The sequence below is a fragment of the Pseudoalteromonas sp. '520P1 No. 423' genome (genome assembly GCF_001269985.1).
Classification (GTDB): Bacteria; Pseudomonadota; Gammaproteobacteria; order Enterobacterales; family Alteromonadaceae; genus Pseudoalteromonas.
This window is the reverse complement of sequence record NZ_BBZB01000001.1, coordinates 2,537,548-2,652,890: the sequence shown is the minus strand read 5'-3', so window position 1 is coordinate 2,652,890 and position 115,343 is coordinate 2,537,548. Positions and strand designations below refer to the sequence as shown.

Sequence of the window (115,343 nt, the reverse complement as noted above, 5' to 3'; positions counted from 1 at the left end):
AAATTTGCTGCGCTAGAAGCTGCTGGTGTTAAAACTGTACGCTCACTTGCTGAGATCGGTAAAGCACTTACAGAAAAAACTGGTTGGTAGTCTACCTACTCAGTTTAATCTAATAAAAAGGTCACTATTCATTTGTGGCCTTTTTTAATGCCTAAATTTTAGTTCATAAGAATCTACTAGTGTTAAAACTGTTCGCTCACTAGCTGCTCTTACACAAAGAAAGCAGTAAAGCACTTACAGAAAAAACTGGTTGGTAGCTCACCTACTTAGTTTAATCTAATAAAAAGGTCACTTAAGTGGCCTTTTTAATGCCTAAATTTTAGTTAAAAAGAATCTAGTAGTGTTAAAACTGTAAGCTACTAGCAGCTCTTACCCAAAGAAAGCGATAAAGGTCTTACATAAAAAATTGGTTGGTAGTTTAACCACATACTTTATTTTAATAATAAGGTCATTTAGGTAACCTTTTTAATATCTTAATTTAAAATTTTTGGTTAATTAATACTGGCTATTACGAACGACAATAGTCTTACCTTTGGCTTCAATTAACCCTTGTTTCTCTAAATTTTTTAAAACTCGACGAGCAACTTCACGAGTGCATCCAGCTAAATGTGCTATTTCTTGTCTTGTTATTTTTATCTGCATACCTTCAGGGTGAGTCAATGCGTCTGGTTCTTTGAGAAGTAGCAGTAAAGTATTTGTAATTCGACCAGATACATCCATAAAAGCTAACTCTCTTACATTTGCTGTGGTATTACAGAGTTTTTGCGCTATTTGAGAAGTGATTAAAAACATTAAATCGGTAAAGCAGTTTATCACTGTCTTAAATTCAATCTATATCATTATCTAAATGCAATGCTTTCAGTTATTGGATCTTATATTTTTATGTTAATATCGAAATATGTACTTATATACTAATCATCAATCTAATACAAACCTTCAAACTTGTTGCTGTTGTAATTTACTGCTGCCATTTTTTAGTATCTAACGTTAAAATTAATTTTTAAAAGGCCGTTGAAAAATCAATGGCCTTTTTTTGTGACCGAATAAAATAATTAAAGAGAAATTTATGCATCAAACAATAAGAGAACTTGCACTATTTGATACATTTGAAAGAAAAGTTCGAAATTTTGAACCTATTAAAAAATAATAGGGTAGGTTTATATGCATGTGGAGCAACAGTTTATGATTATGCACATATTGGTAACTTAAGAACTTATATCTTCACAGATATATTTAGAAGGACATTGGAGTTTAATCATTATGATGTTAAGCATGTAATGAATATCACAGATGTAGGCCATTTAGTATCTGATGCTGATTCGGGTGAAGATAAAATGCTTAAAGGGGCTAGAAAACAAAATAAGTCAGCTTTTGATATTGCTAAATATTTTGAAGCTTTAACCGTTTTGTGGGCTGTAATAAAAAGTAATTTAAAGGATAAAGATTCAAAAGGCACCTATATAATTTTAAAAAAATAAATTATGTATTTATGCTGTGATTGAAGCATAATCATAGCAAAACTTTATTTACGTAGTGGAATACTAATTTGAGTGATAAACAAGAGCCTTATCAGAAAATGATTGCTGTACATGGAAGCGATTTTAATACATGCTTTTATTGTGGTTGTATCGCAACAGAATTTGATTATGCCCCGCCAAAAAAATATGCTGAGTTTTATATTCATACACGCTCTGAAGCTGATTTTTATCAAGTACCTGCCTGTAAAGAATGTTGCAGTGCACTAAAACAAGAAAAATCAGCTCTAGTTGGTGAACGTGCAGATATTGCAAAAAGAAAAATAGCAAAAAAATATAAAAAAGCCATTCACGTTTATCAAATGTGGAATGAAGATGAAGCACAAGAGCTTGATTATCAACTTCAAAAATGTGTGCAAGCGGGTATTGGCTTAGGTAAAGAGTCTTCAATACGCAGCCAATATCAAGGATTTGAATTTGAAGTTGATGGTGAGAAATTAAAAATTGCTAATATTCCCGTTACTATGATCACTGTTTTTGATAATGAATTCACTGACTTTAGAGATGCGCTCGAGTTTGCTAGTACACAATACCGTGTTCCTAAAGCAAAACTAAAAGACTTATATTCTGAAAATGAAAATAGTTTCGAAACTGCAATACAGACATATCATGCAAAAATTGATAAAAGTTTGTTTGATAAAAAACTAAAAGCATTATGTAAAACTTTTTCCAAAGAACATAAGCAAAATGTCGATTTTGTCATGAGAACAGTGACTTATTATATGAAACAAGATGATAACCTTTCAATTGAGCTCGCTTTAAACAAGTTATATACAGAAAGGGTGGCGTCATAAATCGTTTTATTGCCAATCAATACCTTGTTTGTAGGATACCAAGTTTGAATTATTGAGCACTTCTAGGTGCTCTTTATTCGGTCCATCAGAGCATTTTATTGGATCAGCTTCAGGTTCTGACCATGCTGTCATTCCACCCATATACTCTCGATTAAACCCCCATGAACCGCATGAAAGTATGTGATCTGCCTTTTTAAAATAGCGACATACGACACAGGTTTCAAATTTCACTATAATGTCTTTACCTTCTATGCCATAACTATCTGAGACAAAAGGCGTATCATATATAGCAACTGTTGATGCACGCATTATTATATTTTTCCAAGGTTTATCATGATGATCAATTGGTGTTTGATGCATACCATGACCAAATTCAAGTGGTGGAGCATCATAAAAAGGTTCAGGGTGTGTCGCTGGGATATCTAGCTGAACTTTATCTTCACCACGAGGGAGTTTTGCATTTGTATTTCTAAATTGCATGATACGAAACTGATCACATATTTTTTGATGTTTAGTATGAGAAAATCCATTTTTATTAGTTAGAAAATGAATTTCTATACCAATTCCTGTGGCATTGTCTTTTGCTATGTAAGACGCCTGGCTACCACCATTATGATACCAAGGCATTGAGAATGCTAAGATACCAATGTTTGTATTGTTGTAAACAACAGGGCATGTCTTTGCTACCAGTAAGTCTTGGGCGGATGTCTGGAAAGATATGGCAATTAATAATAAACTAATCACAATGTTAGATTTCATAACTTAGCCATTGTTAATGTTGTTATTAAAATTATAGCGCTTATTTTATATGCGGCTTTATATATTTAAGCTGCGATTATAGACTTTTGTCTTATTTAGCTTACTTAATTAAATGATCAACACTTAGGTTTAATAATTATAAAACAGGTTAACTATGAATTCTGCAGGTATAAATAAGACTAAAGGCCAGCATAAAGTTGAAAACGCAGTACTTATTAAAAGTGTGATATATTCTCTGCTCTCTCCTTTATTGATTGGCATATTAATTGGTTTGTATTATGTACTCACATTAGAAAATGGGACTAGTCAAATATTCTTTAATATCATTATGACAGCGATATCAAATGCACATATTGTTGGCTTAACTATGGGATGTTTTGTAGTACCAGGGTACTTATTTTTATTCAAATTAAATAAAATAACTTATTGGGCTATTTTAACAATTGCTTTACTTGGTGGTGCACTGTTTTCATTTATCTTTAGTGCAACTAGTTCAATGATATTTTTTGTTAATACCTTAATGTCATTAACTGCAGCAGGTATTTTTTTAAATAGTCTTCGTCGGTTCACAAAATAAGCATTTTTTTAAATACACCATCAACTCTGTTTATAATCTAAACAAGATTTTTGTTTTTTACACTTTAAGTGGATTTTTTGATGGATAAAGGTTTCATTTAAAGCCTACAAAGAGTACCTTTGTTTATTATTGTGTTTTAAATAGTAATTAGTTTATAAAAATGAGTAAACAAGCTTTCTATCAGACTTTAGCTGAACAAGCAAAATCACTTACTGAAGGTGAGCCAAACGTTATAGCGAATATGGCAAATTTAAGTGCGTTGCTATTCATGTCTTTAGAAGATATTAACTGGGCTGGTTTTTATCTTATTGATAATCCAGAACAGTTAGTTTTAGGACCTTTTCAAGGTAATCCAGCTTGCATACGTATTCCTGTCGGTAAAGGGGTATGTGGCACTGCGGCATCTTTAAAAGAAACGCAATTAGTTGCTGATGTTCATGCCTTTGCTGGACATATCGCTTGTGATGCTGAATCTAACTCAGAAATAGTTGTTCCTATCATTAAAGATGGTAAAATATATGCTGTTTTAGATATTGATAGTCCATCGCTTTCACGTTTTGATGAAGAAGACAAAGCTGGCTTAGAAACACTAATACGTCAATTTGAGACTCAAGTGTAATGAAAGATTTAATGAATGTTCAAGATTTCCTCGTTTCTGATTGTGATGTCGGTGATTGGGAAGGAAATGAAGAATTAGTTGCAGAAAATCTCAATGAGTTGATCCACATCGCTTGGGCTCAACTTCCTGATGACTTATCATGTGACAAAATAGATAGTATAATTAATAGTATTTGGCAACATCTTCGTGGCGATACAGCTATTATAGAAACTGACTTCGAAGAGTTGGTCGACTGGGTTAATCAACATGTCCTGACATCGTTAGATGAGCAGATGGAATAAAAAGGTTTAGAAATGAGTACCACTGGCAATCAAGAAATTACAGATATCAAACAAGAAGTAACTGATATTGAACAAACTAAAACTGAAGTTGTGCAAGAAAACCCTGATAAGTTAAAAGATATCAATGCTGTTCTTGCCTTTTTATACAAAGAGTTTTCTGTTTGTTTTAAAGAAAAAGATGGTATAAAACCGCTTAAAGTAGGTATCTTCAAAGATATAGCTCAAAGAATTGAAGGTAATGATAACGTAAGCAAGACACAAATTCGTCAAGCATTGCGTAAATATACGTCGCATTGGCGCTACCTTGAAGCTGTGAGCAAAGTTGAATTCAGAATCGATCTTGATGGAAACGATTGTGAGAAAGTTGAACAAGAACATATTGATCATGCCGCTAAAGCATTAGAAGAAAGCCGTGCAAAGTTTGCTAAACGTAAAAAGCAACAACGTCCACGTACAGATGCTGCTAAAAAGTCCTTTAAGCCAGGTTCTAGAAATAAATCTGCTGATAAAGGAACTAAACCAGTAATTGCTAAGCCTAAGAATGAAAATGCGCCTCGTCGTTCTGGTAAAATAGTTGCATTAACTGCGGAACAAATTAAATTAAATGCTAAAGTTAAAGTAAAGCTAGGCCAGACATTAGTGAACGGAACAATCACTGAAATCAATAAAGATGATATTCATGTTGTAATTGTTACTGGAATGCTAGTTAAGACTAAGGCTGAAAGTCTATACACAATCTAAGGAGATGGTCTATGAGTAAATGTTTTAATCTCATTCCTCTTGCAGCTGCATTTATTGCAGCAAATGCGTTCGCTAAAGTAGAAACGATAACACTAGAAGATTTGCCTGTTTTAAAACAAGAATCCCAACATAGTACCGCTAGCAAAAGGGTGACTAATTTCTTTACTCGCGCCCATTACAAGCTCATTGATTTAAATGATGAGCTTTCTACAAAAATATTTGACCGTTATTTAGAGTCGCTAGATTTCGGTAAACGTATTTTTTTGAAATCGGATATTGATAGTTTTGAACAATATCGATTTCTAGTCGATAACGCGTTAAGTACAGGTAAACTTGATTTTGCCTTTGACATTTTCAATGTCAGCATGAAACGCCGTTTTGATAGTTATCAATATTCTATTTCTTTATTAGATAAAGAAATGAAATTTGAGAACGAAGATGAATATAAGTTCGACCGAGAAGAGGCAAAATGGGCCACTACTCAGGCTGAACTCGATGAAATATGGCGTCAAAGAGTTAAATATGATGCTTTACGCCTTAAAATGACAGGTAAAGAATGGCCTGACATTAAAGAAATACTGACTAAACGTTATAGCTACACTTTAAAAAGGTTAGTTCAAACAAATAGTGAAGATGCCTTTCAAATCGCAATGAATGCATTTGCGCGAAGCATTGAAGCCCATACCTCATATTTATCACCTCGCCGTGCCGAACAGTTTAAAATGGACATGGATCTAGAGCTTGAAGGTATTGGTGCAGTACTTGGCTATGACGAAGATTACACTGTTATTCGCTCTCTCGTGCCTGGAGGCCCTGCTGATAAATCTGAAAAAATAAAGTCAAATGATCGCATTATTGGTGTTGCTCAAGGAAAAGAAGATTTTGTTGATGTGATCGGTTGGCGTTTAGATGATGTTGTAGAGTTAATTAAAGGGCCTAAAGGTACTCTTGTTCGCTTGCAGTACTTAAAAGGTGCTGATACGCATGGCAAGCCATCAATTGTAGATATTACTCGTGATAAAATTCGTTTAGAAGATCGCGCTGCTAAATCTGAAGTATTTAAACCGAGTTATTCAGACTTAGATACAAAAATTGGCGTTATTGATATTCCTGGTTTTTACAACAATTTATCTGGTGATGTTAAAAAAGAGTTAGCAAAATTAAAAGAGCAAAATGTCGATGGGATTATTATCGATTTAAGACAAAACGGTGGCGGTTCATTATATGAAGCAACACAATTGTCGGGTTTGTTTTTTGAACAAGGCCCAGTAGTTCAAATCCATAATTTAAATGGTCGTGTTGAACAACAAAAAGATGTTGATGGTGTCACTTATTATGATGGCCCTTTAACAATATTAGTTGATAGATATAGTGCTTCAGCTTCTGAGATATTTGCTGCGGCAATGCAAGACTATGGTCGCGCAGTTGTTATTGGTGAACAAACCTTTGGTAAGGGCACAGTTCAGCAGCATAGAGGTTTAGGCAGAAATTACGATTTATATGAGAACAGCTTAGGTAGTATCCAGTATACGATTGCAAAGTTTTATCGAATAAATGGTGGTAGTACCCAACATAAAGGTGTTATTCCTGATATTTCATTTCCTTCAGCGATAGACCCAGCTGAATGGGGTGAATCGCAAGAAGATAATGCTTTACCATGGGATAGCATTAGAAATGCAAAATATATTTCTATGGCTGATCTAAAACCGGCTATTAAGTTTTTACAAAAACAACATGATGACCGTATCATCTCAGAACCTGAATTTAATTATGTGTTTGAAGATATCGCGCGTTATAAAAAAGAAAATGATCGTAAAACGATTTCTTTAGTTGAAAAGACTCGTATTGAGCAAAGAGATAAAAATGAAAAACTTACTCTTGCTCGTGTTAACAAAAGATTAATGCGTTTAAATAAAAAACAAGTGACATCATTAGAAGACTTACCTGATGAGTTGACTGATATGGACCCATTCTTAGAAGAAACTGCATTAATTACTTCTGATTTTATTAAGTTTGGTCGTTATGTAAAAAAATAACTTTTAAACTTGTTACAAAAAAAGCGCTACGGCGCTTTTTTTATATGCAAAATATGTACTTTTATATTCAAAGGAAATGATATTAAATTCTAATTTATAAAACTACTGCACTGATATTTAACAATAAAAATTATAACAAATGATGTTTAATACAATGTTATATTTATGCACAATATTTTGAGTTAAGGTTTGATATACTCGATACAGCGTTAACAAATAGACGCGATAAAAAATAAAGCGTGATATTTGATATCAATTTTATATCTAAATATTACCGATAATTACAGTTAGAGGAATACACGTGAAGCAAATCAAGCAAGCACATTTTTTTGATGCGTTACTACCAATTTTAATTTTAATCACATTACTCGGTTCGTCAGTTTATCTTTTTGGGGATAACTCATCTTATGGCCCCAACCAAATTGCATTATTATTTTCTTCAGGTATTGCGATACTCATTGGACTTAAAAATGGATACAAATGGGCTGATTTAGAAAGTGCGATGATTAAGGGTATTACATTGTCGCTAGGCGCTATCTTAATATTATTTATGGTCGGAGCCTTAATTGGAACTTGGTTATTGTCTGGCACTGTTCCAACATTAATTTATTATGGTCTTCAATTAATTAATCCTAGTTGGTTCTATGCTGCAAGTTGTATTCTATGTGGCATAGTTGCAATGAGTATTGGTAGTTCTTGGACAACAGCTGCAACCATTGGTGTTGCATTATTAGGGGTAGCTGCGGGTTTAGGACTTAATGAAGCAATTACTGCGGGTGCTGTTATTTCAGGCGCTTATTTCGGAGATAAACTATCCCCATTGTCAGAAACAACTAATTTAGCACCTGCTGTTGCAGGTTCTGATTTATTTTCTCATATACATCATATGATGTGGACTACAGTACCTAGCTTTATCATAGCGCTTATAATATTTACATTTTTAGGTTTTAATGCCGGAAATGTTACTGATAGTGCACGAATAGATCAAATAAATGACATTTTACAATCTAACTTTGATATTAGTTTGATTATGTTAGTCCCTTTAGTTGTTTTATTGACGTTAGCTTTAAAGAAGATGCCTGCTTTTCCTGCAGTTGCAATTGGTGCCCTATTAGGTGCTGTATGGGCGCTTATATTTCAACAAGACTTAATCACATCTCAGTTGGCTGCGGATAAAAATGCTATAATAGGTACTATTAAAATTGTTTGGAGCGCTTTCTTTGATGGTTTTAGCGTTTTAACAGGTGATGAAAAAATGGATAAGCTACTGAGCGGTGGTGGAATGTCCAGTATGTTAAATACAACATGGCTTATCATGATGGCGCTTATGTTTGGTGCTGTGATGGAAAAAGTAGGTTTATTAGAGGTTTTTGTACGCAGTATTTTAAAAATAGCTAAAAGCACAGGTTCTTTAATCGCTTCAACAGTCGCGACATGTATCGGTACAAATATGATTGCGGCGGACCAATATATGGCGATTGTTATGCCAGGTCGTATGTTTAAAGAAGAGTATCAAAAGCGTGGTTTAGCACCTGTTAACTTGTCTCGTACTTTAGAAGATGGCGGAACGATAACAAGTCCATTGATACCATGGAATACCTGTGGTGCATATATGCATTCAGTGTTATTAGTAAATCCATTAGATTATGCATTTTATGCTTTCTTTAATCTTATCAACCCAGTACTTTCTATTATTTATGCTTATTTAGGCATTAAAACCTAAAATTAGAGCCTAAACATTTACAAGAACAACAAACTGCTTAATATTATAAAAATATTTAAACTATATTTTCAAAAATAGCTCCATTAGGAGCTATTTTATTTTATATCATTGCGGATACATCATGAACTTATCAAATATACAAACACCTACGGCTAAGTTTTTAAAAGATTATGCCAAACCTGCATTTTCAATCACTGATATTTATTTAGAGTTTGATCTTGATGATACTCAAACTCAAGTCCGTGCTACTTCAAAAGTTAAACGCAACTCCTGTGACAATAATAATCCGATACTTGGAGATTTAGTCTTAGATGGCGTCGATCTTGAACTGTTATCTGTTGAAGTTGATGGACAAAAATATGATGACTACCAGTTATTAAAAAAGCAGCTAATTATCAGTAGTGAAAAAGACGAGTTTGAACTGCTGATTATTACAAAAATATCTCCAGGAACTAACTCTTCTTTAGAAGGGTTATATCTGTCTGGCGGTGCTTATTGCACGCAGTGTGAAGCTGAGGGTTTTCGTAAAATAACGTATTACCAAGATAGACCTGATGTATTGGCAACATTTACCGTCAAAATTATTGCAGATAAAAAATATCCTCATTTATTATCAAATGGTAATAGAATAGAGCAAGGTGAAATCGGTGAAGACCGTCATTATGCTATTTGGCAAGACCCTTTCAAAAAACCTTGTTATCTTTTTGCACTCGTTGCTGGAGATTTTGATGTTTTACGTGATTCATATAAAACCCTGTCAGGTAGAGATGTAGAGCTTGCGCTATTTGTTGATAAAGGCAACTTAAGTAAAGCTCCTCATGCAATAGAATCACTTAAAAAGTCAATGAAGTGGGATGAAGATACATTTGGTTTAGAATATGATTTAGATATCTACATGATAGTTGCTGTAGACTTTTTCAATATGGGCGCAATGGAAAATAAAGGCTTGAACGTATTTAATAGTAAATGTGTATTAGCCAATCAACAAACTGCGACAGATAGTGATTATCATATGATCGAATCTATTATAGGTCATGAATATTTTCATAACTGGACTGGCAATCGTGTTACTTGTCGAGATTGGTTTCAGCTTTCTTTAAAAGAGGGTTTAACTGTTTTTAGGGATCAAGAGTTTAGTTCTGATCTTGGCTCTCGTGCAATTAATAGAATTGCAGCCGTTAAAGCAATGCGAACTCATCAGTTTTCAGAAGATGCAGGACCAATGGCACATCCTATTCGCCCTGAGAAAGTGATTGAGATGAATAATTTTTACACAGTTACAGTGTATAATAAAGGTGCGGAAGTTATTCGCATGATGCATACTTTATTAGGTAAAGAAAACTTCAGAAAAGGCATGGATCTTTATTTTGAACGTCATGATGGACAAGCGGTTACCTGTGACGACTTTGTCAATGCTATGATGTCAGCGTCCAATATTGACTTAACACAATTCAAAAATTGGTACAGTCAATCAGGCACACCTAAACTTGTTGTACAGGAATCATACTGTGCTGAAAAGTCACAGTATAAGCTAAAGATAAAACAAATACATACACCAACGGCAGATCAGACAACAAAACAAAATTTGCATATTCCATTTGCAATCGAATTATTAGGCGGCTCAGGTGAAAAGCTACCTTTAACTTATAAAGGTGAAATACTTAATAAAGTATTAAATATCACACAAGAAAGTCATACATTTATTTTTGATGCTATAAAAGAAAAACCAACTGCAATTTTACTTGAAGATTTTTCAGCACCTTGTCAGCTTTATTTTAATTATTCTGATGAGCAGTTATGTCATATCGTACGTCATGCAAGTTCAGACTTTTCTCGTTGGGATGCACAACAAATATTATTTACTAATAATATTAATAGAGCAGTTACTAATAACGATATGACATTACAAGCTAGTGTTATTGCATTAGTGAAAGATATCATTGAAGATAAAACAATTGATCTTGAGCTTGCTGCGCAATTATTAAAGTTACCAAGTTTTGATACATTAAGTTCAGATTACCAAGAAATTCCTGTTGATGAACTAATTGCAGTAAGCAGTAATTTTGAGCAACAAATTGCAGATACATTATCAGAATCACTTATGATACGTTTTACTGCACTTAGTATTGATAGTGAGTCTGACTGTACAGATCTTTCGGTAAATGCAGTTGGAAAACGCGCGTTGAAAAATGCATGTTTACATTATTTAGCAAAACAAAACCATATTGATTTAGTCGCGATTTTGAGAAAACAATTTTCACTCGATAATATGACTGATGCGCTAGCGGTTTTAAGTGCGGTAGTTAATGCAAATCATAGTATATCTTCGGAAATCTTAGACTTGTTTGAGTCTAAATGGTCTAAAGATCCACTGGTGATGGATAAATGGTTCGCGCTTAAGGCAATGCAAGATCGCGCCGATATTAACTCACATCTTGAAGCTTTATATCAGCATGATCATTTTGATTACGCTAATCCCAATCGTGTACGCGCATTGATCGGTAATTTTACACATTTTAATCTGAAACATTTTCATAATGTGGATGGTTCAGGTTATAAATTATTAACTGATTTACTAATTAAGTTAAATGATATAAACCCACAAAATGCATCGAGAATGATCACGCCATTAATGTCTTGGAAAAAGTTTGACGTTAATAGACAAAAACTGATGAAGCAACAGTTGAAAAGACTCGAAAATATAGAAAATTTAAGTCCTGATCTCTATGAAAAAGTTTCTAAAGCATTAAAATAGCAATCACGATATCGGATCAGCGTTATTAACAATAATAACGCTGATTATTTTTAATGAAATTATATAACAAAAGTAATGAAGCAATTTTTATTTAATTTAGATTTAAGTTATGAGCAATGTGAGCAAATCTATTCTGGTCATATTAAATCAATTCAGGTCACTTCTCACTCAGGAAAATCAATCCGAATTCCAGCGCTAAGGTTTCGGTCCTTTATAACTCCTGTAGGTATTAAGCAAAAATTCAAACTAAAATTATCAGATTCTAATCAATTTATTTCTTTAGAAAAGATCATATAAAATTACAATTCCCCCGTTTTTAGCGGGGTAGCGCTATACTCGTTGATTTTTTGTTAATTTTTTAACGTAATTGCTTTAAAAGTGTGTAATTTTACTGGTAAGATGTCTTACCAATGAATAAGAGTGTTATCTTATGTTAATTTTCATTGGTTGCTTGCATCAAATGTAATTTGCTGTAATGCTTTGATTCAGAACTAGTATACTAAAAACAATAACTTGATCACAAAGTGACCCGCCACAGAGGGAAGACAACATGATAAAAAGACCTCTTTTTGTCAAAAAGAAATTAGCGCTCGGAATTACCTGTGCGTTTATTGCTCTAAGTAGCCAACAAGTTTCAGCCAAGAATTTTGAATTGGGTGGATTTGAGGTGAATTTTGATTCAACATTTTCAGCTGGCAGCAGCTGGCGTATAGAAGACCGAGATTTCGAAAACCAAATTGGTAAAAGTAATCACCCAAGTTTTAACTGGACTGGTTATAACGCTGCACTTAATCCTATCTATTCATCGAGTGATGTTTGGGCTCGCCCTGGCACATACTCTAATAATGGTGATGCCGGTAACCTTAATTTTGACTCAGGAGATACTTTTTCTAAGCTGATTAAAGGTACTCACGAGCTAGGTATTCGTAAAGGTAACTTTGGCTTATTTACACGCTTCATGTACTTTTATGATTTTGAACTAATGGATGAGAACCGTGCTTATCGTAATCCTACTTCAGGCAATCAAGTTGACCCTTGTGCTGATGAAGATTCAAAAGAGCAAGTATGTAGAGATTTTAGATTATTAGATGCATTTGTATATGCCGATTTTGATTTAAATGATGGTAATAATCCACTTTCAATTCGTTTAGGTCAGCAAGTAGTTAACTGGGGTGAAAGCACATTAATATCTCACGGTATTAACGTTAATCCAGTTGATATTGACCGATTAAAAGCGCCTGGTGCGGACTTAAAAGAAGCATTTATTCCTGTTGGTATGCTTTGGGCATCGCTTGGTATTACAGAAAATATCTCTTTTGAAGCTTTCTATCAATATGAATGGCAAGAAACACGTTTACCTGTCGCTGGTACGTATTTTTCTACCAATGATTTCGCTTCTGAAAATGGCTATCAAAATAATGTTCAATTAGGCTTTACATCTAATCCAGATATGGATTTAGCACATGTTACTTCAAGCCTTAATAACTTATACAGTGATTGGGGTTCAGCGCTTCAAGCACAAGGTATCGACCCATTAAGTGCTGAAGCATCTGCAATGTTAGCAAACATGTATTTAGCTTACCCTACAAAAGTCGCATTAAAAGGTAAAGGCGCTAATGGTATGACTAAACCAAAAGACTCAGGCCAATACGGCATGAAGTTTTCTTGGTATGTACCTGAGTTAAATGAAACCGAATTTAGTTTTTATCATGTCAACTATCATAGTCGTCGCCCATTAATTTCAGCCGTAGCATCAGATTTTACTGCTGCGAGTATCGCAGATGATTTAGCATATATAGCGAAACATGAAATAACTGAAGATAATGTAACAGATTTAGATGCTTTCAGTAGTGGTGCATTAGTCTATCCAGAAGATATCAAACTATACGGGTTGAGTTTTAATACCGTATTAGGTGAAACATCTTTTGCAGGTGAGTTTACTTACCGTGAAGACGAGCCACTGCAAATTGATGATGTAGAGTTGTTATATTCAGTTATGCCAGAGCAACTTGCAGTTGCGGGTATTCGCCCTGATTTTGCAGAAATATCTCAGTTAGAAACATTAGCGCCAGGTGAAGGTGTTCAAGGTTATGTTACCAGCGATACAATGCAACTTCAGTTTACTGCAACTCACTTATTTGGTCCTTCTTTAGGTGCTGATAGCTGGGTATTATTAGGTGAAGTAGGTGGTGTAACGATTAATGACATGCCAGATCCTAATGAACTAAGACTCAATGTTTCTGGTACTGGTCGTACAGGTAAAATGTATGGCGTAGAAGGCAAAGATTACACCTTACTTCATCAGGCACTCTCTAATGGTCCCGAAACTAATCCATTCCCGTCAGCTTCTGCCTGGGGTTATCGATTAGTTGCTAAAGGTGAATACAATAACCTATTCTCTGGTGTAAATGTTTCACCTCGTATGGTCTTTTCACATGATGTAAATGGTATCACACCAGACCCTATGTACTTATTCATTGAAGATAGAAAATCGTTAGGATTAAACCTTAACTTTAACTATCAAAATGCATGGTCACTTGATATGAGCTACAACAAGTTTTGGGGTGGCGGTCAAACGAACAACTTCTCTGACCGTGATTATGTTTCTCTAAATGTTAAATACTCGATTTAAGGGTAAAATTATGATTAAAAAGCCTACCCTAATAGCAGTTGCCCTTTGTGGTGTATTTGCTACAGGCAGTACTTTAGCTAAGACTTCAGCAGAAAATGTTGCTAAGTTAGGTGCTGAGTTGACTCCAATTGGAGCAGAAAAAGCAGGTAATGCAGATGGTTCTATTCCAGCTTGGGATGGTGGTATCACATCAGTTCCTGCAGGATATACACCTGGAATGCATCATCCAGACCCGTTTGCTGCTGATGCAGTAAAATATACCATTGACAAAAGTAACCTAGATAAATACAAAGCTAGCTTATCATCAGGTCAAGTTGCATTATTTGATACTTATCCTGATACTTTTAAAATGAATATCTACCCGACACGTAGAAGTGCTTCATATCCCGATTTTATTTATGATGCGACTAAAAAGTACGCTTCATCTGCTGAATTAATTAAAGATGGTAATGGCATCAAAAATACAGCAATAGGCATTCCATTTCCTGTGCCAGAAACTGGATTGGAAGTTATTTGGAACCATATTTTGAGATATCGTGGTTTATCAATTTCACGTTTTGGTGGACAAGCGGCACCAACGGCAGGTGGAGCATTTAATGTTGTTGGCTTTGATGAAAAATTATTAGTTAAATATTCAGAAAAAGACGCAACGCCTGAATCTTTACAAGAATCAAATATCTTGTTTAAGTTCAAACAAAAAGTAACTCAGCCAGCTCGTTTAGCAGGTACAGCGTTATTAGTTCATGAAACGATGGATCAAATATTAACACCACGCCAAGCATGGACTTATAACACAGGTCAACGCCGTGTTCGTCGCGCACCTAATGTTGCATATGATGCACCAGGTACAGCGTCTGATAGTTTACGTACAACTGATGATTTCGATATGTTTAACGGTTCTCCGAATCGTTATACTTGGGAATTAAAAGGGAAAACTGAGCTTTACATACCATACAATAGCTACAAGCTACACAGCGATAGCTTAAAGTATGATGATATTTTAAAGGCGGGTCATATTAACCCTGATCATGTTCGCTATGAAAAGCACCGTGTTTGGGTAGTTGAAGCGAATCTAAAAGAAGGTACACGTCATATTTATAAAAAGCGTGTTTTCTATATCGATGAAGATAGTTGGCAGATCCATGTAGCCGATATTTACGATAATCGTGATCAACTATATCGTGTTGCAATGGCCCATGGTTTGAACTATTACGATGTTAAAACACATTGGAGTACTTTAGATGTTTATCATGACTTAAACTCACGTCGTTATCTAGCGATTGGCTTAGATAACGAAGAGAAAATGTATGATTTCTCGAAACCATTCAAAAATGTAGAATTTACCTCAAATGCGCTAAAGCGCGATGGACGTAGATAAACACATATTTACAAGGCCCTTAACGGGCCTTTTTTAACTAACTAATTAACGAAGTCTCTCATGAAATTTTTTATTAATTGCTTGCTATTTACGTGCATTGTTTTATTTACGAATAAGCTCAAAGCTGAGATGAATACACATGCTTTAAAATCACTCAAGCCAGCTGTTATGGCAAAAAAAGCACAAAAAGCATTACTAACCGATATTGTTGATAATGGCCAATATCAGGTTGCTGTAGGAAAAAGAGGGATTATTTTATACAGTCAAGATGGCATTCAATGGCAACAATCAAATGTGCCAATGCAAATATTATTAACCAGTGTTTTTTTTATAAATGAAAATATAGGATGGGCAGTAGGGCATGACGCTACCATTATAAATACTAAAGACGGTGGTAAAAATTGGAAAATACAAAACTACCAACCAGAACTCGATAAACCTTTTTTAGATATTTCGTTTACTGACACATTAAATGGGGTTGCAATCGGGGCATACGGTTTATTTTACCGTACACAAGATGGTGGTAAAACATGGAATAGCGTATTCTTAAGCAGTTTATTGTTTGAAGAGGATGCTGATTACTTAGCTGAGCTAAAATTGGAAGATCCGGAAGGTTATGAAATTGAAACCCAATCAATTTTACCGCATTTTAATCAAATTCATTTTTCACAAAATCAAATCATTATGGTCGGTGAACAAGGTTTTCTGGCAACCAGTAATGATAATGGAAAAACCTTTCAAAGGTTAGACGAATTTTACCTTGGTTCTTTCTTTGATATAGCAGTATTAAATGATGGTACTTGGCTCATTGCAGGTTTAAGAGGTAACGCGTTTACTTCAAATAATAATGGCAAACAATGGCATAAATTAAACACAGATACTCAAGCGACGATCAACCATATTTTGAAAACACCAAGTGGTGCTATTTTATCTGCTAATAACGGTGTTGTGCTTACTTACAAGTCAGGAGAAGTCACAAAACAACAACAATCTGATGGGAAGGCTAATTTAGCGTCGGTGATCAGCAATAATAAATTAATATTTGCTTCAGAAGTGGGTATTAAAAGTCAGGAGTTAAATTAGAACAATGAGCAATATATTAACGCAATTTGAATTAATTATTTTTAGGCATCGTCTTGCGGTTATTATCGCATTTTTTGTAACAACGGTATTTTTAGCACTTAGCGCAACAAATATTAAATTAGACGCTTCATTTAATAAAAACATTCCACTAAATCATGATTACATGAAGTTGTACTTAAAACATGAAAAACAATTTGGTGGCGCAAATAGTATTTTAATATCAGTGTGTGATGAAAGTGGTGATATTTTTAATGAAGAGTTTTTTACACAATTAAAGTCGGTTCATGATCAACTTTATTTTATACCTGGTGTAAATCGTTCATTAGTACAATCAATCTTTTCGCCTAGTGCACGTTTTGTTGAAGTAGTAGAAGACGGTTTTGCGGGCGGTCCAATTATACCTGCCGATTTTAAGCCAGATGAAAGAGGGCTTAATAAAGTAAAAGAAAACATAGAAAAAGCAAATATTATCGGCCGTCAAATAGCTAACGATTATTCATGTGCTATGGTATCAGCTCAATTGATGGAAATTGATCCGACAACACATGATAAATTGGATACATTAGCATTTGCTTCAAAATTAGAATCAGAAGTTAGAAAGCCTTTTACCACTGACAATGTATCAATCCATATTATTGGATTTGCAAAAATGGCGGGAGATATTGCAGATGGTGCAAAAGGGGTTGTATTATTTTTCTTAATAGCCATTATTTTTACATTCATTATGGTCTGGCTATTTTGTAAAAGCCTTAAGCTGACTTTACTGCCTATTATATGTTCTTTAATTGCGGTTGTATGGCAACTAGGTTTGTTATCGCAGCTAGGTTTCGGCTTAGATCCCATGTCGATATTGATCCCTTTTCTGGTATTTGCAATAGGTGTAAGCCATGGCATTCAAATGGTCAATGCAATTGGTAAAAAAACTTCAGAAGGACTCAGTTGTAAAATGGCAGCTGAAACATGTTTTAGAAGCTTATTGATCCCAGGTGGCATTGCATTATTATCTGATACTGTAGGCTTTTTAACATTACTTTCAATTGATATTGGTATTATTCGTGAATTGGCTATTACAGCGAGTTTAGGTGTGGCTGTTATCATTTTCACAAATTTGATTCTATTACCAATCGTAGCTTCATACTTAGGCAGTATCCCTACTAAAAACCATCATAAACAAGAAAGTTCACCACGGGTATTTGAAAGGTTAATCGATATGTTAGTCAGTGCGACAGATCCTAAAATAGCTAAAAAAATTATGTTTGTAGTAGCTATATTATTTGGATTGAGCTTTTGGCAATCGCAACAAATGCAAATAGGTGATTTGCATCCGGGGGCACCTTCTTTACATGGTGATGCAACCTATAACCAAGATACATTCTTGATTACCGATAAATATAGTATTTCTGTTGATATTCTAAAAATAATTGTAGAAGGTCCAGCAGAAGCATGTACTTTCCATGATGTGATGTCTCGCATAGATAGATTTCAATGGAACGTAGAAAATGTTGCAGGTGTGCAATCGGTTATTTCTTTAACTTCAGTGTCTCAAGCTGTTAATGCGGGATACAACGAAGGTAATTTAAAATGGCAAACTATTCCACGTAATACTTCAAGTTTAGTTCAAGCAACGGCACGAGTAGAAACTAGTACAGGCTTGTTAAATGGTAATTGTAGTGTGATGCCAATCATAGTATTTATGGAAGATCATAAAGCAAAAACAATAGAACGAGTAATTGCAGCTGTTGAAATGTTTGCTCAAGCCGAACAAACAGATGAGCTGAAGTTTCGTTTAGCTACGGGTCCTGTGGGTGTCATGGCTGCAACAAATCAAACTGTTGATGAAGCGCAATTACCTATGATGCTTTATGTGTATGGCGCAGTAACATTATTATGTCTTATTAGTTTTCGTTCGGTTAGGGCGACAATTGCTGTTGTTTTACCTTTATACATAGTATCAACCATGGCACAAGCGTTAATGGTTTCTCTTGAAATTGGTTTAACGGTATCTACATTACCTGTCATTGCGTTAGGTGTCGGTATAGGTGTCGATTATGGTATTTATATACTATCCTCAATGAGTTCACAGCTTAAAGAGGGCATACAGTTATCACAAGCATATCGTAATGCTTTAATTGAACGAGGTAGTGCTGTTTTATTCACTGGGATCACTTTGGCACTAGGGGTCAGTACTTGGGTATTTTCAGATCTTAAATTCCAAGTAGACATGGGCATATTATTAACCTTCATGTTTTTAGTAAATATGCTTGGTGCAGTTTTATTACTCCCCGCTATCGGTACAATCCTTTGGCCTCAAAAAGGAAATAAATAAAAAAAGTTAAAATAATTGTGAATAATTGTTCTTAAAAATGGCCATAAATGGCCATTTATATCTATATTTTGTGAATAGATGTCCAACCGGTTGAAATTTATACTGCATTGGCATAAAAAAACGGTTCATTTACTAGCTAAAAGAGTTAGAATTCACCTCGACTCCACGCTAATAAAAAGCTGTGTAATAACTACTCGTTCAAAGTAGTAATAGATTAAGGAACACACAATGACACAAAACGATGGTCACACTTCAGTTCTGTTGGATAATGTTTGTAAGTTAATACATCAGAAAGTACATGCAGATAATGTGTCGCTCGTAGAAAAATTTGCCAAAACCTTGTACAGCAATATGTCTAAAGAGGATTTGGCTAATCGTAACGACAGTGATTTATATGGTGCTGCACTGAGTTTATGGAATTCACTTGAAAGTCATATGTCAGATGACATAATGGTTAGAGTTGTAAATCCTGAACTTGCGAAACATGGTTGGCAATCCTCTCACACAATTGTAGAAATAATTGTTAAAGATATGCCTTTCTTGGTTGACTCTGTTCGTATGGCACTTACTCGCGAAAATATCGCATCTCACCTTTTATTACATTCCCCGCTTAAAATTCAAAGAAATGATGATAATAAAATATCGGCACTTTCTAATTTAAAGGGTGAACAAGCATCTTCTTCTACTAAAACAGTTTTCTTTATTGAAATTGATCGCCAAACAGACGTTAAAGTAATCGAATCTTTAAAATTAGAGCTTATTTCTGTTTTAAGTGATGTTTCAGTTTCAGTACAAGATTGGTTACCAATAAAAGATAAGCTTCAAGAAATCACAAAATCACTACCTAGTCGCGAAGGCGTAAAAAATAAATCAGAGATCCAAGAAACAGTTGAGTTTTTAGATTGGTTAGGTACTGATAATTTTACACTTATGGGTTACCGTCAGTATGAATTAACTGCTGTGAAAGGTGACTATGAATTAAGAGGTGTTCAAGGCTCTAGTTTAGGTATGATGAAAAATTCAGAAGAAGAGAAAATTAGACTTCTTTCTGACTTACCTGAAATCGCGAGAAAAGAAGCACAAAATGAACATTTATTGATTTTAACAAAAACGAATTCTGTTTCTCGCGTCCACCGTCCAGCGTATATCGATTACATTGGTATTAAACGTTTTGATAAAGATAGAAAGGTAATTGGTGAAGACAGGTTTATTGGTTTGTTTTCTTCTAATTTCTACAATAACAGTGCATCTGATATTCCTGTTTTAAGTAGTAAAATAGCTAGGATCATGGGTAAATGTGATTTTGCACAAGGCACTCATGCTTATAAAGCAGTGCTAAATGTATTAGAAACGTATCCACGTGATGAATTGTTACAAGCACAAGATAACGAATTACTTGAAGTTGCAATGGGCGTACTACAAATGCAAGAGCGTGATATGTGTCGCTCTTTTGTTCGTAAAGATATATACGGTCGTTTTTTCTCTTGTATGGTATATGTACCACGTGAACGTTATAACACGGCACTTCGTCGTGAAACGCAGCAAATTCTTGCGAAAGAGTTTGGCTCACAAGATAAAGTTGAATTTACAACTTTCTTCTCAGAATCTATCCTGGCTAGAACACACTATACTGTGCGTGTAGCCGACAACAATATTGAATTTAATGTGAAAGATATAGAAAGAAATCTAATTGAAGCGGCTCGTACATGGGAAGATAAGCTGCAGTCTGTTTTACTAGAATGCGCTGGTGAAGCTACTGGAAATGATTTAAATCGTAAATATAGCCATGCATTTGCTCGTGCATATAAAGATCAAGTTTTACCGAGTGCTGCAGTAGTTGATATTGAAAAACTTGAATTGTTAACTGATGAAAACCAACTTGAGATGTTATTTTATCGTCCTCAAGAAGCAGCTAAAAATGAAGTAAGCTTAAGCCTATATCACAAAGATGAGCCAATTCATTTATCGGCAATTATGCCAATGCTTGAAAACTTTGGTTTACGCGTAATAGGTGAAACACCTTATTCAGTTAAAACATCTGATGGCCAAGTTAATTGGATCATGGACTTCACTATGCTGCTAGGTAATACAGCTGAAGGTGATTTTAGTGCCAGCTCAGAAAGATTCCAAAATGCGTTAACTGATGTATGGTATAATCGACTAGAAAATGATGGTTTTAACAGATTGATACTGTCAGCGGGTCTTGGTGGCCGTGAAGCGTCTATCTTACGTGCTTATGCTAAATATATCCGTCAAATTGGTGTTACTTTCTCGCAAAGTTACATTGAAAGCACTTTTGAACGTTACCCTGAGTTAGCGCAACAGCTAGTTGCTTTATTTGATAAAAAATTCAATCCTAAAGCAAAATATACAACTAAATCGTTTGATAAACTAGTTGCTCAAATTCATGCCGATTTAGATAATGTAGCTAACCTTGATGATGACCGTATTATCCGTATCTACTTAGATATGATAAATGCAACATTACGAACAAACTACTTCCAGTTTACAGCTGAAAATAAACATAAATCATCTATTTCATTTAAAGTTCAGCCAACGCTTATTCCTGATATGCCGTTACCGAGGCCTGCATTTGAGATTTTTGTTTACTCACCAAGAGTAGAAGGTGTTCACCTTCGTTTTGGTAAAGTCGCACGTGGTGGACTACGTTGGTCTGACCGTCGTGAAGATTTCAGAACTGAAGTACTTGGGTTAGTTAAAGCACAACAAGTTAAAAATACTGTAATTGTACCTGTAGGTTCAAAAGGTGGTTTTGTTTGTAAACAACTACCAAGTGGTAGAGATGAATTTTTTGCAGAAGGCCAAGAGTGTTACCGTATCTTTATCCGCGGCTTACTAGACATTACAGATAACATTGTCTCTGGTGAAGTAGTACCACCACAAAATGTTGTTCGTCATGATGCTGATGATGCTTATCTTGTTGTTGCAGCAGATAAAGGCACAGCAACATTCTCTGATATCTCAAATGGTATTTCTGAAGAATATGGCTTCTGGTTAGGTGATGCGTTTGCATCAGGTGGCTCAGTAGGTTATGACCATAAGAAAATGGGTATAACAGCAAAGGGTGCATGGGAATCTGTTAAACGTCACTTCCGTGAAGCAGGCATTGATTGTCAATCTACCGACTTTACGTGTGTTGCAGTTGGTGACATGGCGGGTGATGTATTTGGTAATGGCATGCTTTTATCTAAGCATATCCGTTTACAAGTTGCATTTAACCACATGCATATCTTCATTGATCCAACACCTGATTCAGCTAAAACTTACCCTGAAAGAGCACGCTTGTTTGAATTGCCACGTTCTAGTTGGGAAGATTATGATAAGTCATTAATCTCTCAGGGTGGTGGCATTTTCTCTCGTGCTGCAAAATCAATTTCTCTTACACCAGAAATCAAAAAAATCCTTGGCACTAAAAAAGCAAGCATGACACCAAATGAATTAATTCGTGCTGTGCTTAAAATGCCTGTTGATTTAATTTGGAATGGTGGTATCGGTACCTACGTTAAAGCTGCAAGTGAAACTGATGCAGATGTAGGCGATCGTGCAAATGATGCTTTACGTATCAATGGTTCAGAATTAAACGCTAAAATATTTGGTGAAGGTGGTAATTTAGGTTGTACACAACTTGGTAGAATTGAGTTTTCTGAAAAAGGCGGCCGTATTAATACCGACTTTATTGATAATGTAGGCGGTGTTGCGTGTTCTGATACTGAAGTAAATATCAAAATTTTACTTAATAGCTTAGTTGCTGAAGGCGACTTAACTAAAAAGCAACGTGATGAATTACTTTACTCTATGACTGACGAAGTGTCAGTTGATGTATTAAATGATTGTTACCGTCAAACGCATACAATCTCAGTAACTCAATTAAAAGGTACTTCTACTCTTAAAGAGCAGATCCGCTTTATTCATGAGCTTGAAAAAGAAGGTAAGTTAGATCGTGAAATCGAATTTTTACCAAGTGATGAAGAATTAGCTGAAAGACTTGCTGCTGGTCAAGGCCTAACAAGACCTGAACTATCAGTATTAGTTTCATATGCAAAAATGGTATTAAAAGAGTCATTAGTAACGCCAGAGTTAACTGATAATCCTTACTACCGTCAACTATTAGTTAATGCATTCCCAGTACCATTAAGAGAAAGATTTAATGATGCAATGGATAATCATCCGCTAAGAGCTGAAATCATCGCCACTAAATTAGCAAATAACATCATCAATGATATGGGCTTTAATTTTGTAGCGCGTATGATGGAAGAGACAGGTGCACAAGTTGCTGAAGTCGCATTATGTTATTCAATGGCTGCTGAAGTATTTAAAATGTCAGAGACTTGGTCTCAGATTGAACAATTAGATAATAAAGTACCAGCAACTGTTCAAACAGAGATGTTATACCAATTACGCCGCACAATTCGTCGTGCTACGCGTTGGTTCTTACGTCATCGCAATAAAGCATTAAACATTGAGCAAACTATTGCGTTCTTTGCACCTCCATTTGCTGACTTAAGTGAAAACTTAACAACGTACATGAATGAAGAAGAAGCTAAGACATTAATACTTGAAGCACAATCACTTGAAGCTGAAGGTATAGATGCAAAACTAGCTACTCGTATTGCACAATTATCAAGTTTATTCTCTGTAATGGATTTAGCACAAGTTGCAGATCACGCACAACGTGAAATGGAAATTGTAGCAAATACATACTTTAAACTTGGCGCAAGAATGGGTCTTCATTGGTTCTTAGATCAAATCACTAACCAACCAGTTGCTAACCATTGGCAAGCACTTGCTCGTGCATCATTTAGAGAAGAGCTTGATTGGCAGCAACGTTCAATCTCTGCAGTTGTATTAAATAGCTGTCCAGATACAGAATGTAATGTTGATGCAATTGTTGATACATGGATGGAAGATCATGAAGTAATTTTAGAGCGTTGGTTACATATGCTAGCTGAATTTAAAACTTCACAAAGTCATGATTTTGCAAAATTCTCTGTTGCATTAAGAGAACTGATGCTATTAAGTCATACATGTGATACTTCAAAATAAATAATATAGTCTCATGCTCATAATGAGCATGTGTTTATAGATTATTTGTTATAAAATACCCCAGTTTGGTCAGCATGACCACTGGGGTATTTTTTTAGGAGTAATATATGTTTTATGATTTAGCACGCCGTTTTATGTTTACACAAGATGCAGAATGGGCGCATAATTTTGCATTAAATAATTTAAGACGTTTTGCTCATACCCCGTTCAATACTATGTGGGCTCAAACAATAGAAGATAAACCAGTTGAATTTTTGGGTCTTGAGTTTAAAAACCTATTGGGTTTAGCGGCAGGCCTCGATAAAAATGCTGAGTGTATTGATGCATTTTCTCAAATGGGATTTGGTTTTGTAGAAGTAGGAACTGTCACACCAAGGCCACAAGCAGGAAACGACAAGCCAAGAATATTCAGACTCCCAGAATCAAATGCTATTATCAATCGCATGGGTTTCAATAATAAAGGTGTCGAGAATTTACTAACAAATGTTAAAGCCTCAAAATATGATGGTATTTTAGGTATTAATATTGGTAAAAATAAAGATACACCAAATGAGCAAGGTAAAGACGATTACATACATTGTATGAGAAAAGTATTTACAAGTGCTTCATATATCACAGTAAATATTTCTTCACCAAATACACCTGGTCTTAGAGATTTACAATATGGTGCCGCACTTGATGACTTATTATCAAGTTTAAAAAATGAACAACTAGATTTAGAATCAAAGCATGGCAAACACGTACCTATGCTTGTTAAAATTGCACCAGATTTAGATCAGGTACAAGTTGAACAAGTAGCGGGATCTTTATTAAGTAATAAAATAGATGGTGTGATCGCAACAAATACCACTTTAGATCGTTCTTTAGTTCAAGGTCAGCAATACTGTGATGAAGCTGGTGGTTTATCAGGTCAACCAGTGAGAGAAAAATCGACACATGTTGTCAGTGAACTAAAGCGTTTAACCGATGGAAAGTTACCTATTATAGGTGTTGGCGGAATAGATAGTGCTGAATCCGCAAAAGAAAAACTGCAAGCGGGTGCTGATTTATTACAAGTTTACACTGGATTTATATACCAAGGCCCACCGTTAGTTAACAAGATCTTAACTGGACTTTAGGGATCATTATTCCTATATAAGGATCGGAAATTAAAAATAATGATCCGTTCAAAAATAATATTAAAAAAAATTCAAATATGAGTTGAATTTATCTATAATCCTCGGAATCATTAGGTTTAGGGGATTTTTTAATGTTACAAGCTTCGCGAAAATGGAATTGGATTGCTTGTGCTAAATCAAATACGCTTTTGCTCGATATGGGCAATGAGATGATTTTTTGCACCCCTTATAAAATTCGAAACCTAACAAATGATGTTTTAGATAACCCTGCTTTTAGTTTAACTGATGCTAATTTTTATGAACAAGTATCTTCTTACCTCGATAGCTTTAGTATTTGGAATGAAGCGCAAATTTGCCAAATGGCATTAAACGCTACTGCTGTTAAACATTATTTAAAACCTATGCTAACTAAAAGTTGGTTTTTTGAATTATATCAAGGGAATGAACCAAGTGTAGATGCGATTATTCAATTAAAATCTAAAAAGCAGATGGGGCAATTTTTGATAGTTGATCATACAAATGAAGGCTCCGTATGCATTTGTTTAGAAAAGTGTTATTCATTAGATGATAATTTTGAATTAAAACAATTTGAAGTTATAAAAGTTTTAAATGATAGGATTTATCCACTTATTATTAAGTCTGAGCTACAAAAACGTGCGTAAAATTAAACAAGGAGTCCTTTCCTTTGTTTAGCTACTATTCTATTCTTTCTTTCGCATCTTCAGCTAAATGAGCTGATAATTTTGTAATTTCAGCTAAGTTTGCTTTAACAGTTTTCTTTGGTAATTTACCAATTAAAAACTCACCTGTATCTAATGATTTATGCTCTGACGCAAAGATCAGTAAGTTTTTACCATTACACATAACTTTATCAAAAATAGTTCTTACTTTTAATTTCTTATTTTTTAAAAAAGAACGCAAGCGTGTTTTGTCATTAACAGATACATATTCACATACTCGCATTGAAATATCATCTGCACTTGCTGTTGGTACATTTAATGCTGCAACTGTAACTAAGCTAGCTATGATTAAAGTTTTTTTCATTTCTTACCCTTATAAAATTAAAAATTTTACTCTTAGAACTGTTTTGTTCATAAAACTCATATTCAGTGTAGTGTTATGTAAATAAGATTCAACAAATAGTTACTCATTAACTGTTTTAAATTATTAATTGTTCAAATTTTATAATAATATTGATTGTTTTTTGAGTTGTAACTTTAATTTATATAAAGTCTGATGTTTTTTAATTGAACATAGCGTATTATTTTTAATCACACATTAATTTGTAACTTTAGAGTAATTTAGTAAATGGTTGAATATCAGCATATTTGTATACCTCAAGATGGGTCAAAAATTATTGTAGAAGAAGATGGAACTCTAAATGTACCCAATAATCCTATCATTTCATTTATTGAAGGGGATGGGGTTGGTGTCGATATTACACCCGTGATGCTAGCTGTTGTTAACGCATGTGTTAAAAAAGCATATCTAGGTAAACGCCAAATTAAATGGATGGAAGTATTTAATGGTGAAAAAGCGGCACAGATGTATGATGGAGATTGGTTTCCACAAGAAACGCTTGAGGCTATTAGAGAGTTTGCCGTCGCAATAAAGGGACCATTAACAACACCTATCGGGGGCGGGTTTAGATCATTAAATGTTGCTTTAAGACAAGAAATGGATCTTTATGTCAATATGCGACCTATCCAATGGTTTTCAGGTGTGCCATCTCCGCTTAAAGAACCCCATAAAACAAATATGGTTGTATTTAGAGATAATAGCGAAGACATATATTCAGGAATTGAATTTAAAGCAGGCTCTAATGATTCAGATAGAGTACTAGAGTTTTTACAATCAGAAATGGGCGTTAGTCGCATTCGTTTCACTGACAATTGTGGAATTGGAATTAAACATATATCGGAACAAGGGTCTAAAAGATTAATTAGAAAAGCGATTGAATTTGCTTTAAAGAATGATAGAGAGTCAGTCACGCTAGTTCATAAAGGTAATGTTATGAAATTTACCGAAGGCGCATTCAAGCAATGGGGTTACCAAGTTGCCAAAGAGGAATTTTTTGCAACAAAACATGATAATGGTCGATGGATGCAGATTAAAAATCCAAAAACGAATAATACATTAACTATAAAAGATGTCATTGCTGATAGTATGCTTCAACAAATTATACTTTGCCCCGAAGAGTATGATGTTATAGCAACAATGAATCAAAATGGGGACTTTCTATCTGATGCCTTAGCAGCACAAGTTGGCGGTGTTGGTATTGCACCTGCCGCTAATTTAAATGATGAAGTCGCATTTTTTGAACCTACTCATGGTACAGCATCGAGACTCGCAGCTATGGATAAGGTAAACCCAAGTTCAATAATATTATGTGCTCAAATGATGCTTAGACATATTGGGTGGATTGAAGCAGAAAGATTGATTTCAAAGGGGTTAGAAGGGGCGATAAAATCTAAACATGTCACTTACGATTTTGCTTCAAAAATAAAAGGTGCGACAGAGGTCAGTTGTTCTCGATTTGGTGAGTTAGTAATAGAAAATATGTAAATAAGAAGCTAATCCATACCCCATATTTTGAGGTATGGATGATAACAATCAATTTAAGCAACCTGGGCGTGCGGTAAATCAGATTGATTTATTAATCTAATGTTATTACCTAATGTTGGTAATAGCACATTTATGCGCTCTATGAGCTTTTCGTGACATTCACAATGCGGTCCAACAAAAGAAGTCTCGTTTGTCAACATTAAAATAAGTGTTGTTACAATCACTTGAGGAACTTCACAGCAATGTTCATCTAAAATGATAGTTTCGATTGGTTTATCATTGTATTTAAAAGTGTGTATTTGTAAGTCTTCAGTATCAAGTTTGCGGCAATTTGCGCCAAATTCAATCACTAAAATTGACAGCGTGTCATAAAATGTTTCATTACTAATAGACGATTTAGGAAGTAATTCATCTTCAATAAAATGGCGTAATGGGCTGTCAACGTAAACTTTTGCTCTTAGTTTATAACCTTGATCTGCATTAATTTGTGGTTTCATAATCATTTCTCTCATTGCATTATGTATTTTATTGATTTCGGTTTTAATAAATAAATATTTATAAAACAACTCCTCAACGCTCACTTTCAAATTAGCGTGATTAGTTACATAAATGAAATGGTTGTTTTCAATGTTTGAAATTGATTAAATCAATAAAGGTTCAATTTTTATCTATCTTTGATAGTTTTAGAGAATTCTGCTAACGATCTTCTAAGCCACTGATGGGCTTTAGAATGGTGTAATAAAGGGCTCCAAATCATTTTTATTTCAATTGGCACAATTTGAAAGGGGACTTTGAGTGATACTAAATTTATATTATCTTTATATAGCATTGCTTGTCTTCTTGGGATTGTTGCTATGAGATCTGATTGTGCTAATAATAATGGCGTTATCATATAATGACGTGTAAATACTCTGATATTTCTTGTTTTATCAAACTGCCATAATGCCTCATCCACCCAGCCTAGTTTATGAGAGCCTGATTTATTGGTGACAGCACTCTCTGCTCCCCATCCTGAGCGATTGATCCAAATATGCTCACTGTCAAGGTAAGTATCAAAATCAGTTTTATTATTATACATACTGTCTTTATTGGTTAAGCAGCAAAAGTTATCCCTCCAAACGCGAGTCTGATGAAATGATTTAGGTAAAAAAGTAAAGCGATTGATTGCAAGATCAATTAAACCTTTTTCCATATCTTGTAAGTCGATATCACCGGGAGTTAGGATATCAAAATTGATTTGTGGTGCTTTTTTTAATAAAGATGTGATGAAAGGAACAAGTAAAGTTGCTTCAATGTAATCATTTGTCATGATCCTAAATGTAATTTGGCTGTGCTCTGGCGAAAAGTCTTTATCGGGCTGTGTGATCTGTTCAGCCATAGATAAAAAGATAACGATCTCAGGTTTTAATTTAATAGCCTTTTCTGTAGGAGTCATGCCTTGAGCTGTTCTAACGAGTAATGGATCATCAAATAATAGCCGTAAACGACTTAAAGCATTGCTCATCGCTGGTTGCGTTAAAGCGACTTTATTTGCAGCCTTTGAAACACTCCTTTCCTCAATCAATACATTTAAATAAACTAATAAATTAAGGTCTATATTTCTGATATTCATAAAATCTATTTTACTTATTCAATTTATAAATTATTTCAATTAAAGCTTGATTGTTAAGGTGAGTAAATGGTTATGTGAAAATAGTCGATATAGGTCAGGATTATAATGCTAGATAATAAATATAGTGCGAAAACAATGAATGACGTAATCGCAATCAAAATAGCCAGAGCAATTGTAGGTGGATTTGAATCTATGTTTGCAGATTTTTTAAATATTACTTTAGCTGCTCAGTCACGATTTGAAAGAGCGGCTTGGCATGAAGTTCAACAAGCCATGAAGTTGCGGCTTAAAGTATATGAGAGTAAAGCGGATGAAACAGCAAAGGCTATTAAGCAGATTGCTTTTAACGAATATGTAGATAATTTTGTTTGGAAAAGTGCAAAGAAGCACTTTGCATTATTGATTATCAATTATGAAAATGCGCTTATTGCACAAACATTCTTTAATTCTGTGTTTGGTAATATAAAAGGAGATCAAAATAAAAGAGAAGTGCATTTATTTATTTTACAGCCACAATTTCAACCCTTAAAAAGACCTACCAATGATATATTATGTCAATTAGATAGCTGTACGGGTGTTGTAAATGCATTTGAGCAATTATTAGATTATTTTAAGTTTAGAACGCCATTTGAAAACATCGTCAGAGACATCGGTTATATCAATACAGTGTTAAAAAAATTTGATGGTGACTTATTAAGTATCGAAAATTGCCATGTCGAATTTGGTAAGTCACTATTTTTTAGAAATAAAGCATGTTACATCATTGGAAGGTTGATTGATGATGATGATAAACGCAGTGTGCCTTTTGCCTTACCTATTTTGAATGATGATCAAGCTGGCCTTTACATAGATGCTTTTATTATAGGTGAAGGCCAACTCAGTATGTTGTTTGGGTTTGCACGGGCATACTTTATGGTAGATACAGATCAGCCTGTACGATACGTAGATTATTTGTGCGATTTATTACCAAATAAGCAAAGGTTTGAATTGTTTAATGCAATTGGTTTCATTAAACATGCAAAAACAGAGTTTTTCAGATATAAAGTTGACTCAACAATGGAAATGTCTATAAATGAAAAATATATCAGCGCACCAGGTATTAAAGGCATGGTGATGTTGGTTTTTACTACAGTAAATTCTAAATATGTGTATAAAATTATAAAGGATAAATTTACTCCTCCAAAAGACATTACACGAAACGGGGTAATGGAAAAATATAACTTTGTTAAAAATGCTGACAGAATAGGGCGTTTAGTTGATACCCAAGAGTTTCGATATCTGGCTTTTGACTTATCTCGATTTAGTGATGATGTATTAATGGAGTTAAAAGCACATGCAAATGACAGTTTGATAATAAACGGCAATGCCCTCATTCTAAAACATGTTTACGTTGAAAGAAAAATGATACCGCTTAATTTGTATATTAAAAATGCAAGTGATAATCAACTTGAACAAGTCATGATGGAATATGGACAGGCAATTAAACAATTAGCTGCGGCCAATATTTTCCCTGGTGATATGTTAATGAAAAATTTTGGTGTAACCCGTTGGGGTCGCGTTGTATTTTACGATTATGATGAAATTTGTCCTTTAATTGAGTGTGATTTTAAAACTATACCTGAAGCAGATAATGCTTATGATGAATTATCAAATGAGCCTTGGTTTGATATTGGGCCTAATGATGTCTTTCCAGAGCAGTTTCCTGTTTTTTTATCATCTAACTTAAACGCTAAGCGGTATTTTGAAAAATATCATAAAGACCTATACCACATTAATTTTTGGCAGAAATTACAACACAAGATTAATCAAGGAGATATCGAAAACGTATTTCCATATAAAGAAAAATGGCGTTTTAACGCTAATAGATAGTTTTATGCTTTATAGCACTTTATACTGCTGATTGAACTTGATGAGATAAAAATAAATCTAATCATCAAAGAAGTAGCTACTACCTTTAGGGATCACAATGCAAAATCAACAATCAGATGAACATATTCCAGCAATTGTTTTAGATCAAGAAGATATAAAGCCAAAAAAGATAACAGATAAGTCGTCAAATACAACAGTAGTTTCAGATCCTAAAACATCAAAGTCATCTGCATTTCCAGTTATATTAACACTGTGTATGTTTTCAGTGTGTGCTTGGTTTTTATATAAGCAAAATAATTTATTAATTGAGAGTGAAAGTCGTATTATCAGTTTAGAAAATCAATTGTCTGCAACAGGTGAAGAAATGGGCTCTTCAGCTGTTGCTATGCAAGTTAAAGTAAAAGATTTATCCGATAAAACAGCTGAATTATGGAAGCAAATGGATAAATTATGGGCTTCTGCTTGGCGTAGAAATCAAAATGAAATTGGAGAATTAAAAGGTGAGTTTAATAAGTACAACAAATTACAAACAGAACAACAAGCACTAGTTAATTCAGTACTTACGCAACAAACACAACTCACCTCAAACTTTAATAAACAAAATGCTATTAAGTCAAAAAGCATACAAGAGTTTAAAGAAACCTTATTAGAATTTGAAATGAAAAATGCAGATAGCGAAAATAAAATTTCAAATTTAAATCAACAACTGAGCACGTTATCAAAGCAATACAAACAATTGAGTGCGCAAGGTACTGCTGTTGAAACAAAAACAACTAATAAAGAGATCCTTACAACACAGCCTTAATATGGATTATCAAATTTTGATAATGTTAGATATGTTTAATTAAAAAATTGAGAGTTCCCGTTGATCATAAACGAACAAGCACTTGTTATAGGTGCAATCCTGCTAGTTATCTTGTCATTTACTGTCGCGATATTATGTTATAGAAAAATAGCACAACTAAAAGACATAAACCTTAGTGTCAGTGAAAAGATACAAGAACTTGAGAAAAGCGAAGTTCAATTAGAACATAATCTGAATCGGTATAAAGAGCAGTACCTTGTCAGTAAAACCAGACTGGAGGCTAAATTTGATGAAAATGAAGCTTTAAATAGCAATGTACGTGTTTTAGAAAATAAACTTGAAATGGTATCAAATGATTTATATGAACATAAATCGCGTATTGCACAACATCAAGAAAAAGTAAAATCCTATACGGATAAAATAAATTTATTAGAAAAATCTGAAATTAGGTTAACACAACAATTTGAAAATATTGCAAATAAGATCTTTAGTGAAAAAACTGCGAGTTTTACCCAACAAAATAAAACAGGTCTAGATGGACTATTAACGCCTTTGAAAGAGCAGTTATCTAGTTTTAGTAAACAAGTTAATGATGTTTATACAACTGAAGCAAAAGAAAGGCATGCATTAAAATCTGAAATACTAGGTTTAAAAGAACTTAATGTGCAAATGGGCCTTGAAGCAAATGCACTCACAAAAGCACTTAAGGGTGATAATAAAAAACAAGGTACTTGGGGTGAAGTAGTACTTGAACGTGTTTTGCAAAGTTCAGGCCTCAGAGAAGGTCATGAATATGAAACACAATTACATTTAAAAAATCAGGATGGTAAAGCTTATAAACCGGATGTTGTGATCCATTTACCACAAGGAAAAGATGTTGTAGTTGATTCTAAAATGGTATTAGTGGCATATGAGCGCTTTCATAATGCACAAACGGAAGGTGAACAAAGTGCTGCATTAAAATCGCATATCGACGCAATTAAAAATCATGTGAAAGAGTTAAGCGCAAAAGATTATCAAATGCTTCATGGCATAACCAGTTTAGACTATGTGCTTATGTTTATACCGGTAGAGCCTGCCTTTAATGCGGCATTAGAATATGAACCTAGCTTAGTACAATTTGCCCTTGAAAAGAATATTATGTTGGTAAGCCCAAATAACCTCATTGTCGCGTTACGTACAATCAATAATATGTGGCGAATGGAATATCAAAATAGAAATGCACAAGACATTGCTGATAAGGCAGGCTCAATTTATGATAAATTGGTTGGTTTTGTTGATGATATGACAAAGGTAGGAATTAATCTTGAACGCGCAGAATCAAGCTATGATGATGCAATGAAAAAATTAAGTGAAGGGCGAGGCAATCTGGTTAAAAAAGCAGAAGAAATGAAGTCATTAAATATTAAAGTAAAAAAGTCATTACCTAAAGAAATGATTGAAAAATCAGAAATCAGCTTTGCAGATCCAACAGAAATTACATCTAAGCTTCAATAGTCACTATAAAATAGTTTGATTGCATTATTAAAGTACTGCAATCTTACCTGTTTTTTGCAATAATGTTTTTAATTAGAATTACATCAAATCAGACCATAATTTAGAGGATATACATTCCATGGCGGAGATTGAAAATCGCCCAAGCAACTTTATTCGTACTATTATCGATAATGATCTTGCTAGTGGGAAACACGCATCAACCCATACTCGTTTTCCACCAGAACCAAATGGTTTTTTACACATAGGTCATGCTAAATCAATTTGTTTGAATTTTGGCATCGCAAAAGATTATTCTGGCTTATGTAATTTACGTTTTGATGATACTAATCCAGAAAAAGAAGATGTTGATTACGTAAATGCGATTAAAGATGACGTGCAATGGTTAGGTTTTGAATGGCATGGTGATATCAATTATTCATCAAACTATTTTGATAAACTTCATGGCTATGCTGTCGAGCTAATCGAGAAAGGGTTAGCGTATGTATGTTTTTTAAGCCCAGAACAAGCGAGAGAGTACCGTGGTACTTTAACTGAAGCGGGTAAGAACAGTCCTCATCGTGATACATCTGTAGAAGAAAACTTAGCTTTATTCGCTAAAATGAAAAATGGCGAATTCAAAGAAGGTGAATGTGTTCTTCGTGCCAAGATTGATATGGCAAGTTCATTTATGGTACTTCGCGATCCAATTATTTATCGTATTCGTTTTGTACACCATCACCAAACAGGTGATAAATGGTGTATCTATCCTATGTATGATTTTACACATTGTATCTCTGATGCAATCGAAGGGATCACGCATTCTTTATGTACGTTAGAGTTCCAAGATAACCGTCGTTTATATGACTGGGTACTAGAAAACATTTCAATTGAATGTAAGCCACAGCAAATCGAATTTTCTCGTTTAAATCTTGAATATACTTTAATGTCTAAACGTAAACTAAACGAGCTAGTTGAAAATAATTTAGTAGAAGGTTGGGATGATCCGCGTATGCCAACTATTGCAGGATTACGTCGTCGAGGTTACACGCCTGCTTCAATCAGAGAATTCAGTAGCCGTATCGGTGTTACTAAACAACAAAATACGGTTGAAATGAGTATGTTAGAAGCCTGTATTCGTGAAGACTTAAATGATAATGCGGCCCGAGCAATGGCTGTACTTGATCCAATAAAAGTTGTTATTGAGAATTTTGATGAAACGGCTGTTGAAGAACTAAGCGCACCAAATCATCCTAATAATGAAGAAATGGGCAAACGTGTATTACCATTCACACGTGAACTTTATATCGAACGTGAAGATTTTAGAATTGAAGCTAATAAAAAATTCAAACGTTTAGTATTAGATAAAGAAGTACGCCTTCGTAACGCATATGTGATTAAAGCAAATCGTTTTGATGAAGATTCTGAGGGTAATATCACAACAGTTTACTGTAGTTATGATCCAGACACTTTAGGTAAAAATCCTTCTGATGGCCGTAAAGTTAAAGGCGTAATTCATTGGGTATCTGCAAGTAAAGGTATAAAAGCAGAAGTTCGCCTATATGATCGACTATTTAATGTTGCAAATCCTGATGCAGATAGTGAACTTAACCCAGATTCTTTAACGATTGCCCATAACGCAGTGTTAGAACCATCTTTATTAAATGCAGAAAAAGAGCAGGGCTTTCAGTTTGAAAGAACAGGTTACTTCTGTCGCGATAATAAAAATGATGAATTAGTTTTTAATCAAACTGTTGGTCTAAGAGATTCTTGGGGCAAGGTTGAAGGGAAATAGCTAAGTCTAATAGATGTGGTTAAATTATTTAGCTGCATCCTGAGTCTTGAGTGCGTAAATACATTTCAGGATTAGTCATATTAAAATAATAAAAAAGCCTATCATATGATAGGCTTTTTTATTTATTATTTTTTGACAACTAATCTAATGATTTGCGTCTGCGTAATCAGCACATGCTTTAGTATCAGTACATTCACCATATAAATATAGAGAATGATTAGTAAGGCGCATGCCATTTTCATTTGAGATGTCAACTTGGCGTGTTTCAATTATTTCATCATGGAATTCAATTACTTTACCACATTTCAAACACACAAGGTGGTCATGATGCGTTGTACCAGATAATTCAAAAACAGATTTACCGCCTTCAAAATGATGGCGAGATACTATTCCAGCATCATCAAATTGGTTTAAAACTCGATATACAGTTGCTAAACCAATTTCTTCGTCTTTGTCTAAAAGAATCTTATAAACATCTTCAGCGCTGATATGTTGATTTTCAGGCAGCTGTAAAATTTCCAAGATTTTAATTCTTGGTAGCGTTACTTTTAGACCTGCTTTTTTTAACTCTATATTATGATCAGTCATTAATTATTTTCTCAAATATCATTATTATTTACTGTGTTTACAGGTACTGTTTATTTTAGCTTAATATACACAGTAAAGCTTGAAATAAAAAGAAATATACCGTTTTCTAATCAGTTAATTCTGCTAAACACATTTCTTCAAAGATTTGTGCACACCATTGCTTAACACGATCATTTGTCAATTCTGGTTGACGGTCTTCGTCAATACCTAAACCTACAAAGTGAGAATCATCAGCCATGCCTTTAGATGCTTCAAAATCATAACCCTCTGTAGACCAGTGACCAACAACGATCGCACCACGTTCAGTTACAATATCGTTAACCATGCCCATAGCATCTAGGAAGTATTCTGCGTAATCTTCTTGGTCTCCACAACCAAAAATAGCAACTAACTTTTCATTGAAATCGATTTCTTCTAATTCAGGGAAAAAATCATCCCAATCACATTGTGCTTCACCGTAATACCAAGTTGGAATACCAAACAATATTAAATCGAATTCAGCAATGTCTTCTTTACTGCTTTTTGCAATATCAAAAACATCGATCATTTTTTTGCCAAGTTCTTTTTGAATTAGCTTTGAAACATGCTCTGTATTACCAGTATCACTACCAAAAAATATGCCTACACTTGCCATGATGAAAAAACCTTCTATCTATCAAATTTCGTATTATTCAATTCTAAATGCTAATTTTTCTTGCAGAATTATTTCAATTAAAGCGCTGCGACTGATATTTTGAGCATCAGCCATATCGTTTAGTGCTTCGTAAAGTTCTGCAGAAACTTTAAATTCTACTCGTTTTAATCCACGCGCTTTATCTCGTTTCAACTGGTTTCTTTTATTAACTTTCAGCTGTAATTCACGTGATAGTGGATTTGTTTTAGGTCGACCCGGACGCTTCTCATTTTCAAATAAGTCTATCGTCGTTCTGTCTGTTTGTGCTTTAGCCATATTAACTGACACCTGCACCTTGCCAAAAGACTTGGATCACACCTTTGGCAATAAAACCTGAACACCCTAAAAATAATACTAACCAAACTACAGCGCGACCAAAAAAAGGCACTTGTCCTTTTTTTAGTACATCTTGTATTGCCATTCCTATAAAGAACAATAGGGCTGCAAGGCCAAAATATAACCCTAAGGTTTCAAATTCATTGATTAATTTGCTGACCATTTTTCGACCTACTTAAGATGACCTATGAAATAAACGGCAATATTATATCACGATATTCACTAATTAATTAGCTAAAATCGTATTAGTCTAAAATAAAATCTGTAATAGATTTATTGACAGCTGTTGGCTTTTCAGCATGAAGCCAATGGCCCGTTCCATGTATCACTTTTGCTTTACATTTGGGGAAGAATTTTAAAAAAACATCTCTCATATTCTCAGTAATATATTCTGAGTTGCTGCCTTTTATAAATAAAGTCTTGCCGGTAAAGGCGGTGCCTGATGGTGCTTGAAGGATATCACAATACTTATTTTGTAAAATTGTCAGGTTAAACTTCCAGTCAAATCTATTTTGCGTTTTAACTAAACTTTTCAGTAAAAACTGTCTTACACTAGGCTCGACTATATATTCACTCATAACTGAATCTGCATCTTGTCTTGAGCTTATACGTGCATCATTAACTGCATTTAAACCTTTAAAAACGTCATCATGTCTTGGCTCATAAGTAACCGGCGCAATATCTAATACTACAAGTTTATCTACTTTCTCAGGGGTATTTAATGCAACTTGCATCGCAACTTTTCCGCCCATAGAGTGACCTACAAAAACAGCTTTTTCAATGTTCAATTGTATCATTAATGCTAACACATCTTGACTCATTGCAGGGTAAGACATGAGTTCATCATGTTCTGAACGACCATGATTTCTTAAGTCAAGTGCTGTGACTGTAAAATTTTCAGATAAAGGTCGCGCTATCACATTTAGATTTTCAAATGAGCCAAATAATCCATGAATTAAAATTAAATGAGGGCCTTGGCCAGTTTGTTTGTAATGTAATTGCATTGTATTCCTAAGAGGGCATTAATCTTACTTTTTTTAATTTTATCATATCTATTTAAAGGCGCATATAAAGTTAATGTGACATAGGCTTAAATTTAAATCAGCTATTTCAATTTATTACTTTTAAAATATATTGCGACTAAAAGTGATATTTGAAAATCGAAACCGTAGAGTATGACGATAAAAAAAGATATAATATTTTCGAGACGCTATTACAAAGCATTTAAGACAGGAAAATCATGAAAAAAATAGAAATAGATGACGAGTTATATCACTACATAGCAAGTAATACACAAAGCATTGGTGAAAACGCAACTCAGATTTTACGTCGTTTATTAAACTTGTCTCCAGTGTCAGCATCAAATAAGGAGTCAATTACTCCTATTGAAGAAGCTAAAACGCAGGTAAAAACAAAAATAGAAGACAAAATAGAACCTGAAATAATAGAAACAGTACCTGCTGACGTATTTAATGTTTTAAATAAAGAAGAGCTTGCAATGCAAAAAGGTGTTGTAGGCCGGTTCTTATTTATATTAAGTGCGCTGCACAGAACACATAAAGAAGGGTTTGAAAAAGTTTTAGATGTCAAAGGCAAGCACAGAATCTATTTTGCTATGAGTAAAGAAGCACTTTTAGATTCAGGTAGTAGCATGAATCCAAAAAATATTCCTGAGTCGGAATATTGGGTTATGACAAATTCAAATACAACACGAAAAAAATCAATGCTTCATGAAGTTGCAATAACACTCAATTATAATGAAACACAAGCAGAAACGCTTAGAGATTATTTGTAATTAATATATTTAACAAAGGAAATTAAATGGCTATTCATGACAACGCAGGTAAGCGCGCATCTCAGAGTGATTTAGTAAATATTCCAAAATTAATGTCGGCTTATTATTTAAATGAGCCTGATATCGAGCAATTTCCAGAGCAGAAAGTTGCATTTGGTACATCTGGGCACCGTGGTTGTTCTTATAATACGCAATTTAATGAATCACATATATTAGCTATTACACAAGCAATTTGTGATTATCGTAAAAATAACAATATATTTGGCCCTTTGTTTCTTGGTAAAGATACACATGCATTATCAGAAGCTGCATTTAATTCTGCAATTGAAGTATTAGTTGCCAATGAAGTGCAAGTGATCACACAAGAAAACGGTGATTTTACACCAACACCTGTGATCAGCCATGCAATCGTGTGCCATAATGCTAAAAATCCACATGAATTATCTGATGGTATTGTCGTGACACCTTCACACAATCCACCTCAGGATGGTGGTTTTAAATATAATCCACCAAATGGTGGACCAGCAGATAAAGATGTCACTGACTGGATTGAAAACCGAGCAAACCAATTATTAATTGAAGATTTAGTACAAGTTGAATTATATCCTTTTGTAAAAGCATCTCGCTCGGGTTTTACAAAATACGTTGATATGATCACGCCTTATGTGGAAGACTTATCAAATATCATTGATTTTAACGCAATTGCTAAATCAGGTATTAAAATTGGTGTTGATCCACTAGGTGGTTCTGGTATTAATTTCTGGCCTGTCATTGCAAAACATTACAATTTAAACATTACAGTGGTAAATAATATAGTAGATCCTGCGTTTGGTTTTATGCCTTTAGATAAAGATGGCAAAATTAGAATGGATTGTTCATCTCCTTATGCCATGGCAAACTTAGTCTCTCTTAAGGATAAATTTGATATTAGTATTGGTAATGATCCTGATTATGACAGACACGGAATTGTTACGCCTGATGGACTAATGAATCCAAATCATTTCTTAGCTGTTTCAATTGATTATCTATGTAATAACCGACCACAATGGCGCAAAGATTTAAAAATTGGTAAAACATTAGTTTCAAGCGGCATGATCGATAAAGTAGCTCAAAAAAATAATCGAGAAGTTTATGAAGTGCCAGTCGGTTTTAAATGGTTTGTAGAAGGCTTAAGCAAAGGCGAATTAGCTTTTGGTGGCGAAGAAAGTGCAGGGGCTGCATTCTTGCGTTTTGATGGCAATGTATGGTGTACTGATAAAGATGGTTTTATCATGGGGTTATTAGCAGCCGAAATGTTAGCTGTGACATCAAAGACACCCTCTACATTATATAAAGAGCTAGAAAGCAATTTTGGTTCTCCACTTTATAAGCGCATTGATGCACCGGCATCTAATGAACAAAAAGCCAAGTTATCAAAACTTGAAGCATCTGATGTTAGTGCAACAGAGCTTGCAGGCGAAAAAATATTAGCTAAATTAACACATGCTCCTGGTAATAAGGCTGCAATTGGTGGTCTAAAGGTTGTTACCGAAAACGGTTGGTTTGCTGCAAGACCATCAGGAACTGAAGATATATATAAAATATATCTAGAATCTTTTAAAGGTGAACAGCATTTATCTTTGTTAGAATCAGAAGCGAAAAGCTTAGTTAATTCAGTAATTAAATAACTATCAATATAAAAGAAAAGGCGAATTTATTCGCCTTTTTTTATTTTCGACAACACACATCAACAACACACTATGGGTTTATTAAATTAATGTATATTGAAGCGCTAAAGACAACAGGTGATTTCTTATCAATTAGTCGTGAAAATGAATGGACGTTAGAGCCAACATCATTTTCATTATCAAATGGTACTTTAGTTGAAGTATTAAATACGGGTGTAATTCAATTTACACCAAGCACATCAACAAACAAAGATATCGTATTATCAAGCGCCGTACACGGTAATGAAACGGCACCAATTGAAATATGCGATGAACTTATTCAAAAAATAATTAAACAAGAAATTTCACTAAAACAAAGAGTGTTATTTATTTTTGGTAATCCAGCTTCAATCAATATTGGTAAACGTTTTGTAGAAGAAAATTTAAATAGACTATTTAGTGGTGAGCACTCAAAAGGTGAAGGTTTAATTAATCAAGAGCGTAAACATGCACAAAAATTAGAACAATACGTAAGCCAATTTTTTGAGTCTCAAGAAGCCGGACGTTACAGATGTCATTATGATTTGCACACAGCAATCAGAGGTTCTAAAAATGAAAAGTTTGCAGTATATCCATATTTAAATGGTAAACCTTGGAAAAAGCATCAATTAAGTTTTTTATTAGCCTGTGGTGTTAATACCGTATTGATGATGAAATCTGCTGCAACAACTTTTAGTTACTTTTCATCAAATGGTTTTGATGCTGATGCATTTACGATTGAACTAGGACAAGTGCGCCCGTTTGGTGAAAATAATATGGCAAGCTTTGAAAAAGTGAAAACGACACTAACGTCACTTATCACACAAGATGAAGTTGTATACCCTGAATATCATGCCGATGATTTTGAATTATTTGAAGTGCATCGCGCTATAAATAGAACACAAGAAGCCTTTTCTTTTCCTTTTGCTGATGATGTTGTTAATTTTACGGGTTTTTCAAAAGGCAGTTTAATGGCAACTGATGGCAACCAAGAATACTTGGCTGAAGTAGAAGGTGAATCAATTATATTCCCTAATGCACAAGTTGCACTCGGACAGCGTGCGTTGCTAACTGTAGTGCCGCTTAAATCTGAAAATATCGTATAGATAACTTTCCACCTTTTTTCTAATCCCACCTTATAAATCTAGGATATTCATCTAAACTTAGTTGAATATCCCTTTACGTTAACGTAAAGTTAAAACAGCTTTAATTTAATCAAAGCCCTTTTGATGAACAATCTTTGCCTGTATTTAAAACTTATTGAATTAAAAATTCCAATAAAGTTTAAGTTTTGAATTATTAATCTTAAATATTAATTGGTAATGATAAAAACGAATCTAGCAGTTCACAAATCTGGCTTTAACAACAAGAGTTGAATGGTTATGAGTAATCCAAATAACGTATCGCAAAATATCAAGCATGATCTTGAATTTATTGATGGGCACGCCCTTAATATAGCGACACTGAAAGTACTAGATGCAAATGGTGAAATATACCCAGATGCAGTTGAACCAGATATGGCTCAAGACACTGCCTTGCATATATACCGCACCATGCGATTTATTCGAGCATTGGATGAACGTATGCAAGCTGCTCAGCGACAAGGTCGCGTTAGTTTTTATATGCAATGTCTTGGTGAAGAAGCCGCTATCACAGCAAGTGCTGCTGCGTTAGATATAAATGATATGATCATGGCACAATATCGTGAACAAGCTGCATTACGCTATAGAGGTTTTACTTTAGATCAATTTATGAATCAAATGTTCTCTAATGAATTAGATCCAGCGAAAGGGCGTCAAATGCCTATTCATTACGGTTCTAAAGCATTAAATTACATGACAATCTCATCACCACTTGCCACACAAATCCCGCAAGCAACAGGTTATGCTTACGGCCAAAAAGTTAAGCATGTTGATAAAGATACCAATACTTTATCTAGCCAAATAGATAATATTACAATGTGTTATTTTGGTGAAGGCGCTGCATCAGAAGGTGATTTTCATGCAGGTTTAAACATGGCTGCGGTACTTAAAGCACCGGTTATATTCTTTGCTAGAAATAACGGATATGCAATATCTACTCCTGCGGAGGAACAATTTGCAGGTGACGGTATTGCCAGTCGTGGTGTGGGTTATGGCATAAAAACAATACGCGTTGATGGTACAGATGCATTGGCTGTATATGCAGCAACTAAAAAAGCACGTGAAATATGTACTATGACAGGAGAGCCTATTCTAATTGAATCTATTGCTTACCGTGTTGGCGCGCATTCAACATCAGATGATCCATCTGGATACCGTTCAAAACAAGAAGAAGCTGATAATAGTGAAACTTGTCCTATCAAGCGTTTTGAGGCTTGGTTACTTAAAAAACAGTGGTTAGACCTAGATGCTGAAAATAAACTCGATGAACAAGTAAGAGAAGAAATATTAGAAGCACTAAAAGTAGCTGAAAAAGTAGCGAAACCAGAATTAATTGACTTAATCACTGATGTTTACGATACGCCAATTCCATCACTAACTAGACAGTTTGATGAATTAGAAGCACATATTAAAAAGCACCCACAAGCATATCCGACAACAGCAGGGAGATTGAAATAATGCCTAAAGTTAATATGTTAAAAGCGATTAACTCCGCTTTAGAAATTTCAATGAATGAACACCCAATGGCATGTATATTTGGTGAAGATGTCGGTGTATTTGGTGGTGTTTTTAGAGCAACATCAGGTTTACAAGAACAGTTTGGTAAACACAGAGTATTTAATACACCTTTAACAGAGCAAGGAATCTTAGGTTTTGCTAATGGTTTAGCGGCTTTTGGTGCGCCAACGATTGCAGAGATTCAATTTGCGGATTACATATTCCCAGCTTTTGATCAAATTGTTAATGAATCAGCTAAATTTAGATACCGTAGTGGCAATGAATTTGATGTAGGAAACTTAACAATTCGTACACCATACGGTGGCGGTATTGCTGGTGGCTTATATCATTCTCAATCACCAGAAGCTTACTTTGCACATACTCCAGGCTTAAAAATTGTTGTACCAAGAAACCCATATGAAGCTAAGGGTTTATTAAGAGCTGCAATTAAAGATCAAAACCCAGTATTATTTTTTGAACCAAAACGTTTATATCGTGCTTCAGTTGGCGAAGTGCCAGAAGATGATTACATAATTCCATTGGGTAAAGCGCAAGTTGTTAAAGAGGGCGCTGATGTCACTTTATTAGCTTGGGGTGCACAGATGGAGATCATTGAAGATGCAGCTAAAAAAGCAGAAGAAATCGGGATCAGCTGTGAAGTAATTGATTTACGCTCTATTATTCCTTGGGATGTTGAAACAATCGCTAAGTCTGTGACAAAAACAGGCCGTTTAATTGTAAGCCATGAAGCGCCTATTACCAATGGTTTTGGCAGTGAAGTTGCAGCGACCATTGCAGAAGAATGTTTCTTACATTTAGAGTCTCCAATTAAGCGAGTTTGTGGGTTAGATACGCCATACCCGCTAGCATTAGAAAAAGAATATATACCAGATGCATTAAAAGTATTTGAAGCAATTAAAGCATCAGTGTCATTTTAACGGATTTAAGTAAGTGTTTAGCAAATTAGTTTTAACAAAAATAAAGATCTTGCTAAACACCCTAAAGCTAAATAGATTATTTTCAAGAGGTGATTTTTAATGTCACAAGATTTTATATTACCAGACATCGGTGAAGGCATTGTTGAATGTGAAGTAGTTGAATGGCTGGTTGCAGAAGGTGATACTGTAACTGAAGATCAACCAATCTGCGATGTAATGACAGATAAAGCACTGGTACAAATACCAGCAGTACATAATGGCGTGATCAGCAAACTATATTATGCGAAAGGTGATATTGCTCAAGTTCATGCTCCATTATTTTCTATGAATGTTGAAGGTGATGTGGCTACAGGTGAAACTTCAGCTGCTACGCATACACTAGAAGTAGTAGAAGTTGCGCCTGAGACTCAAACTGATACTGGCGAACATCTTGATGATTTCATATTACCAGATATTGGTGAAGGGATTGTAGAGTGTGAAATTGTCGAATGGTTAGTTGAAGAAGGTCAAGAAATAGTAGAAGACCAAGCTGTTTGTGATGTAATGACAGATAAAGCACTCGTACAAATCCCAGCTAAATATTCAGGTAAAGTTGCTAAGATATATTACCAAAAAGGTGATGTTGCAAAAGTGCATAGCCCATTATTTCAAATGCGTTTAGCAGGTAATTCAGCGTCAACAGAATCTCCGGCACCAACAGTGATTGCGGCATCTAAATCATTAGAGCTTGAAGAAACAGAACAAAGCAAAGGCCTTTCTTCTGTAAATTCAAGTAAAGTTAATAAACCATTGAATGATACTGTTGTTAACGAAAAAGCTGTTGCATCGCCTGCTGTAAGACGACGTGCTAGAGAAATGGACTTAGATATTAAATGTGTACCAGGCTCTGGAAAAAATGGTCGAATTTTCAAAGAAGATTTAACGCGCTTTATTCAAAGTGAATCTAAACCAGCAGTAATTACTGAAGTACAGGAAGTCCAAAGTAATAATACATCAGTGGATCATGTTGAGCCTATTAAGGGTATTAAAGCTGTAATGGCTAAGTTGATGACAGATTCTGTTACAACTATCCCGCATTTTACTTATAGTGATGAAATTGATTTAACTGAATTAATTTCTCTACGTGGTGATATAAAAGAAGAATATAAAAAACAGGGTATTAAAGTTACTATGATGCCGTTCTTTGTTAAAGCATTATCATTAGCGATCAAAGAGTTCCCTGTGCTTAATTCAAAAGTAAATGAAGATTGTACAGAACTTAAGTATTTTGGTGACCATAATATTGGCATGGCAGTTGATTCTAAAGTTGGTTTACTGGTGCCTAATATTAAACAGTGTCAAACTAAAAATATTGTTGATATTGCAAATGAAGTAACACGTTTATCAGATTCTGCAAGAACGGGGCGTGTATCACCAGAAGACTTAAAAGGTGGCACAATCACGATTTCAAATATTGGCGCGATAGGCGGTACTATTGCGACGCCTATTATTAATAAACCAGAAGTTGCTATCGTTGCATTAGGTAAGTTACAACACCTACCACGGTTTGATGACCAAGGCAACGTTGTTTCACGTGCAATTATGCAAGTAAGTTGGTCTGGCGATCATCGTGTAATTGATGGTGGCACAATCGCTCGCTTTAATAACTTATGGAAAGATTACTTAGAGAATCCTTCTAGAATGATAATGGCGATGAGCTAATAGATCTGCTGCGAGTTTCTATTAGAGCCACTGCATGACTTAAATAAAAACCTGTATAATATTATTTATACAGGTTTTTTTTATACTTAATAATTACTACGTACTGGCGTCAAAAAAGGTGTTAGAGGAATTTCGATTACTCAAAAAAATAATAAACACTATAGCCAACTATAAAGGCGGGTACTGTAGAGTATATAGTTGCCATAAATGCAGCCTTAGGCGCTAATGCGATAGCAGGGAAGAGTGCATCACCATCATTTGATATAGCGTTGGCAATCAAAGCAGAAAATGGGATCACACCTTGAATATAAAGCGTTGTTACAACTATTTGCGGACCACAACCTGGTAGCAATCCAATTAACAAGCCGATTAATGGTCCTAGTACTGCATAATTCATAAACCAAGCTTTTAAATCTAATCCTAAAAATAGCCTAGTTAATTCGTACAAAACAAAAGCAGCAACCACCCAAGCAGTGACAAAATGAGTATCTTGCATTACTCGGTTTAATCGAGAGGGTTTATTTTGTAAATCATCTTCAGCTGTTAACTCTTGATAAGTCTCACCTTTAGAAGTAAATGCCCAAAGCGAAACAACAATTAAAGCACAAACAGCACCAAAGAAAATATTTGCTTCATTTAACTTGTATGACATAGCACTAAAATCAAATTGAAAAGCAAGCATGAGTGCAATTATCAAGCTTGGTATGAAAACGATGCGCCAAAATACTCTACCGGCATATTTTATCGGGGTATCTTGAATTGTTGGTTGATTTTTTGGTATAGAATCAGCCTCTGGTGCAAGGTAATCTACTTCGTGAATTTTATTTACAATATAGCCAGATATTGAACCAACGATTAAACCGGTGGATAATACTATCATGCCATCAAATGGACGAGTCGCAAGTAGTAAAAATGCAGCATCACCCATAGTCGCGGTTAAAACAGCTACTACAGAGCCAAAGCTTGCTTGTCGTTTGGTAAATTGTGTAACAACTATAATAGCACCACCACAACCCGGCAAGGCACCTAATACTGCACTAATAGGTACTTCTAAATTAGGCGCATGTCTGCGTACATAGGTAAGTTCTAATTGAGGGAATTTATCTACGAGGTAATAATATAAAAATAGCGTACCTGCTACAAAAATTGATACTTGTAAAAAAGCATCTGATAACGATTGTAAAACGATTTCTTGTGTAGCAGGTGTCAATAAAAATGCGAACAATGCCAAAGGCAGTAAAGCACGTTTGTTAAATAATATTTTTGAAATATTATAGGTGTTTGAATATAACGTCGAATTAAAAAACATAAAGTACAACCTCATTATAGGAGGTTGTACTTTAAAGTTAATTTAAATGCAAATCAATATCATTTGCATTTATTTTCTTTGGAATTCGGATTTAGTATCCCATTTTGGCCAATCTTTTTGTTCTGATAAATCAAAGCCTACATGATAGAACAATTTCAAATCTTGAACTGCTCCTGATAAATCCCAGCCTTTTCTGTAATGGTCACATGCTTGGTGGTAACAACCACGCAATATTAGACCCATACGTTTTCTGTATTTCGCTGTAGCATCATCAATTGGTAAGGTACCGCCACCAGCGTACATAGCCGGTACACCCATGCTAGCAAAAGCAAAATGATCAGAGCGGTAGTAACCACCTGAAGATGGTTTTGGATCACCACCTATTGTACGGTTTTGCTTTGTTGCAGCAACAGCAAGCATATCGTCTAGTTCAGATTTTCCGATACCAACAACACTGACATCTTTTACTCTTCCTAAAAGGTTTAAACTATCCATATTGATGTTAGCGACAGTACTTTTTGGAGAAATAACAGGATTAGCAGCATAGTACTTAGAACCTAATAAACCTTGTTCTTCAGCTGTCAAAGCTAAAAATGTGATAGAACGTTTAGGGTTCTTAGGTAATGAAGCAAACGCTTCAGCTACTTCAATCATGCCAGCTGTACCAGTCGCATTATCATGAGCACCGTTATATATTTTATCGCCTTTTTTAGTTGGATCTGTACCTAAGTGATCCCAATGTGCAGAATAGATAATATGCTCATCTGCTTTGTCACTACCAGGCAAAGTAGCGATAAAGTTATTAGAGATAGACTTTTTAATTGTATTTTTTACGCTTACACTTGCTGTTAAATCGCCTAAATCAGCATGATGTGAAGATTTTGCTGCAAGTTGCTTTTGTTTACCGAAGTCTAAACCCGCTTTTTTGAAAATTTCAATCGCGACATCGTTTGTGATCCAGCCTTCAACTGCAACACGGTCCATATTATTATTTTCTTTTTGGAAACCGAATTGCGGGCCTGTCCAAGAGTTTTCAACAACAGACCAAGGGTATGATGCTGGAGCCGTTTCATGCACTATGATTGCACCTGCAGCACCTTGACGACTAGCTTCTTCATATTTATAAGTCCAACGACCATAATATGTCATTGCATCGCCTGTAAATAATTCAGGATCTTTTGTTGCAAAACCAGGATCGTTTACGAGAATAACGACTGTTTTACCCTTAACATCTAAATCTTTGTAATCATTCCAGTTATATTCTGGTGCATTTACGCCGTAACCTACAAAAACAAGCTCTGAATTTTCAATTACTTCAAATTCACTGATACGCGATGAACCCATTACCATTTCTTTTTTATATTGGTATGTTTTATCGCCAATCGTTAAGCCCATTTCAGGTGATGCTTCAAGAGATACTAAAGGGACTTTTTGTAAAAAACTGTCACCATTACCTGGTTGGTAACCTAACTCTTTAAAATGTTTAGTTAGGTAAGCTAAAGTCAGTTTTTCACCTTCAGTTGAAGGGCCTCGGCCACCAAATTCATCGGATGCAAAAGCTTTAATATGCGTTGTTAGCTGTTCGCTATTAATTGTGTTATATGCTGATTCAAAATCGGTTTTATTTAATGCTGTAGTTGCACAGCCAGCCAGTACCAATGTACTTAGTAGGCTTAAACTAAGAAGTTTTTTCATTTTGCTCTCTTATTAAGGTGGAGATTAAAGTAAATCAATGAGTAGATTATCAGAAGTTGACATGAATAAAATCTGGTTTTATGTAAATTTTCGTTAAAGTATCAAATATTAAAGACTAAACAATGGCGGGATTTCCTGTTAATGGTAATAAAAGTGATGGTAAGTCAAAATGGGAATTGTATTTACCATTAGGAATGCCAATTTCAAGACAAAAATCATTGACATTATTACATTATCCTCCATATGTAGCAATGCAAACTGCTGACTATTTAGAAAACATGACATTAAATCGTTGGCAACAAGTTTTAGAATGTGTAGGTATAAATGAATCTGAAATTGACCTTTATAAGGCTTGTTTAGATGTTAATCCAATTGCAGCTCCAGGCTCTGGTGAAAGTGAATATGAAAACGACTATTTCCCAGTGATGCTATCTTCAGTATTTTTTGATAATGAAGAAAAATCGAATTATATTCGCAATATGCTTCAGCTACAGTTAAATCCAGAACATAATAAAGATAATCCTTATACTTTACCTTTATTGATTTGTGGTTCAGCATTATATGATCCGCAAGCACCTGCCTGGTTTAGAGTAAGATTCAAAGATCAACTACCAGTTAATAGTGATGGCGTACCTCAAGTTAATATTTTACAAGCGGGTAGTATTAAATTGTTTGAACACAGTGAAAAAGAAACCCCATATATGATAGCAAATCATATGATTGCAGCTGGTGTTACAGGAAAATGTAGTAACAACCCTGCAACAATTCCTGATATAAGAAAATATGAAGCACAAGATTTAGTTGCAGCCACTTTCTTAAAAATCTGTGGTGATAATCCAGGTATCACACCTGAAGAAGCAAAAGCACAAGCTTGTAAGAGATGGTTTAATAATGAAACTGGAGAAGGCGCACCTGATCCACAAAAAGCTGAAGATCAGCTAACTATATGTGCTTTAGCTCAAATGGACTTATTCTTTGATAGTAAAAATATAAAGCCCGTTTATACATGGGAGCAAGCTAAGGAACGCTGTAAATCTGCGGATAATGATGATAATCCGTGTAAATGTCCTATTGCACCTTAGCTCTAATATTAAAAAGTCAGGATGCTCCTGACTTTTATCCTGTTAAATTGATTTAGGTTTGAAGTGCTTCTAATTGATCTATTATTATAACAAATTTGTTGCCAAAAGTTGTTAGTTAGTATTCAACTCTAGGTTGTACTTCGTTAAAGTCTTGTAAAGTTTGAACCGGGTTCAAAGTTTTCCAACCATGATCATCCATTAGGGGAAGAAATATTAGTATTGGAAGGTGTATTTTCAGACGAGTTAAGTGATTATCATGCTGGTACATACTTTAGAAATCCACAAGGATTTATTCATAGTCCATTTAGTAAACAGGTCTATACTTTACTTGTTAAACTACATCAATTTAAAAAAATGATAACAAACACATTAATTTTTATACAAATACGCCATCATGGTTACAAGGCTGTGGTAACTTAAAAGTTATGCCTTTGCATGAGTTTGAAGGAGAATCTACAGCACTGGTTTATTGGCCAAAAGGAGAGCACTTTGTTCAACATACACATTTTTCAGGAGAAGAAATATATGTAATAAGCGGTGAGTTTATTGATAAAAAAGGTCGCTATCCTGCGGGTAGTTGGATCAGAAACCCGCATATGAGTGTTCATAATCCTTATGTTGAACAAGATTCAATTATTTTAGTAAAAGTAGGGCATTTATAAATTAAAAGCACATTTGTTCATTTTTACTGAATAATTTAAATCCGCTAGGTGTTAATTGATAATAATTTAAATCATTATGTTGTATGGGTAGTTGTCTAATAAGTTTTTCATTAACTAAAAATTGAATGATTTGATTGTGAAAATCAAGCTGTTCAGTTGTTGAGACTACATCTTTATTAATATCACTAAAAGCAATCGTTTTGCTAAAAGGGTAAGCAATGCTTAGCTCAATTAAGATTGATTTACAAAAAGCATTAAAGTCTAAGTTGTCCATTAAGGGCTAATTATTCCTTTAGTAATAAAAACGATATTAATAAGTAGGGCAAGTATTTAACAGAAATTCTTTACATAGTGAGTTGCTAACTTGCTCGAATCCTATAATAATCATGAACTCTAAAAATAACAAAGAAAATTATTATGTTAATAACAATGTTTATGATGGTACTACTGACGTTTATTGTAGGAATAATAACAGTAACAGTTAGAATTAAAAATGTTAAAAAAGGTAAGATGAGTCGTAAATATTTTAGACTTATGCAAGGAGATGATTTACCTGACTTAGTGACTAAGACAACCCGTAATTTTAATAATCAGTTTGAGTTACCAGTATTATTTTATGTTGTATGTACGCTATTTATATCGTTAAACATACGAAGTGAATTTGCACTATATACCGCAATTGTTTTTGTAATATCTCGTTATCTTCATGCAGTAATTCATATTAGTTATAATAATGTGATGCATCGAATGATAAGTTTTTTTATCGGTTTTATCTGTATATTAGCCATGTGGGTTAATCTATTAATTATACAAAGTTAGGCTGTCAGACCAAGTAATACCATTTGATATATCCATTACACCACTTGCTTTAACAACGTTATCGGCGTCATAAAGCAAGTAAGGTGTTTTGGTCAAATCGACACCGTCTAAATAATAAAAATGACAAGATGAATAAAACGTTCTTGCTTGATGAATAAATACTTTATAACCTGCTTCTTGAAAGCTTTGGAAATAAGAACTTGTAACACCCGTTCTGTTGCTGCTACCTCTTGAGGCATTCCACTTGTAAGTAACATATTGGAAATATATCACTACCTACAGAAGTTGCAGCATTAGAGTTGAGATCTAAAAACTTAGGTAGGGCTATAATTGCTAATACAGCTAAAATAACAATAACAATAACAATAACAATGACAATGACAATGATAAGTTCTAATAAGGTAAAACCAGAAAGTTTATTTGTTTTATTGGCGTATAAATCTCGATGCAATTTTTGTTTATATTAAAATAGATCGAGATTATAAAACGTAATCAATTGTTACCAGTAGCAGCTAAATTTAATGTCATTGGAATATCTAAAATACCTTTATGTGTGCGTACTTCTGAAATAGATTTAAATCAAAGTTTTAAATAAACTGATTGCCAAAAAAATACTAATCTTTGCTAAAGTAAACCGATACTAAGCCACTCACTAAAAAAACAATACTGATTGTATATAACAATAAATTACTGGTTTATTTTCAAAAGCCAGTAATATAGCAATTCCAAACCAGGTAAATGTAGTGATATGCCAAGCAAATCTTAAAGTATTTTTTGTGAAATCATCACTGCCATAAAGGTGGGGAATATTCGTTCTTTTAAACAGTCTGGTTAAAATATATTTTTCACCTAAATATGAATGTGCTATGCCTAAAAGTAATAAGATGATGGCAGAAAAATCTAAAAGCACAAAGTAAGTCCTGTTGTTTATTGATTGTTAACAGATAAAATAACTGTATTTGATACCGAAAGTGAGTATTTTTAGCAGCATAAGACTTAAGTAATGAAATGGGGTTACTGCCACCAGCAGATGTAGATAATCCAATTGTAAAAGCTGGGTTATGGCCAAGCAGTAAACCTGAATAGGAGTCATTAGCACATAATAGTAAATTAACAAGTGCAGGTGGGATCTTGCCGTCCCATTCCGGTTCAACAATAACCACAGCATCACACGAATATAATTGACTTAAAACAGAGTCTTTATCGTTTTGTAGTTGGGTATTATTGTCTCGCTCATAGCCATAATGGTCCAATAAAAAATGGTAAGTGTTTTGTAACAATTTCCGTAAAACATTCAGATTAATATTTAATATTGTAAATCTCATTCGTCATCTCCGAGTTGTTTTTATCGGAGATCTTTTGTGAGTAGTTTATAGATTATAAAAGATAGATTCCCGATAAGGGACTTCGGGAATGACATCGGCAGTATTTCGGAGATGTTATGAAAACTCAGTTTTAATTTATAAGATTGTCCTCTTCGAGTTGTTTTATTGGAGGTTTTGTTTGATATTTTCATGGATAATATAACCTAGCTCCACAAAAACATATATAAAATTATGCGATGAAAATTGTAGGGGATGTCGAATTGAGTGTTTAGTTTAGGGTAGTGGAAGTGTGCTTAGAAAAAGTATCTAAGCACACATTATTTTGGAGTCTAAGTTATTTAAATTTATCAGCCAATAAACCAATAGTCAGTGCGTAACTATTTGCACAGTTATAACGTAAAATAGTGCGGTAGTTATCATATGTTAAGAATGCTTGGCCTTTTTCACCATCAGGTAAAATAAGCGTGGCTTTTAAGTTTACATCCGGTAAATTTTTAAGATTTAAACGGCGTATACCGTAATCATTCCACTCTTTAAGAGATAGTTTATCTGTATGAGTTCTTAAAGCGCGGCAACCTTTTTCTGGTTTATCTGCTTTTACAGTTTTTAACCAAGTACTTGCATTATCAGGTAAAGTGACTTCACGGCCCCAAGTTTGGTTATTATTCCAGCCAAAGTGTTTTAAGTAATTTGCGATAGATGCAAATACGTCAGCATGGTTACCCCAAATATCTTTTTTACCATCACCGTCAAAATCTTGTGCAAAACGCAAGAAGCTAGATGGCATAAATTGACCTTGACCCATAGCACCACTCCAAGAACCTTTCATATCTTTAAGTGCGATATGTCCTTCATCTAAAATGATTAAAGCATTAAATAGCTCTTTTCTGAAATAGGCTGCGCGGCGTTTATCATAAGCTAACGTAGCGAGTGAACGAATAATATCGTTCTTACCCATGTAATTTCCGTAGTTAGTTTCTAATCCCCAAAATGACAAAATAAATCGTGGTTGAACACCATACGCTTCACCAACTTCTTTAAGTAATGCGCCATGCTCTTTTTGCATTTTAGCGCCTGTTTTTAGCCGCCACTGAGATAAACGCTTTTCACTATAATTTTTAAATGTGCGTTTAAATTCAGGTTGTGCACGGTCACTTTTAATGGCTTTAGGGTAAAGTTTTAAATCGGTTAATGCCGCTTCAATCGTTTCATCTGTAATACCTTTTTTCTTGGCTTCTGCTCGAAGTTCTACTAACCATTGATCAAATAGTGGTACAGGGTCTTTTGCTTTTGCATCAAAATTGATGGCTGTATTTATCGAAAGTGACAAAAGTCCAATCGAAAGAATTTTAGAAATTTTCATAAAAAATGCCTTAAAAGTTAAATCAAATGACAATTGGCAATTATCATTTTTAAAAAAGTAAATTACTGGCCTAGTAGTAAAGCTTCAGCTTGCTGGGTTGTTAACTTGAGATGTTGCCAAAGTTTCTCTACTCTGGCTAATCTTTTACGTTCAACGGGTGCGGCCATCCAAAAACTGCGTATTATATTAATATCATTTTCTAATACTGGCACTAAGTTTTCTGATTTTGATGCTAAAAAACAAGGTAATATTGCTAAACCTAGGCCGTTTTCAACTGCTTTATACTGCGCGATAACACTGGTACTTCTAAAAACGGGTTTTACTTTTTCTAAGTATCTGTCTAAATAACACAGTTGATCACTAAATATTAAGTCATCAACATATCCTATCATTGCATGATTTGAAAGTTGAGATAAACAGCTCATACCACCGTGTTGCGCTAAGTATTCTTTACTGGCATACATTTTTAAGCGGTAGTCACAGAGTTTAGTCACAACAAGAGATTTATTTTCCGGCTTTTCTACGGTAACGGCCAAATCTGCTTCATATTGCGTTAGTTTAACCAAACGTTGTAAAGGAAGTAGATCTATTGATATTTGTTTATGTTGAAGATGAAAAGATGTTAATTGCTCAGTAATAAAGTAGCTACCAAATGCATCTGTGGTACCAATTCTGATATTGCCTTTATCTTCAAGGTTTTTGCCTTGCAAAATATCAAGGGTCGCCACCGTTTTTTTCTCAATATCTAATGCTGTGGTTAGTAATTCGTGACCGTGCTCAGTTAATTGATGGCCTGTTACACTGCGATCAAAAAGTTGTGTGCCTAATTCATTTTCTAATTTATGAATTCGCCTAGAAACCGTAGAAGGGTCAATATTTAATCGCTTTGAGGCCATGGTTAAAGTTTCACTTCTAGCAACTTCCAAAAAGACTTTTAGGTCATCCCAATTCATATTTTTATTTATATAGTTTAGTTCCTTGCATATATGCAAGGCTGCCTTGCACTGAGGTCTCTTGTCAAGGATATTTATACCCTCTATGCTATTTAAAATCATTTTTTACAATTTAATCATAAATTATAAAAAAAATAGAGATAAAGATAAGGAAAGACCATGTCTATACGCCGCGTTCCGATGATCCTAAATGGTGAAAAAATTGAATCTACGTCAGGTAACTGGGTAGATGTTTTAAATCCAGCTACACAAGAAGTTGTTGCACAAGTTCCTTTTGCAACACTTGATGAAGTTGATGCTGCGATTGAAAATGCACATGAAGCATTTCAAACCTGGAAACTGGTACCTATGGGCCAACGTATGCGTATTATGCTTAAGCTTCAAAACTTAATTCGCGAAAATACGACTAAACTAGCTGAAATGATTACTTTAGAGCACGGTAAAACATTACCAGATGCTGAAGGTGAAGTTGCACGTGGTTTAGAAGTGGTTGAGCATGCTTGTTCAATTACATCACTTCAATTAGGCGAAATGGCAAATAATGTTGCAGGTAATGTAGATGTTCATACATTACAAAAACCATTAGGTGTAGGTGCAGGTATCACTGCATTTAACTTCCCAATCATGCTTCCTTGTTTTATGTTTCCTTTAGCATTAGCAACAGGTAATACATTTGTATTGAAACCTTCTGAACAAGATCCTTCTTCTTCTGTATTTTTAGTTGAGCTTGCATTAGAAGCCGGAATTCCACCAGGCGTACTTAATGTAGTTCACGGTGGCCCTGAAGTTGCAAACCGTTTATGTGATCATCCATTAATTAAAGCAGTATCATTTATCGGCTCTACTCATGTTGGTAAACATGTTTATGAACGTGCAAGTGCACACGGAAAACGTGCACAATCTATGGTTGGCGCAAAAAATCACGCTATCGTAATGCCGGATTGTGATAAAGACCAAGCAATAAATAATATTTTAGGCGCAGCATACGGTGCGGCAGGCCAGCGTTGTATGGCAAACTCTGTTGTAATTTTAGTTGGTGAAACACGCAACTGGATTGACGAAATTGCAAGTCGAAGTCATGAGATGAAAATCGGCCCAGGATCAGACCGCTCTGCTGACTTAGGGCCAGTAGTAAATCCTCAAGCTAAACAACGTATTGTTAATCTTATTAATTCTGGTGTTGAGCAAGGTGCAACACTATTAGTTGATGGTCGTGATTGTGTTGTTAAAGGTTACGAAAAAGGTAACTTTGTCGGCCCAACTATGTTTACTGATGTAACAACTGATATGGACATTTATACTCAAGAGATTTTTGGTCCAGCATTATTAATATTACAGGCAGATACATTTGAAGATGCTGTTAAGTTTATTAATGATAATCCATTTGGTAATGGTGCTTCTATCTTTACAAATTCAGGATACTACGCACGTCGCTTTGAAAATGAAGCAGATGCGGGTCAGTTAGGTATCAACTTACCAATTCCTGTTCCAGTAGCATACTTTAGTTTCACAGGTTCTCGTGGTTCTAAATTAGGTGACTTAGGTCCTAATGGTAAACAAGCGATCTCTTTCTGGACACAAACTAAAACAGTTTCTACTCGTTGGTTCGCTCCTGATCACCAAGCAGGCGAAGTAAATACCACTATTTCTATGAAGTAAATATGCCTTGAGGCTTGAACGTGCAAACCTATGTTCGCATTAACTCATGCCACTAAGCCGGTGAAGTGAATGCAACTATTTCTATGAAATAAATAGTCTTTGGTATTAGTAAAAAACTAATAATGCTACTCATTGAGAGTGGCATTTTTTGTGATGTATTATAAGAAATTGCACTACAAGCCGCGACCGAATCGAACAAAAGTGTGCGTTAGCAACTGTTGGGCAGATTCTTTTGGTAAACATTCACAATACAAATCATCAACAATGTTTTCTACAACTATATATTTTTCTTTTGATACTCACTTCATATTATCTAATGCTACTTCAACTTGGCAATTAACAACACCATTATTTTTTTGTATATAAAACAAGCATGCCCGTAAACTTAATTTGATCTTCCTTTAAATCGAATTTGGTCATTAAACCCTGCTTAATATTGGTAAGAAATTCGTCTCCTTTTAATGTTTTATCAGATTCAAATACCCGAATACTAAAGCCGGTCTGTTTACCATCCACCATTACTTGGAAAGCAACTTCCATTTTTTCAGCATCAACAACTTTTATTTGTTGCCCTTTAAACTTTTCAATTTGTAACACCTTAAGGAAAGCGTTTCATTGAAATTAAAAGTAAAGGCCCCATATTTATAAATGATATTTAACTATGAGGTACCTATGAAGCGCGTTGTTTTATTTTTAGTCACAAACTTAGCTGTTATGCTAGTTTTATGCATTGTTCTATCAATTTTAATGTCAGTATTTGGCATTGATAATCGCAGTTTAGGTGGGATCTTAATGATCGCAGCTGTATTCGGTTTTGGTGGATCTTTTATTTCTTTATTTATGTCAAAGTGGATGGCAAAAAAATCAACTGGGGCTCATGTTATTGAGCAGCCACGAAATGAAACCGAAAAATGGTTAGTTGATACAGTCGCTTCACAAGCTCAAAAAGCAGGCATTAAAATGCCTGAAGTTGCAATTTACGATAGCCCTGATATGAATGCATTTGCCACAGGTCCAAGTAAAAACAATTCATTAATTGCTGTAAGCACAGGGTTATTGCAAAGTATGAATCAAGATCAAGCAGAAGCGGTACTGGCTCATGAAGTATCTCATGTTGCTGGTGGCGATATGGTTACTTTGACTTTGATCCAAGGTGTCGTTAATACATTTGTAATATTTATGGCAAAAGTTTTAGCGGGTATTGTTGATAACTTTTTATCATCAGATGAAGAAGAGCAATCGGGTCATTCTTGGACTTACTTTATTTTAGATATGGTTTTCCAAATGATATTTGGTATTTTAGCAAGTGTTATTGTGGCTTACTTTAGTCGTAAGCGTGAGTTTGTAGCTGATGCCGGTGCTGCTAAATTAGTGGGTGCTGATAAAATGCGCTCTGCACTTGAAAGATTGCAATCAAATCACCCATCACAGTTACAAGGTTCAATGATGGCGTTTGGAATCGCTTCAGGTAAAGGCATGAGCGAGTATTTTTCATCTCATCCACCACTTGAAGACCGTATTGCTGCATTAAAATAATTTAGTAAGATTAATAATTAAAAAGCGCTGCTCTTGCATGAAGGCAGTGCTTTTTGTATTTTAAAGAAACAAGAATTGAGACAGTCAAAAATATATAAGTTAAGGGTGTTACAAATGCAAATTTTAGGGAAGTTAGAGAGTATTTATATTGGAAAAGCTGAAGCCTTTTTTAAAAAGGGATCTGAGCGTGCATTTGAATCAGCCATAAATAAAAAAATTGTTATTGAGCCAGTCAATATAAATGAAATGGGCATAATCGGTGACGAAGTGGGAGATAAAAAAATTCATGGTGGCATAAATAAGGCCGTACACTTGTATCCATCTGAGCATTATGAATTTTGGAAAGAAAAACTTCACAATTGCGACATCTTAGATAACTTTGGTGCCTTTGGCGAAAATTTATCATCAACAGGAATAACTGAAAATGATATCTGTTTAGGTGATGAAATAAAAATTGGAAGCTGTATTTTTGAAGTGGTGCAAACTCGACTCCCTTGCTGGAAACTCAATGTTAAGTTTGACCAAGATAATATGTCTCGTTTGATGCAAGATAGTATGAAAACAGGTTGGTATTTTAAAGTAATTGAAGATGGCCAAATGTCAGCAGGAGATGACATTATTCTGATCCATAGACCTAATCCATTGTGGTCATTGCATAGAATACTGGAACTATTATTTATCGATAAACTTAACTACAGCGCATTAGAGCAATTATCTAAGCTAAAGTTAGTGCCTTCTTGGCAAAAAATGGTGACCAATCGATTAAAAAATAAAAAAGTTGAAGACTGGTCTGGTAGATTAGAAGGCAGTTAATAAATTTATTTTTTTTCTAGCTCAGCTCTTGAAATTTGGTTAGGTAAAAGTACTTCAACCACTTCTCGAGCATCTACTGTATATCGCTTACCGCCAAACATAACAGATGTTTTTTCGTTTATGTCGGTTATACCTGTAAGGGTCCAGCCTTCACCACGTTCATGGCAAAAAACGGTTGTTGTTGGTTGTATCACTTTAAATTCTGTTGTCATCATTTTCTTAATTAAACACTAATAACTAAATAATAAGAGATTTCCGTTGTGCAATAAAGGTAATGATGATTAAAAAGGATAGTTTGGACTATAAATATGCAATTTCCAATATTAAAAACACCTAGACTAGCGCTAAAACCCATCTCTTATAGAGATGCAACCGCGTTGTTTAATTTATTGAGTCAATATGAAGTATGTTTATATAATAATTTTTCAGTACTTGATAATAAAGCACAGGCACAAGATCTGATACAGCAGGATTTAGAGAATAGCTATAACAATATCGGAATTCGCTATGCCATAAATAATAGCGTAGATGAGTTTATTGGTAGTTGTGGTGTGCACGAATATAACGCAAGCTGCAGAACTGCAACAATAGGTTATGAATTAGATCCAAAGTACTGGAAAAATGGTTTCATGATTGAAGCCGTTAACTATTTAATCGCTTATATATTCAGTGATAGTTGTTATTTTGTGGTGAATAAGATAAATGCTAATGTGTTGAATTTAAATATTGCTTCGATCAAGTTATTAACAAAGCTAGGTTTTGTTAAGTGTGAAAATAACATCAATAATAATGATATTCAGCAATATCAATTAACTAAAAGAATTTGGCAAAATAACACCCTATATAAAAATACAAAGGTGCTATAAATGATAAAACCGCGATTGTTATAGGAATAGGTATTGGTAATCAGTCAATATTATTTAAAACATTAGACGCAGGTAAAACCTGGGAAAAGCGCTATCAAAATCAAGATATAAAAGGTTTTTTTGATTCAATTGCATTTTGGGATGAAAATAATGGCCTATTAATGGGCGACCCTGTCGATGGTTTTTATGTCATTAAACGCACTAAAGATGGCGGTAAAACTTGGAGTAGAATTCCGCAAAACAATATACCTAAGATTTTAGAGAACGAATCAGCTTTTGCTGCGAGCGGTAATACGCTCATTGTTTGTGACAATGGCAATGCGTGGTTTACTACAGGAAGATTATCAGCATCAGTATATTCAAGTGATGATTTTGGCAATACATGGCAAAGTGAAGCCTTGCCACTTCATCAAGAATCACCAACATCTGGTGGTTATGCACTTGCTTTAAATTCTCAAAAACAGTTATTTGTTTTGGGTGGTGATTATTTAAAAAGAAATAATAAATATAATAACCTCGAGAGATTAAAAGATAATAAATGGTCAAAGGTTAATACGGGTGATCTTGGTCTGAGAACAGCTATGTCATGTATTAATAATACTTGTATCACAACAGGTAAACTGGCAACCGTTAAATAGTAAAACCAAACAGGGTTTTTATACTTTAGCCAGTAATAATAGCTTAATTTTAGCTGCAGATGGCAGTATTGGCGTGATTGAATTTACCGATTAGATTTTATTTAAATCTAATCTAGCCTACTAAATTCATTTGTAGGCTATATATTTTAAAATATGAGATTAGTTATTAAAAACGGGATCAAAAGATTTAGACTCTAAAACATCGGTAATCTTATATTCTAAATTAGCAGCTAAGCTATCAAACAAAAAGTTACCCATACTGATCCTATTAACTTTTAATTCTTTTAATGCTTCAAAGTTAGGCAACTCAGGCATACACATCACATTTACGGCAAGCTCAGTACTGTTTACAACTGCTGTTATATCACTTTCATTAGTAATACATGGCACAAATACACCATCTATATTTGCAGTTTCATATCGTTTTATTCTCTCTATTGTTTGCTCTAGCACCTTGTCAGAACCTAAGATAAAGGTATCTGTTCTTACATTTATAAATATATCGACATTATCCTTTGCTAACTGTTCAGTAACAGCATTAAGATAATCAGCAAATGCATCTATATTAATCAACTTTCTGGTTTTATTGACTAGACTATCTTCAATATTGATACCGACGACACCTAACTCAGATAATGTTTTAATGAAACCAGCAGTAACTAAAGGGTCACGGCTATAGCCAGATTCAATATCGACTGTTAATGGCAAAGTTGTAGAGGCTAAAATGCGTTTTACTATGTATAGCAATTCATCGAAGCTCATTTGTTCTCCGTCTTCATAACCAAGCATCTGAGCAATTGCAGCACTGGAAGTACCAAGCGCTTTAAAGTTTGATTTTTGAGCTATCTTAGCGCTATTTGCATCCCAAACATTACAAATTAACAAAGGTGTATTTTTATGGTGCAGTTGTTTAAATTTCATATAAAAGCCTATTAGTTTTATAAATACTGAATATTTTTGTATGAGATAATTTTGCTATTAGATGATATTTAAAGCCAATGGTAAATTCTTAACTCAATTATAAGCTGTACTTATATTAGTAAGCTGTATAAGATTATTATCAGTTTTAAATTATTTAGTTACCTTTACAATTATGGATAAACGTTTAAACAATTTAAATAATTTACGCTGTTTTGAAAGCGCGGCACGTAATCAAAGTTATAGTAAAGCAGCAATTGAATTATGTTTGTCTCAAGCCGCTGTCAGCCAAAAGATGCGTCAGCTAGAAGAGTCATTAAATACTAAATTGTTTATACGTAAAGGGCGACAAATGACCTTATCGCCTTGTGGACTAAAGTTGTTAGAAGTGACACAGCAAGCCTTTGGCTTACTAATTAATGGACTCAATGATATCCAAAGTGAGGGTATTGAAGGCAGTTTAACAATTACTTCAACACCTGCTTTTACTTCAATGTGGTTAATGCCTAAATTACATGAATTCTCACTGCAGCATCCAGAAGTTAAGATACGTGTAGCATCATCGAATAGATTCGAAGACTTAAAACAAAGCCATATAGATTTAGCGATACGCTTTGGTACCAGTGTAGATAAAAATACCCCCTCAGATCTTAAATGTGAATATTTTGGCCAAGATGAAGTGTATCCTGTTTGCTCTAAAAAATTAGCTGGGAAAGTTAATTTTAATAGCCCGCAAGATATTTTAAATTCGTGGTTAATTCGACTAGAAAAAGAAGGACCTTATAATTGGCAGGCTTGGTTTGAAGCTGCTAGTGTAAAAGGCCATGAAAATCACACTCAATGGACTGAAGTGGTGAGCACTGATATCGGTTTAAGCGCAGTAAAGAGTGGTCATGGTTTTACTTTAGCGGCTAAGTCACTATATCGTGAAGGCCAAGAGTCGGGCGATCTGGCCATTCCAATTAAAATAAAACACCCTACAGCAGTAAAACGCTATCTAATCTTTGATCATAACTCGCCTAAGCGAGCAAGATTACAAGTGTTTATGGATTGGCTCAAAAGAGAAATGAATGTGTGATCAGCGTGGTAAAATCACGCTAACACAAAAGCCTTGTGGTGCTAAATTATTAAAAAGTAACTTTCCTTGATGTGCTTCAATGATGTCCTTACACAGTGCTAAGCCTAAACCTGTTCCTGAATGTTTAGTAGAATAAAAAGGTAATAAAGCATGTTTGATCACCTCATCAGACATACCTAGTCCCTTATCTAAAATATCTATTTTAATGAATTGTGCTTTTTGTCCATTAGCATTAATCTCGGAAATATTAACTAGTGTAATGCTATCAGGGTCGGCTTCGTCTGCATTTTTCAAAAGGTTTACTAATACTTGTTCAAATTGGCTTTGATCTAAATCTAGCGTATTGCATGTTAATTTATTATCAAGTTTAAAAGGATATAACTCCGATAGATGTAACATGAGATCGTTAATTTCAATGGGTGCTTTAATAGGTTGCCTTAATTTAGCAAAAGTTGCGTAACCACTGACAAATTCACTTAAATGGTTTATACGACCAGATATAGAATTAAATACACGATCTAATTTAGGTTCGTCCAACTTTTTTGAAATCAATTTACCACTGTGACACATGCTACTAATAGGAGCGATTGAATTATTTAACTCATGGTTTAATACTTTTATGACTTTTTTCCAAGTATTGCTTTCTTGTTTTGCAAGCTGCTCAGTCATAGGCTTTAATAAAAATAAAGTATGTGATGCAAGGTTTAGTCGTACAGATGATCGTGAAATGTGCCAAGCCTGAGGTTGGCCGTAATCATCTGTGCTTGTAAATATTGAATCTGATCCTTGGCTGACGTCATTAACATGTAAAGCTTGTTTAAGCTCATGAGATAAATCTTTTGTTAATTCATTAATGTCAGAACCAATTAAGCCATCAGTATTGAATAAAGAGCTGCATTGTTGATTAGCAAATACTACTTTTCCTCGATGATCTATTAAAAGGGTAATAACAGAGGAGGCGTTGATCACCATATCGAGTAACATTTCTCTTTGGTAAAGACGTTGTCGTTCCAATCGAAGAAATTCACTGGCTTGATTAAATTGGTTAAACAGTGCTTTATGTTGATGAGAAATTTTTTCGGGTAAACTTGCTGAAAAATCTCCATCTATAAAATTTAAAAACCCTTGCTCTAAGCTTTTAACTAATAGCTTTTGAGCTCTATTGTGTTTAACAATAATAAAAGCATTAAAAGCAAATAGGCATAAACCTAAAAGTATTACCATAGTAGTATTTTGGGGAAGATTATAAAAACATAGAATAAAGAAAATGATATTACTTAAAAGGATAATCATTAAGTTCATTTATTTAGTCCTGTTGCTTTATATTATGCTTTTCAATTCTGCGGTAGAGTGCTTGGCGACTAAAACCCAATTCATTTGCTGCACGTGAAATAACCCAATTATATTTATTTAATGTTGCTTCAATGAGTTCAGCTTCACTTGGTTGTTTTTGTATCGAGCCTAAAGTTTGTGGATCATTAGATAAAAAATCTTCAATAGATAAACAAGCTTCATTTGCAAATACCAACGCACGTTTACATGCGTTTTCTAGTTCTCTAACATTACCTGGCCAAGACTGAGCTAATAAATGATTTTTTGCACAAGCTGATAAACTATGATCTTTACCAATAAAGTATTCTGCTAAGGGTAAAATGTCATCTTTTCTTTGATTAAGTTCTGCTAACTGTAATTCAACAATATTGAGTCTGTAGTATAAATCTTCTCTAAACAACCCTTGGTTAATATCTTCTTGTAGATTGCTATTGGTTGCACTAATCACACGAACGTCTACTTTTAATGTTTTACTGGAACCGAGTCTTTCAAATTCACCTGTTTGCAGTACACGTAATAATTTCATTTGACCGGCTAAATTGAGATCTCCGATTTCATCTAAAAACAAAGTACCGCCATTAGCTGCTTCAAAGCGTCCTTCTCTTGCAGTATTCGCGCCTGTAAATGCGCCTTTTTCAGCACCAAAAAGCTCAGCTTCCATTAAATCATGGGGTAATGCACCCATATTAACTTTTATAAAAGGGCTGTTTTTACGTTTGGAGTTTTGGTGAATATGATCAGCTAATTTCTCTTTACCTGAACCATTAGGGCCTGTGATCAATGTATTGATATCAGACTGAGCGACTTTATTAGCCGTATGGATCAAGCTATTCATTTGTTGACTTTGATAGATAAAACTAGAACTTGGTTCTTGTTTTACATCTGGTGTCGCTTTATTTAAATTTTCACTTATAACCTCTAGTAATTTATCATCGTTCCAAGGTTTAGGTAAATAATCCGCAGCGCCAGCTTTGACAAGTTCGATTGCGGTTTCTAACTGACTCCACGCTGTTATTAGAATTATTGGGATATTAGGATTAATATGTTTTATATCGTAAAACAGGTTTTTACCTTCGTCTCCGGAGGTTGTACCATCGGTAAAATTCATGTCTTGAATGACAAGATCAATCTTTTGATGTGACACAGCCATTAAAGCTTTTTTTATGGTAATTGCAGTGTTCACTTCATAATCATAAAGACCTAGTAATAAATCTAGCGCGTCTAATATGTCTGGGTTATCGTCAACAACTAAAATACGCTTCAATTTTATTTTCCTTTATTATTTTTATTACAAAACAAATTACGGATATTATACCCATGCTATCTCAAGATGCGAGTTTCAGGATAACTGAGCAATTCATGATCTAGGCGCATCTTTGTATTAATGGTCGCTCCCTTAAAAGAAGATGGAACAACGAGCTTGAATTGCTCAGAAGTCCCCGCAGGGTTGGTTTAGAAATGCTTTATGCTGCGTTAGATGAATTTGAAATAGAATAACTATGACTGTATTCATCTGCCTTGCTTAAAGCGTTTCTAACTCCAACTGAATCCTGCATCTTGAGGTAACATTGGTATATATGCTTTGTCTTACGCGGGACTTCAGTCCCGCATTTTTTATTATTAACTTATAAAGTATGTGTTGCCACCACAGGTGATATTTTTGTTGTTTTATATGCAGGTAACCATGTTGCTAGCGTGCCTGATATAAATATAATACTTGCCGCGATGAAATATAACAGAATATCTGGTTTGTCTATAGTGATCACTTGGCTTAATAAGATATTAATTATAATGGTCGAAGCTATCCCTAAAATACATGCAAATAAACTCATTAACCAATTTTCACTAAATACATATAAAATAATATCTTTTTTTGTTGCACCTAAAGCACGACGTATGCCTATATACTTACGCTGTTGTGACATGTGAAAATGCGCATGAGCGAAATTACTGACAATTGTCACCATAATCATTAATACACACAATATTTTAAATAAACTAGCCAAGCCAGTTTCTTGGCTAAAGAAGTTTTTATGACGTTCACTCATGCTATATACATCCATTATATCGCGTTCCGGTTGTACTGCTAAAATCGTAGATTCGACTAACTTTTTAACATTATTCAACTGACCAGGTTTGATTCGTAATAAATAATTTTGTGTGTAATCAAATTGGGCAAATGTAAAGTTACCAAACACAGCGAAATATTTAGCGCGATCTTCCCATCTTGGATTAACCATAAAGTCTTTAGCGATACCGACAATTCTACCGTGATTTGAAAGTTTTCCGATTGCAGACTCATTAGGGTAAACCGCTTTTGCTAGAGATTCAGTAATAACTATATTTGGCTGTAACTCATCTCGTTTACCTGCGTAGTAAGCCTCTGTCATATCGTCATCTTTTGTTAATGCGCGGCCTTCGATTATTTCAAGACCTAGGTTTTCTACACCTAATTCATTTGAATAAAATATTGGAACGTAATCTAAATCTTTTGCAGTGATGGCATCTCTAGGTGTCGCTTCATCTTTGAAGTTACCGTTCCAGCCTCCATTTTGTATAGGTAGTTGATTATATTGTGCTGCACTTATAACACCATCAAGCTCAGTTAACTTTTTTAAATCTTGTTTAGTTATTGCATCATAAAAAGTTTGATCTTTATATTCACCTGACGTGGGTAATAGTTGAATTGCTAATAGGTTTGGTACATCAAACATTAATGGATCATTAATTTTTTTACTGGTGTCTAAACTGATCAATACAGTATTAACGACTAATCCTAAAGTTAAAGCTAACTGTAATAACAGTAAACAGGTTGCAAATTTTCTCAGTAATAGTGCTTTTAGTAATGCTTTTATATTCATTTGTTTTCTCCTTTTATCTGAGCCGTTTATTTCAGTTGGGCACTTAAGCTTGAATTACTAGCTTGTACTAGTGGATACAATGAACTTAAAAAGCTCGTAATGATTGCTATACAAATGCCCATAAAGACCAAACCTGAATCAAAAGATGCGCTATCACTTAAATAAGGAAATAAAGTTAATGAGAACTTTAAGAAAAGCCAGCCTAAAATTAAAGCTAACACAGCGCAACATGTACCTATGATCAAGCTTTCAACCGCACTTTGGTACAAAACATGTTTTTTACTAGCACCTACAGCGCGACGAAGTCCAGTTTCAAACTTTGCACTGTGATAACGGGCTAATAATAAGCTACTGGCGTTAAATATACATACAGCAAGAAACAATACAGTTGCTAATGCAAATGCCAGTATTTTTTCATCGACTACTTTGTTTTTATCTAGCCATTGATTAACGTTATACAACTTATTATTGATTGGAAAAGGGTGCTCACCAGAATCTTTTAAACTTTGGCTATAACTATCTAAATAATTTTGAAATTGTGCTTTTTGCTGTGCGTTATCTAATTGAACATAAGCTTGCATATAAAATGCATTTTTATCTCTTGTATCAGATGCATTTTCATATCGTTCTGTAGAAGATGCTCTTGCACCTATGCCCCAATTATTTGTAAGTGCAGTTTCTAATGGGGCATATAAATCATCGGTTTTGTTAAACGCACGTCTTTCTGTTGCATGATAGAATAAAGGCTTTAAAGTCCAAGGCTTTAACACACCTACTACACGAAATACTTGTGTACCAATTTCAACCGATTTGCCAATACTATTTCCTCCACCAAAGAGTTTTTGGTTTAAATCTGAGCCAATAACAATGTCGTTGGCATTTTCGTTTGCCCACGTACCGCCAAATTCAAACGGTGCGTTGGTCAGTTCAAAAAACTCGCTGGTTGTTGCGCGAGTTTCTGCACTAAAACGCGTTAAACTTTTAGATTCAACATTACGCGTATAAACCTGAGAAGCATAATGTGCTAGGCTATATGTTGGTATATCACTTTTTAAGATATGCATGGCATCTCTATAACGTAATATATGCAAAGGCTCTGAGTTATTGCCATCTTTTTCAGGCCAAGTTGTCATATTTACACTAAATATTTTATCGCTTTTTTCTGGAATAGGATCACTCGACATCACTTTTAAAATAGCTAGATTAGCCAGTAATACCGCGACACCGACAGCTAAAGTTGTGATCATCAGTATAAAAAATAACTTATGGCGCTTTAAATTATGTTTACTGAGTTTTAAATAATATAAAAACATATCCATTACTTTCTCCCTAAGCCGTTTGTGCTGTATTTAAGGCTTGATTGTTTAATGGCGCGTAAATGCTCATATCAGTTATTTGACCATCTATTACTTGAACATTACGTTTTACCGAACGTGCTTGGTCAGGGTCATGTGTCACCATAATGATGGTACTGCCTTGATCGTTTAATGTGTGCAATAATTCCATGACTTGACGTGCCATTAAAGAATCTAGATTACCAGTTGGCTCATCAGCTAATAAAATTTTAGGCTCACCCGCTAAGGCTCTGGCAATTGCGATACGTTGCTGTTGACCGCCTGATAGCTGGCTAGGTAAATATTTATGGCGACTTGCTAAACCGACTTGCTCAAGTGCTGACTGTATACGGCGTTTTCGCTCTTTTGCACTAAATCCACGATATCTCAGTGGCATATCAATGTTGTCAAATATATTAAAGTCAGGAATAAGATTATAGCTTTGAAAAATAAAACCAATTTTTTCGTTTCTTAATCGCGAAAGCTCGTCATCTTTAAGTCCTTTGACGTTTACACCATCTAATTCATAAGTTCCGCCATCAAAACCATCTAATAAACCTGCAACATTTAAGAAAGTTGATTTACCAGAGCCTGAAGGGCCTGTCACTGCAACAAATTCCCCCGAATTTACTTGTAAATGAAAGTCTCTTAAAGCGTGCGTTTGAATGGTGTCTGTTTTAAATACTCGACTGATTGATTGCATATTTAACATTGTGATTTCCTTAATTTATTTAAAACTGTTATTTTGTTTTAATTATTGTTTTATATAGTTAGCTTAATGTGTGTGTTCGTGGCGAAGTCAGAGTGATCAGATATTATTAACTCATCATTTTCTTTAACGCCTTGTAAAATTTCAACAAATTCTACACTTGATATACCCACACTGATTTTTTGTTTTACTGCATAGTTATCAGTAACTTTAAATACTGATTTAGCGGCTCCGGCTTTTAAGAAAGCACCACGTTTAACCATTAATACGTCAGATTTTCGTTCGAATTCGATAGTGGCATTAACTCTTTGATTTTGTCTTAAATTATGCGCATGATTATTATCAATAGAGATCCTGATCTGTACTTGGCTATTGTTAATTTCAGGTGAGATAGAACTTAATGTACCTTTTAGTTTTTTTCCGGCAACAGTCATATTAACTGTTAGACCTATGCCTAAATCATCAGCGTAAAACTCAGGCACATTAAGTTGCGCTTCATATTGTGTTAAATCAACGATTGTCATAAGTGCTTGAGAGTCTGCAACACGCTCTTTTTGTTCGATTAACCAGTTACCGACTATACCTGCGACTGGGGCTTTTATTGCTAAAGCCTGTTCTCGGCGAAGTAATTCATCTAAAATGATTTGCTGTTGGTTTACCTCAAATTGACGGGTTTGATTTTCAAACTCTAAACGTTTTTTAGCAAGCTCTACGCGTTTATTCGCATGTTGATGTCTTAAGTTAGCCTCTAATAGTTCATCTTGAGTTTTAGCGTAATCAAGCTCACTGATAACTTGCTTATCAAAAGATAATTTCGCGCGTTGATGCTCCCTATTTGCAGCATTTAATCTGACTTTTGCTTCATCTAAACTGCGTTCTAAATCTAATTGTGCTTCGTCATCTTTTAATGATCCACGACTAGCTTCAATTTTAAGTTTGTCCAGTTGGGATTTATTTTGTTTTATTAAAGATATCAGTTCAGGGCTATTTAGCTTAGCTACAATTTGACCTTTAGTTACTTTATCGCCTGGGCGACTTAGCATAGTAACATCACCAATTTCTGGACTGTAAAGTTGCGGCGCATTGGCTGCCACTAATTTACCTGATACTGCTACATCTCTTATTAATTCACCACGAAATACTTTAGCTGTGAGTAAATTGGTTTTATCTACTGAGATAATACCTGAATACCAATTGCTAAGTGTTGGTAATGTATAAATACCTGCGATGATTACAATAATCGAAAAAAGCATATATTTAACCCAAGTGTTCGATTTAACGTTTTGTATTTGCTCATCTTGAGTCTCTGTGCTTTTTATCATGGCTTTTCAACATATTAATAATTTATATATGTAATAGAGCAGGTTGAGTGCCAACTTTTTATATTTATATAAGTTACTGTTTAATAAGTGTATTACTTTTATTGGTTAAGCAAGGTGTGTCCGATCGGACACCTGAATTGTCCGTTTGTGTCCAGTTAAATAAATGGTGGACAGCGGTGAGCAGTAAATTATATATTTTTGATAAATAGGTCAAATTTACTAAACTAGATAAATAACTCCAAAACAAAGCAAAAAATGAATACTGTTAAAAAGTTATATATATTTTCCTCATTAATATTTCTATTAAAAAGTCAGCATACATTAGCTGAGGATAATGATTTATTTGAATTATCATTAGTTGATTTATTAAATATTACAGTGGTGAGTAGTAATGGTATTGAAGAAAATTTGATAGATGCTCCCGCAGCTATGGTTGTTTTGACTGAAGATGATTTTCACCGAAGGGGATATAATAATTTAAAAGAGATATTTATTGATTTACCCGGGTTTGATGTGATTCAAACTGGGGGAGCAAATAACACAACTTCTTATCAAAGGGGATATAGAACCCCTACGACTAACAGAACATTGTTCATGATTGACGGAGTCGTGGATAATAATTTGTGGAGCCACGAGTATATAATGGCCCATCAATATCCAATAAGTATGATAAATCGTGTCGAAGTTTTATATGGTCCCTCATCAGTTCGCTATGGCGCAAATGCATTTTTAGGTGTGATAAATGTCATCACAAAAAAATGTAAAACTTTAAAAGAGCATGAATCAGAATTTTTAATAAAAACTGAAATAGGTAGTTGGAACTCAAAAGCATTAGAGATATTTACAAGAGCAAAGTTAAAAAGGCTTAGTTTTGACATCGCAGCTGTAATATTTAACTCTGATGAAGAGGATCTATCTGATAGATGGGGGTTTCTTTCAAATGACTTATATAGTCAAACTGATATTTGGGGACCTATTTTAGAATATAAAAACAATGGAAAATCTTACGGCTCATATCAGGATGAATCAGATGATTGGGGGGTGTTTGCTAATATATATTTTAATAATATAACTATTGGGATGTTCAATTGGCTAATTGATGAGGGCTATGGAGGACAATATACGGCAGATAGAGGGCAAAATAATGGAGACTGGTACCGCTCTTCAAAACAGATGTATTTAAATCATGACTGGAAAAATAATAATAAATTTAAGGTGAATACAAACCTTACATATAGTGAAAGCCGCATATGGGGGAATTGGGCTGAAGCCACACCTGACTGGGAAACAGGTATGGAAAATTTTTCTTACATAAGTGTCACGAATTGGAATAGTTCAAATTCAGCAATTGAAATAAAACAAGATTTTGATTATATGCTTAATACACAATTTAGATATTTATCTGGCTGGCGCTTTAAACGTTCTGATTTAACCAAAGCATATGACGTTCCAGGGTATTGGGGAGCCTATAGCTCTACAACTCCAACTAGTAATGTGGGTCCATATGGATTTGGTGCCGCAATATATTACAGCACAGATCCTATTTATGATTTTGATTCGAAAACGCTTAAAGAAGTACCTAGTGATAATCGTGTTAAATTTAATGATTATGGTGGTTACGCATCATTTATATATGACAATGAAGCCTTCAGGGCTAATTTCGGGATCAGATATGACAAAAATAAAATTTGGGGCTCGTCAATAAACCCAAGAGTGTCTGGAATTTATAAATATAACAATAGTAAATCTTCTATAAAACTGGTGTATGGTGAAGCATTTCAAGAGCCACCAGCACAACAATTATATGGAGGTTGGTCTGGTAGACAGGAAAACCCAGATCTAAAACCAGAAAAAGCCAAAAACTTAGAACTTATTTTTATGCATAAAACATATCTATGGCTACATGATATTTCTTTGTATAGTGCATGGTATGACAACGTGATCCGTGAAGATTCAATAAACAATGGTAGCCGAAATGTTACTGGGCTTGAATATAGAGGCCGTTTTGAATTTCAAAACTTTCTTAGCGAACAAAATAATATTACTGGTCATTTATATTACACATTCACTCACGCTAAAACGGATCGAATGTTTTCTCACGATGATAATGTATGGGTTAATAAAAACGGTACATTAGGGGATATTTCGCCACACAAAATAAATTTCCTAATAGACATACCTTTCAAAGAAAGTTGGAATGTTAATTTTAAAGCAAACTATTTAGATCGCACTAAGCTATATTCACGTAATCCACTTATTCTTCAAGGTATTGAAGTTGGTTCCAGGGTGATTTTTGACTCATCTATAAGCTATTTAAGTAAAAATTGGAAAGTTTCATTAAAAGCACTTAATTTATTTGATAGAAAAATACTTGCACCAGGTATTCAAAAAGCAGATTCCGGTAATGATTTTTCTAAACGGAGCCTTGGGTTTAGTAACTCCCTTAGCGCACAACCTGGACGTTCATTTTGGTTAACATTGAGTTATACGTTAAAGTAATAAATAATAGGGGTGATAGTTTTCACCCCCTTAATTCTATCTTACCATTTATGCCATAAACCTAACCATGTTTTTAAATCAGATTTACTGTTTTCTGGATTGACTTGCGCTAGGCCTAAATTGATAGATAAATTTGAAATACCGGTAAAACCAAAATCATTGGTAAATTCACCTTTAATACCATAAACATCTATATTGTCTTGATCTTTCATTGTGTGTCTGGTGTAAAATAATCTGCCAGCTTCAAATGGTGAGAACACCTCATATTTTACATAGTCATTTGTTGTTGCAGAGTAAAATGGCATTTCAGGTGCGAAAACCGTATTTTGATGTGCTTTTGGCTGCATTAAAGTTGAACCAAATCCACCTATATTTATTATATTACTAGCCTCATCACTTCGCTTGATAGCTTGAACTTCTGCGCCTAATCCAAAACGCTTAACATGGCCAGCTAATGAGAACATGGCATTATAGCCATCATAATTCATATCCTCTAATTCGCCAGATATATAATTTAATTTTGATTTTTGACTTACACCCCATACTTGTTTATCAAAATACCAAGATTGTTCAAAACCAAAAGACTGATAATGGTGATTAGCACTTATGTCATTAGTTTGTGTATCTGCAAAACGTATTTGCGCAATTGTATTGATAGATAAAGTATTTGTTCTAAATGGATAAGATGCTTCAAGTAATAAACCTGTGTCTGAAATATCTGTAGGGGCATTTGTAACAGCATGTTTTTGTTCGTCAACTTTTAAATCATATTGATAAGCGTGGGCGAACAGTTTTATTGGCCAACCTTGCCAGCGTACATTTGCACTGGCGCCTGATAAAATATTTTTATTTAAATCTGAGCTCACATTCACTTGCCAATCAAAACGACTTAACACATCGCCACTTTTGTAACCTAATTCAATTAAGTTTGTAGAAGCAGAGTAGAAGCTTTCTCCAATACTCAGTGTGCCTTCCTGTGGACCTATACCATAGTCACGTTGCTGACCTATGGATTCATCAACAGTCATTTGAGCAGGGCTTAGTTTAATTGGGCTATTATCGATGGCCATAATATCAATATTGTTATGTTTTATTATATCGGTAACTTGTACAAAATCTTGTTGTTTTAACGCTAATTGATATATATCAGGACCTTTAGAATTAATTGATAAATGTAATAATGAATCATCATTCTGTGCGATAGGCCAAGAAACTGGGTGTTCACCAGAAGTCATGGCTGACAGAGAATCCGTTTCAAAATTATATTGATACATTTTCACTTCACCTTGCGTACCCGCAACATAATAAAGCGAATTACTATCTTTAGACCATTCAGGATAGGACAAGAACTGGTAATTAGTAGGCACTGGTATTACAAAGTCTGAGTGAGAGCTTGAGTTTAAATCCTTTACTTTTAATTGCCATTTGTTATTTAAACCTGTTGTTAAATAAGCAAGTTGACTTGCATCAGAGTTTAATCGTGGAAAATCATAAATGTTCGAGGTAGATGCTTTATTTAAATCTGATATCTTATTGCCGTTAAAATCAAATTTAACCAGTTGTGATTTACCAAAACGAGATTGTTCTGCGATAATGACATCATCAGTAATATCGAATCGACGAAGATTAGCTGCTTGGGTTATTTGTTTTGTTTTACCTGTATTTAAGTTCCAACTGAATAAATCTTGGTGTAATTGTGAATCGCTGCCTTTGGTAGATGCACCAAAGATAATGGTATCGTCATTTAACCATCGAGGGTTTCTTATAGATTGGTAATTAGTTTGATTTAAAGTGAATTTGATTTCTCTTTTAAATACTTTAGGTGTCTTGCCTATAATATCTTGAGGATCGTCTTTAAGGATTTCTTTCGATCTTTTATCAAACTTTTCCGCAGCCTTAATATTATCTTGTGTTGTATATATGTTTAAAATAACTTCTTTGTGGTCTTCTTTTCTTTGTGTTTCTACAACGGCAAGTAAATTGCCATTTGGACTTAAAGCTGGTTCAGATACTTGACCTGTTAAATCTAACCAAAGTTCAGAATTTGAATCTGCATACTGCGCTTCTTTACTCATGGCTTTGAATGTATATTCCGCTACAAATCTTTTATACAAGGTTTGGGCTGAATCTTGGAATACACCCTCAAATGATTGATTAAAACTACGTTGCTTAACTGCTTTCCAACGTGACCAAACAGCATCTAAAGTATCTTCTCCATAATTTTCTTCAAGCCATTTTAAATAACGTACACCAACTAAATATGCCATAGAACCTGACATATAACGCTTGTCCATTTTACTCAATTGGCTATATGTAGGTAAGGCACCTTCACGGGAAAATTGTTGAATTATAGCTTCTACACCATCATGATATAACCGACCACGACCTGTTAGTTTTGATTCTTGTAAAGTCGCATAGCCCTCAGCAACCCATCGATCAGCTTTGATGATAGATGCATCATATAGATCCCATACTTGCGCTAATTGGTTTCGCCATTCACTTCGATTTTTTTGTGCTAAGTGAACTAAATGCACGTATTCATGTAAAACTAATAATTGTTGCCAACTACTAGAGTTTGAAATAACGCTATCTGATTGTGGCGGAGTTGCAAATAAAGCCATATAGGGTTTACTGCTAAGTGGAACTGCAAATCCATTTGAAGCATTAAGTGGATCAACAATATAGGCATCAACTTTTTCGTCTAAAACGCGATTTTGTTGCTTTTGGATAAGCAAACGTACATTTTCCATTTCTCTGGCACTAGATAGTGCCCAATCTCTATATTCAGGTGTGAAATGAACTCTGAAGTTTTCAGTTTCGAAAGTTTGCCATTGTGATGATTTATCGACAGATACTGCTTGGCTATTAAGAGAGTATAATGCAAGGGTGCTTAAAGAGAATGCTTTAACAATGGAGTTGAATTTCATAATACTGTCCGGGGTTATCATTTTTTATTTGAGCGAATTGTAGTGAAGTACAAAAAAATTAGCTAAAAATTATGATAGGCGGTAAATGAAAGTGATGTAAGGTTTTATATGGCGGTTTTAACAGTCAGTGGTATAAATTAACTTTTATACCACTTTAACAGCTGAGTTTAAGGCGCTTTACGCTCAACTAGATTTACCCATCCATCAGGCCCTTGTTGGCGACCCATTTGAATATCAGTTAACAATGTATACATAGCTAAAGTATATTTACCTACATTGCCATCACCAACAGTGATCACGTCATTGTTTTCAAAGATATAAGAGCCAACAGGAGATACAACCGCTGCAGTACCAAAACCACCTGCTTCAATAATATCACCAGATTTTACATCGGCGATAAAGTCTTGAATTTTGATAGTTTCTTGTTTTACTTCAAAACCAAGCTGCTCACTTAAACTTAAAATTGACTGAGAAGTGATTGATTTTAAAATTGTATCTGTAAATTCAGGAATAATAACCGTGCCATCTTTACGGACATGGTAATGATTCATAGCTCCTGCTTCTTCGATATATTGATTAGTTGAATCTAAATATAATACTTGAGAAGCACCATAAGTTTGTGCGGTTTCAGATGCTTTTAATGATGCGCAGTAATTACCAGATGCTTTGGCAGAACCTGTGCCACCTGATACTGCGCGATGGTATTGTTCGCTTACTAATAAACGAATTGCTTTATTGTTACCATCTTTGTAATAAGCGCCACTTGGGCTTAGTAATACACAAAAAGTGTAATTTTTAGAACTTCTTACAGAGATATGATCTTCAGTAGCAAAAACAAATGGACGAACATATAAACATGCGCCAGCTTGTTCAGGGAACCAAAGGCGATCGACATCAATGAGTGCGTGTATAGCATCGATTTGCATTTGTTCATCAATAGACGGCATACAAACAACAGAACCTGAATGATTCATACGAGCTGCATTCATATCTAATCTAAATGTATGTATTTCACCATCTGCATGTTTATATGCTTTAGCACCTTCAAAAATTGATTGACCGTAATGTAATGCCATAGCGCCTGGAGGCATTGTAAGCGGGCCGTAAGGAACAACACGTGGCTCAACCCATTGACCATCTTTATAATCCATTAAAAACATATGGTCAGTTCTTAGTTTGCCAAAACCAATATCTTCTTCAGGCTTAAATTGCTCTGTACGACGTGTTTCTGCACTTTTTAATTGGTAATCAATATTCATTATCTACTACTTATTATCTGCACGGTTCTAAAAATTATTGCAAGCATAATGAAGATGTTGTCAAATAAAAGCAATACTTGAGTAATATAAAATAGTTTATTTAATTATCTTTATATTAAAGCATAAAAAATACAGAGATTTTAAAAATGACGCAAACTATAGTTGAAATGGAATTTGAAAAAGAAAATAAACACAGTATTCGTTACAAAGAAGTGCCAGAACCAGGCAAAGCTGAAGTCATAGGTAGCATTTATGTTCAGAAATGGTTCGCAGAAAATGCCAAAACTATTGAAATAACTATTAATAAAACTGATAAATAAAATATTTAAGCTAATCATTTTATTAGCTTAAATTGAATACTATCTGGAATGATGAACATAGAAATTTAAAAAACATAAATAACCAGCTATCAAATGCTGATTAAAAAACTAATACTTAATTTCACATCCTTATAATCTGAGTCTGTGATTTAATGAGTAGCTGCGCTATAATATGCCGCAAATTATTTTGAGTATCTTTAATACTTAAATAATCATTAATAAATAAATAGGACTTCATGTGATTCAAGCTAATAACATCACCATGCAATTTGGCGCTAAGCCTTTGTTTGAAAATATATCAGTTAAATTTGGCGAAGGTAACCGCTATGGTTTAATTGGTGCTAATGGCTGTGGTAAATCTACATTCATGAAAATTTTAAGTGGTGAATTAGAGCCATCATCAGGCAATGTAAGCACAGATCCTAATGAAAGAGTTGCAAAACTAAATCAGGATCAATTCGCTTATGAAGAATATAGTGTAATTGATACTGTGATCATGGGTCACAAAGAGCTTTGGGAAATAAAACAAGAGCGTGATCGTATCTATTCTTTACCAGAAATGAGTGAAGAAGATGGTATGAAAGTAGCCGACCTTGAAACTGAATTTGCTGAAATGGATGGCTATTCTGCAGAATCAAAAGCTGCTGAATTATTATCTGGTGTTGGTATTCCTGAATCAATGCATTACGGCTTAATGTCTGAAGTAGCTCCTGGTCGTAAACTTCGAGTGCTATTAACACAAGTTCTGTTCTCTGATCCTGATATTATGTTATTGGATGAGCCAACAAATAACTTAGATATCCACTCTATCAGTTGGTTAGAAGAAGTTTTAAAACAACGTAACTGTACTATGATTATCATCTCGCATGATCGCCATTTCCTAAACTCTGTTTGTACACATATGGCTGATATAGATTACGGTGAGTTACGTTTATTCCCTGGTAACTACGATGAGTACATGTTTGCAGCTAACCAAGCACGTGAGCAATTATTAGCTGATAACGCTAAAAAGAAAACACAAATTGCTGATTTACAGCAATTCGTAGCACGCTTTTCTGCAAATGCTTCAAAAGCTAAACAAGCAACATCTCGTGCTAAACAGCTAGATAAAATTGAATTAGCAGAAGTTAAAGCGTCAAGTCGTCAAAATCCTTTCTTACGTTTCGAGCAAGAAAAACCTTTATTTAGAAATGCGTTAGAGCTTGATAATCTAGCACAAGGGTATGATCAACAATTATTCTCAGGACTTGATGGACTAGTAGAAGTGGGTGAACGTATTGCAATTATCGGTGAGAATGGGGCTGGTAAAACAACATTATTAAATACACTTGCAAGTAAAAAAGCACCGACTGCTGGTGGATTTAAATGGTCTGAAAATGCCAATATTGGCTATTACGCACAAGATCATGCAGAAGATTTTGAAAAAGACCAAAACTTATTTCAGTGGATGGAACAATGGCAACAAGAAGGTGACGATGAACAAGTTGTTCGAGGTTACTTAGGTCGTTTATTATTCTCTCAAAATGATATTTCAAAGTCAGTAAATGTCATATCTGGTGGTGAACAAGGTCGTATGTTGTTTGGTAAGCTAATGATGCATAAACACAATATATTACTGATGGATGAGCCAACAAACCACATGGATATGGAATCTATTGAGTCTTTAAACACTGCACTTGAAAAATATGAAGGCACATTATTTTTTGTAAGTCATGACAGAATATTTGTATCATCACTTGCAACGCGTATTTGGGAAATCAAAGACGGAAAGATTATTGACTTCAGAGGCAACTATGAAGAGTACTTAGCTTCACAAGGCCTTGAAGGCTAATAAGTCAAATAGTGTAAATAATATTTGCACGCTGAACATCACAATGTAGTACTAAAATAGAACCATAATTTAAATAAAAGTTATATCAAATACTCATTTTTGGGTATTTGATGGTTGAGTATTTTTCAGGAGCATAGAATGACAGTAGGTATTATAATGGGGTCAAAATCAGATTGGCCAACAATGCAACATGCAGCGGATATGTTAGAAAGTTTTGGCATTGCTTACGAAACTAAAGTTGTGTCTGCTCACCGTACACCTCAGTTATTATGTGATTATGCAAGCTCTGCTGCAGAACGTGGTATTAAAGTAATTATCGCGGGTGCGGGTGGTGCTGCACATTTACCAGGTATGGCTGCTGCTTTTACAAGTCTTCCAGTACTGGGTGTTCCAGTAAAATCTAAAGCGTTAAATGGTGTCGATTCACTACTATCAATCTGTCAAATGCCTAAAGGTGTTGCTGTGGGTACTTTAGCGATAGGTGATCCTGGTGCTGCAAATGCAGGTTTGCTTGCTGCTCAAATTTTAGGTTGTCAAAATCCTGAAATCTTTGAGAAAATTGAAGCTTTCCGCAAAAAACAAACTGATACTATTTTAGATAATCCAAATCCTCAAGGCGAATAGCATGAAGATACTGGTTTTAGGATCAGGCCAATTAGCTAGAATGATGAGCTTGGCAGGTGCACCACTGGATCTCAATATAACTTCATATGATGTAGGTACAAAAAATATTATTCATCCTTTAACGGGTGAGATATATGCTCAAGATTTACAGGCAAGCATTGCTGAAGTTGACGTGATCACAGCTGAATTTGAACACATTCCTCATGACGTTTTAGAACTATGTTGCCAAAGCGGTAAGTTTTACCCAGGTAAACAAGCGATTAAAACAGGTGGCGATCGTGCGATTGAAAAAGCTTTATTAGATGAATCTAATGTGCCTTGTGCACCTTATAAACTTATTACAGAAAAGTCACATTTGATTGAAGCTGTTGCTTTACTAGGTAAACCTCTAGTTATTAAAACTTGCCAGGCTGGTTATGATGGTAAAGGTCAGTGGCGATTAAAATCAGATGATCAAATCGAACAAATTTGGTCTGAAATGGCTGACTTTATTGCTACAGGTACTGACAGCTTACCTCATACAATTATTGCTGAAAAGATGATCCCATTTTGTCGAGAAGTATCGGTTATTGGTGCCCGTGACAAACAAGGTAATATGGCAATTTATCCGGTAACTGAAAATGAACATACCAATGGTGTATTAACATTATCAATTGCCAGTGAGATTTGCGAAAAAATTCAGTCGCAAGGTGAATCAGCTTTTAAAAAACTTGCAACAAAAATGGATTATGTTGGTGTTTTAGCGATAGAGTTTTTCGATGTTGATGGCACGCTAATTGTTAACGAAATTGCACCTCGTGTACATAATTCAGGACATTGGACACAGCAAGGGTGTGCTTCTAGTCAGTTTGAAAATCATATGCGTGCAGTATGTGGATTGCCATTAGGTAGTGCAGAGTTATTGCGCCCTTCAGCCATGATAAATGTTTTAGGCCAATCCTCTATACCAACACAAGTATTAAATACACCTGATCTATTAAGTCATTGGTATGGTAAAAGTCAAAAACCAGGTCGTAAGATGGGTCATATTAATATTTCAGCTCCGACCAATGAAGCACTAGCTCAAAAACTTGAATCATTAGCTAAAGTATTACCTGAAGAAGACTATCCTGGAATTTTAAAAGCAGCAACTTCATTAAGAAGTTAACACTACAAAATTAAATTCTATTTAAAGACCGGAGATTTCTCCGGTTTTTTGTTTCTGAAGGAATAAAAAATCCGTTATTTAGATATTTATGCAAATAAAAATCCAATTAATTACTTGAGCTTGCATAATTTAACGATGAAAGTATATTTATTTGAGCAAATTGAAAAATGTTCATATTATTTCCTATCAACACAGTGTTATAGTATTTGACCAAGTCATTAACAAATATTCTAAGATGAAAAATAACAAAACGATAGTTGTAAAACTAGGAACAAGTGTTTTAACGGGCAATGGCTATCATCTAGATACGCGTCATATGGTAGAACTGGTAAGACAGTGCGCTTTAATGATGGAACAAGGACATAAAATAATATTAGTTTCCAGTGGCGCAATAGCCGCTGGTAGATCACAGCTAGTAAACCACAAATCAGATTTAGAATATGATAAAGACGTGCTTGCAGCTGTAGGGCAAAGTAACCTCATACAAACATGGCAAACCTTATTTAACCTTTATAATATCCCCGTAGGGCAAATGCTATTAACTCGCGCAGATTTAGAAGATAGGGAAAGATATTTGCGTGCTAAACATACTTTAAACTCTCTTATAAATCATAATATCTTACCCATAGTGAATGAAAATGACGCTGTATGTATCGAAGAGATAAAAGTGGGTGATAACGATAACTTATCAGCCTTGACAGCTATTTTAGCTAAAGCTGACGAACTGTATTTACTCACAGATCAATCAGGCTTGTTTTCATGTGATCCAAGAAAAAATAAAGATGCAGAATTAATATCTACAGTTAGTAAAATCGATAACGAGTTAAAATCAATTGCAGGTGGCAGTGGCAGTGATGTTGGTACTGGAGGCATGGCGACTAAATTGCAAGCAGCAGAAATCGCTACCCGCTCAGGTGTTGAAGTAATCATAGCCAAAGGTAGAGAGCCTAATATTATTACAGATTTAGTGAATGAAAAAACTGTTGGCACACGTTTTAAAGTGATGGACGACATTATTGAAGGTCGTAAACAATGGATTTTAGCAGGTCCTGCTACATTAGGTAGTGTAATTGTTGATGATGGTGCTCAAAATGCGCTTTTAAACAAAGGATCAAGCCTATTAGCTAAAGGAGTATTGAGTATTAAAGGTGAATTTAATTCTTCATCTTTAATTGAAATTAAAAATTTGAATGATAAAACTATTGCCAAAGGTATCACTAGCTATAATTCACTTGAACTTCAAAAAATAAAAGGCTTGCATTCAGAAGATATAAAAAATGAGCTGGGTTTTATAAACGGCACAACCATCATTCATAGAGATGACCTTGTAGTCATTGAAATTTAAAGTTTTAAATAGAATCACTCAACGGGAATGAAAAATGTTAACACATATCGCTGAAGCGGCAAAACTGGCAAGTTTTGATTTATTACAGGCTTCAACTATTCAAAAAAATGCTGCTTTGACAGCAATCAAAAATCATATTTTAGATAATAAAGAATCAATATTATCTTCAAATGAATTAGATATGAATGCAGGTAGAAGTAATGGTTTAAATGAATCTTTATTAGATAGGTTATTACTAACATCTGAGCGCTTAGATACAATTTGTGCTGATATAGACACTGTTATAAACCTTGATGACCCTGTCGGTGCTGAATTTGATGGTAAACAACTTGAAAATGGATTATTTCTTAAAAAACGTACGGTACCTTTAGGTGTAATTGGTGTTATTTATGAAGCGCGACCCAATGTGACAATAGATATTGCAAGCCTTACTTTAAAGACAGGGAATGCATGTATTTTACGTGGTGGTAAAGAGACGCTTAATTCAAATATCACTTTAATAAAAATAATAAAACAAGCACTTGTATCAGTTGGTTTTAATGAAAATTGTGTACAATTAATTAAAGATCCCGATCGCGCGCTGATACTTGAACTACTTAAAATGGACAAGTGCATCGATATGATCATTCCACGTGGTGGTCAAAAATTACAACAAGTATGTACTGAAAACAGCACGATCCCAGTGATCACTGGTGGTATTGGTATATGTCATCTATTTGTTGATTCTGATGTCGATCAATCTAAAGCATTAGCTGTTATTGAAAATGCCAAAATACAACGACCAAGTGTATGTAATGCTTTGGATACACTATTAGTACATAAAGAAGTTGCACACACTTTTATCCCTAAATTAATTGCTAGGCTTGGAAAAAAGGATGTGTTCTTAAAAGGGTGCCCAGAAAGCATTACTATTGATAAGCGTATTGCTCCGATTGAGATTGATGGTTACGATACTGAATGGTTGAGTCTTACTTTAGGTATAAAAGTGGTTGATAGCGTACAAGACGCTATTTTACATATTAGAGCACATTCAACAGCGCACTCTGACGGCATATTAACTCAAAATATTAAAAATGCAGACTTATTTGTTATGGCTGTTAATTCTGCGGCTGTTTATGTCAATGCAAGCACACGTTTTAGTGATGGCTCTCAATTTGGTTTAGGTGCTGAAGTTGCGGTTTCTACACAGAAATTACATGCAAGGGGCCCTATGGGCTTAGATGCACTAACGACTTACAAATGGATTGGTCAAGGTGATAATTTAATACGCAGTTAGCAATTACAATTGAGAAATGATTAGTGATATCATTTTAAAGAGAATATTGATATAAAGGCAGTGAAAACTGCCTTTTTTATTACCTACAATTAAATTGATTAGTGATGCCTGAAAAGAAAAAAATTCACAACTTTTATATTAATGAAGAACAATCCATATATTTGTTGTCGCATACGGACGCAAAAAAACATAAACAATGGTTAAAAATTTGTATTAAACAGCTTGAATTACTCGGTTATAAAGATGTAGAAGAAATAGGCTTTGGTGCTTTTGGTTTTGTATTCTCTGGTACGGATGTTCATGTCACCCCCCCTAGCCAATGGGTATTTAAATTCTCACGTATTACCCTAGCACAAAGTGTTAGAGACAGGCTTGAAGATGAAGCTTATATGTTGTCTCAAGTTGATAACCCTTTAGTTCCAAAATTTTATGCATTTGAGAGAATAAAGAAGCAAGGCATCCTTATGATGGCAAGGGCCCCTGGTATTAATTTAGAACAAGTTTCACTTAATAAGGGCAAATTATCAGCACGATTTATAACTGATCTTGCACTTAAATTAAGAAATGTATTAGTTGATTTAAGAGAGAATAAGCAAGGTATGACGCTTAGTCCAATAGTTCACGGAGATGTAAAACCGTCTAACTTAGTATGGTTAGAGGAATCTGACCAATTGTCTTTAGTTGATTGGGGCTCCTCTGTTTTTGCACAACAAGATAGCTATGGTAATGGTATTGCGTCAAATATTATGGACCTAATGTCCTCTGATACGCAGCATTCAAATGCAAGAATGGGAGATGTTTATTTTATTGGTGATGAACAAATGGAGGGCGCTAAATCCTCGCCAAGGTTTGATGAACAAGGTGTTGCTTCAACACTTTATGCCTTAGCATCAGCGCAATCTTGTCGATTTGGAGCACAAGTGATCCCAGCATCCAGTTTAGGTTTACCGGTTGAACTGGCCAAAGTAATTGATGGTATGTTGTCAAAAGACAAAGTAATACGCGATAAAGCTGGTGATTACTTTATGAAAAATATGCCAAATATGGCAAAAGCCTACCTGCCAGAAATAGCACAAAAAGAAACTAAGTCATTTATTCCTTTTTGGCACAACGAATTAAAAGACTTACCTGATACAGTTGTGTATAGCTCGCGTAAATCCTTTTTAAGGATTGCTGATAAAAAACAGGCTTTATTAGATGTTAATGATGCCCAGTTAGACAGGTATTATAGAGAGTTTTTACTTGATACGGGCGATACCGAAAAAGCTTTCCTAGCTTCAATTAGCAGATTAGCAAAGTTTCCGGTTGTAGGGGGATTGAGTTTTCATTGGAAAGAAAAACAACTATTTATTGAATCTAGCTTAATTTTACATCAAAAAAACCTAGAGCATTCATTTTCTTCAGCGATTAATAACACAGTTAAACTTGCACAGGGGATACAGCAACAAGGTCTATTTAAATGTTGTTTATTTGATGCAAGAAAAACAATACAAATAGAAAAAAATGACAAAGGAAATTTTATATTTGATGAAATTGCGCAATTAGAATATCAAGTAATGAGTTCTGTGGCTTTAAACGAATTAAATAGGCCACATTCGTATTTTGAGGATGGTAATGACCCTGATGAGCAATTAAAACTGCCCAAAGAAGTATTAAAATGTGTGTTTGCATTAAACCAAATACACCATACGGGTTGTATTATATTTGAATCTCTCCCTGATAGACTTAAAGTACATCACTATTACAGATTATTAGATCCTGAAAAAGAAAATCAATTTTCAAATTTATTACAAAAAATCATGCAAAATATTGTAAAAATAAAATCGGTTGGTGTAGCCGGATTTATGAAATTACCTTATAAAAATACACGTGAATTTGATTTGTGTGAGAGACAACCTGAGTTTTTCTTTCCTAAAAATCCTAAGAAAATACATTGAAATTTTTGAATTATTCGTAGAAGCAAGCACTTACAAAAACTGTCAAAAAAACTTATTAAAATTGTAAAAAAGATCATTGATCTTGCCTAAATTATATGTTTTTCTAGTAGTCAGACACAATGATAATCTTAATTATTATATAATTAATTAAAAATAAAATGCTTTATAATTCAAAGTGTTATTATTTATTGTGCATTTAAAGAAGTTTATTTGTTGTAATTAACGTATTTATTAACTATTTGTTAAACAGTGGTGTGTTAAACATCACATATATCAATAATAAGGTGAGGACGTTACCTATGAAGAGACAGAAACGAGATCGTCTTGAGAGAGCACATACTCAAGGCTTTAAAGCGGGTTTAGCTGGACGATCAAAAGAAATGTGTCCGTATCAAAGTTTAGACCCAAGATCTCAGTGGCTCGGGGGTTGGCGAGAAGCCATAGAAAGTCGTAATATGTTTAAAGTATAATTTTACCAAAATTTAAACAAAAAAGAATTGGAGAAAATGTCCCGAAAGGGACATTTTTGATCTAAAAATAAAAATCATAAAAAAGCCGCTTACAAGTAAGCGGCTTTTAATTTATATATTTATAACTAAAAATTAGAAGCTTGTTGTGTCTTGGAATAAACCAACTTTTAAATCTTTTGCTTCATAGATAACACGACCATCAACAGAAACTGTACCGTCAGCTAGGCCCATAAATAATTTACGTTTGATAACACGTTTCATATCTAGACGATAAGTTACTTTTTTATTTGAGGGCAAGATTTGACCTGTGAATTTTACTTCACCCACACCTAAAGCACGACCAGAACCTGGACCACCAGACCAACCTAAGAAGAAACCAACTAATTGCCACATTGCATCAAGACCTAAACAACCAGGCATTACAGGGTCGCCTTTAAAGTGACAATCGAAGAACCATAGCGAAGGGTCGATATCAAGTTCAGCAACGATTACACCTTTACCGTATTCGCCACCGTCATCATTGATTTCGATGATGCGGTCCATCATTAACATGTTATCACTTGGTAAACGACAGTTACCTTCACCAAATAAATCACCATTACCACATTGGATCAGTTCTTCTTTTGTATAACTATTTTGTTGTTCCATTGTCTACTTATTTCACTTGTTCAATAAAATTGCAGCTACTTTAGCGAACAGTTGTAAGCTTAACAACTCCGAACAGTTGTTTTTTGATAAAAAAAGCATAAAAAGGGGAGTTTTTGCTGTATTTATAACCCTTGTAACAATTATAATGATGCCTGAATAATTTTCATTTAAATAATTAAGCTAATAGGCAATCCATGATCCTTTTTGTAAACGACCTTACTGTTATTGATTTTTCTTATCTTTGTGATCAAAGAGGTGCAGTAGGTGAAAGTTGGATCGTCGATATGACACTTCATGGTGATTTAAATGACGAGTCCATGGTATTAGATTTTGGATTAGTTAAAAAACAAATCAAAACAATCATTGATGATACGTTAGATCATAAACTTGCTTTAACCAACAAAACAATAGTAAAAATTTTAGAGTCAAATACACAAACAAATGTCAGTTTTAAATACTCTGACAATAAAACTATTAACATCAGTGCACCTTCACAAGCTTTCTGTTCACTAGACAGCGAACATATAGATGAGAAAGTAGTATCAAAGTTTTTGATAGATCAAATAATGCCTAAAATGCCAAGTAATATTAAAAAAATTGAACTTGATCTTAGAGCTGAACACATAAATGGTTTTTATTATCATTATAGTCATGGCCTTAAAAAGCATGATGGTAACTGCCAGCGTATCGTTCATGGTCATAGATCAACAATTGGTATTTTTGAAAATGATATGAAAAGTGTTCGTCTTCAAAAAGAATGGGCCCTTAGATGGGAAGATATTTATTTAGGCAGTAAAGAAGATTTAATTGCTGCGGAATCACTTAAGTTTATAAAACCTGTTGAGGACGCTCTTAATTTTGCTTACGTTGCACCACAAGGTTATTTTGAATTAAGTATCAGTCAGTCTGACTGTGAGATTTTGCCTGTAGATACAACTGTTGAGTGCATCGCTCAATACATCGCTAACGAACTTAAAATAAGCAATCAAACCTCTGACTTTAAAGTTGTGGCATATGAAGGTGTCGGCAAAGGCGCAATTGCATACGCATAATTTTTAATATTAGATATGCCAAAGGTAATAGATAACATGCTCAAAAAAACAGTATTATCAATTGCGATTTTAATAAATTTTCCTGTTAGTGCACTTGAACTCAAAGGTAATTTAATTCAAGGTGGTATGGTGACAGGATCACTTCCTAATGCACAGTCGGTAAAGTTTAATGACACTGAGCTTAAACTGTCAAAAAAAGGGTTTTTTGTATTTGGTTTTGGTCGTGATGCAAAATTAGACCATAGGCTTACCTGGAAAGATTCAGATGGCTCAGAGCATAACCAATCATTTATTATCACAAAACGCGATTATAAAATTGATAAAATAGAGGGGGTGGCAAAAAAATATGTCTCTCCACCTAAATCAGTATTAGCAAGAACAAAAAAAGAAGCACAAGCAGTAAGAAAAGCCAGAAATGTTTTATCTAATAGATTAGATTTTCTCAAACCTGTTTACAGACCGGCTTCAGGAAGGATCTCTGGCGTTTATGGTAGTCAAAGATACTTTAATGGCACACCAAAAAGACCTCATTTTGGTTTAGATATTGCCAACAAAACTGGCACACAAGTTTATTCTCCTTTGCCTGGTAAAGTCGTTTTTGCGCATTCTGATTTATATTATTCTGGTGGTACTTTGATCATAGATCATGGTTTTGGTATTACTTCAACTTATATTCATTTAAGTGAAGTGACGGCTAAATTGGGTCAAGAAATTAACACCGGAGATAAAATCGCAAAAATAGGTGCAACAGGGCGTGTTACTGGACCACATTTAGATTGGCGTTTAAACTGGAAGCAAGTCCGTTTAGATCCTGCGCTTGTTATGAGTCACGTGTCTGCCAGTAAATTTACAAATAAGTAATATTAATAATTTTTTTTGAAACAACTCAAAATGCGCATTCTGCTAAAATTACCAAAACAGTTTTTCCAAGTAGAACAAATCATCACAATACATTATTTGGTGGCGATGCCTTAGCTTGGATGGATGAAGTTGCTTTTATTTGCGCAACACGATTTTGCCGTAAACCATTAGTAACCATATCTTCAGATCGTGTTGACTTTAAAGAAGCAATTCCTGCAGGGACATTTGCTGAATTAGTAGCAACTGTTGCACATGTTGGTAATACAAGTTTGAAAGTTGATATACAAATATTCTTAGAAACGACGCATAAAGATGATAAACATTTAGCAATAACCGGCTCTTTTACATTTGTAGCAGTTAATGATGAGTATAAACCAACACCCGTTGTATGCGATTCTATGTTAAATGGATTTAATGACTAGATATCATGCTTAAATTGTTCTAGTGTAAATACACTAGAACAATAATAAGGCAAAAATATGAAAAACCTTAATCAATGGTTTGATTTATATGGTCAAAGCCATCAAAACCATACCAATATCATAATACACAAAATTGCAGTTCCCATTATCTATTTAAGTGTTATAGGCTTCATTTACTCAATACCATCACTTATCGGCACAGTTATATTAAGCGTTTGTATAGTAGCAGCGATGGCATTTTACTTTACACTAAATAAATATTTAGGCTTATACATGTGTTTATATACAGGTATTTCTTTGGCTATTATACAGTTTATGACACCCTATATATTTGAAATATCGGCTGGATTATTCATCATAGCTTGGATATTTCAATTTGTAGGTCATAAAATTGAAGGTGAAAAACCTTCGTTTTTAGATGATTTAAGCTTTTTGCTAATTGGCCCTGCATGGGTGTTTAAAGACCTCTTTAAATTAAGCAATCAAAATTAATTCTTGGTTATTATTTTTACCAAATGCTTAGCATATTTTTGATTCTCAATAGTTAAAGGTATTTGTTTATACCGAGTATCAATATATAAATTTATAAATTGATTAATATATTTTGATTTAATCTCAAACTTGTTAACCAATAATAGTAAATAAGCTTGCGGTGTGACTCCAGATCCTAAAGGGATCTGGTTTTTCTCACCCCATAGTTTTAAATCATTAAATTCTCGCTCTAATGGTATATTAAACCTTTCTCTTTTTGTCCAAATCATAAAAGCATAAATAGAAATCAAAATAGAAGCCAATCCCGATAAAATACTTACCGCAATTTTTAATGATAGATTAGATTCAAAAATACTTTCTAATAATCCTTTTTGTTCTTGTGAATTAAAACCTAATATCCAGTTTGTCCACATAAAATCTATTGAATCTAAATTAAGCCTAACCCAATTTAACATAGGGAAGTTTTGTAGACTTAACAAACCAAAATCTAAGTTACGTAAAAACTCTTCTTTATTTGCTTCACTTTGAGATAATGATCCATAGAGTCTATCAGGGGATACAACAGATGTTGCATCAAATCTCGTCCAGCCCTTATTTTCTAACCATACTTCGGTCCAAGCATGGGCATCATATTGAAAAACACTTAAATAATTTTTATCCGTTGATAGTTCTCCACCAAGATAACCCGATACTACCCGAGCTGGGATACCGACACTTCTGAACATAAAAGCAGATAAACTGGCATAATGACCGCAAAAGCCTTTTTTTGATTCAAGAAGAAATTGGTCTAATTTATTAGTGCCATAAAGTGCAGGGGGCTCTAGGGTATATACGAATTTTTGATTGATAAAATATTGATACAGGTTATTAAAAAACATTTTATCCGTGTCAGATATCTGCTGAATCTCTTTAGCGATTAAAATACTTTTTGGATTAGAACCCGATATTAAACGCAAATTAATATTACGATCATAAGAACTGAGTTTTTTAATATTTTCTATTTTAAAACTTGAAACATTATATTTAAAAGTTTGCGATAAGTTTTTATTCCGTGCTAATACACCGGCATATTTATTTTCAACAAATTGTGTATTACTTTGGGCATAATCTAATGCATATAGCCAATGCAAACCTGACTTTTCAGCAATAATCTCATATTTATATTCTGAATCCCTATTAGCAATGTTATTTCTGTTTGTCGTTTTTGCTCTATGCGTAATCTTCCATGTTTGCTCAGAAAACTCTTCATGTACCATGGAGCGCCAATAGTACGGTGCAGAAGGTTTTTTATCTTTAAAATTAGCTCTAAAAACTAGTTCACTAGAATTGGAAAGTTTTGAAATACTAAAGGGATCAATATTTTCATTTAATCCGGTTTTTGCAATCCCTGGGCCTGGTAAACTCCAAAATGAAGGTAATCTTGGTAATAATATAAACAACAAAAATGCAATTGGTAAACTCATTAATAAAGATTTACTTGCTAGACTTAAGGCGTTATTTAATTTTTGATTAGGTCTAATAATTAAGTTTAACGTTGCTATATTTGCAATTAAAAAGATAAAAGTTAACAGACTTGTATATAAAGATTGTTGATATAAATAGACACTCGCAATTAAAAATAAATGGATTAAACAAACTGTTTTAAAATGGAATAACGTTGTTGAAATTAATTGTTTCAATACAGTAGACAATAACAACATAGCCACAAATAAATTAACTGTATCGCTAAAACCTATATCTATAAATAAACCTACAGAAGTCAACATTGCTAAAATATTTCCAGCGATAACGCCTGGTTTTTTTACTTGATTAAGTGCGATTGCTAACGACCAAAGCGCTAATAAAAAAACAACAGAAATAAATGTCAGAGATATAAATTCAGATAGTAAAAAAACAATTATGATAAGTGTAATAGACTGTAATAATTCAATTTTTTTGAAATTAATTGATAAAAAGGAGATGTTCAATTTATTATGCCTCACTTAACGCTCTTAAACATAATTCTAAATGATGAAAACCTTTTTCAGCGGGTATTTTACAGTTAGGCAAGTTGAGTCCAAAAGTTAATTCATCATGATGGGCTTGATACAATAAATAGCTTAAATGTTTTAACTTAGTTTCAAAATCTCCAGGCATATCTGATAAATTAAAAATAAAATCACCCGAGTAAGATTCTGTAAATTCCTTTACCAAAAATTGTTGCGTTTTTGCATAGTGTTTCCATGAAACTCGTGAAAAAGCTTCGCCAACTTGATGCTCTCTAATAGCATAAAACTCATTAGATCCTTTGACAAAAAGATCATCTTTTTGATCGCCTTGATCTGATAAGGTCATACCATGTGATATTATTGGCAATGGAGTAGGGTAGATATATACCGTTTTTGGAAAAATACTATAGCTAAATACAGACATCAATCCAAATGGATAACGAGATAATATTTTTAATCGGGCTACTTTATGCTTCCCACGTTTTAAGCCAGCAACTTGTATCTTTATATTTTTATGATCTTTACTGATAGTTTCAATGAGTGTTTCATTATTTTGAGACTGAATTATTAAACTATATGCCATACTTGGATTTGAAATCAAAAATGATAAATTATAACCTGTTTTCTCAATGCCATCTTCTGCAGAAGAGAACGTTATTTGCGTATTCATCAAATTAAAATAACTCTGCAAAATACTAATAATAAAAAATGATATTAATAAATATGCACTTAATAAAATAAGATTGTTTTGATAGTTACTTCCTAAAATAAAAATCAAAATATTAAAACATAAAAAAGATAATCCAAACTTAGTGGGAACAACATAAATATTATGATGTTTTAAAACTAAATTGCTTTTATTATGTTTACGCTTTAACAATGTATTATTGATAAATTGATTTAGTTTGTTTTTAAATTCGTTAAATATTGATTTCATCTAAACTGGCACTTTAACTTCTTTTAGCAACTCTGATGCAAGATCTCCTTGGTTTATACCCGAATTTACATTTAGTCGATGTTCAACAACACTTGGAAATATAGCTTGAACATCATCAGGCGTTACAAAATCTCGACCATTTATAAATGCCCATGCTTGAGCTGCACGGCTCAGAGCTATACTGGCTCTAGGTGATAAAGGCATGGGATATCGCCCAACTAATCGGCTGTGGTTAACCAATGCTAAAATATAATCAAGAACTGGTTCGCTGAGTTTTACTGATTTCACTATATTTTGTAAGTCTCTGAATTGATATTCTTTTAAACTTTTTTTAATGTTGTTTATATTGTTATCAATTCCTAGAATTATCTTTTTTTCAGCTTCAATTCCCGGGTAACCAAGTGTAATACGCATTAAAAACCTGTCCAATTGTGATTCAGGTAAAGGATAAGTACCGGCTTGATGAACGGGGTTCTGCGTTGCGATCACAAAAAATGGTTGTGGTAATAAGTAACTATGTCCATCAACACTAACTTGATTTTCTTCCATGGCTTCTAATAATGCACTTTGAGTTTTTGGGCCTGCACGGTTTATTTCATCAGCGAGAATAACTTGATTAAAGATAGGGCCTTTATGAAAGCTAAATGCTTGTGTTTTTATATCAAAGATTGATGTACCAATGATATCGGATGGTAATAAATCACTTGTAAACTGGATCCTCTGATATGAAAGGCCTAAAGAGATTGCTAATGCATGTGATAAAGATGTTTTTCCCATGCCTGGTAAATCTTCAATCAACAAATGGCCTTGCGCTAATAAACAAGATATGGCTAATTTAATTTGTTTTTCTTTACCAAAAATAACTGATGAGATGTCATTTAATACTGAGTTTATTATTGAATTCATAAATTTATACATCAAACGATAATTATTTTTATATTAAGCTAAGAATAAAATTAGCTCAAGATAATGATTATTATATAATATTAAAACATCAAAATGTCCGATACTGTCTAGTACTGGACATTTTAACAGTGTTAAGCAAATCAGCATATCTGACAAAAGAGTACTAACTATTAGTATGCCAGTAGATATATATAATGGCCTATAATTCATGTTATGTTAAATAAGATTTTAAAGTGTTTACATAAAGCTAATCACCTAAATATATTCAAATAAACACGCCTACTTTGTTATTTAATACTATAGTTTATATAAGAATTTTATATTTTTGCTTGGTTTCTTGAATTTAAATTATACGGATGAGCTTAATGAACTTTCAAATTTTAGTAAACTGCATGTTTTAATCATTGATGATAACCTTCTTATCCGTAATACTTTGAGACGTAGTTTTTTTGAATTTGGATTTGTTAGAAACACTAATTAGTCAACCTGATACACGTTGTGTAACTTATGATCTACTAGCACAATATCATGTAGAGATATGAAGAGTATGATTTGCTTACGATGAAATTAAGAAAGCGACTGAATTGGCCCTAATAAATATTGAAAGAAATAAAAAACATGGCTAAATATGAAAAAAATTCTATTCATGACAATCCTGAACTTCAGCTAAATGTGATAAGAGATGGAGTTGATTACGCTTCAACAGTAACAGATGAAAAATCTTTCAGTATCTTAAAACCAAACAGATACATTTATGTAAACCCTTGGACATGACTATGATGATATAACTATGTATAAAGAAGCGATTATTGTGGTTAAAAGCGCGACTTTATGCTTTAAAATACGAAAAATCAATGGCTTAAAGATTAAGACTTTCTATTGAAGAAAATTTAGATAAAGTTAAGATATTTCATGATCTTGGCCAAAGAGAAGAGTCTGTTATTGAGCAAGAAAGCGAAGAAAGAACTGAAATTCATTTTGCACCTAATAATTAAATACCATGGCAGTTGAATTTTATAAAAAGAATAAAATGCGCCCTACTCTAAATTCTTTATCACAGGTATTAAAAATTGCACCACATAATCATAGTATAGCTATCAGTTTACTTAAAGTTTTAAAAGATAAATGACAATATGGTCTTGATGAGATAAGGTCAAAACCATTTGAAGCGGTTGATAAAGATAAAATAAATGACAGCTTATAAGACCATCATTTATTTATGAACTTATATTAACGTCTTCTTCTATTATTACCTGTTTTTTCACCACTTGCACGTTTTTTGGTTCTGCGTTTTTGAGCTGAACGAGTATTTTTAAAGTCATCCTTAGTTGGTTTTTTTGTTAAATCAGGTTCATAACCTGGAAGCCATTGTTGTGGAAGGCGATCTTTTAACACAGCTTCGACTTCTTCCAACAACCAATTTTCGTCAGGACTTAATAAACTTATTGCTAATCCAGTACTCCCTGCGCGACCTGTACGCCCTATTCTATGGATATAATCTTCTGCTATATAAGGTAGTTCATAGTTAATAACGTACGAGAGTTGTTCAATATCTAAACCTCGCGCGGCAACATCAGTAGCAACTAATACACGAGTTTTACCCGATTTAAATTCTAATAATGCTTTTTCACGTGCACCTTGAGATTTATCACCATGAATTGATTGTGTTTTTAACCCATCTTTACACATCTCTTTAGCAAGCTCATCCGCTCCTTGTTTTGTTCGTGTAAAAATCAAAACTTGTTGCCAATTTTTAGACCCTATTAAATGAGATACTAATTCCCTTTTTCTATCAGCATCAACATTATATACAACTTGCTCCACTTGTGTAGTCGCTTTGTTTCTTTCGTTAACTTCTATCAACTCAGGATTTTTAAGTAATGTTTTACTTAATTTAAAAATCGCTTCGTCGAAGGTCGCTGAAAATAATAATGTTTGGCGCTTAGGTGGTAGTCGTTTTAAAATCCTGTTAATTTCATCAATAAAACCCATATCTAGCATACGGTCTGCTTCGTCAAATACTAAATATTCAACATGACTTAAATCTACTGTTCCATTTACAATATGATCAAATAAGCGACCAGGCGTTGCAACTAATATATCAGCACCTGCTTTTAACGCTTTTACTTGTGTTTTTATACTGACACCACCGTAGGCTAAAGTAGATTTTATATCAGTAAATTGTGCGTAAGTTTCAAAGCTATTATGTACTTGTTGCGCTAACTCTCGTGTTGGTGTCAAAACTAATGTTTTTATTACAAGGTTCTGTTGTTTGTTTTCTATAGTCTTTTGTAATAGTGGCAAAGCAAAAGCAGCTGTTTTTCCAGTACCAGTTTGAGCTCCGGCCATAACATCTTTACCCTTTAACACTGCTGGGATAGCTGAAGCCTGTATAGGTGTTGGTTCTTTATAGCCTTGTGCTACTACTGCTTTTAATAAATCTTCGTTTATGCCTAAGGTTGAAAAACCCATATATTACTCCACCTACACTAATTTTGTCCGCAGTTTAACAGAACTTATATCAGATCAAAGTGTTTTGTTGCCTTTGTTTGTCCATTAACTAATATTTCTATTTTATGTGTGCCGATATAGTATTTTCTTGTCGATATTTCCTTAAACGAATGTTTCTTAAATAAATCCACATCAGCTTTTGCCTCTATCGTGAATGATTTTAGTTTGAACACTTTTGCAGTTGTTTTACCATTTTTTTTAACAAAATGAATTGCAAAATCGACAACAATTTTTTGGTTTCTATTACTGTGTGATGTTAAGTTAAAATCAAAATTTAAGTCTTCTCCTCTATTTATTTTATGATTGTTTAACTTGAAGTCTTTAATTTTCACTTGTGGATTATCAGTATAACCGAGTAATCTGAACACATCTTCATTACCCATTTTTACTAAACTACGTGTAGCATGCCGAATAACCCATTTTTCTTGTTTATTTAGTTTATGTTTTTGCCATTGTTTACATACTTTAATAACAACATCGGGATTGTCCTTTGCAATGTCGTTTAAATGATTTGCCACCGATCGCCTTACATACAAACTGGGATCTGACTTCAGATGTGTTAATAAATTTAGGTTGGGAGTAGGATCGACTATAAATGATTTAAGTTGCAAGCCCCAAGGTAATCTAGGTCTTGTACCTTCTGATACCAGTCGCCTAACATGTTCATCTTCATCATTGATCCATATTCTAAACTGTTCAAAACAATATTCTGGATACTTAACAATAAATGGTCTGATTGCAAATTCAGATGAAAATAAACATGTGAGGTTTTTTAGTAAATTTAATGACGTTTCTTTATGCGCTAGTCCATAAGTACTGACGTAATCTATCATTGGCCAAGCTGCGAAACTATTATAACTATCATCTGGATCACCATAGTCCCAATTTGATTTTACAGATAATAAAATTTCAGCCGTTGTCTCAAAGTCATCAGGTAAAAAAATATGCATAACGTGAATTAAATGTGTTACCCGCTGTTTCAACTCTAGGTTATCTAAGCCTAACAAGGCATGTGTTTTAAATGTATGTTGATCAAAGTCTGAGATAGATTTTGATAAAACATAAGCAATACGATTTACTGCTTGCTCAGATAAATTGTTTTTCACGGTGATGAACTTTATTAAATTAAGTTCAGTTACTTTATCACTAGCTCTAATTGATAAACAAGTGCTTGATGATCACTTCCTTTTATTTTCATGTGTTTATAATCTTTTAATGAAAAGCCTTGATTATATAAGCAATGAGCAATAAAACTAGTTATCAGGGATTTAGGGAAATCGTTTTGTAATTTCCATGATGTTAAATAACCTTGTCCTTGATAGCATTGTGTAAAATTTTTTATTTTGGAAAATTAAATGAGCAAGGGGATATATTTTTATCTCCCGCAATCAAAGTAAATTGTGAGTTATTGGCTTCAACTAAGTTTCATCAAACCACAAAGCTAAATCAAAGAATGGTATCGTTAATAGACTCATTAGCGAAAAATAAAAAATAACAGATGATATTTTATAAAATATAAAACCTTGGTTCTAAAGGTGTTATTTAATTATAGCGCTAAATTTTAAATCCGTAATTTTTACTTCACAGATCTTAATTGTTTATCTAAATATTTTCTGATAGATTTAGAAGCCGCAAAGAAAGCAAAACTACCGGTAACCATAGTTGCTGAACCAAAACCGTTAGCACAATCCATGGTTAAAGACCCATCAGCATTTTGTTTAGTAGTACATACTGAACCATCTTTACTTGGATAAACTAATTGTTCCGTAGAAAAGACACAGTCTATACCAAATTTTCGTTTTGGATTTGTAGTGAAGTTATATTGTTTTCTAAGTAAATATCTTACTTTAGACAGTAAGGGATCATTTGTTGTCTTGGCAACATCACCAAATTTTATTTCACTAGGATCAGTTTGTCCACCTGCACCACCCATAGTAATTATCGGTAATTTGTTGCGTTTACAATGATAAATTAGCGCAGCTTTTACCTTTACTTGATCAATACAGTCGATTACATAATCAAAACCATTGATATATTCAAATAAGTTATCCGTTGTTAAAAAGTCATCAATTTCAGTGACATTTATTTCAGGATTAATTTGTTTGAGCCGTGCTGACATAGCTTCGGTTTTTGACTCTCCAATTGTATCTGTTAGCGCATGGATCTGTCGATTGATATTGGTTACACATAAATCATCAAGATCTATTAATGTAATATTTCCTAAACCCGTTCTAGCGAGTGCTTCAGCAACCCAACTGCCAACACCACCAATACCAATGACACAAAAGTGAGCTTGCATCAGTAAATCAGCTTGTTGCTCACCATATAATCTTTGAATTCCACCAAAACGCATTTTACTACTTTCATTCATACTATTATCTTCATTTTGTTAACTTACCAATCTAAATTCCAAGGCTGTGACAAGTTTTGATTCAACATTTTGAATTCATTAGACACATAGTGTTCACCTTGTTCAGGCCAGTTTATCAGTTGGATTGTTTCACTGTTCCACTTAAATCTCAGCGCAAATGCATGTAAATAAACTCGGTCAGTCTGTTCTTTACATGCGTAAAGTGCATCTCCTAAAATTGGAGAACCTAAACTTTTTAAGGCAACTCTTAATTGATGTGTCTTACCTGTATAAGGTTTAAGTAAAAAAGCGCGAATTCCAGGTTGTACTGAGTAAGAATAAAAACGTGTTACTGCAGGATTTGTATTCGAGTTTAGTAATTTAAAAGCACCTCTACGGGATTTTGCCATATCGCCTTTTATCCAACCCTGCTTTTTTTTTGGTTTTTGAGTACTTAATGCAATATAAAACTTTTCAATTTGTTTTTCATTCTGGCTATTTGTTGTAAACAGCTCAGTAAACTTTGCGGCAGCAACTTTATTTTTAGCTAAAATAATTAGGCCTGATGTTACCTTGTCTAATCTATGAACTGAAAATAGTTTTGTTTGTAATTGTTCTTCTGCTTTTACAACAAAGCCAGGACCGTCTTCACTATGAAAACTTAAACCTGGCGGTTTTACAAAAATGACAAAATCTTTATGATCATAAAGGATATTAAGTTGTTCTATCATCAATATATATTATGAACTTTTAGCTGTAAGAAAACTGACAACACGCTCTAGATCTTCTGGTGTATCAACACCCGCTTCAGGAGTAATCTTAGCTGTTTGAACTTTTATTTTTTTACCGTGAAACAAAACCCTTAACTGCTCAAGCGCTTCAATCTTTTCAAGTGGCGAAGGATCAAGTGTGATATATTCATTAATAAAGCCAGCCCTATAAGCATAAATACCAACATGTCTTTGATAAAAATCACCAATTTCATTATTTTTTATTTTGCTTGTATCATTCGCTAAAAAACGTTCTCTGTCGTAAGGAATGGTTGCTCGAGAAAAATAAAGTGCATTATTATCATTATCGCTAACAACTTTTACTGCATTAGGGTTAAAAGCTTCTTCTACCTCATTAATAGCAACACTTAATGTTGCCATTGGTGCCGATGAATCAGCTAATAAAGCAGCAACTTGGTCAACATTTTCATGGGCTAATAGCGGCTCATCGCCTTGAACATTCACTACGATAGTATCTTTAGATAAATTTAAAATATCTACTACTTCAGCAAGTCTTTCAGTGCCAGATTCATGTGAATCTTTAGTCATAACAACTTGTGCCTTAAAACCCTGAGCGATATTAAAGACATCTTGATGGTCTGTTGCGATCACAACTTTACTTGCACCTGACTGACATGCTTTTTCATAAACATGTTGGATCATAGGTTTACCGCAGATATCTGCTAAAGGCTTACCTGGTAATCTACTTGATGCAAAACGCGCTGGAATGACAACTACGAATGCCATTTTTCAATCTCTTCATGGCTAAGCTCTCGTGCTTGAGTCTCAAGTAAAACAGGAATATCATCATTGATTGGATACGCAAGTTTTGCCTGTGTACTTATTAATTCACTATTTTCTTTATCTAAGATCAATTTACCTTTAGTGACAGGGCAAGCCAGTATTTCTAATAGTTTTTTATCAAAAGCCATAAGGTTCTCTTTTCTCTTTTTAAGTGAGCGTATTAAGTAATTTTATTAATTTTTCATGAGTTAGAGCATTGGGTTTGGCATCTACTTTTAGATAATACCAATTATCCTTTGCGAATGACTTACATTTTACCGCATCTTTTTCTGTCATGAAAATATTTATATTTGAATCATGTGTAAAATCATCAATTGTAAATTTATGATGATCTCTAAAGTGATGTTTTTCTATAATATTGATATTAGCTTGTGTCAATGAAGTTTCGAATCTCGCTGGGTTGCCAATAGCCGATACCGCAATACCACTTTTTTGTGCTTTTTTAAATTTAGCAGGTTTATTATCTTTAACGTGATAAAAACCGCCTTGCTCTAGTACATAATGAAGTGGTGAATTACCACCATTTTCAATTACTAAATCAATTGATTTTAATCTACTTTTAGTTTCTCTCAGTGGACCTGCTGGCATTAAAAGTCCATTACCAAACTGACGTTTGCTATCAACAATGCACAACTCTAGCTGTCTACCCATTTTATAATGCTGCATACCATCATCTGAAATGATCACATCAGGTTGATGTTTATCTATCGCTAGTTTTATATTCTCAATACGATTTGGCCCAACAATTACTGGGAAATGTGTTCTCTTTGCAATTAATACAGGTTCATCTCCGCACTCGTATGGCGAAGAGTGCTGGTCAACCTCACAGGGATATGACTCACTTGTACCGCCATAACCTCTGCTGATCACAACAACATTTTTATTCAACTTTTTATAGTATTCACATAACCAAATAACCATAGGTGTTTTACCGTTGCCACCTACACTAATATTACCAACAACTATTACAGGTACATGTGAAGTAATTGTTTTTTTAATTTTTAATTTAAATAATACTTTTCTTAAATTTGATAACAAGCAAAATAGTAAAGATAAAGGCAATAATAGCCAAGTTAAAGGGTTTAAATACCAGTGTTTTTTATACCAACTTTTTTCTATTAAACTCATCCGTTTTCACCGGATTGAATTTTGCTTAATCCAGCATAAGCACCATCTATAGCCAGTAAATCAGTATGTGTTCCCTGCTCTATAACTTTACCTGAATCTATCACATAGATTTGATCTGCATTTTCTATAGTAGATAACCTATGTGCAATAACGATTGAAGTTTTATTTTGCATCAACTCGCTTAATGCTTGCTGGATCAATTTTTCAGACTCAGTATCTAATGCTGATGTTGCTTCATCTAATACTAAAATAGGCGCATCTTTGACTAAAGCACGTGCAATGGCTATTCTTTGTCTCTGCCCACCAGATAACATTACGCCATCTTCACCTGCCATAGTATTTAAACCCTCAGGTAAATCCTTTACAAACTCCCAAACATGGGCTTTTTTACACACTTCTACAAGTTGTTGTTCTGTTAACTCAGTCTTATGCCCGTAACAAATATTGTTCTTAATCGTGTCATTAAATAAAATAACTTGTTGGGATACGATTGAAAATTGTGCTCTTAAATCTTTTAATTGATATTCATCAATAGCAACTTTATCAAGCAAGATACTGCCAGAAGTTGATACATCATAAAAACGCGGTAATAAATTTGATATGGTTGATTTACCTGAACCTGAGCGACCAACTAAAGCAATGCTCGTACCTGGCTGTATAGTTAGGTTAAGCTTATTTAAGACTGGTTCTTCTTTTGAAGGATAAGCAAAAGTTAAGTCTTTAATTTCAATTAAGCCTTGTGATTTTGAAATTGACTTTAAACCTGTGTCTTTTTCTACTGGGGTATCTAAGATCTCGAAGATGCTTTTTGCTGCAGAAAGACCACGTTGAAAATCACTGTTCACATTAGCTAGTTGCTTTAGAGGTCGTAACATCATCATCATTGATGTTAATAATGCAGTAAAAGAGCCTGCTGTTATCGAATTAACCATAGAAGGTTGCGCCATTAAATATAAAATAACAGCCATAGAACTGGCAGCTAATAACTGAATAACAGAAACACTTAATGCTTTAGTAGCATCCATTTTGACTCTTTGTTGTCTATTTTTGTTATTCACTTTTGAAAAATTTTCAATTTCAATTTCTTGCCCAGAAAAATTATGAATTACTTTATGTCCTTTTAGCATTTGCTCGGAGCTACGGGTAACATCTCCCATCGCATTTTGAATATTAGTTGATATTTTTCTAAAGCGTTTTGAAACTATCGTAACAACAATGGCCACTAACGGCATAATAATGAGAAATATAAGCGACAGCTTCCAACTAACATAAAACATACCTGCAAGTAAGAATATAACAAAAGCACCTTCTCTGACTAAAATTAACATGCCTTTGGTTATAGCTTGTTGAACTTGTTCAGTATCAAAAGTTATTTTAGAAATTAAACTACCAGTAGAGTGTTTATCATGAAAAGAAACAGGCAAATGTAACATATGCTCAAATATCTCTTGCCTCAAACTTCTTACGACCTGTGAGCCAACATAACTTAAGCTGTAGCTTGATATGTAGTTAAATAACCCTCTAAAAAATACTAATAACATGACAATCATTGGTGCCATCGACAAAGTTTCTGATTTAAGTTCTGTATTTTCACCACTGAGACCTAAATCTATAAATGGTTGCATAAGTTGAATAAATAAAGCATCCATTGCTGAATACCCTAACATGCCAAAAATAGAAAAAGCAGCGACAACTTTAAATTTTTTGACATAACTTAATAAGCGTTTGAAATGTAATGATGAGGTTGAACTCATTAAAATACTCTCTGATAATTATATAAAATATGATCAAGAAGTACTATTGTATCCTTGCATCTAATAAAACCCAAATTCTATTACAAATAAGTATGGGTTAATTCACCAAAAACCAATAACTTTGCTTACTTCTCGTACTTTCAATTAGATATTCATGCTCAAATATTTTTATTCTAATATGACCTGATATTCCGGTGATTAATTGTTGAACATTCAGATCTGCATATCTTTGTACTATTTCATAGTGAGGCATTAACCAACGGCCATTAAATGCACTTGAATGTATTACCCAAGATGGAGATACTTGTTTTATAAATTCAATACTAGAAGACGTTTTACTCCCATGATGAGGACTTATCAAAATTGTAGATTTGATATCTGTTAAAGACTTTATCAAATCTATTTCTGCATTTTTATGGATATCTCCGGGCAATAGTATAGAAAACCGACCATCAGTTATTCTGACAACACAGGAGTTATTATTAGTTAACTTACTTATTGTTTTAGGTCCAATATTGTTTATAGTTAACATGCCAAATTCACTTTTACCTAATTTACACGCTGTGATGTTCTGGTTTTCATCCAGTGGTGTTAGTAATGTCCCTAGTAAACCATAATTTATCCATTCTTGTAGACCCCCTGAATGGTCATTATCTTTATGGCTGATCAAAGTATGTTCTACAGTTAATTTTTGTCCTTCAATATAAGGAATGATTTGGGTTTGAGCGACACTCATACCTGAACTATATTTAGCTGCAAGGTCGTATACATAGGTTTTATTATTTTGTGATATTAATATACTGAGTCCATGACCAACATCTAAAATATCAACTTGCCATAAAGGCGATTCGTAAGATAGTTTGTTTGCTAATAAAGTACTAAGCGGAATTAATAACATCCATGTTAGACGATAACTAAACATCAATAAAATTAGATATATTAATATTAAAGATTGCCAGCTTAACTCTCCTAGTTGAAACCACAATACAGACAAGTCAAGTGAAGTTATATATAAAAATAATTCAGATAAAATATAATCTAAATACAATAATAACTTTTCTGAACAATTGATAATAGAAGAAAAAATAATCGTGATAATACTTGGCAAAATAAAAAACGCCATTAAAGGAATAGCTATTAAATTAACAAGTATTCCTGCAATACTGGCACCATCAGATAAAAACCATACTAGCGGTAATAAACCGATTGTAAGATTAAACTGAATTATCATGAGCCATAAAAATCGTTTAAAATATGTATCGTGATTTAATCCTATATTTGTATAACTAAAAATTAATATATAAACAGCTAAGAATGAAAAATATATACCAGGATTTAAAAGCTGAAATGGGTTCATCAGTAACGATATAATCAGTGCTAGTTGTAACGCTTTGTAGCTAACGTATTGATAGCCTCTCAAATACATTAATGAAAATACACATAACATGATTAATGCGCGAATTGCAGAAACCGTACAACCACTTAGCAGTGTATAAATAACAGAAAATACTAAGCCCGAACATGTGTATAATATATTTAGGTTATATTTTTGATTTACTTGGATACTAAGTAATCTAAAGGTAAATTTTAGACAATAAAAACCAATAGCAAACATCATCCCAATATGCAGACCCGAGATTGCAAACAAATGACTTATTCCGAGTATTTTAAACTGCTCTTTATTTTTAATTGAGATCAAAGATTTGTTACCAAATAATACGGCTTGGTAAAACCAGTTGTTATTAGATTCGTTAAATATACTTGATACAGTGTACTTTAGTTTTTGTATTTTACTTAGAGGATTATCTTTAATAACTTGAATATTAAACTTAGAATCTATATATCCTTTCGCTTTAATATGGTTGTAAAAAGCCCATAATTCTCCATTAGTATTTCCAAAGTTTTGCAAAGTTCTAAAGGGTCTAAGCTTAGCATTACCAGTAATAATGTCAGAAGGTAAAAGCTTATTTTTTGTTTTATACCAAGCTAAATTTATAAATACAGTTTGTTTGATTTCCTTTGAATTTAGATTTAGTAGCTTAGCTTTAAAATATAGTGGTACATTTGAATCACGCTCTTTATTTATAGAATGTGCATATACTTTAACTATCTGTGCTCTAAACTGATAGCTTTTAGCTTTTTTATAATGAGGTAACTCCCAACTATAAAATATATGGTAATAAACCATTAAATACACTGCTGCTGTTAAAATACTAAGAGATAAAATTATAAAGCGTTTAAAATATAGGCTTAATAGAAAAATAGATGCCAAAATTGTAAAAAAGACTGGAGTATTAAACTCAAACAGCGACAATAAGCACCCAAAAACAAATCCACAACAGATTTGACTCAAAGGAAACATTTTAGCGTCATGGCAAAAAAAATTATTCAACGCTTTTTACCAGATCACGATAAGATTAAAAATAATAAGTCACTTAGAATATTTGGTTCATTATTACATGATGCAAACTTATGGCATTTGAATCGCCGCTCTTCAAGAGGTGCTTTTGCAATTGGTTTATTTTTTGCCTTCATACCCGTTCCTTTTCAAATGCTGTTAGCTGCTGCGCTTGCAATTCCTTTTCGTGTAAACTTACCGCTTTCAGTTGCTTTAGTTTGGCTCACCAACCCGTTGACCATGCCGCCTATTTTTTATGGTTCATACTTAGTTGGTTCAACAGTGCTTGGGCAAAATAGTCAAGATTTTTCATTTGAGCCAACAGTTCAATGGCTCCTTGATAGCTTATCAACTATTGGTCCTGCTTTTATGCTAGGTAGTTTAATTTGTGCATCTATAGCTGCTTTAATCGGATATTTTGGCAGTGATATCTTATGGCAAACTTCTGTTAGAAGAGCTTGGAAAAACCGCCATAAATAGAGACTAGTTTAATTTCATATTATTAAAAATAAAAAACCGCAATTAAGCGGTTTTTTTATTTCATGCATTTACGTAAAATTTATAAAAAGAATCTTCTACGAATAGCAACTAATGGGAGCAGTAATACACTTAAGAACCCGAAACTTGCGCCTTGTCTTTCATAAGTTTCAGATGCTTGAGTTGGACATTTTTCAATATCACCTTCAATTGGTACAAGTTTAACTGCAACAACAACACTTTCAAACTCTTCTTGGCCTGTACTATCAATTACAATGTTACCTTGTTTATCACGTTTTTTAACTGTTTTTGTTGCAGATCCAATGATTTCATTATTTTCATTGATGCCCGTTGCTTCAGCGATAACGTAAGGATATCTATCTTGACCATTACTTGCATAACACGGTAGTAAATCATTTATGTTAGTGAATTTTTCTGCATGAATCTCATACATAAAAGCTTCTCTTCTACGGTTAGAAGAGGTATTCGTTTCTGTCTCACCTTCACCCACAATTATGCCTTGATTGTTTATGTCTCTTGCGATTGAGCTTGAGCTAGAGAAATAATCTTCTGGGAACATTGTTTGACCAGTATTAATATCATGGTAATAAAACTTTGTACGAGTTGTACCACTAATTGTTTTATTCGCGTAACCAACAATTATATTATTATCATTAATATCAGAAGCTTGACCGGCTAACCAATCATCTTCTTGTTTAATAAATTGAGTAGCCTCACCATCTTTAAAGTAAACTGGCATCGTGTCAATTCTGTTGTCATTATTGTACCTTCTGACATGAGAGTAACCTGCAGCGATACCTTCTGCATTAACGGTTAAAGCAGTACTTTTAAATGCAAAATCTTCATCATCTTCAGGTGTAAGTGCTAAGCCTAAAATCTCAGTATTTGTAAGGTTAAACTCAGAGTCTAAAGTCCACTTTACAGCGCGACGATCAAATAATTCATTTGATTGATTTTTATAAAGCCATACGCATACAGCTTCAGGTTCATCTTTGCCATCACAGTTATCGTCTAAGTTCTTTTGTCGATCTTCTGGAATACCTGTAGAAACATCACCAACTAATACATAACCGCCGCCATCTCTTTGTGAGATATCGGTGATAATGCTCATCCCACCATGTTCATTAAATTCTGGTTCAATGACCATTTGACTACCATCTGGCTTAATTACTATGCCACGGCTTTCAAATTCACGAAGGTAGAAAAGTTCTTCTTGAGTTTTGCCATCTGGCGTGAACATTTGTTTGGTATAAGCTGGGCTACCCCAACCTACCTTTATGCCATTTTCAGAAATTGCAGTTAAGTTATTTCTCACAGAACGACTCAGACCATCGTATTGGTAATCACCAGAGTCGATAAGCAGTTGTGAGTCAAAGATAACCTGCTCTTGAGTACCACTGTCAAACGAAACAACAACAGTGTCATCTACTTTTTGCCAGTTTGGATCGCTTCTTTTACCAGATAAGAAAGACAGCATAAAGCTAAGAGCATCTGCGTTTATATTACCAGATTCAATATCTTGTAAAGTAAAAGTAATCTGTTTGTCTATGCTTTTTTCATATTTCTCTTGATTTTTCCAAGCATTGTCTAGGCTATTATCTTCAAAATCTATCGCACTGATATCAATTGGTAAATTATAGTTATCGCGAATTACACCTATCGCTGTACCATCATCATTAAAATCTGTTACGTAACTATGCTTTGCTGTTTCTGCACTACCTAACTCAACAACTTTATATGTGGCAGCATGTATTTGCGGGCTTAAAACACCCGCGACCGCTAATGCGATTAATTTATTTTTCATTATGACCTACTACTAACCTTTTAATTCTTCTAATTCTTCCCAGCGCTCAAACGCAACTTCGAGTTTGGACTCGGCTTGGGCCAATTCGTTCAATTTAACTTGAGTAATATCACTTGATTGTTTGTAAAAATCAGCGGCTGTTACTTCAGTCTGTAGTGCTTCAACATCATTTTCTAATGTTTCAAGTAGTGCTGGTAATTGTTCTAGCTCTAATTGTAATTTGTATGATAGTTTTTTAGGTTTACTATCTGAAGATGCTTTTGTATTAGTTTGTAATTGTTTTGTATTAGTTTGTTTTTTTACGTCAGCTGCTTGTGAAGTTTTTTTTGCTCGTTCTTCTTTATACTGCTTATGCTCTTGATAGTCTGTGTAACCACCAACTATTTCAGAAACAACACCATTACCTTCAAAACCCCAAATGCTACCACAGGTATTATCAATAAATTCACGGTCATGACTTACAACAAGTACTGTACCATCATATTTATCGACTATTTCTTCTAAAAGTTCAAGCGTTTCAACATCTAAATCATTTGTTGGTTCGTCAAGAACAAGTATATTAGAAGGTTTTAAGAATAATTTAGCAAGTAATAAGCGGTTTTTTTCTCCACCTGATAATGCTTTTACAGGTGTACGTGCTCTTGCAGGTGGGAATAAGAAATCTTGTAAGTAACCAAGCACATGGCGATGTTTTCCGCCGACTAATACTTCTTGTTTACCTTCAGCAACATTTTCTTGTACAGTTGCTTCTTCATCTAATACTGCACGATACTGATCAAAATAAGCTACATCTAAATTTGTACCTTGTTTTATGGTACCGCTTTGTGCTTCTAATTGTCCAAAAAGTAATTTCAATAAAGTTGTTTTACCAATACCGTTTGGTCCAACTAAACCTATCTTATCGCCTCGAATGACCAAAGTAGAAAAGTCTTTAACGATAGTTAAATCTTTAAATGCATGGTTTAGGTTTTCTGCTTCAAAAACAAGTTTGCCAGATCTTTGTGCTATTTCGACATTAAAATCAGCTTTGCCTACTTTTTCTATACGCTGTTTACGCTCATTTCTAAGTGCTTGTAATGAACGTACTCGCCCTTCGTTTCTAGTTCTACGAGCCTTAACACCCTGACGGATCCACGTTTCTTCTTCGGCTAGTTTTTTATCAAATAACGCGTTTTGTTGTTCTTCTACTTTTAAATCATGCTCTTTTTGCTCTAGATATAATGCATAATCACCAGGATAAGAAACTAATTTGCTGCGATCTAAATCTAAGATACGTGTTGCTAATGAACGAATGAAAGCACGGTCATGTGAAATAAATACAATAGCGCCTTTAAATTCTTTTAAGAATTTTTCTAGCCACATAACACTTGCTAAATCCAAGTGGTTAGTTGGTTCATCAAGTAAAAGTAGGTCTGGTTCGCATACTAATGCTTTTGCCAATGCGACTTTACGTAACCAACCACCGGAAAGAGATTCGAGCTTAGCTTCAGGGTCAATTTTTAATTGGCTTAATACAAGATTTATTTGAGAATCAAAGCGCCAACCGTCTCTTGCTTCTAATTCATCAGACAGTCGTTCCAATTTTTTTAATAATTGATCTGTACAGTCTGTTTGCAGTTCTGTACTTACATGATGATAATCAATTAATAATTGCGCCATGCCAGGTAAACCTTGGGCAACATAATCAAAAACAGTGCCTTGTGCACCTTTTGGTGGATCTTGCTCAAGTCGCGAAACCTTAAGGTCATTTACGCGATTGATATTCCCATCATCTAAAACAACTTCACCATCAAGTATTTTTAGCAATGTAGATTTACCGGCACCGTTGCGACCTAAGATACAAACTCTCTCACCTTGTTCAATAATTGCTTCTGCATTATCTAGTAAACAGTGTGTACCAAATGCTAATCTAGCGCCTGTTATTCTTATTAAGTCCATTACAAACCTTTTATATCTTGTTCATTAAACGGCCAAAACAATTTATTACCGTTGTGATTATTTTCTATTACTGGGATCGAAGTTTGATAAAGCGCCATATGCGCTTCACTATCAATAATATCTACAAGTTGAATTTTTGATGCGTCTACAACTTGTATTAATAACTCATAGGCTTGCTCACATAAGTGGCAGCCTTGAGTATGATATAAAGTGATATTAAACACGGGTTATCAACCAGCTATTATGTATATTCTTGTTGCGTTTAAAGTCTGGAGATAGAGTTTTATCGCTGATGTTTTTAGCCTTTAAACCTAAAGCAGTTAATGCCTCTTCATCCATTTTAAAGCCACGCTTATTGTTAGAGAAAAACAATACGCCATCTTCACTTAAAATATTTTTAGTGGTTTCAAATAACTTGATATGATCTCTTTGTACGTCAAACGCGTCAGTCATACGTTTTGAGTTTGAGAATGTAGGCGGATCTAAGAAAATCAAATCATATTCACCTTGTGCTTGGTCTAACCATGATAAGCAATCAGCTTGGAAGAATCTGTATCTTGGGTTTTGAATATTGTTTAATTCAAAGTTTTCTTTACCCCAGTTGATATATGTTTTAGACATATCAACTGTAGTAATAGATTTAGCACCACCAATTGCAGCTTGAACTGATGCAGTTCCTGTATATGCAAATAAGTTTAAGAAACGCTTGTCTTGTGAATTTTGCTGAATATATTGGCGTGCTAAACGGTGATCTAAAAATAAACCCGTATCTAGATAGTCAAATAAATTAACTTTAAATTTAGCACCGTACTCAGTCACTACCATAGATTGATCTTGCTGAGCGATTGTACGGTACTGAGAGTCACCTTTTTGCTTTTTACGTACTTTAACAACGATTTTTTCAGCTGGAATATCTAACTGTTTACCAGTTAGATAGATAATGTCTTGCAAACGTTTATTCGATACTTCTTCATTCACATCTTTTGGAGCTGCATATTCATAGATAACAGCATGATCATTATAAATATCAACAGCAACATTATATTGTGGAATATCGGCATCGTATAAACGATAAGTAGTCACAGCGTGTTGTTTTAACCAGTTTTTTAAACCTTGTTTATTTTTCTTTAAACGGTTTGCAAATGCAGTTGAATCTTCATAATTTAGCTCAGTTGAGTGTGTAGATTCAATAACTTGTTTTTCATCGAGAATATAAGTGTTTAATACACAGTCAATTGGACCATTCTTAAATTTGTAACGCTTATGACGTACAATTTTTAATAATTTTGATAATGCTTCATCAGAGCTTAATAATGCAAGGTACCAATCAGCGTAATATTTTTTAAATGCAATACCCATATTACGATATAAATTTATTAGTTCAGCTGTACCGCCCATACGCTCACCATATGGTAAGTTAGAAAGCACAACACCGGCACGTTTTGAAACGGGTTTAAGATTTGCCGCATCACCTTTACTGAATTTAATCAGGTGCTCAACACCTGCGGCTCTTGCATTATTCTGTGCTTTAGAAAGCACAAAACCATCTATATCTTGACCAATCAAATAAAGTTTTTTAGGTGATTCTTGTGCTATTAGTTCTTCACGTACTTCTAGGTATTGTGATTCATTAAAATTTGGTAAGCGTTCAAAAGCAAATTGTTCTTTTTTAAGACCAGGGGCTTCGTTATTGGCCATGCCTGCGGCTTCGATCAATAATGTACCTGAACCACAACACGGGTCAAATAATGGCTGAGATACATCATTTAACCAGCCACTGCGTTGAATTAAAGCTGCAGCTAGATGCTCTTTTATTGGTGCACGACCTTGACCTTGACGATAACCACGCTGAGAAAGACCTGTACCTGAGTAATCAATATATAAATCTAATTTATTTTGGTGGTAACGCGCTGCAATGCGTACTTGTGCATTTTGTTTATCAACATCAGGACGTGTTTCATACAGATCCTGGAAGTAATCAACTATGGCATCTTTTATCACTAGACTTGAAAACTGGGTGTTTTTTAATTCAGTATTTGTACCAGAAAAATCAATCGCAAAAGTGGTTGTAGGCGTTAACCATTCACCCCATGCTTGATAACGGGCTAAATTGTACAAATCAGTTTTATTTTTAACGTTTTCTTTTTCTGCAATCTTCATCAAAATTCTAGTAGCAAAACGTGTAGATAAACACACTTTTTGCGCAAGTGGTAAATCAGCTTCAAAAACTACCGAACCGACACTTTGTTTGCCAATTTGGACCCCTAACTGTTTTAATTCGTCAGCTAAAAGATTTTCTATACCAATTGAAGTTAACGCGATAAATTGCAAAGTGATTCCTTAATAATAATACTAATTTTATATACCTATAAGCGCTAAGTATAATTTTGGATGGCAGTATAACAAAATTTAGCCCAAAGGACTTATTTTTAAATAGGTGAAAGATATAAAATTCAATTAGAAGTTTATAATTGGATTATTACTGATATCAGCACTATGTTTTAGGTAATTATATTAACATTATTTTTATTCATTTAAATTCAAGGATAATAAATGCGTTTGATTCTGCGGCTCACGAGCTTGCAGTTGTGAATTATGATAACGCCGTTTGGAATGATACATATTTATGTAGAAAATAGAGATAACAAATATATTACAAATAATTTTGTTCAAGACACTTATACAAGCCTCAATATCAATGGGATTCATATCTATGATAAACAAGGAGTATTAGTTTGGGTAAAAACACTCAATAACTCTAAAAAATAAAACTATTCAATTTTCTGCTTTTGACTTACCTAGTAGTTTTGTTGAAAAAAATTTATTATTTTCTTCACAATTAACTAAACCTCACAGTAAAAGTGGATATACATTCCTAGAAAATAAACTTGTACAATTTTCTGCCACCAGCATTTTTAAAGCTAATCTAAAAGGAGTATCAAACGGTACGATGATTTTTTGGAGATTAGTAGATCATAATTTACAAAGGCATTTACAAAAAAGATCAGGAATAAAGTTTAATATTGAAAGATCTCTCAACTTAGCTGAGAGAAATTCATTACTTATTAAAGTTGTAATTAAATGTTTTAACTCAATCGCTGTAAATTATTATCTTTAACTCTAAATTTATGGATTTTAACCATATCCAAATACGACGTTTTATCTTGATAGTAGCTAATCTGAGCAGTATTAATGTCTTTAAACTTGGTATTAACATTATGGAAGCTGACATCCATATTTTCAGCATCAAGTTCTACAATTGCAATGCCATGCTCCCACATTTTTGAAAATACCAAAGAATCTGAAATATCAGCTCTTTGTGTCGCCGTTGTTGCTAATGTATCAAAGAATACAGGTAACTCTTTTACGACAGGCGAAACATCTCCTAGTTGTGACAATAATTGATTCATTCCTTGTTCTAAAAAGGTACCAAATGTTGCTGAAGATATTGAAGAGGTGGTGAAGTTAAACGATTTATTCCCTGTTACTGAATTCGCTTTATGCTCTGTGACATAACTACTATGTACATCCCCTCCTAATGTTACAACAGAATTGGCACTAAGAATATTTTCAATTAAACTCGATTTAAATTGTGGAAAACCATCCCATTGATCAACTTCAATGTAAAACCTTTGTTTAAATACTCCAGGTACAGCATCTGAGGCAAGCGCAGCTTCTAGTAGTTCAAAACCTGAGTTTGCCCTACTTGAAGATAAATCAAATATTAGAGGAGAAAAAGAAACAGAACTGCCTAACAGCTTCCATGTGCTATTTGATGAAGCAAATGTTGTTGCTAACCAGTTGGTCTGTGCTTCATCATATGCAGATTGAACTGACGAACCATTTGATTGCGCCACATACTCTTTAAAACCAGCATATAAGTCATAGGTATCTTTAATTACAAAGTACCTGCTGCCTAAGTAGTTAAATAATGATGTTTTACCCATAGTATAAAAAGCTAAACCTTGATTTACGCCTTGCTCTGGTAAAGCCGGCAATTGCTGAATTGGATGTTCAGATGGTAAAGTTTCTTTACTACCTTCTAATACTTGATTTAAATAACTTGTAGCTAGGTTTCCTTTAATTACATCAATTGCTCTTTGTTGCCCTTGTATATAAGCATCTTGTTGCGACATTTCTATCTTAGCCATTAATGAATCTGCATACATAGCTGTAAATATTTCAATAAAAGCCGATTTATAAGGAGTAAACATCGCGTCATCTATATTGACATAAGGTGACATTTGGGAAATAACAGCGCTTATGTTAGCAGAATCCATACCCGTTGCTTGTAAAAATCCAGATAAGGTAATTTGATCGATTTCAACGCTTCCTGGGAAGGCATCTTCTGCAATGATATGATCGGGGCGATTTGTTCTAAAATCAGTCATCGCGATATGACAGTGTTTACCAAAGTGAAAATCTCTGTAAATTTTTGTATTTGGAAATAAATGAATTTCTTCTATTTTGAGTTCACCAGAACTAAGTTCTTCTGAAATATGTGTTTGTTCATGATCTATAGGCATATAATCAAAGTAAGCTATCTCGGAATTACGTTTCCTTTGAGTTTGTTTCTCTATTTGCGCACCGTCTAAATTTGTCGCATGATCAGCCCAACTATCATCCGAGAATTCATGGTCATCCCAAATCGCTATCATAGGAAAACGTTCATGAACTTTTTGTAATAATGGATCGGTACGATAAGTTTTATATAATTGACGATAATTATCTAAACTTGCTGCAGCTTGATATTTATTTTCACCAATACCTAAGTTTAAAACGCCTACTTGATCTGAAAATGCTATTTTACGTTCGTGATCTGTTGATTGAAATAATGGGTCACCGGTGGTTTCGTAGATATAGTCTCCAAGGTGTATTACAAAATCCAAATCATCTTGTTCAAGCAAAGATAAATAATTGTTGTAATAACGTCCTATATAATCTTGACATGATACGTAAGCAAATTTGACATTTGTATCACTATCTTGAGAAGGTGCCGTTTTTGTTCTACCAGTATTGCTGGTATATTTCTTGTTTTCAACGACATGGATAAAGCGGTAAAAGTAATACTTTGCTTGCTCTAAATCTGTAACTCTTATTTTTAAACAGTGATCTGAAGATACGACTGCTGTTAATTCCTGTTCAACAACAAGTTGAGAAAAATCATCTGTTTTAGATACTTGAAGGATTACGTCTGTATCTTCACCAGTATTGTTATCAATTCTGGTCCATAATATGACAGAGTTTTCTTTTGGATCACCAGATACTACTGATTGAGGAAAATACATACTACCATCTAGAATATCTGGCACTTCAGGTTTAATTACCACATCAGGTGTTTCATCTTTGTTATCTGAACCACCACACCCTAAAATACTAGTAGTAATAACCGTCCCCGCACTGACAACCATTGTTTTAATAAACTTGCGTCTTGTAAACTGCATTGTATATCCTTTTTTATTATTTTTTATTGATAATTATTGTGGGTAACCCGTAATTTTTTTTATTTGTGTATAAATAGGCTTTAACTGTTGATACATTTTTAGATATACCTGAGTGTATAACTTGTCATAAAGGACGACGTTTTCCTTTATAGGAGTAAATGAATCTACAATATGTGTCATATTTTGTGTGGCTTGTTGATAGTTATTATAAAAACCACAACCAACAGCTGCGTTTATTGCTGCGCCTAATCCTGAAGTTTCATAAGTGTGGGGTCTATGAGTAGATAAATTAAAAATATCTGCACTTAATTGCATAGCGGCATCTGATTGTGACCCCCCTCCTGATATCACTAAACTTGTAATTTTAGTTTTTTGGCGTCTTTCTAAAGTATGTTTACCTTCTCTAAGTGCATATGCGAGTCCCTCTAAAATAGAGCGGTAAATATGCGCGCGTGTATGCACATCACCAAATCCTAAAATAGCGCCCTTTGCTTCTAAATTTTTAATCCCAGGCGACCAGTACGGTTGTAACATTAAACCTAAAGAACCAGGTGGCACTTGTTTTACTAAGTCATCAAATAAGCTTTCGGGTGATACGCCTAAATTTTTTGCTTTTTCTATCTCACTTTGACCAAACTCTTTTTTAAACCAATTAACCATCCAAAAGCCCCTATAAATCATTATTTCACTGTTGTAATGGTTTGGAATAGATGAAGGATATGGTGGAATAAAAGCTTGAGGCTCTATATATTTTGGATTATTCGTATTAATTGTAGCTGTTGTGCCATAACTTAAACTTGCTGTAGTAGGTTCAAAACAGCCAGAGCCTAATAC

Annotated in this window: 102 protein-coding genes and 1 pseudogene (2 of these 103 only partly in view); 55 read left to right on the top strand and 48 right to left on the bottom strand. The window is 34.1% G+C overall.

Features of this window, described 5'->3' with window-relative positions; translation table 11 throughout:
- On the top strand, window positions 1–90 hold the 3' portion of the coding sequence (gene sucD / locus PSA_RS12050) for a succinate--CoA ligase subunit alpha (protein ID WP_042144226.1). 783 nt of this gene lie to the left of the window's left edge; the window shows 90 of its 873 coding nt (coding positions 784–873); its start codon lies off the left edge, out of view; its stop codon occupies window positions 88–90.
- Between the two features lie 405 nt (window positions 91–495).
- Here sucD and PSA_RS12045 read toward each other — a convergent pair whose 3' ends face one another.
- Entirely contained in the window at window positions 496–792 is a 297-nt protein-coding gene (locus PSA_RS12045) for a helix-turn-helix domain-containing protein (RefSeq protein WP_052379904.1), read from the bottom strand.
- Between the two features lie 335 nt (window positions 793–1,127).
- Between PSA_RS12045 and PSA_RS12040 the strand changes: the two genes are divergently transcribed.
- Both PSA_RS12040 and PSA_RS12035 read left to right on the top strand, forming a co-directional pair.
- On the top strand, window positions 1,128–1,478 hold the full coding sequence (locus PSA_RS12040; RefSeq protein WP_042144229.1) for a hypothetical protein: 351 nt from the start codon (window positions 1,128–1,130) through the stop codon (window positions 1,476–1,478).
- A 68-nt stretch (window positions 1,479–1,546) separates the two neighbouring features.
- Window positions 1,547–2,329: a hypothetical protein gene (locus tag PSA_RS12035; protein ID WP_052379905.1), complete on the top strand. Its 783-nt coding sequence runs from the start codon at window positions 1,547–1,549 to the stop codon at window positions 2,327–2,329.
- Between the two features lie 6 nt (window positions 2,330–2,335).
- On the opposite strand, the gene PSA_RS12030 is transcribed toward PSA_RS12035, so the two are convergent.
- Window positions 2,336–3,088 carry a hypothetical protein gene (locus PSA_RS12030; protein ID WP_042144231.1) on the bottom strand — a complete coding sequence of 251 codons (753 nt, stop codon included), beginning with the start codon at window positions 3,086–3,088 and terminating at the stop codon, window positions 2,336–2,338.
- Between the two features lie 154 nt (window positions 3,089–3,242).
- On the opposite strand from PSA_RS12030, the gene PSA_RS12025 reads away from it, so the two are divergent.
- The 15 genes from PSA_RS12025 to PSA_RS11960 all read left to right on the top strand — a co-directional run bounded on the left by PSA_RS12025 (window position 3,243) and on the right by PSA_RS11960 (window position 26,083).
- Window positions 3,243–3,665 (top strand): hypothetical protein, encoded by a 423-nt coding sequence (locus tag PSA_RS12025; protein WP_042144232.1) that lies wholly within the window; start codon window positions 3,243–3,245, stop codon window positions 3,663–3,665.
- Between the two features lie 160 nt (window positions 3,666–3,825).
- Complete coding sequence (locus tag PSA_RS12020; RefSeq protein WP_042144234.1) at window positions 3,826–4,284, top strand: GAF domain-containing protein; 459 nt, start codon at window positions 3,826–3,828, stop codon at window positions 4,282–4,284.
- Window positions 4,284–4,565, top strand: a complete 282-nt coding sequence (locus PSA_RS12015; RefSeq protein ID WP_042144236.1) for a hypothetical protein — start codon at window positions 4,284–4,286, stop codon at window positions 4,563–4,565. Before PSA_RS12020 ends, PSA_RS12015 begins: the two co-directional genes overlap by 1 nt.
- A 12-nt stretch (window positions 4,566–4,577) precedes the next feature.
- On the top strand, window positions 4,578–5,306 hold the full coding sequence (proQ, locus tag PSA_RS12010) for an RNA chaperone ProQ (protein ID WP_082305716.1): 729 nt from the start codon (window positions 4,578–4,580) through the stop codon (window positions 5,304–5,306).
- Between the two features lie 11 nt (window positions 5,307–5,317).
- Window positions 5,318–7,342, top strand: a complete 2,025-nt coding sequence (gene prc / locus PSA_RS12005) for a carboxy terminal-processing peptidase (RefSeq protein ID WP_042144238.1) — start codon at window positions 5,318–5,320, stop codon at window positions 7,340–7,342.
- Window positions 7,343–7,643: 301 nt separating this feature from the next.
- Window positions 7,644–9,065: a Na+/H+ antiporter NhaC gene (gene nhaC / locus PSA_RS12000; protein WP_042144240.1), complete on the top strand. Its 1,422-nt coding sequence runs from the start codon at window positions 7,644–7,646 to the stop codon at window positions 9,063–9,065.
- 121 nt (window positions 9,066–9,186) lie between these two features.
- The gene (pepN, locus tag PSA_RS11995) at window positions 9,187–11,820 is read left to right on the top strand and encodes an aminopeptidase N (RefSeq protein WP_042144242.1); all 2,634 of its coding nucleotides are present in this window, start codon (window positions 9,187–9,189) and stop codon (window positions 11,818–11,820) included.
- 75 nt (window positions 11,821–11,895) lie between these two features.
- The gene (locus PSA_RS24580; RefSeq protein ID WP_082305715.1) at window positions 11,896–12,117 is read left to right on the top strand and encodes a DUF2835 family protein; all 222 of its coding nucleotides are present in this window, start codon (window positions 11,896–11,898) and stop codon (window positions 12,115–12,117) included.
- A gap of 253 nt (window positions 12,118–12,370) precedes the next feature.
- Window positions 12,371–14,452, top strand: a complete 2,082-nt coding sequence (locus PSA_RS11990) for a DUF1302 domain-containing protein (protein ID WP_042144244.1) — start codon at window positions 12,371–12,373, stop codon at window positions 14,450–14,452.
- 10 nt (window positions 14,453–14,462) lie between these two features.
- The gene (locus PSA_RS11985; RefSeq protein ID WP_042144468.1) at window positions 14,463–15,830 is read left to right on the top strand and encodes a DUF1329 domain-containing protein; all 1,368 of its coding nucleotides are present in this window, start codon (window positions 14,463–14,465) and stop codon (window positions 15,828–15,830) included.
- Between the two features lie 60 nt (window positions 15,831–15,890).
- On the top strand, window positions 15,891–16,913 hold the full coding sequence (locus tag PSA_RS11980) for a YCF48-related protein (protein WP_082305714.1): 1,023 nt from the start codon (window positions 15,891–15,893) through the stop codon (window positions 16,911–16,913).
- A 4-nt stretch (window positions 16,914–16,917) separates the two neighbouring features.
- Window positions 16,918–19,239: an RND family transporter gene (locus PSA_RS11975; protein ID WP_042144248.1), complete on the top strand. Its 2,322-nt coding sequence runs from the start codon at window positions 16,918–16,920 to the stop codon at window positions 19,237–19,239.
- Between the two features lie 228 nt (window positions 19,240–19,467).
- Window positions 19,468–24,303 (top strand): NAD-glutamate dehydrogenase, encoded by a 4,836-nt coding sequence (locus tag PSA_RS11970; RefSeq protein WP_042144250.1) that lies wholly within the window; start codon window positions 19,468–19,470, stop codon window positions 24,301–24,303.
- 107 nt (window positions 24,304–24,410) lie between these two features.
- Window positions 24,411–25,421 (top strand): quinone-dependent dihydroorotate dehydrogenase, encoded by a 1,011-nt coding sequence (gene pyrD, locus PSA_RS11965; RefSeq protein WP_042144253.1) that lies wholly within the window; start codon window positions 24,411–24,413, stop codon window positions 25,419–25,421.
- 131 nt (window positions 25,422–25,552) lie between these two features.
- Window positions 25,553–26,083, top strand: coding sequence for a cell division protein ZapC domain-containing protein (locus tag PSA_RS11960; RefSeq protein WP_042144255.1), 531 nt, complete (start codon window positions 25,553–25,555; stop codon window positions 26,081–26,083).
- A 34-nt stretch (window positions 26,084–26,117) separates the two neighbouring features.
- Here the strand turns inward: PSA_RS11960 and PSA_RS11955 are convergent, their stop codons facing one another.
- Window positions 26,118–26,465: a DUF3718 domain-containing protein gene (locus PSA_RS11955; RefSeq protein ID WP_042144257.1), complete on the bottom strand. Its 348-nt coding sequence runs from the start codon at window positions 26,463–26,465 to the stop codon at window positions 26,118–26,120.
- Window positions 26,466–26,729: 264 nt separating this feature from the next.
- On the opposite strand from PSA_RS11955, the gene icd reads away from it, so the two are divergent.
- Complete coding sequence (icd, locus tag PSA_RS11950; protein WP_042144259.1) at window positions 26,730–27,986, top strand: NADP-dependent isocitrate dehydrogenase; 1,257 nt, start codon at window positions 26,730–26,732, stop codon at window positions 27,984–27,986.
- 53 nt (window positions 27,987–28,039) lie between these two features.
- On the opposite strand, the gene PSA_RS11945 is transcribed toward icd, so the two are convergent.
- The gene (locus tag PSA_RS11945) at window positions 28,040–28,483 is read right to left on the bottom strand and encodes a hypothetical protein (RefSeq protein ID WP_127924089.1); all 444 of its coding nucleotides are present in this window, start codon (window positions 28,481–28,483) and stop codon (window positions 28,040–28,042) included.
- A 167-nt stretch (window positions 28,484–28,650) separates the two neighbouring features.
- Window positions 28,651–29,598: a LysR family transcriptional regulator gene (locus PSA_RS11940; protein ID WP_042144262.1), complete on the bottom strand. Its 948-nt coding sequence runs from the start codon at window positions 29,596–29,598 to the stop codon at window positions 28,651–28,653.
- A 105-nt stretch (window positions 29,599–29,703) separates the two neighbouring features.
- Between PSA_RS11940 and aceK the strand changes: the two genes are divergently transcribed.
- From aceK to glnS, 4 genes are all read left to right on the top strand, one after another.
- Window positions 29,704–31,467, top strand: coding sequence for a bifunctional isocitrate dehydrogenase kinase/phosphatase (gene aceK, locus PSA_RS11935; RefSeq protein WP_042144266.1), 1,764 nt, complete (start codon window positions 29,704–29,706; stop codon window positions 31,465–31,467).
- Window positions 31,468–31,564: 97 nt separating this feature from the next.
- Entirely contained in the window at window positions 31,565–32,272 is a 708-nt protein-coding gene (locus PSA_RS11930; protein ID WP_052379906.1) for a hypothetical protein, read from the top strand.
- Between the two features lie 60 nt (window positions 32,273–32,332).
- Window positions 32,333–33,769, top strand: coding sequence for a DNA recombination protein RmuC (gene rmuC, locus PSA_RS11925; protein WP_042144268.1), 1,437 nt, complete (start codon window positions 32,333–32,335; stop codon window positions 33,767–33,769).
- A gap of 118 nt (window positions 33,770–33,887) precedes the next feature.
- A complete protein-coding gene (gene glnS / locus PSA_RS11920; protein ID WP_042144270.1) occupies window positions 33,888–35,540 on the top strand; it encodes a glutamine--tRNA ligase in 1,653 nt (550 codons plus the stop codon).
- Window positions 35,541–35,684: 144 nt separating this feature from the next.
- Here the strand turns inward: glnS and fur are convergent, their stop codons facing one another.
- From fur to PSA_RS11895, 5 genes are all read right to left on the bottom strand, one after another.
- Complete coding sequence (fur, locus tag PSA_RS11915; RefSeq protein WP_042144272.1) at window positions 35,685–36,128, bottom strand: ferric iron uptake transcriptional regulator; 444 nt, start codon at window positions 36,126–36,128, stop codon at window positions 35,685–35,687.
- 106 nt (window positions 36,129–36,234) lie between these two features.
- Entirely contained in the window at window positions 36,235–36,762 is a 528-nt protein-coding gene (fldA, locus tag PSA_RS11910) for a flavodoxin FldA (protein ID WP_042144274.1), read from the bottom strand.
- A 33-nt stretch (window positions 36,763–36,795) separates the two neighbouring features.
- Window positions 36,796–37,077, bottom strand: coding sequence for a LexA regulated protein (ybfE, locus tag PSA_RS11905; protein ID WP_042144277.1), 282 nt, complete (start codon window positions 37,075–37,077; stop codon window positions 36,796–36,798).
- A 1-nt stretch (window position 37,078) separates the two neighbouring features.
- The gene (locus PSA_RS11900; RefSeq protein ID WP_042144278.1) at window positions 37,079–37,300 is read right to left on the bottom strand and encodes a DUF2788 domain-containing protein; all 222 of its coding nucleotides are present in this window, start codon (window positions 37,298–37,300) and stop codon (window positions 37,079–37,081) included.
- Between the two features lie 82 nt (window positions 37,301–37,382).
- The gene (locus tag PSA_RS11895; protein ID WP_042144279.1) at window positions 37,383–38,141 is read right to left on the bottom strand and encodes an alpha/beta fold hydrolase; all 759 of its coding nucleotides are present in this window, start codon (window positions 38,139–38,141) and stop codon (window positions 37,383–37,385) included.
- A gap of 236 nt (window positions 38,142–38,377) precedes the next feature.
- Here PSA_RS11895 and seqA point away from each other — a divergent pair, with 236 nt between their 5' ends.
- The 6 genes from seqA to PSA_RS11865 all read left to right on the top strand — a co-directional run bounded on the left by seqA (window position 38,378) and on the right by PSA_RS11865 (window position 45,895).
- Window positions 38,378–38,932, top strand: a complete 555-nt coding sequence (seqA, locus tag PSA_RS11890; protein WP_042144280.1) for a replication initiation negative regulator SeqA — start codon at window positions 38,378–38,380, stop codon at window positions 38,930–38,932.
- A gap of 26 nt (window positions 38,933–38,958) precedes the next feature.
- On the top strand, window positions 38,959–40,599 hold the full coding sequence (pgm, locus tag PSA_RS11885) for a phosphoglucomutase (alpha-D-glucose-1,6-bisphosphate-dependent) (RefSeq protein ID WP_042144281.1): 1,641 nt from the start codon (window positions 38,959–38,961) through the stop codon (window positions 40,597–40,599).
- Window positions 40,600–40,688: 89 nt separating this feature from the next.
- Window positions 40,689–41,723, top strand: coding sequence for a succinylglutamate desuccinylase (gene astE, locus PSA_RS11880; RefSeq protein WP_042144282.1), 1,035 nt, complete (start codon window positions 40,689–40,691; stop codon window positions 41,721–41,723).
- A 276-nt stretch (window positions 41,724–41,999) separates the two neighbouring features.
- Window positions 42,000–43,217, top strand: a complete 1,218-nt coding sequence (locus PSA_RS11875; protein ID WP_042144471.1) for a thiamine pyrophosphate-dependent dehydrogenase E1 component subunit alpha — start codon at window positions 42,000–42,002, stop codon at window positions 43,215–43,217.
- On the top strand, window positions 43,217–44,194 hold the full coding sequence (locus PSA_RS11870) for an alpha-ketoacid dehydrogenase subunit beta (RefSeq protein WP_042144283.1): 978 nt from the start codon (window positions 43,217–43,219) through the stop codon (window positions 44,192–44,194). Before PSA_RS11875 ends, PSA_RS11870 begins: the two co-directional genes overlap by 1 nt.
- A 99-nt stretch (window positions 44,195–44,293) precedes the next feature.
- A complete protein-coding gene (locus PSA_RS11865) occupies window positions 44,294–45,895 on the top strand; it encodes a dihydrolipoyllysine-residue acetyltransferase (protein ID WP_042144284.1) in 1,602 nt (533 codons plus the stop codon).
- A 136-nt stretch (window positions 45,896–46,031) separates the two neighbouring features.
- Here the strand turns inward: PSA_RS11865 and PSA_RS11860 are convergent, their stop codons facing one another.
- Both PSA_RS11860 and PSA_RS11855 read right to left on the bottom strand, forming a co-directional pair.
- On the bottom strand, window positions 46,032–47,204 hold the full coding sequence (locus tag PSA_RS11860) for a putative manganese transporter (protein ID WP_042144285.1): 1,173 nt from the start codon (window positions 47,202–47,204) through the stop codon (window positions 46,032–46,034).
- Between the two features lie 69 nt (window positions 47,205–47,273).
- Window positions 47,274–48,899, bottom strand: coding sequence for a M28 family metallopeptidase (locus tag PSA_RS11855; protein WP_042144286.1), 1,626 nt, complete (start codon window positions 48,897–48,899; stop codon window positions 47,274–47,276).
- Window positions 48,900–49,021: 122 nt separating this feature from the next.
- Here PSA_RS11855 and PSA_RS11850 point away from each other — a divergent pair, with 122 nt between their 5' ends.
- The 3 genes and pseudogenes from PSA_RS11850 to PSA_RS26310 all read left to right on the top strand — a co-directional run bounded on the left by PSA_RS11850 (window position 49,022) and on the right by PSA_RS26310 (window position 50,643).
- Window positions 49,022–49,981, top strand: coding sequence for a hypothetical protein (locus PSA_RS11850; protein ID WP_042144287.1), 960 nt, complete (start codon window positions 49,022–49,024; stop codon window positions 49,979–49,981).
- Between the two features lie 207 nt (window positions 49,982–50,188).
- A pseudogene (locus PSA_RS26315) lies at window positions 50,189–50,401 on the top strand (cupin domain-containing protein); the annotation flags it as partial.
- 5 nt (window positions 50,402–50,406) lie between these two features.
- Window positions 50,407–50,643, top strand: a complete 237-nt coding sequence (locus PSA_RS26310) for a cupin domain-containing protein (protein ID WP_052379909.1) — start codon at window positions 50,407–50,409, stop codon at window positions 50,641–50,643.
- 1 nt (window position 50,644) lies between these two features.
- Here PSA_RS26310 and PSA_RS11840 read toward each other — a convergent pair whose 3' ends face one another.
- Window positions 50,645–50,917, bottom strand: coding sequence for a hypothetical protein (locus PSA_RS11840; RefSeq protein ID WP_042144288.1), 273 nt, complete (start codon window positions 50,915–50,917; stop codon window positions 50,645–50,647).
- A 143-nt stretch (window positions 50,918–51,060) separates the two neighbouring features.
- On the opposite strand from PSA_RS11840, the gene PSA_RS11835 reads away from it, so the two are divergent.
- Complete coding sequence (locus PSA_RS11835; RefSeq protein ID WP_042144289.1) at window positions 51,061–51,462, top strand: MAPEG family protein; 402 nt, start codon at window positions 51,061–51,063, stop codon at window positions 51,460–51,462.
- On the opposite strand, the gene PSA_RS25870 is transcribed toward PSA_RS11835, so the two are convergent.
- From PSA_RS25870 to PSA_RS11815, 5 genes are all read right to left on the bottom strand, one after another.
- Window positions 51,445–51,735 (bottom strand): hypothetical protein, encoded by a 291-nt coding sequence (locus PSA_RS25870; protein ID WP_059364912.1) that lies wholly within the window; start codon window positions 51,733–51,735, stop codon window positions 51,445–51,447. The genes PSA_RS11835 and PSA_RS25870 overlap by 18 nt on opposite strands.
- On the bottom strand, window positions 51,686–51,913 hold the full coding sequence (locus PSA_RS24570) for a prepilin-type N-terminal cleavage/methylation domain-containing protein (protein WP_082305713.1): 228 nt from the start codon (window positions 51,911–51,913) through the stop codon (window positions 51,686–51,688). Before PSA_RS24570 ends, PSA_RS25870 begins: the two co-directional genes overlap by 50 nt.
- Before the next feature lie 394 nt (window positions 51,914–52,307).
- Window positions 52,308–52,787: an NAD(P)H-dependent oxidoreductase gene (locus PSA_RS25255; protein WP_127924090.1), complete on the bottom strand. Its 480-nt coding sequence runs from the start codon at window positions 52,785–52,787 to the stop codon at window positions 52,308–52,310.
- Window positions 52,788–53,121: 334 nt separating this feature from the next.
- A complete protein-coding gene (locus tag PSA_RS11820; protein WP_042144290.1) occupies window positions 53,122–54,150 on the bottom strand; it encodes a lytic transglycosylase domain-containing protein in 1,029 nt (342 codons plus the stop codon).
- 62 nt (window positions 54,151–54,212) lie between these two features.
- Complete coding sequence (locus tag PSA_RS11815; RefSeq protein WP_042144291.1) at window positions 54,213–55,103, bottom strand: LysR family transcriptional regulator; 891 nt, start codon at window positions 55,101–55,103, stop codon at window positions 54,213–54,215.
- A 165-nt stretch (window positions 55,104–55,268) separates the two neighbouring features.
- Between PSA_RS11815 and PSA_RS11810 the strand changes: the two genes are divergently transcribed.
- Window positions 55,269–56,762 carry a CoA-acylating methylmalonate-semialdehyde dehydrogenase gene (locus PSA_RS11810; RefSeq protein WP_231665361.1) on the top strand — a complete coding sequence of 498 codons (1,494 nt, stop codon included), beginning with the start codon at window positions 55,269–55,271 and terminating at the stop codon, window positions 56,760–56,762.
- A 348-nt stretch (window positions 56,763–57,110) separates the two neighbouring features.
- Here PSA_RS11810 and PSA_RS11805 read toward each other — a convergent pair whose 3' ends face one another.
- Complete coding sequence (locus PSA_RS11805; RefSeq protein WP_042144297.1) at window positions 57,111–57,359, bottom strand: hypothetical protein; 249 nt, start codon at window positions 57,357–57,359, stop codon at window positions 57,111–57,113.
- A 75-nt stretch (window positions 57,360–57,434) separates the two neighbouring features.
- On the opposite strand from PSA_RS11805, the gene htpX reads away from it, so the two are divergent.
- The gene (gene htpX, locus PSA_RS11800; protein ID WP_042144298.1) at window positions 57,435–58,298 is read left to right on the top strand and encodes a protease HtpX; all 864 of its coding nucleotides are present in this window, start codon (window positions 57,435–57,437) and stop codon (window positions 58,296–58,298) included.
- Between the two features lie 114 nt (window positions 58,299–58,412).
- Window positions 58,413–59,111, top strand: coding sequence for an MOSC domain-containing protein (locus PSA_RS11795; RefSeq protein ID WP_042144473.1), 699 nt, complete (start codon window positions 58,413–58,415; stop codon window positions 59,109–59,111).
- Window positions 59,112–59,116: 5 nt separating this feature from the next.
- Here PSA_RS11795 and PSA_RS11790 read toward each other — a convergent pair whose 3' ends face one another.
- On the bottom strand, window positions 59,117–59,323 hold the full coding sequence (locus PSA_RS11790) for a hypothetical protein (protein ID WP_042144300.1): 207 nt from the start codon (window positions 59,321–59,323) through the stop codon (window positions 59,117–59,119).
- Between the two features lie 96 nt (window positions 59,324–59,419).
- Here PSA_RS11790 and PSA_RS11785 point away from each other — a divergent pair, with 96 nt between their 5' ends.
- Window positions 59,420–59,977: a GNAT family N-acetyltransferase gene (locus PSA_RS11785; protein WP_052379911.1), complete on the top strand. Its 558-nt coding sequence runs from the start codon at window positions 59,420–59,422 to the stop codon at window positions 59,975–59,977.
- Entirely contained in the window at window positions 59,974–60,615 is a 642-nt protein-coding gene (locus tag PSA_RS11780) for a YCF48-related protein (RefSeq protein ID WP_082305711.1), read from the top strand. Before PSA_RS11785 ends, PSA_RS11780 begins: the two co-directional genes overlap by 4 nt.
- Window positions 60,616–60,774: 159 nt before the next feature.
- On the opposite strand, the gene PSA_RS11775 is transcribed toward PSA_RS11780, so the two are convergent.
- Window positions 60,775–61,536: an isocitrate lyase/phosphoenolpyruvate mutase family protein gene (locus PSA_RS11775; RefSeq protein WP_042144302.1), complete on the bottom strand. Its 762-nt coding sequence runs from the start codon at window positions 61,534–61,536 to the stop codon at window positions 60,775–60,777.
- Between the two features lie 172 nt (window positions 61,537–61,708).
- Between PSA_RS11775 and PSA_RS11770 the strand changes: the two genes are divergently transcribed.
- Window positions 61,709–62,611, top strand: coding sequence for a LysR substrate-binding domain-containing protein (locus PSA_RS11770; RefSeq protein WP_042144304.1), 903 nt, complete (start codon window positions 61,709–61,711; stop codon window positions 62,609–62,611).
- On the opposite strand, the gene PSA_RS11765 is transcribed toward PSA_RS11770, so the two are convergent.
- From PSA_RS11765 to PSA_RS11740, 6 genes are all read right to left on the bottom strand, one after another.
- On the bottom strand, window positions 62,612–63,835 hold the full coding sequence (locus PSA_RS11765) for a PAS domain-containing sensor histidine kinase (RefSeq protein ID WP_059364910.1): 1,224 nt from the start codon (window positions 63,833–63,835) through the stop codon (window positions 62,612–62,614).
- Window positions 63,836–63,917: 82 nt separating this feature from the next.
- Window positions 63,918–65,207 carry a sigma-54 dependent transcriptional regulator gene (locus PSA_RS11760; protein ID WP_042144307.1) on the bottom strand — a complete coding sequence of 430 codons (1,290 nt, stop codon included), beginning with the start codon at window positions 65,205–65,207 and terminating at the stop codon, window positions 63,918–63,920.
- A gap of 361 nt (window positions 65,208–65,568) precedes the next feature.
- Window positions 65,569–66,804: an ABC transporter permease gene (locus PSA_RS11755; RefSeq protein ID WP_042144309.1), complete on the bottom strand. Its 1,236-nt coding sequence runs from the start codon at window positions 66,802–66,804 to the stop codon at window positions 65,569–65,571.
- Between the two features lie 26 nt (window positions 66,805–66,830).
- Window positions 66,831–68,123: an ABC transporter permease gene (locus tag PSA_RS11750; protein WP_042144311.1), complete on the bottom strand. Its 1,293-nt coding sequence runs from the start codon at window positions 68,121–68,123 to the stop codon at window positions 66,831–66,833.
- A gap of 10 nt (window positions 68,124–68,133) precedes the next feature.
- Window positions 68,134–68,850, bottom strand: coding sequence for an ABC transporter ATP-binding protein (locus PSA_RS11745; RefSeq protein ID WP_042144313.1), 717 nt, complete (start codon window positions 68,848–68,850; stop codon window positions 68,134–68,136).
- Window positions 68,851–68,900: 50 nt separating this feature from the next.
- Complete coding sequence (locus PSA_RS11740; protein WP_042144315.1) at window positions 68,901–70,169, bottom strand: efflux RND transporter periplasmic adaptor subunit; 1,269 nt, start codon at window positions 70,167–70,169, stop codon at window positions 68,901–68,903.
- A 381-nt stretch (window positions 70,170–70,550) separates the two neighbouring features.
- On the opposite strand from PSA_RS11740, the gene PSA_RS11735 reads away from it, so the two are divergent.
- Window positions 70,551–72,668 (top strand): TonB-dependent siderophore receptor, encoded by a 2,118-nt coding sequence (locus PSA_RS11735; protein WP_197276822.1) that lies wholly within the window; start codon window positions 70,551–70,553, stop codon window positions 72,666–72,668.
- 41 nt (window positions 72,669–72,709) lie between these two features.
- On the opposite strand, the gene PSA_RS11730 is transcribed toward PSA_RS11735, so the two are convergent.
- Complete coding sequence (locus PSA_RS11730; RefSeq protein ID WP_042144318.1) at window positions 72,710–75,595, bottom strand: hypothetical protein; 2,886 nt, start codon at window positions 75,593–75,595, stop codon at window positions 72,710–72,712.
- 167 nt (window positions 75,596–75,762) lie between these two features.
- Window positions 75,763–76,854, bottom strand: a complete 1,092-nt coding sequence (locus PSA_RS11725; protein ID WP_042144321.1) for a branched-chain amino acid aminotransferase — start codon at window positions 76,852–76,854, stop codon at window positions 75,763–75,765.
- A 146-nt stretch (window positions 76,855–77,000) separates the two neighbouring features.
- On the opposite strand from PSA_RS11725, the gene PSA_RS25865 reads away from it, so the two are divergent.
- From PSA_RS25865 to rmf, 8 genes are all read left to right on the top strand, one after another.
- The gene (locus PSA_RS25865; RefSeq protein WP_193216495.1) at window positions 77,001–77,174 is read left to right on the top strand and encodes a hypothetical protein; all 174 of its coding nucleotides are present in this window, start codon (window positions 77,001–77,003) and stop codon (window positions 77,172–77,174) included.
- 238 nt (window positions 77,175–77,412) lie between these two features.
- A complete protein-coding gene (locus PSA_RS11720; protein WP_042144323.1) occupies window positions 77,413–79,005 on the top strand; it encodes an ABC-F family ATPase in 1,593 nt (530 codons plus the stop codon).
- A 138-nt stretch (window positions 79,006–79,143) separates the two neighbouring features.
- Window positions 79,144–79,629, top strand: coding sequence for a 5-(carboxyamino)imidazole ribonucleotide mutase (gene purE / locus PSA_RS11715; protein ID WP_042144325.1), 486 nt, complete (start codon window positions 79,144–79,146; stop codon window positions 79,627–79,629).
- Window position 79,630: 1 nt separating this feature from the next.
- A complete protein-coding gene (locus PSA_RS11710; RefSeq protein WP_042144327.1) occupies window positions 79,631–80,776 on the top strand; it encodes a 5-(carboxyamino)imidazole ribonucleotide synthase in 1,146 nt (381 codons plus the stop codon).
- Window positions 80,777–81,011: 235 nt separating this feature from the next.
- Complete coding sequence (gene proB / locus PSA_RS11705) at window positions 81,012–82,121, top strand: glutamate 5-kinase (protein ID WP_052379914.1); 1,110 nt, start codon at window positions 81,012–81,014, stop codon at window positions 82,119–82,121.
- Between the two features lie 34 nt (window positions 82,122–82,155).
- Window positions 82,156–83,397 (top strand): glutamate-5-semialdehyde dehydrogenase, encoded by a 1,242-nt coding sequence (locus tag PSA_RS11700; protein ID WP_042144329.1) that lies wholly within the window; start codon window positions 82,156–82,158, stop codon window positions 83,395–83,397.
- Between the two features lie 104 nt (window positions 83,398–83,501).
- Window positions 83,502–85,334: a serine/threonine protein kinase gene (locus tag PSA_RS11695; protein ID WP_042144330.1), complete on the top strand. Its 1,833-nt coding sequence runs from the start codon at window positions 83,502–83,504 to the stop codon at window positions 85,332–85,334.
- Between the two features lie 299 nt (window positions 85,335–85,633).
- On the top strand, window positions 85,634–85,804 hold the full coding sequence (gene rmf / locus PSA_RS11690) for a ribosome modulation factor (protein ID WP_042144332.1): 171 nt from the start codon (window positions 85,634–85,636) through the stop codon (window positions 85,802–85,804).
- Window positions 85,805–85,936: 132 nt separating this feature from the next.
- Here the strand turns inward: rmf and fabA are convergent, their stop codons facing one another.
- The gene (gene fabA / locus PSA_RS11685; RefSeq protein WP_042144334.1) at window positions 85,937–86,452 is read right to left on the bottom strand and encodes a bifunctional 3-hydroxydecanoyl-ACP dehydratase/trans-2-decenoyl-ACP isomerase; all 516 of its coding nucleotides are present in this window, start codon (window positions 86,450–86,452) and stop codon (window positions 85,937–85,939) included.
- A gap of 194 nt (window positions 86,453–86,646) precedes the next feature.
- On the opposite strand from fabA, the gene PSA_RS11680 reads away from it, so the two are divergent.
- Genes PSA_RS11680 through PSA_RS11665 form a run of 4 tightly spaced genes read left to right on the top strand, consistent with a single transcriptional unit; the run spans window position 86,647 to window position 89,279 of the window.
- Window positions 86,647–87,504: a 6-carboxytetrahydropterin synthase gene (locus PSA_RS11680; RefSeq protein WP_042144336.1), complete on the top strand. Its 858-nt coding sequence runs from the start codon at window positions 86,647–86,649 to the stop codon at window positions 87,502–87,504.
- A 36-nt stretch (window positions 87,505–87,540) separates the two neighbouring features.
- Window positions 87,541–88,365, top strand: coding sequence for a M23 family metallopeptidase (locus PSA_RS11675; protein WP_042144338.1), 825 nt, complete (start codon window positions 87,541–87,543; stop codon window positions 88,363–88,365).
- The gene (locus PSA_RS11670; protein WP_042144340.1) at window positions 88,365–88,787 is read left to right on the top strand and encodes an acyl-CoA thioesterase; all 423 of its coding nucleotides are present in this window, start codon (window positions 88,365–88,367) and stop codon (window positions 88,785–88,787) included. The genes PSA_RS11675 and PSA_RS11670 overlap by 1 nt, the downstream gene beginning before the upstream one ends.
- A 57-nt stretch (window positions 88,788–88,844) precedes the next feature.
- The gene (locus PSA_RS11665; RefSeq protein ID WP_042144343.1) at window positions 88,845–89,279 is read left to right on the top strand and encodes a DUF962 domain-containing protein; all 435 of its coding nucleotides are present in this window, start codon (window positions 88,845–88,847) and stop codon (window positions 89,277–89,279) included.
- Here PSA_RS11665 and PSA_RS11660 read toward each other — a convergent pair.
- From PSA_RS11660 to PSA_RS11605, 12 genes are all read right to left on the bottom strand, one after another.
- On the bottom strand, window positions 89,276–91,246 hold the full coding sequence (locus PSA_RS11660) for a DUF3488 and transglutaminase-like domain-containing protein (protein ID WP_052379915.1): 1,971 nt from the start codon (window positions 91,244–91,246) through the stop codon (window positions 89,276–89,278). The genes PSA_RS11665 and PSA_RS11660 overlap by 4 nt on opposite strands.
- Before the next feature lie 4 nt (window positions 91,247–91,250).
- Window positions 91,251–92,204, bottom strand: a complete 954-nt coding sequence (locus PSA_RS11655; protein WP_042144345.1) for a DUF58 domain-containing protein — start codon at window positions 92,202–92,204, stop codon at window positions 91,251–91,253.
- Window positions 92,205–93,110 carry a MoxR family ATPase gene (locus tag PSA_RS11650; RefSeq protein ID WP_042144348.1) on the bottom strand — a complete coding sequence of 302 codons (906 nt, stop codon included), beginning with the start codon at window positions 93,108–93,110 and terminating at the stop codon, window positions 92,205–92,207.
- 1,230 nt (window positions 93,111–94,340) lie between these two features.
- Window positions 94,341–95,582 carry a DEAD/DEAH box helicase gene (locus PSA_RS11645; protein WP_042144351.1) on the bottom strand — a complete coding sequence of 414 codons (1,242 nt, stop codon included), beginning with the start codon at window positions 95,580–95,582 and terminating at the stop codon, window positions 94,341–94,343.
- A 44-nt stretch (window positions 95,583–95,626) separates the two neighbouring features.
- Entirely contained in the window at window positions 95,627–96,727 is a 1,101-nt protein-coding gene (locus tag PSA_RS11640) for a hypothetical protein (RefSeq protein WP_052379916.1), read from the bottom strand.
- 470 nt (window positions 96,728–97,197) lie between these two features.
- Window positions 97,198–97,992: a tRNA cyclic N6-threonylcarbamoyladenosine(37) synthase TcdA gene (tcdA, locus tag PSA_RS11635; RefSeq protein ID WP_042144355.1), complete on the bottom strand. Its 795-nt coding sequence runs from the start codon at window positions 97,990–97,992 to the stop codon at window positions 97,198–97,200.
- 23 nt (window positions 97,993–98,015) lie between these two features.
- Window positions 98,016–98,702, bottom strand: coding sequence for a TIGR01621 family pseudouridine synthase (locus PSA_RS11630; protein ID WP_042144357.1), 687 nt, complete (start codon window positions 98,700–98,702; stop codon window positions 98,016–98,018).
- A 9-nt stretch (window positions 98,703–98,711) separates the two neighbouring features.
- Window positions 98,712–99,488, bottom strand: coding sequence for a 3-deoxy-manno-octulosonate cytidylyltransferase (gene kdsB / locus PSA_RS11625; RefSeq protein ID WP_042144358.1), 777 nt, complete (start codon window positions 99,486–99,488; stop codon window positions 98,712–98,714).
- Window positions 99,476–99,673, bottom strand: a complete 198-nt coding sequence (locus PSA_RS11620) for a Trm112 family protein (RefSeq protein ID WP_042144360.1) — start codon at window positions 99,671–99,673, stop codon at window positions 99,476–99,478. The genes kdsB and PSA_RS11620 overlap by 13 nt, the downstream gene beginning before the upstream one ends.
- A 19-nt stretch (window positions 99,674–99,692) precedes the next feature.
- Window positions 99,693–100,673 carry a tetraacyldisaccharide 4'-kinase gene (gene lpxK / locus PSA_RS11615; RefSeq protein WP_042144363.1) on the bottom strand — a complete coding sequence of 327 codons (981 nt, stop codon included), beginning with the start codon at window positions 100,671–100,673 and terminating at the stop codon, window positions 99,693–99,695.
- The gene (gene msbA, locus PSA_RS11610) at window positions 100,670–102,427 is read right to left on the bottom strand and encodes a lipid A export permease/ATP-binding protein MsbA (RefSeq protein ID WP_042144365.1); all 1,758 of its coding nucleotides are present in this window, start codon (window positions 102,425–102,427) and stop codon (window positions 100,670–100,672) included. The genes lpxK and msbA overlap by 4 nt, the downstream gene beginning before the upstream one ends.
- Window positions 102,428–102,524: 97 nt before the next feature.
- Window positions 102,525–104,741: a DNA internalization-related competence protein ComEC/Rec2 gene (locus tag PSA_RS11605; protein WP_193216496.1), complete on the bottom strand. Its 2,217-nt coding sequence runs from the start codon at window positions 104,739–104,741 to the stop codon at window positions 102,525–102,527.
- Window positions 104,742–104,798: 57 nt separating this feature from the next.
- Between PSA_RS11605 and PSA_RS11600 the strand changes: the two genes are divergently transcribed.
- Window positions 104,799–105,305: a DUF2062 domain-containing protein gene (locus PSA_RS11600; RefSeq protein WP_042144369.1), complete on the top strand. Its 507-nt coding sequence runs from the start codon at window positions 104,799–104,801 to the stop codon at window positions 105,303–105,305.
- A gap of 79 nt (window positions 105,306–105,384) precedes the next feature.
- Here PSA_RS11600 and PSA_RS11595 read toward each other — a convergent pair whose 3' ends face one another.
- Genes PSA_RS11595 through rlmKL form a run of 4 tightly spaced genes read right to left on the bottom strand, consistent with a single transcriptional unit; the run spans window position 105,385 to window position 111,396 of the window.
- Entirely contained in the window at window positions 105,385–107,127 is a 1,743-nt protein-coding gene (locus PSA_RS11595) for a DUF3466 family protein (RefSeq protein ID WP_042144372.1), read from the bottom strand.
- A gap of 12 nt (window positions 107,128–107,139) precedes the next feature.
- On the bottom strand, window positions 107,140–109,065 hold the full coding sequence (locus PSA_RS11590; RefSeq protein ID WP_042144373.1) for an ABC transporter ATP-binding protein: 1,926 nt from the start codon (window positions 109,063–109,065) through the stop codon (window positions 107,140–107,142).
- Entirely contained in the window at window positions 109,065–109,289 is a 225-nt protein-coding gene (locus PSA_RS11585) for a glutaredoxin family protein (protein WP_042144375.1), read from the bottom strand. Before PSA_RS11585 ends, PSA_RS11590 begins: the two co-directional genes overlap by 1 nt.
- The gene (gene rlmKL, locus PSA_RS11580) at window positions 109,282–111,396 is read right to left on the bottom strand and encodes a bifunctional 23S rRNA (guanine(2069)-N(7))-methyltransferase RlmK/23S rRNA (guanine(2445)-N(2))-methyltransferase RlmL (RefSeq protein WP_042144377.1); all 2,115 of its coding nucleotides are present in this window, start codon (window positions 111,394–111,396) and stop codon (window positions 109,282–109,284) included. Before rlmKL ends, PSA_RS11585 begins: the two co-directional genes overlap by 8 nt.
- Before the next feature lie 264 nt (window positions 111,397–111,660).
- Between rlmKL and PSA_RS27190 the strand changes: the two genes are divergently transcribed.
- A complete protein-coding gene (locus PSA_RS27190) occupies window positions 111,661–111,834 on the top strand; it encodes a CHASE4 domain-containing protein (protein WP_082305710.1) in 174 nt (57 codons plus the stop codon).
- Window positions 111,818–112,183: a CHASE4 domain-containing protein gene (locus PSA_RS27185; protein WP_127924092.1), complete on the top strand. Its 366-nt coding sequence runs from the start codon at window positions 111,818–111,820 to the stop codon at window positions 112,181–112,183. The genes PSA_RS27190 and PSA_RS27185 overlap by 17 nt, the downstream gene beginning before the upstream one ends.
- Here PSA_RS27185 and PSA_RS11575 read toward each other — a convergent pair.
- Together PSA_RS11575 and PSA_RS11570 are read right to left on the bottom strand one after the other, a co-directional pair.
- Entirely contained in the window at window positions 112,152–114,509 is a 2,358-nt protein-coding gene (locus PSA_RS11575; RefSeq protein WP_052379917.1) for an alkaline phosphatase, read from the bottom strand. The two genes, PSA_RS27185 and PSA_RS11575, sit on opposite strands and share 32 nt — an antisense overlap.
- A 33-nt stretch (window positions 114,510–114,542) precedes the next feature.
- Window positions 114,543–115,343 carry the 3' portion of an FGGY-family carbohydrate kinase gene (locus PSA_RS11570; protein ID WP_042144378.1) on the bottom strand. It continues 771 nt past the right edge of the window, so the window shows 801 of its 1,572 coding nt (coding positions 772–1,572); its start codon lies off the right edge, out of view — the gene reads right to left on this strand; the stop codon is at window positions 114,543–114,545.

Excerpts from the sequence above, each read along its gene's own strand:
- PSA_RS12045 (WP_052379904.1), bottom strand. The coding sequence starts at position 792 with ATGTTTTTAATCACTTCTCAAATAGCGCAAAAACTCTGTAATACCACA.
- PSA_RS12030 (WP_042144231.1), bottom strand. The coding sequence starts at position 3,088 with ATGAAATCTAACATTGTGATTAGTTTATTATTAATTGCCATATCTTTC.
- PSA_RS12025 (WP_042144232.1), top strand. The coding sequence starts at position 3,243 with ATGAATTCTGCAGGTATAAATAAGACTAAAGGCCAGCATAAAGTTGAA.
- PSA_RS12020 (WP_042144234.1), top strand. The coding sequence starts at position 3,826 with ATGAGTAAACAAGCTTTCTATCAGACTTTAGCTGAACAAGCAAAATCA.
- PSA_RS12015 (WP_042144236.1), top strand. The coding sequence starts at position 4,284 with ATGAAAGATTTAATGAATGTTCAAGATTTCCTCGTTTCTGATTGTGAT.
- proQ (WP_082305716.1), top strand. The coding sequence starts at position 4,578 with ATGAGTACCACTGGCAATCAAGAAATTACAGATATCAAACAAGAAGTA.
- prc (WP_042144238.1), top strand. The coding sequence starts at position 5,318 with ATGAGTAAATGTTTTAATCTCATTCCTCTTGCAGCTGCATTTATTGCA.
- pepN (WP_042144242.1), top strand. The coding sequence starts at position 9,187 with ATGAACTTATCAAATATACAAACACCTACGGCTAAGTTTTTAAAAGAT.
- PSA_RS24580 (WP_082305715.1), top strand. The coding sequence starts at position 11,896 with ATGAAGCAATTTTTATTTAATTTAGATTTAAGTTATGAGCAATGTGAG.
- PSA_RS11990 (WP_042144244.1), top strand. The coding sequence starts at position 12,371 with ATGATAAAAAGACCTCTTTTTGTCAAAAAGAAATTAGCGCTCGGAATT.
- PSA_RS11985 (WP_042144468.1), top strand. The coding sequence starts at position 14,463 with ATGATTAAAAAGCCTACCCTAATAGCAGTTGCCCTTTGTGGTGTATTT.
- PSA_RS11980 (WP_082305714.1), top strand. The coding sequence starts at position 15,891 with ATGAAATTTTTTATTAATTGCTTGCTATTTACGTGCATTGTTTTATTT.
- PSA_RS11975 (WP_042144248.1), top strand. The coding sequence starts at position 16,918 with ATGAGCAATATATTAACGCAATTTGAATTAATTATTTTTAGGCATCGT.
- PSA_RS11970 (WP_042144250.1), top strand. The coding sequence starts at position 19,468 with ATGACACAAAACGATGGTCACACTTCAGTTCTGTTGGATAATGTTTGT.
- pyrD (WP_042144253.1), top strand. The coding sequence starts at position 24,411 with ATGTTTTATGATTTAGCACGCCGTTTTATGTTTACACAAGATGCAGAA.
- PSA_RS11960 (WP_042144255.1), top strand. The coding sequence starts at position 25,553 with ATGTTACAAGCTTCGCGAAAATGGAATTGGATTGCTTGTGCTAAATCA.
- PSA_RS11955 (WP_042144257.1), bottom strand. The coding sequence starts at position 26,465 with ATGAAAAAAACTTTAATCATAGCTAGCTTAGTTACAGTTGCAGCATTA.
- icd (WP_042144259.1), top strand. The coding sequence starts at position 26,730 with ATGGTTGAATATCAGCATATTTGTATACCTCAAGATGGGTCAAAAATT.
- PSA_RS11945 (WP_127924089.1), bottom strand. The coding sequence starts at position 28,483 with ATGAAACCACAAATTAATGCAGATCAAGGTTATAAACTAAGAGCAAAA.
- PSA_RS11940 (WP_042144262.1), bottom strand. The coding sequence starts at position 29,598 with ATGAATATCAGAAATATAGACCTTAATTTATTAGTTTATTTAAATGTA.
- aceK (WP_042144266.1), top strand. The coding sequence starts at position 29,704 with ATGCTAGATAATAAATATAGTGCGAAAACAATGAATGACGTAATCGCA.
- PSA_RS11930 (WP_052379906.1), top strand. The coding sequence starts at position 31,565 with ATGCAAAATCAACAATCAGATGAACATATTCCAGCAATTGTTTTAGAT.
- glnS (WP_042144270.1), top strand. The coding sequence starts at position 33,888 with ATGGCGGAGATTGAAAATCGCCCAAGCAACTTTATTCGTACTATTATC.
- fur (WP_042144272.1), bottom strand. The coding sequence starts at position 36,128 with ATGACTGATCATAATATAGAGTTAAAAAAAGCAGGTCTAAAAGTAACG.
- fldA (WP_042144274.1), bottom strand. The coding sequence starts at position 36,762 with ATGGCAAGTGTAGGCATATTTTTTGGTAGTGATACTGGTAATACAGAG.
- ybfE (WP_042144277.1), bottom strand. The coding sequence starts at position 37,077 with ATGGCTAAAGCACAAACAGACAGAACGACGATAGACTTATTTGAAAAT.
- PSA_RS11900 (WP_042144278.1), bottom strand. The coding sequence starts at position 37,300 with ATGGTCAGCAAATTAATCAATGAATTTGAAACCTTAGGGTTATATTTT.
- PSA_RS11895 (WP_042144279.1), bottom strand. The coding sequence starts at position 38,141 with ATGCAATTACATTACAAACAAACTGGCCAAGGCCCTCATTTAATTTTA.
- seqA (WP_042144280.1), top strand. The coding sequence starts at position 38,378 with ATGAAAAAAATAGAAATAGATGACGAGTTATATCACTACATAGCAAGT.
- pgm (WP_042144281.1), top strand. The coding sequence starts at position 38,959 with ATGGCTATTCATGACAACGCAGGTAAGCGCGCATCTCAGAGTGATTTA.
- astE (WP_042144282.1), top strand. The coding sequence starts at position 40,689 with ATGTATATTGAAGCGCTAAAGACAACAGGTGATTTCTTATCAATTAGT.
- PSA_RS11875 (WP_042144471.1), top strand. The coding sequence starts at position 42,000 with ATGAGTAATCCAAATAACGTATCGCAAAATATCAAGCATGATCTTGAA.
- PSA_RS11870 (WP_042144283.1), top strand. The coding sequence starts at position 43,217 with ATGCCTAAAGTTAATATGTTAAAAGCGATTAACTCCGCTTTAGAAATT.
- PSA_RS11865 (WP_042144284.1), top strand. The coding sequence starts at position 44,294 with ATGTCACAAGATTTTATATTACCAGACATCGGTGAAGGCATTGTTGAA.
- PSA_RS11860 (WP_042144285.1), bottom strand. The coding sequence starts at position 47,204 with ATGTTTTTTAATTCGACGTTATATTCAAACACCTATAATATTTCAAAA.
- PSA_RS11855 (WP_042144286.1), bottom strand. The coding sequence starts at position 48,899 with ATGAAAAAACTTCTTAGTTTAAGCCTACTAAGTACATTGGTACTGGCT.
- PSA_RS11850 (WP_042144287.1), top strand. The coding sequence starts at position 49,022 with ATGGCGGGATTTCCTGTTAATGGTAATAAAAGTGATGGTAAGTCAAAA.
- PSA_RS26310 (WP_052379909.1), top strand. The coding sequence starts at position 50,407 with ATGCCTTTGCATGAGTTTGAAGGAGAATCTACAGCACTGGTTTATTGG.
- PSA_RS11840 (WP_042144288.1), bottom strand. The coding sequence starts at position 50,917 with ATGGACAACTTAGACTTTAATGCTTTTTGTAAATCAATCTTAATTGAG.
- PSA_RS11835 (WP_042144289.1), top strand. The coding sequence starts at position 51,061 with ATGTTAATAACAATGTTTATGATGGTACTACTGACGTTTATTGTAGGA.
- PSA_RS25255 (WP_127924090.1), bottom strand. The coding sequence starts at position 52,787 with ATGAGATTTACAATATTAAATATTAATCTGAATGTTTTACGGAAATTG.
- PSA_RS11820 (WP_042144290.1), bottom strand. The coding sequence starts at position 54,150 with ATGAAAATTTCTAAAATTCTTTCGATTGGACTTTTGTCACTTTCGATA.
- PSA_RS11815 (WP_042144291.1), bottom strand. The coding sequence starts at position 55,103 with ATGAATTGGGATGACCTAAAAGTCTTTTTGGAAGTTGCTAGAAGTGAA.
- htpX (WP_042144298.1), top strand. The coding sequence starts at position 57,435 with ATGAAGCGCGTTGTTTTATTTTTAGTCACAAACTTAGCTGTTATGCTA.
- PSA_RS11795 (WP_042144473.1), top strand. The coding sequence starts at position 58,413 with ATGCAAATTTTAGGGAAGTTAGAGAGTATTTATATTGGAAAAGCTGAA.
- PSA_RS11790 (WP_042144300.1), bottom strand. The coding sequence starts at position 59,323 with ATGACAACAGAATTTAAAGTGATACAACCAACAACAACCGTTTTTTGC.
- PSA_RS11785 (WP_052379911.1), top strand. The coding sequence starts at position 59,420 with ATGCAATTTCCAATATTAAAAACACCTAGACTAGCGCTAAAACCCATC.
- PSA_RS11775 (WP_042144302.1), bottom strand. The coding sequence starts at position 61,536 with ATGAAATTTAAACAACTGCACCATAAAAATACACCTTTGTTAATTTGT.
- PSA_RS11770 (WP_042144304.1), top strand. The coding sequence starts at position 61,709 with ATGGATAAACGTTTAAACAATTTAAATAATTTACGCTGTTTTGAAAGC.
- PSA_RS11765 (WP_059364910.1), bottom strand. The coding sequence starts at position 63,835 with ATGGTAATACTTTTAGGTTTATGCCTATTTGCTTTTAATGCTTTTATT.
- PSA_RS11755 (WP_042144309.1), bottom strand. The coding sequence starts at position 66,804 with ATGAATATAAAAGCATTACTAAAAGCACTATTACTGAGAAAATTTGCA.
- PSA_RS11750 (WP_042144311.1), bottom strand. The coding sequence starts at position 68,123 with ATGGATATGTTTTTATATTATTTAAAACTCAGTAAACATAATTTAAAG.
- PSA_RS11745 (WP_042144313.1), bottom strand. The coding sequence starts at position 68,850 with ATGTTAAATATGCAATCAATCAGTCGAGTATTTAAAACAGACACCATT.
- PSA_RS11740 (WP_042144315.1), bottom strand. The coding sequence starts at position 70,169 with ATGATAAAAAGCACAGAGACTCAAGATGAGCAAATACAAAACGTTAAA.
- PSA_RS11730 (WP_042144318.1), bottom strand. The coding sequence starts at position 75,595 with ATGAAATTCAACTCCATTGTTAAAGCATTCTCTTTAAGCACCCTTGCA.
- PSA_RS11725 (WP_042144321.1), bottom strand. The coding sequence starts at position 76,854 with ATGAATATTGATTACCAATTAAAAAGTGCAGAAACACGTCGTACAGAG.
- PSA_RS25865 (WP_193216495.1), top strand. The coding sequence starts at position 77,001 with ATGACGCAAACTATAGTTGAAATGGAATTTGAAAAAGAAAATAAACAC.
- purE (WP_042144325.1), top strand. The coding sequence starts at position 79,144 with ATGACAGTAGGTATTATAATGGGGTCAAAATCAGATTGGCCAACAATG.
- PSA_RS11710 (WP_042144327.1), top strand. The coding sequence starts at position 79,631 with ATGAAGATACTGGTTTTAGGATCAGGCCAATTAGCTAGAATGATGAGC.
- proB (WP_052379914.1), top strand. The coding sequence starts at position 81,012 with ATGAAAAATAACAAAACGATAGTTGTAAAACTAGGAACAAGTGTTTTA.
- PSA_RS11700 (WP_042144329.1), top strand. The coding sequence starts at position 82,156 with ATGTTAACACATATCGCTGAAGCGGCAAAACTGGCAAGTTTTGATTTA.
- PSA_RS11695 (WP_042144330.1), top strand. The coding sequence starts at position 83,502 with ATGCCTGAAAAGAAAAAAATTCACAACTTTTATATTAATGAAGAACAA.
- rmf (WP_042144332.1), top strand. The coding sequence starts at position 85,634 with ATGAAGAGACAGAAACGAGATCGTCTTGAGAGAGCACATACTCAAGGC.
- fabA (WP_042144334.1), bottom strand. The coding sequence starts at position 86,452 with ATGGAACAACAAAATAGTTATACAAAAGAAGAACTGATCCAATGTGGT.
- PSA_RS11680 (WP_042144336.1), top strand. The coding sequence starts at position 86,647 with ATGATCCTTTTTGTAAACGACCTTACTGTTATTGATTTTTCTTATCTT.
- PSA_RS11675 (WP_042144338.1), top strand. The coding sequence starts at position 87,541 with ATGCTCAAAAAAACAGTATTATCAATTGCGATTTTAATAAATTTTCCT.
- PSA_RS11665 (WP_042144343.1), top strand. The coding sequence starts at position 88,845 with ATGAAAAACCTTAATCAATGGTTTGATTTATATGGTCAAAGCCATCAA.
- PSA_RS11655 (WP_042144345.1), bottom strand. The coding sequence starts at position 92,204 with ATGAAATCAATATTTAACGAATTTAAAAACAAACTAAATCAATTTATC.
- PSA_RS11650 (WP_042144348.1), bottom strand. The coding sequence starts at position 93,110 with ATGAATTCAATAATAAACTCAGTATTAAATGACATCTCATCAGTTATT.
- PSA_RS11645 (WP_042144351.1), bottom strand. The coding sequence starts at position 95,582 with ATGGGTTTTTCAACCTTAGGCATAAACGAAGATTTATTAAAAGCAGTA.
- tcdA (WP_042144355.1), bottom strand. The coding sequence starts at position 97,992 with ATGAATGAAAGTAGTAAAATGCGTTTTGGTGGAATTCAAAGATTATAT.
- PSA_RS11630 (WP_042144357.1), bottom strand. The coding sequence starts at position 98,702 with ATGATAGAACAACTTAATATCCTTTATGATCATAAAGATTTTGTCATT.
- kdsB (WP_042144358.1), bottom strand. The coding sequence starts at position 99,488 with ATGGCATTCGTAGTTGTCATTCCAGCGCGTTTTGCATCAAGTAGATTA.
- PSA_RS11620 (WP_042144360.1), bottom strand. The coding sequence starts at position 99,673 with ATGGCTTTTGATAAAAAACTATTAGAAATACTGGCTTGCCCTGTCACT.
- lpxK (WP_042144363.1), bottom strand. The coding sequence starts at position 100,673 with ATGAGTTTAATAGAAAAAAGTTGGTATAAAAAACACTGGTATTTAAAC.
- msbA (WP_042144365.1), bottom strand. The coding sequence starts at position 102,427 with ATGAGTTCAACCTCATCATTACATTTCAAACGCTTATTAAGTTATGTC.
- PSA_RS11600 (WP_042144369.1), top strand. The coding sequence starts at position 104,799 with ATGGCAAAAAAAATTATTCAACGCTTTTTACCAGATCACGATAAGATT.
- PSA_RS11595 (WP_042144372.1), bottom strand. The coding sequence starts at position 107,127 with ATGAAAAATAAATTAATCGCATTAGCGGTCGCGGGTGTTTTAAGCCCG.
- PSA_RS11590 (WP_042144373.1), bottom strand. The coding sequence starts at position 109,065 with ATGGACTTAATAAGAATAACAGGCGCTAGATTAGCATTTGGTACACAC.
- PSA_RS27190 (WP_082305710.1), top strand. The coding sequence starts at position 111,661 with ATGATAACGCCGTTTGGAATGATACATATTTATGTAGAAAATAGAGAT.
- PSA_RS11575 (WP_052379917.1), bottom strand. The coding sequence starts at position 114,509 with ATGCAGTTTACAAGACGCAAGTTTATTAAAACAATGGTTGTCAGTGCG.